Origin of the sequence: Pseudofrankia asymbiotica (assembly GCF_001983105.1) — a bacterium.
Classification (GTDB): domain Bacteria; phylum Actinomycetota; class Actinomycetes; order Frankiales; family Frankiaceae; genus Pseudofrankia; species Pseudofrankia asymbiotica.
This window is the reverse complement of record NZ_MOMC01000037.1, coordinates 57672-140118: the sequence shown is the minus strand read 5'-3', so window position 1 is coordinate 140118 and position 82447 is coordinate 57672. Positions and strand designations below refer to the sequence as shown.

Annotated in this window: 79 protein-coding genes and 4 pseudogenes (1 of these 83 running past the window's edge); 50 read left to right on the top strand and 33 right to left on the bottom strand. The window is 70.7% G+C overall.

Annotation, left to right across the window (positions count from 1 at the left end; genetic code table 11):
* Positions 1–324, bottom strand: a pseudogene (locus tag BL253_RS45420) (hypothetical protein); the annotation flags it as partial.
* A gap of 227 nt (positions 325–551) precedes the next feature.
* Here BL253_RS45420 and BL253_RS19010 point away from each other — a divergent pair.
* On the top strand, positions 552–1205 hold the full coding sequence (locus BL253_RS19010; protein ID WP_198946315.1) for a response regulator: 654 nt from the start codon (positions 552–554) through the stop codon (positions 1203–1205).
* 50 nt (positions 1206–1255) lie between these two features.
* On the opposite strand, the gene BL253_RS19005 is transcribed toward BL253_RS19010, so the two are convergent.
* Both BL253_RS19005 and BL253_RS19000 read right to left on the bottom strand, forming a co-directional pair.
* Positions 1256–1660, bottom strand: a complete 405-nt coding sequence (locus BL253_RS19005) for an HPF/RaiA family ribosome-associated protein (RefSeq protein ID WP_131831524.1) — start codon at positions 1658–1660, stop codon at positions 1256–1258.
* A 51-nt stretch (positions 1661–1711) separates the two neighbouring features.
* Positions 1712–2173, bottom strand: a complete 462-nt coding sequence (locus tag BL253_RS19000; RefSeq protein ID WP_081438452.1) for an SsgA family sporulation/cell division regulator — start codon at positions 2171–2173, stop codon at positions 1712–1714.
* Between the two features lie 137 nt (positions 2174–2310).
* Here BL253_RS19000 and BL253_RS18995 point away from each other — a divergent pair, with 137 nt between their 5' ends.
* The 6 genes from BL253_RS18995 (at position 2311) to BL253_RS18970 (ending at position 8156) form a co-directional block, all read left to right on the top strand.
* Positions 2311–2688, top strand: a complete 378-nt coding sequence (locus BL253_RS18995) for a pyruvate kinase (RefSeq protein ID WP_076818450.1) — start codon at positions 2311–2313, stop codon at positions 2686–2688.
* 96 nt (positions 2689–2784) lie between these two features.
* Positions 2785–4302 (top strand): ferredoxin reductase family protein, encoded by a 1518-nt coding sequence (locus BL253_RS18990; RefSeq protein ID WP_420801686.1) that lies wholly within the window; start codon positions 2785–2787, stop codon positions 4300–4302.
* 494 nt (positions 4303–4796) lie between these two features.
* Positions 4797–5063 carry an FMN-binding protein gene (locus BL253_RS43850; RefSeq protein WP_241834930.1) on the top strand — a complete coding sequence of 89 codons (267 nt, stop codon included), beginning with the start codon at positions 4797–4799 and terminating at the stop codon, positions 5061–5063.
* A gap of 77 nt (positions 5064–5140) precedes the next feature.
* The gene (locus BL253_RS18980; protein ID WP_076818448.1) at positions 5141–5479 is read left to right on the top strand and encodes a hypothetical protein; all 339 of its coding nucleotides are present in this window, start codon (positions 5141–5143) and stop codon (positions 5477–5479) included.
* 269 nt (positions 5480–5748) lie between these two features.
* Positions 5749–6501 carry a response regulator transcription factor gene (locus BL253_RS18975; protein ID WP_081438461.1) on the top strand — a complete coding sequence of 251 codons (753 nt, stop codon included), beginning with the start codon at positions 5749–5751 and terminating at the stop codon, positions 6499–6501.
* A 14-nt stretch (positions 6502–6515) separates the two neighbouring features.
* Positions 6516–8156: a sensor histidine kinase gene (locus BL253_RS18970; protein ID WP_076818447.1), complete on the top strand. Its 1641-nt coding sequence runs from the start codon at positions 6516–6518 to the stop codon at positions 8154–8156.
* 121 nt (positions 8157–8277) lie between these two features.
* Here BL253_RS18970 and BL253_RS18965 read toward each other — a convergent pair whose 3' ends face one another.
* Positions 8278–8811 carry a DUF2231 domain-containing protein gene (locus BL253_RS18965; protein WP_076818446.1) on the bottom strand — a complete coding sequence of 178 codons (534 nt, stop codon included), beginning with the start codon at positions 8809–8811 and terminating at the stop codon, positions 8278–8280.
* Between the two features lie 919 nt (positions 8812–9730).
* Between BL253_RS18965 and BL253_RS18960 the strand changes: the two genes are divergently transcribed.
* Complete coding sequence (locus tag BL253_RS18960) at positions 9731–10312, top strand: flavodoxin family protein (protein ID WP_076818445.1); 582 nt, start codon at positions 9731–9733, stop codon at positions 10310–10312.
* Positions 10313–10555: 243 nt separating this feature from the next.
* Complete coding sequence (locus BL253_RS18955) at positions 10556–11515, top strand: universal stress protein (RefSeq protein ID WP_076818444.1); 960 nt, start codon at positions 10556–10558, stop codon at positions 11513–11515.
* A 117-nt stretch (positions 11516–11632) separates the two neighbouring features.
* Here BL253_RS18955 and BL253_RS18950 read toward each other — a convergent pair whose 3' ends face one another.
* Positions 11633–12931, bottom strand: a complete 1299-nt coding sequence (locus BL253_RS18950) for a sensor domain-containing phosphodiesterase (protein ID WP_081438451.1) — start codon at positions 12929–12931, stop codon at positions 11633–11635.
* Positions 12932–13232: 301 nt separating this feature from the next.
* Between BL253_RS18950 and BL253_RS18945 the strand changes: the two genes are divergently transcribed.
* From BL253_RS18945 to BL253_RS18935, 3 genes are all read left to right on the top strand, one after another.
* Positions 13233–15914 (top strand): bifunctional acetate--CoA ligase family protein/GNAT family N-acetyltransferase, encoded by a 2682-nt coding sequence (locus tag BL253_RS18945; protein ID WP_076818443.1) that lies wholly within the window; start codon positions 13233–13235, stop codon positions 15912–15914.
* 162 nt (positions 15915–16076) lie between these two features.
* Entirely contained in the window at positions 16077–18512 is a 2436-nt protein-coding gene (locus BL253_RS18940) for a phosphoketolase family protein (protein ID WP_241834929.1), read from the top strand.
* A 66-nt stretch (positions 18513–18578) separates the two neighbouring features.
* The gene (locus BL253_RS18935; RefSeq protein WP_076818442.1) at positions 18579–19043 is read left to right on the top strand and encodes an SsgA family sporulation/cell division regulator; all 465 of its coding nucleotides are present in this window, start codon (positions 18579–18581) and stop codon (positions 19041–19043) included.
* Positions 19044–19411: 368 nt separating this feature from the next.
* On the opposite strand, the gene BL253_RS43845 is transcribed toward BL253_RS18935, so the two are convergent.
* Complete coding sequence (locus tag BL253_RS43845) at positions 19412–19792, bottom strand: CBS domain-containing protein (RefSeq protein WP_076818441.1); 381 nt, start codon at positions 19790–19792, stop codon at positions 19412–19414.
* A 199-nt stretch (positions 19793–19991) separates the two neighbouring features.
* Here BL253_RS43845 and BL253_RS18925 point away from each other — a divergent pair, with 199 nt between their 5' ends.
* The 4 genes from BL253_RS18925 (at position 19992) to BL253_RS18915 (ending at position 23533) form a co-directional block, all read left to right on the top strand.
* Positions 19992–20768 (top strand): DUF308 domain-containing protein, encoded by a 777-nt coding sequence (locus tag BL253_RS18925; protein WP_076818440.1) that lies wholly within the window; start codon positions 19992–19994, stop codon positions 20766–20768.
* A 254-nt stretch (positions 20769–21022) separates the two neighbouring features.
* Positions 21023–21391, top strand: coding sequence for a hypothetical protein (locus BL253_RS45850; protein WP_241834927.1), 369 nt, complete (start codon positions 21023–21025; stop codon positions 21389–21391).
* On the top strand, positions 21361–22575 hold the full coding sequence (locus BL253_RS18920; RefSeq protein ID WP_241834926.1) for an ATP-binding protein: 1215 nt from the start codon (positions 21361–21363) through the stop codon (positions 22573–22575). Before BL253_RS45850 ends, BL253_RS18920 begins: the two co-directional genes overlap by 31 nt.
* A 55-nt stretch (positions 22576–22630) precedes the next feature.
* Positions 22631–23533 (top strand): phosphotransferase, encoded by a 903-nt coding sequence (locus tag BL253_RS18915; RefSeq protein ID WP_076818439.1) that lies wholly within the window; start codon positions 22631–22633, stop codon positions 23531–23533.
* 151 nt (positions 23534–23684) lie between these two features.
* Here BL253_RS18915 and BL253_RS18910 read toward each other — a convergent pair whose 3' ends face one another.
* From BL253_RS18910 to BL253_RS42345, 5 genes and pseudogenes are all read right to left on the bottom strand, one after another.
* Complete coding sequence (locus BL253_RS18910; protein ID WP_076818438.1) at positions 23685–24317, bottom strand: carbonic anhydrase; 633 nt, start codon at positions 24315–24317, stop codon at positions 23685–23687.
* A gap of 165 nt (positions 24318–24482) precedes the next feature.
* Positions 24483–24584 (bottom strand): annotated as a pseudogene (locus tag BL253_RS41180) (IS6 family transposase); the annotation flags it as partial.
* A 44-nt stretch (positions 24585–24628) separates the two neighbouring features.
* On the bottom strand, positions 24629–25654 hold the full coding sequence (locus BL253_RS18905; protein WP_076818437.1) for a terpene synthase family protein: 1026 nt from the start codon (positions 25652–25654) through the stop codon (positions 24629–24631).
* Positions 25655–26118: 464 nt separating this feature from the next.
* The gene (locus BL253_RS18900) at positions 26119–26772 is read right to left on the bottom strand and encodes a hypothetical protein (protein ID WP_076818436.1); all 654 of its coding nucleotides are present in this window, start codon (positions 26770–26772) and stop codon (positions 26119–26121) included.
* Complete coding sequence (locus tag BL253_RS42345) at positions 26769–27092, bottom strand: hypothetical protein (protein ID WP_076818435.1); 324 nt, start codon at positions 27090–27092, stop codon at positions 26769–26771. Before BL253_RS42345 ends, BL253_RS18900 begins: the two co-directional genes overlap by 4 nt.
* A 131-nt stretch (positions 27093–27223) precedes the next feature.
* Here BL253_RS42345 and BL253_RS18890 point away from each other — a divergent pair, with 131 nt between their 5' ends.
* The 5 genes from BL253_RS18890 to BL253_RS18870 all read left to right on the top strand — a co-directional run bounded on the left by BL253_RS18890 (position 27224) and on the right by BL253_RS18870 (position 31408).
* Complete coding sequence (locus BL253_RS18890) at positions 27224–28360, top strand: sensor histidine kinase (RefSeq protein ID WP_076818434.1); 1137 nt, start codon at positions 27224–27226, stop codon at positions 28358–28360.
* Entirely contained in the window at positions 28351–28998 is a 648-nt protein-coding gene (locus tag BL253_RS18885; RefSeq protein WP_198946312.1) for a response regulator, read from the top strand. The genes BL253_RS18890 and BL253_RS18885 overlap by 10 nt, the downstream gene beginning before the upstream one ends.
* Positions 28999–29174: 176 nt before the next feature.
* Complete coding sequence (locus tag BL253_RS18880; RefSeq protein WP_076818433.1) at positions 29175–29786, top strand: dihydrofolate reductase family protein; 612 nt, start codon at positions 29175–29177, stop codon at positions 29784–29786.
* 66 nt (positions 29787–29852) lie between these two features.
* On the top strand, positions 29853–30176 hold the full coding sequence (locus BL253_RS18875) for a YciI family protein (RefSeq protein ID WP_076818432.1): 324 nt from the start codon (positions 29853–29855) through the stop codon (positions 30174–30176).
* Entirely contained in the window at positions 30173–31408 is a 1236-nt protein-coding gene (locus tag BL253_RS18870; protein WP_076818431.1) for an RNA polymerase sigma factor, read from the top strand. The genes BL253_RS18875 and BL253_RS18870 overlap by 4 nt, the downstream gene beginning before the upstream one ends.
* Positions 31409–31630: 222 nt before the next feature.
* On the opposite strand, the gene BL253_RS18865 is transcribed toward BL253_RS18870, so the two are convergent.
* Entirely contained in the window at positions 31631–33001 is a 1371-nt protein-coding gene (locus BL253_RS18865) for a permease prefix domain 1-containing protein (protein ID WP_076818430.1), read from the bottom strand.
* Complete coding sequence (locus BL253_RS18860) at positions 32998–33372, bottom strand: PadR family transcriptional regulator (protein WP_076818429.1); 375 nt, start codon at positions 33370–33372, stop codon at positions 32998–33000. Before BL253_RS18860 ends, BL253_RS18865 begins: the two co-directional genes overlap by 4 nt.
* Positions 33373–33701: 329 nt before the next feature.
* Here BL253_RS18860 and BL253_RS18855 point away from each other — a divergent pair, with 329 nt between their 5' ends.
* The 4 genes and pseudogenes from BL253_RS18855 to BL253_RS18840 all read left to right on the top strand — a co-directional run.
* On the top strand, positions 33702–33833 hold the full coding sequence (locus BL253_RS18855; RefSeq protein ID WP_241834925.1) for a toll/interleukin-1 receptor domain-containing protein: 132 nt from the start codon (positions 33702–33704) through the stop codon (positions 33831–33833).
* Positions 33834–33846: 13 nt separating this feature from the next.
* Complete coding sequence (locus BL253_RS18850; protein ID WP_076818428.1) at positions 33847–34152, top strand: hypothetical protein; 306 nt, start codon at positions 33847–33849, stop codon at positions 34150–34152.
* A 300-nt stretch (positions 34153–34452) separates the two neighbouring features.
* Positions 34453–35247, top strand: a complete 795-nt coding sequence (locus tag BL253_RS18845) for an ABC transporter permease (protein WP_076818427.1) — start codon at positions 34453–34455, stop codon at positions 35245–35247.
* A gap of 80 nt (positions 35248–35327) precedes the next feature.
* A pseudogene (locus tag BL253_RS18840) lies at positions 35328–35516 on the top strand (MerR family transcriptional regulator); the annotation flags it as partial.
* A 226-nt stretch (positions 35517–35742) separates the two neighbouring features.
* Here BL253_RS18840 and BL253_RS18835 read toward each other — a convergent pair.
* Entirely contained in the window at positions 35743–36453 is a 711-nt protein-coding gene (locus BL253_RS18835; RefSeq protein ID WP_241834924.1) for a lyase family protein, read from the bottom strand.
* Between the two features lie 557 nt (positions 36454–37010).
* On the opposite strand from BL253_RS18835, the gene BL253_RS18830 reads away from it, so the two are divergent.
* Positions 37011–37919, top strand: coding sequence for a class I SAM-dependent methyltransferase (locus tag BL253_RS18830; protein ID WP_241834923.1), 909 nt, complete (start codon positions 37011–37013; stop codon positions 37917–37919).
* Between the two features lie 178 nt (positions 37920–38097).
* Positions 38098–38487 carry a 2Fe-2S iron-sulfur cluster-binding protein gene (locus tag BL253_RS18825; RefSeq protein WP_241834922.1) on the top strand — a complete coding sequence of 130 codons (390 nt, stop codon included), beginning with the start codon at positions 38098–38100 and terminating at the stop codon, positions 38485–38487.
* A 283-nt stretch (positions 38488–38770) separates the two neighbouring features.
* Here the strand turns inward: BL253_RS18825 and BL253_RS18820 are convergent.
* A pseudogene (locus tag BL253_RS18820) lies at positions 38771–39080 on the bottom strand (helix-turn-helix domain-containing protein); the annotation flags it as partial.
* 184 nt (positions 39081–39264) lie between these two features.
* Here BL253_RS18820 and BL253_RS18815 point away from each other — a divergent pair.
* On the top strand, positions 39265–40392 hold the full coding sequence (locus tag BL253_RS18815) for a hypothetical protein (protein ID WP_241834920.1): 1128 nt from the start codon (positions 39265–39267) through the stop codon (positions 40390–40392).
* 201 nt (positions 40393–40593) lie between these two features.
* Here BL253_RS18815 and BL253_RS18810 read toward each other — a convergent pair whose 3' ends face one another.
* The 7 genes from BL253_RS18810 to BL253_RS18785 all read right to left on the bottom strand — a co-directional run bounded on the left by BL253_RS18810 (position 40594) and on the right by BL253_RS18785 (position 46781).
* Positions 40594–41235 (bottom strand): VC0807 family protein, encoded by a 642-nt coding sequence (locus tag BL253_RS18810; RefSeq protein ID WP_076818424.1) that lies wholly within the window; start codon positions 41233–41235, stop codon positions 40594–40596.
* 163 nt (positions 41236–41398) lie between these two features.
* Positions 41399–41623, bottom strand: a complete 225-nt coding sequence (locus tag BL253_RS18805; RefSeq protein ID WP_241834919.1) for an FAD-linked oxidase C-terminal domain-containing protein — start codon at positions 41621–41623, stop codon at positions 41399–41401.
* Between the two features lie 121 nt (positions 41624–41744).
* Positions 41745–42941 carry a phosphoglycerate dehydrogenase gene (serA, locus tag BL253_RS18800; protein ID WP_076818423.1) on the bottom strand — a complete coding sequence of 399 codons (1197 nt, stop codon included), beginning with the start codon at positions 42939–42941 and terminating at the stop codon, positions 41745–41747.
* 120 nt (positions 42942–43061) lie between these two features.
* On the bottom strand, positions 43062–43229 hold the full coding sequence (locus BL253_RS42340) for a hypothetical protein (protein WP_158230378.1): 168 nt from the start codon (positions 43227–43229) through the stop codon (positions 43062–43064).
* A gap of 120 nt (positions 43230–43349) precedes the next feature.
* Entirely contained in the window at positions 43350–44642 is a 1293-nt protein-coding gene (locus BL253_RS18795) for a cytochrome P450 (protein WP_076818422.1), read from the bottom strand.
* Positions 44643–44646: 4 nt separating this feature from the next.
* Positions 44647–45096, bottom strand: coding sequence for a nuclear transport factor 2 family protein (locus BL253_RS18790; RefSeq protein WP_076818421.1), 450 nt, complete (start codon positions 45094–45096; stop codon positions 44647–44649).
* Positions 45093–46781: a long-chain-fatty-acid--CoA ligase gene (locus BL253_RS18785; protein WP_076818420.1), complete on the bottom strand. Its 1689-nt coding sequence runs from the start codon at positions 46779–46781 to the stop codon at positions 45093–45095. The genes BL253_RS18790 and BL253_RS18785 overlap by 4 nt, the downstream gene beginning before the upstream one ends.
* A 596-nt stretch (positions 46782–47377) precedes the next feature.
* Here BL253_RS18785 and BL253_RS18780 point away from each other — a divergent pair.
* The 4 genes from BL253_RS18780 (at position 47378) to BL253_RS18765 (ending at position 49517) form a co-directional block, all read left to right on the top strand.
* The gene (locus BL253_RS18780; protein WP_076818419.1) at positions 47378–47740 is read left to right on the top strand and encodes a DUF2089 domain-containing protein; all 363 of its coding nucleotides are present in this window, start codon (positions 47378–47380) and stop codon (positions 47738–47740) included.
* A 65-nt stretch (positions 47741–47805) separates the two neighbouring features.
* Positions 47806–47997, top strand: coding sequence for a hypothetical protein (locus tag BL253_RS18775; protein ID WP_241834918.1), 192 nt, complete (start codon positions 47806–47808; stop codon positions 47995–47997).
* Positions 47998–48008: 11 nt separating this feature from the next.
* On the top strand, positions 48009–48431 hold the full coding sequence (locus BL253_RS18770; protein ID WP_076818417.1) for an SHOCT-like domain-containing protein: 423 nt from the start codon (positions 48009–48011) through the stop codon (positions 48429–48431).
* A 225-nt stretch (positions 48432–48656) separates the two neighbouring features.
* Entirely contained in the window at positions 48657–49517 is an 861-nt protein-coding gene (locus tag BL253_RS18765; protein ID WP_076818416.1) for a nucleotidyl transferase AbiEii/AbiGii toxin family protein, read from the top strand.
* 40 nt (positions 49518–49557) lie between these two features.
* On the opposite strand, the gene BL253_RS18760 is transcribed toward BL253_RS18765, so the two are convergent.
* Positions 49558–50193 (bottom strand): hypothetical protein, encoded by a 636-nt coding sequence (locus BL253_RS18760; protein WP_198946311.1) that lies wholly within the window; start codon positions 50191–50193, stop codon positions 49558–49560.
* 653 nt (positions 50194–50846) lie between these two features.
* Between BL253_RS18760 and BL253_RS18755 the strand changes: the two genes are divergently transcribed.
* On the top strand, positions 50847–51122 hold the full coding sequence (locus BL253_RS18755; protein ID WP_076818414.1) for a GlsB/YeaQ/YmgE family stress response membrane protein: 276 nt from the start codon (positions 50847–50849) through the stop codon (positions 51120–51122).
* A gap of 183 nt (positions 51123–51305) precedes the next feature.
* The gene (locus tag BL253_RS18750) at positions 51306–51974 is read left to right on the top strand and encodes a GOLPH3/VPS74 family protein (protein WP_076818413.1); all 669 of its coding nucleotides are present in this window, start codon (positions 51306–51308) and stop codon (positions 51972–51974) included.
* Positions 51975–52101: 127 nt separating this feature from the next.
* Here the strand turns inward: BL253_RS18750 and BL253_RS18745 are convergent, their stop codons facing one another.
* Entirely contained in the window at positions 52102–53388 is a 1287-nt protein-coding gene (locus BL253_RS18745) for a cytochrome P450 (protein ID WP_241834917.1), read from the bottom strand.
* Between the two features lie 110 nt (positions 53389–53498).
* Here BL253_RS18745 and BL253_RS18740 point away from each other — a divergent pair, with 110 nt between their 5' ends.
* The 6 genes from BL253_RS18740 to BL253_RS18720 all read left to right on the top strand — a co-directional run bounded on the left by BL253_RS18740 (position 53499) and on the right by BL253_RS18720 (position 58020).
* A complete protein-coding gene (locus tag BL253_RS18740; protein ID WP_076818462.1) occupies positions 53499–54116 on the top strand; it encodes a TetR/AcrR family transcriptional regulator in 618 nt (205 codons plus the stop codon).
* Positions 54117–54412: 296 nt separating this feature from the next.
* Positions 54413–55102, top strand: a complete 690-nt coding sequence (locus tag BL253_RS18735) for an amidohydrolase family protein (protein ID WP_241834916.1) — start codon at positions 54413–54415, stop codon at positions 55100–55102.
* On the top strand, positions 55024–55395 hold the full coding sequence (locus BL253_RS43830) for an amidohydrolase family protein (protein WP_241834915.1): 372 nt from the start codon (positions 55024–55026) through the stop codon (positions 55393–55395). The genes BL253_RS18735 and BL253_RS43830 overlap by 79 nt, the downstream gene beginning before the upstream one ends.
* Before the next feature lie 120 nt (positions 55396–55515).
* The gene (locus BL253_RS18730; protein WP_076818412.1) at positions 55516–56007 is read left to right on the top strand and encodes a Zn-ribbon domain-containing OB-fold protein; all 492 of its coding nucleotides are present in this window, start codon (positions 55516–55518) and stop codon (positions 56005–56007) included.
* Positions 56004–57182 (top strand): thiolase C-terminal domain-containing protein, encoded by a 1179-nt coding sequence (locus BL253_RS18725; protein ID WP_076818411.1) that lies wholly within the window; start codon positions 56004–56006, stop codon positions 57180–57182. Before BL253_RS18730 ends, BL253_RS18725 begins: the two co-directional genes overlap by 4 nt.
* Before the next feature lie 82 nt (positions 57183–57264).
* Positions 57265–58020: a DUF4184 family protein gene (locus BL253_RS18720; protein WP_076818410.1), complete on the top strand. Its 756-nt coding sequence runs from the start codon at positions 57265–57267 to the stop codon at positions 58018–58020.
* A 43-nt stretch (positions 58021–58063) separates the two neighbouring features.
* Here the strand turns inward: BL253_RS18720 and BL253_RS18715 are convergent, their stop codons facing one another.
* Positions 58064–58756: a type 1 glutamine amidotransferase domain-containing protein gene (locus BL253_RS18715; protein ID WP_076818409.1), complete on the bottom strand. Its 693-nt coding sequence runs from the start codon at positions 58754–58756 to the stop codon at positions 58064–58066.
* 205 nt (positions 58757–58961) lie between these two features.
* Here BL253_RS18715 and BL253_RS18710 point away from each other — a divergent pair, with 205 nt between their 5' ends.
* The 3 genes from BL253_RS18710 to BL253_RS18700 are packed head-to-tail and all read left to right on the top strand — an operon-like array spanning position 58962 to position 60852.
* Positions 58962–59261: a hypothetical protein gene (locus BL253_RS18710; protein ID WP_076818408.1), complete on the top strand. Its 300-nt coding sequence runs from the start codon at positions 58962–58964 to the stop codon at positions 59259–59261.
* Between the two features lie 52 nt (positions 59262–59313).
* On the top strand, positions 59314–59745 hold the full coding sequence (locus tag BL253_RS18705) for a response regulator (protein ID WP_076818461.1): 432 nt from the start codon (positions 59314–59316) through the stop codon (positions 59743–59745).
* A gap of 60 nt (positions 59746–59805) precedes the next feature.
* Positions 59806–60852, top strand: coding sequence for an MBL fold metallo-hydrolase (locus BL253_RS18700; protein ID WP_076818407.1), 1047 nt, complete (start codon positions 59806–59808; stop codon positions 60850–60852).
* Between the two features lie 92 nt (positions 60853–60944).
* Here the strand turns inward: BL253_RS18700 and BL253_RS18695 are convergent, their stop codons facing one another.
* The 6 genes from BL253_RS18695 to BL253_RS18670 form a co-directional block, all read right to left on the bottom strand.
* The gene (locus BL253_RS18695) at positions 60945–65255 is read right to left on the bottom strand and encodes a bifunctional nitrate reductase/sulfite reductase flavoprotein subunit alpha (protein ID WP_076818406.1); all 4311 of its coding nucleotides are present in this window, start codon (positions 65253–65255) and stop codon (positions 60945–60947) included.
* Between the two features lie 34 nt (positions 65256–65289).
* Positions 65290–66696 carry a M20/M25/M40 family metallo-hydrolase gene (locus BL253_RS18690; RefSeq protein ID WP_076818405.1) on the bottom strand — a complete coding sequence of 469 codons (1407 nt, stop codon included), beginning with the start codon at positions 66694–66696 and terminating at the stop codon, positions 65290–65292.
* The gene (locus BL253_RS40360; RefSeq protein ID WP_241834914.1) at positions 66693–67997 is read right to left on the bottom strand and encodes an aminotransferase class I/II-fold pyridoxal phosphate-dependent enzyme; all 1305 of its coding nucleotides are present in this window, start codon (positions 67995–67997) and stop codon (positions 66693–66695) included. Before BL253_RS40360 ends, BL253_RS18690 begins: the two co-directional genes overlap by 4 nt.
* 35 nt (positions 67998–68032) lie before the next feature.
* Entirely contained in the window at positions 68033–68908 is an 876-nt protein-coding gene (locus tag BL253_RS18680) for a ThiF family adenylyltransferase (protein WP_076818404.1), read from the bottom strand.
* 231 nt (positions 68909–69139) lie between these two features.
* Complete coding sequence (locus tag BL253_RS18675; protein ID WP_076818403.1) at positions 69140–69802, bottom strand: GNAT family N-acetyltransferase; 663 nt, start codon at positions 69800–69802, stop codon at positions 69140–69142.
* Between the two features lie 405 nt (positions 69803–70207).
* Complete coding sequence (locus BL253_RS18670) at positions 70208–71023, bottom strand: ArsR/SmtB family transcription factor (RefSeq protein ID WP_131831523.1); 816 nt, start codon at positions 71021–71023, stop codon at positions 70208–70210.
* 283 nt (positions 71024–71306) lie between these two features.
* Here BL253_RS18670 and BL253_RS18665 point away from each other — a divergent pair, with 283 nt between their 5' ends.
* The 7 genes from BL253_RS18665 (at position 71307) to BL253_RS18630 (ending at position 78132) form a co-directional block, all read left to right on the top strand.
* Positions 71307–72524, top strand: coding sequence for an MFS transporter (locus BL253_RS18665; protein WP_076818401.1), 1218 nt, complete (start codon positions 71307–71309; stop codon positions 72522–72524).
* Between the two features lie 140 nt (positions 72525–72664).
* Positions 72665–73891, top strand: coding sequence for a CapA family protein (locus BL253_RS18660; protein WP_076818400.1), 1227 nt, complete (start codon positions 72665–72667; stop codon positions 73889–73891).
* Between the two features lie 52 nt (positions 73892–73943).
* Positions 73944–74543 (top strand): hypothetical protein, encoded by a 600-nt coding sequence (locus BL253_RS18655; RefSeq protein ID WP_076818459.1) that lies wholly within the window; start codon positions 73944–73946, stop codon positions 74541–74543.
* The gene (locus tag BL253_RS18650) at positions 74540–75505 is read left to right on the top strand and encodes a DNA-3-methyladenine glycosylase family protein (RefSeq protein WP_076818399.1); all 966 of its coding nucleotides are present in this window, start codon (positions 74540–74542) and stop codon (positions 75503–75505) included. The genes BL253_RS18655 and BL253_RS18650 overlap by 4 nt, the downstream gene beginning before the upstream one ends.
* Positions 75506–76063: 558 nt before the next feature.
* Positions 76064–76873, top strand: a complete 810-nt coding sequence (locus BL253_RS18640; RefSeq protein ID WP_131831522.1) for an FG-GAP repeat domain-containing protein — start codon at positions 76064–76066, stop codon at positions 76871–76873.
* Between the two features lie 157 nt (positions 76874–77030).
* A complete protein-coding gene (locus BL253_RS18635; RefSeq protein WP_076818396.1) occupies positions 77031–77333 on the top strand; it encodes a putative quinol monooxygenase in 303 nt (100 codons plus the stop codon).
* A gap of 46 nt (positions 77334–77379) precedes the next feature.
* Entirely contained in the window at positions 77380–78132 is a 753-nt protein-coding gene (locus tag BL253_RS18630) for an AraC family transcriptional regulator (protein ID WP_076818395.1), read from the top strand.
* Positions 78133–78370: 238 nt separating this feature from the next.
* On the opposite strand, the gene BL253_RS42335 is transcribed toward BL253_RS18630, so the two are convergent.
* Entirely contained in the window at positions 78371–80722 is a 2352-nt protein-coding gene (locus tag BL253_RS42335; RefSeq protein WP_076818394.1) for a PKD domain-containing protein, read from the bottom strand.
* Positions 80719–82447, bottom strand: partial view of a transglutaminase-like domain-containing protein gene (locus BL253_RS18620; RefSeq protein ID WP_076818393.1) — the 3' portion only. Its footprint extends 956 nt past the window's final position; only the last 1729 of its 2685 coding nucleotides appear in the window; its start codon lies off the right edge, out of view; it ends in the stop codon at positions 80719–80721. Before BL253_RS18620 ends, BL253_RS42335 begins: the two co-directional genes overlap by 4 nt.

Below are 82447 nucleotides of genomic sequence, written 5' to 3'. Positions count from 1 at the left end.
GATCACGTCCCTAACCCCGTTCTCATTCCACGAGTACTCGTTGAGAAGACGCTGCGTCTTCTGTGGACCGGCGTCGTGGATGTACTCGGCGAGCGTCCACCCGTTCTTCCGTTCCTTCGACGACAGAAGACCACGCGCGTACGCCTCGGCCTGCCTGCGCGGTTGTTCGCCACCAAGGCTGGCAGCGACACGGGCCAGCAACTCGTCCAACGCGACCTCCCACACCCCGACGTCCACCGTCGCTATGCTCACGGAAGCGGTCGCTGCGAATTCTTCGATTCTCTTCACAAAGTACGGAGAACACGCAGCGGCCGCGTCGCGCATCGCACCACGCCGACCGATTGGGTAGAGACCACAGAGCGATCACTGTTGCTGCCGTACTAGGCACGTGGACAGGCATGACGCCCGTGGCGGGCCCCCGCGGAGGCCCGAGACGTTGTCTCGCCCGCCCACAACTGTCTTTGGACGTATACGTCGGATGACGAAGGTCCCGAGGCGGCCATTCCAACCGACGGATTTCCGCTCCCGTTGTGCCGCGTATCGTCGCCGGTGTGKAGAAGATTACGGTGTTCATCCTCGATGATCACGAGATCGTGCGGGATGGTCTGCGGCGGACGTTGGAACGTCATGACGACATCGAGGTGGTGGGGGAGGCCGGGCTCGTGGCGGAGGCGCTGCGGCGTATACCTGCCCTGACACCGACTGTGGCGATCCTCGACGGGCGGCTGCCCGATGGCAGTGGGATCGATGTCTGCCGTGAGATCCGGTCGCAGTACCCAGGTATCGCCTGTCTGATCCTGACGTCGTTCGATGACGACGACGCTCTCTTCTCCGCGATCATGGCCGGGGCTGCGGGTTACGTGCTCAAGGAGATCCGCGGTACCGATCTGGTGGGAGCGATCCGGACGGTGGCATCCGGGCAGTMGTTGCTGTCGCCGTCGGTGACGCAGCGGGTGCTCGCCCGGCTGCGCGAGGGGCCGAAGCAGGACCCGGTCCTGGCGGAGCTGAGCTCTCGGGAACGCGAGATCCTGGCGCTCGTTGCCGAGGGCCTGACCAACCGTCAGATCGGAACCCGTATCCACCTGTCCGAGAAGACCGTGAAGAACTACGTGTCGAGCATCCTGGACAAGCTCGGGCTGACCAGCCGCACCCAGGCAGCTGTCCTGGCTTCCAAACACCTTGGACAGGAACATCCCGCTCCCTGAGCCGCGCCGTACCGACCTATGGGTGGCCGACCACGCCGGTCGGTCGCCCACTACTCGGTGGCCAGATCGGCGGCGGGGTCCCGATCGCCGCGCTCGCGGGCAGGTTGGCAGGACGGATCCGTCCGGTCCGACGCGCCGCGATGAGGACGATGCTCTTGCCGGACGAGTCTCGTCCTGAGCCGTGCCTGCAGGAGATCGGTCGCCTCGCGCAGCGTCGTCCCCTCCGCTCGTGCCCGTACCGCGCCGCCGTTGACGTCCAGGCTCGCGGTGACCGACGCTGGGACGGCGCCAGCCCCTCCGCCCGCGTCCAGACTGACGCGAATGCGCAGGATCGGCTCGCGGCACAGACGAGTCAGCGCGCTCACCTCCTCCACGGCGTAGTCACGCTCTGGCTGAGACACCGGCCCGGCGACCAGGACCGCGACGCTTTCCCGGTCGACCCTTGACATACTCATCAAGACTTCCTCCCGAGTTTTCACAGCCGCGTCTCCCACGCTGCGCCGAGCTCACACGTCGTCGACTCCGCGCTTGGGAACTCCAAAACCCAGAAGGGCTCCGAACTCCGCGTCCCAGTTGATCAGCCCAGCCTCGACGTAGGCCGGCACGGCTCGGTAGGTACGGTGCAGGAAAGCCGCGACCCGCTGCGCCGGCAGTTCGAGCTCCGCCCGGCCCTCCGGACACGTCAACGTCAACGTCATGACGCGCCCTTTGCGGCCGTCGGTTGGCTGGACACGTACGTCACCGATGTTCGTCGAACGCGAACCGTTGGCGGCGAKCAGGGCCCGCGCGAACGTCCATCTGACGAACTCGCCTGACTCCGCCCGGATGACCAGTGTCACCGCGATGGGGTCGGCCGGGTCGTAGTTCAGGTGGGCTTTCAGGGGCAGCCGTTCCCCGTTGCTCGTGACGAGGAGGACGGGCAGATCGCAGCTCATTTCCTTCATTTCGGCCGACCGATGGTGCAGCATCCGGACCCTCCTCTTCCTAGCCACGAGCCGTGTCGTGCTTGCCCCATCAATATGCTCGCCTGACCCGGGGGCGAGCCGGGACGAACGGTCAGGCTTTGTGGGCTGGATGGACCCCCCGTAGCTACCTGGACGGTTAGGTGGCCGCGGCCTGCTCGCGACCAACGCCGAGGCTCGACGACGGGAAGATCGGCGCCGTCGTCTCCGCGGCCTGTCCCGACGAGCTGGACCTTCACGTCACCGACACCCCACCGGCCGGTGCGCGGCTGCGCGGCGGTAGGGGCATCAACCTGCCGGACACCGACCAGCCGGTCTCTGCACTCACCGCCAAGGACAGGGCCGACCTGACATTCGTCGCCGCGCACGCCGACATCGTGTCGCTGTCCTTCGTCCAGTACCCGGACGACATCGATGCCCTGCACGCCGTGCGGGGGGGTAAGGCCGAGGATGTCGCATACGGCGGCGACCGCCGGTGGGACTGGCAAAGCCGCCTCGCCGATCTCGATGCGGCGCGGTGATTCCCGGGGTGTACCTAGGGTTTTCCCAGCCAACTCCCAGCTTCGATTGCCATCGTCGATGGCATGAGCGCCAGAGGGGTCCCGCCGGACGGGACGATGACGTCCCCAGCCCACGCGAGACTGCCTGGGTCCGTGCGCGTTTCGTCGGCCGGCGGCCCGCCGACCCTGCCCGGCCAGGGAACAAGCGTTCCGCCGGTGGGCACCTTGGCTCGGCGGTCGCGCGTCCTGGGCTCCGCCAGGGGAGGCTGGATCGGCGGACCGCCGGCGGAGTGGGTGCCTCGACGGTCAGCGGGCTGGCGTGAGCGGCTCGCGGTGCGGGTTGGACTCGTGGCCTGGGGACTCCTGGTCGTCGCGTTGTGGTGGACGGACACATCGGCGGGCAGCGTGCACGGCGCCGCCGCCGTGATGACCGACCTAGGCCGGGTCGGTGGGCTGCTCGCGGCCTATCTGATGCTCATCGAACTGTTGCTCATGGCCCGCGTCCCGGTCCTGGAACGTGCTGTCGGGCTGGATCGACTGGCTGCCTGGCACCGCGGTCTGGGGACCAACATCGTGGTGTTGATGGTCGTTCACGTGTTGCTGATCGTCTGGGGTTACGGGCTAAGTGACCATCATCAGCCGGTCTCCGAGCTGTTCACGGTTGTCACCACCTACCCGGAGATGTGGAAGGCGACGATAGGCACCCTGATTTTTGTCGCCGTCGGACTGGTCAGCGCCCGCCGCCTCCGCCCGCGGATCTCATACGAGATCTGGTATCTATTGCACCTGACCGTGTACGTTTCGGTTCTCTTGGTCTATGGGCACCAGACGGCGAATGGTGCGGAGTTCGTTGGCCACCCGGCGAACCGTGTGGTGTGGCAGTTCATGTACCTGGCTGTCGCGACCTGCCTTGTGGTCTGGCGGMTCGTTCTGCCGCTGGCCAAGATTGCCCGATCTGGGATGCGGGTGGAGCGAGTGGTCCAGGAAGCGCCGGGCGTCGTGTCGGTCTGGATCAGCGGCCGGCATCTGGACCGCCTGGGCGTCCGGTCGGGTCAGTTCCTGCTCTGGCGGTTCCTCGCGCCCGGGCACTGGCTCACCGCCCATCCGTACTCGTTGTCCGCGCCGCCGCGACCAGGTCAGCTGCGCATCACCGTCAAGGCTGCCGGCGACCACTCGGGCGCGATCGCTCGCCTTCGCCCGGGTACCTTCGTCGTCGCCGAAGGCCCGTTCGGACGCTTCACCGCCGAGCGGGCGACCCGTGGCAAGGCGCTTCTCATCGCCGGAGGCAGCGGCATCGGGCCGGTGCGGGCGCTCGCCGACGACCTGGTCGCCCGAGGCGACGACGTCATCGTCGTCCATCGGGTGCGTACCTCCCGGGATCTCGCGCTGCGGCAGGAGCTCGAGCGGATGGGCCAGGAGCAGCGCCTGCTGATGCACGGCGTCGTCGGCTCCAGGAAGGAACTTGGCTACGACCCACTGGCCGCCGACCTGATCGAGGCGTCGGTGCCCGATGTCATCGAACGGGATGTCTTCATCTGTGGACCGACTGGCTTGACCCATGGGCTGGTCCGTTCGCTACGGACGCTGGGTCTGCCGGACGAACAGATCCACACCGAGGATTTTTCGTTCCAGTGATCCTCCTCCCGTGCGGTCCGGCGACCGTGCCCGTTCCGGGGTGTGCCCTCCGCGCCGCGTCTCGGTGGAGTTCCTTTCACCCCGGACCGCCACCTGCGCGATGGCGATTCCACTTCTCTGCTGGAAGGAGGTGAGCGGCGCCGTGCGCCGGCTTCGGCTGGCCGGGACGCGGGCCGTGACCTCAGATGAATCTCAACGCGGGAAAGGCCTATCGGGCTCGGCTTGGGCTTGCCGGTCTGCTCGGCACCGTCGTCGTGGTGGTCGCGGGCAAAGCTACGGCAGGACCCGATGGGCAGGCGGTCGCCGCGGTCTCCATGCCTGGCGCGACGGCGGGAGCGGACCAGCCGACCGCGAGCGAAGGTCCCAGCACCACCGCGGCAGCGACCACCCCTGCGCCTACGTCCTCCGCCTCTCCCACGCCCGTAGCCGGCTCCGGTGCCTCGAGCGGTTCGTCGGGCTCCGCCTCGCCGCCACTGTCGACCGGCACGAGGACGGTGATCGGCGACGTGGAGGACGCCCGCTACGGACCGGTGCAGGTCAAACTTGTCATCACCGGTACCACGATCACCGACGTCATCGCCCTGCAGTTGCCGAACCAGGAACGGCGCGACGTCGAGATCAATGACCAGGCGGTGCCCATCCTGCGCCAAGAGGTCCTCACCGCGCAGAGCGCCCAGATCGACACCGTGTCCGGTGCCTCATTCACCAGCAGTGGCTACGCGTGGTCAGTGCAGTCAGCGATCGACAAGGCCGGACTCTAACCATGGGCAACGGCACAACAGGCCCGCGGCGCGCTGCCTGCGAGGGCAAACGACGCCGGGTGCACCCGGAGCCAGTGATGGGGACCGTCGTCTGCATCGACGTGCGCCTTCAGACCGAACTGATGATCACGTCCGGGCTCGCCGGACCGGCGGGCCGCGGCCAGGACACCGTCGGGTCGGCCGTTGACGTGGCGATTGCGTCCGTGGTCCGCGCGCTGCACCAGCCGGACGACGACTTCAGCACATTCAAGCCCGCATCGTGGGTGTCCCGCCTTGGCCGTAACGAGATCAGTCTCGGCGACTGCCGGACCGTCGCCGGCCCGGCCGCCTCGCGTCCGGCTCCGTTCCTGGTTCCGAACAGCCTGCCCGTCGCCACAGCCCTGCCCRCTGCCTCGTTCGCCCCTCGCGGCGCATGACATGGCTCTGGCGTGGCCCCAGGCGTAACTCGCTGACACGCGAGAAGCTGGACGCACGCTCTCCAACGCCTGAACGCGCGGCGTCCGGGACCGAACGGACGACTGCCTCCGGCGGTGGCCTGCCAGAACCGACCACCGACGCAGCGGACGTGCACGGCGTCGGCGAGGGCCGGTTACCGGGACCGCCGAGCCGAGCGCCGGACGGCACGTCTGGCCAGGTAAGCGAATCTCTCGCGGGCGCACGCGACACTGGATGGGTGATGGCACGGATGTACCCCTTGACGGGCGATCAACCAGCGCCCCCGGCCTCGACCGGGGGCACGGCGAACCAGCGAGCGCGGATCCTGGTGGTCGACGACGAGGAAGCGATCACCGACCTCGTCGCGATGGCGCTGCGGTACGAGGGATTCGACGTCGACACGGTTCAGTCGGGCCAAGCCGCGTTGACCAAGGTCGCGCTCGACCCGCCGAGTCTCCTGGTCCTGGACGTGATGCTCGCCGACATCGACGGGTTCGCCGTCTGCGAGCGGTTGCGCGACGCCGGTCACGGCGTCCCAACACTGTTCCTGACGGCACGGGACACGACCCAGGACAAGGTTCGCGGCCTGACGCTTGGCGGCGATGACTACGTGACCAAGCCGTTTGCCGTGTCCGAGCTGGTCGCGCGGGTCCGAGCCATCCTGCGACGCACCGGTTTCGCGGTGCCGGGCGACGGCCACCCGGCCCCGCTGCGCTTCGCCGACCTGGAGCTCGACACCCGGACGCGCGAGGTCCGCCGCGGGGGCCGGCTCGTCGAGCTCACGGCCACCGAATACCGCCTGTTGCTGTTCCTGCTGAGTAACGCCCGCACCGTGCTCACACGTGCCCAGCTTCTCGACCACGTCTGGGGACATGACTTCAGCGGGGACGGTGGCGTTCTGGAGACCTACATCAGCTATCTGCGCCGCAAGGTCGACAACGCCGAACCGGCATTGATCCACACTGTGCGTGGAGTCGGCTACGTGCTACGCCTGCCCCGCTGAGCCGGAACAGCCCCATGTCGTTGCGTGCCCGGTTGCTGCTAGCCGTGGTGGGGCTCCTCGCGGTCGGCCTGTGYCTGGGGGCTGTCGGCACCCACGTCGCGTTGCGGTCCTACCTGATGGGCCGCCTCGACCAGCAGGTACGCGACGCGCATCCGGTCATGGAGCAGACGCTGTTGCGCGGCACGCCCTACGGGGACAACGACTCCCACGGCCCCGGCGCGGGATCCAAGGATCACGTCGACGCCGACGACCGGAATCCCCGGTTCGGCAGTTCCTACCTCGTGGGTACCTACGGCGCGCTGTACGACAGCGCCGGACATCTGCTGCTGGAGTCCAGCCCTGGCCCCGGCGGCCAGCAGACACCGACCGAGCGGCCGACCGTCACGGTCCGGCAGCTCGCGACCGCTGAGGAACGTCCCAACCTGGCCACGGTTCCGCTGTGGACCGTTCCGGCAACGGACGGCCATGACGACCGCTTCCGGGTCCTGGCCGAACGCTACGACAGCGGAGACGTCCTCATCGTCGCCGTTCCCTTCACCGACATGGACGCCACGCTCGATCGCGTCGTCAGAATCGAGATCGTCGCGAGCTCCGTCGTGATGGCCACGCTGGCCATGCTGGCTTTGCTCATCATCAGGGTCGGACTGCGCCCGCTCACTCGGATCGAGCACACGGCGGACGAGATCGCCTGGGGGGACCTGACGAAGCGGGTCCCCGACACGAACCGCCGCACCGAGGTCGGACGACTGGGCCAGGCTTTCAACGCGATGCTCACCCAGATCGAGGCGAGTTTCCAAGCGCGAGCGGCGTCCGAACAACGGCTGCGTCGTTTCGTGGCGGACGCCAGCCACGAGCTGCGCACCCCGCTGACCTCGATCCGCGGCTACGCCGAGATGTTTCACCGTGGCGCCGCGAGCCGGCCGGAGGATCTGGCAATGGCGATGCGGCGTATCGAGGAAGAGTCCGCACGCATGTCCGGGCTGGTGGACGACCTGTTGCTGCTGGCGCGGCTAGATCAAGGGCCGTCCACCGAACGTGAGCCGGTCGACGTCGCGGCGATGGTCCGTGACATCGGCACGGACGCCCGGGCCGTCGCGCCCAACCGTCAGATCGAGGTCGACACGCCCCCGTTCCTCGAGATCATCGGCGATCCGAGCCGACTACGCCAAGCAATCGGCAACCTTGTCCGCAATGCGCTCGTGCACACCCCCGAGGATACCCCGCTGTCCATCACCATCTCCACCGTCGAGCCCAGCTCGCCGTCGAGGAAAGCCAACCCGAAGGACCACGCCGCTAGCCCTACAAGAAACGCCTCGAAATCCACCTACGCCTCCAACCAAAACGGCGGCGCGCGCACTGAATCGTTCACCCGGGCAACAAAAGGCACGGCACCCGGAGTTGTCACACCGACGCCCGGCATGTCCGAAGTCGTGATCTCGGTGATCGACCACGGCCCCGGCATCCCCGCGAACGCCGCGGACCACGTATTCGAACGCTTCTACCGCGCGGACCAAGGCCGGTCCCGCGACGCGGGCGGTACCGGCCTGGGCCTGTCCATCGTCGCGGCCGTCGCCGCCGCCCACGGCGGCCACATCGCCCATGAGCCAACGCCGGGCGGCGGCGCCACCTTCCGCCTCACCATCCCTCGCGGCTGAACGTTCGCCGCTCCCACGGCCACGGCCACGGCGTGGGCGTGGCCGTGGGAGCGCGCGTCGTTGGCGGTGCAGCCTTCATGGACGGGGTACCCGGCCCCGACCCGCGAGACGAGGCACGGAGCTACCCGGCGGAGGGCGTTGCGACCCCTGACCAGGCAGCCTTGGCTCCGCTGTGCCCGATCCGGACGACCTGGACGACACTGCCGACCGCGGTCGCAAGGACCAACGCCAACGCGAGAGCTGTCACCCAGGTCGTGCCTCGCGCCACCGGGCGGGCGGGGGTGGTCCTTGCGGCCGCGATCGCCCGGCCCGGTGATGCCCATGCGGTCGGCCGCCAGCCGTCATTCCACAGCAGGAGGAGCGCTGCCACGAACAGTCCGGCGACCCAGGGCAGCAGCGTGTCGCCGAGCTCCGCGTGCCGGGCGATCAGCGGGTTGTCCGGGAGCCGGGCTCGCAGCTGCTCGCCACTGTGGGAGGTGATGGGCACGAGGACCAACGCGCCCAAGGCGGCGAGTGCCGGCAGGGGGCCCAGGGCCCGGCGCAGCCGGGGCCAGAACGCCGCCACGAGAAGTGCCAGCGCCGCCAGTGGCACCAGCACCACCGTGGCATGAATGATCAGAATATGGACAGGTAGGCCGAACACGGTCGAGGGCACGTGGTCTCCAGGCTGTGGCCGCGACCGGCCAACCAGTGCTACTGGTGGCCTAAGTCCGCGGGCGGTCAGACAGATCGGGGTCATGCACGAGATCGAGGGACGGCGCGCCATGGCACCGGACGCGCTCCCATGTGTCAAGCCGCAGGCTCCGTCCCTAGCTGAGGGTCTTCTCAGGGYCGGCGTCCGCGTCCGCGGGCCGTTTCCTCGACGGGGCCGGTGACAGCCCGCGCGGCCCCATGGAACCGATCCTCGCGTGACGGTCCACAACCGGATCGCTGTCCGTCCTCGCCGCGGGATCGGCGCAGATGCCTCGTGCCATGACGCACACCGTGCGGGCCAAATCTGGGAGAAGGCTGGGAAATCCCTGTGCATAAGTCGGGAATCGGCCTCAGCGCTGCACAGCAGCGGTCCGTCACCGACGCCGCGTACGAACAGCACATACAGACAGCTCGACAGCACTGCGAAGGCGCCTGACGGTGTGTGTTGCAATGGCCCATGACGGGAAAGATCATCACCATCTTCGTTGGTCGGGTCTTCGATGGCAGGTCACCGGCCCGGCCCGCCGGGCGGCCGCGATCCGACCTACTGTCGCCGTCCGCGTCGCCGGCTGAACCGGCTCGGTCCTGACAGCYAGCGGAACGACGGACGCCGTGGCCTGGTGGACGGGCCGCCGCCGCGTGGCCGCTACGAATGCGGGCGTCGTCAGAACCGTGCGCGGCCGGACCACCGTGGGGCCGGTTCGTCCCGGCGTGGGGAGCCGAACGGCGGGTGTGGGAAGGGCGGGCGAGACCTGTCCAGCCCTGTTCCGTCGGAGAAGCATGAAAGACGCGCCATGTGGACCGGCCCCTGACCGGCACCGATTGGACGTACAGGCACTGGGCGCGCCGCGGTAGGACGCGGCGAGGACGGAGCGGGCACGATGCGCGCGATGGTTGTCTTCGAATCGATGTTCGGCAACACCAAGGAGATCGCCGAGGCGGTCGCCGCCGGCCTCACGGAGCGGATGGACACCGAGCTGGTGGAGGTCGGCGCCGCGCCCACCACCCTGGCCTCTGATGTCGACCTCGTGGTCGTCGGTGGCCCGACCCACGTCCTGGGCATGAGCCGCCCGAGTACCCGCCGGGACGCGGCTCACCAGGCGGCGGTCAGCGCCGGAGCCGGCGCCGCCGAGAAGGGCGTGATCTCGAAGGGCGTCGGGATCCGGGAATGGCTGGCCACCGTGGACCTCGGCCAGCCATCGCCGGCCATGGCGGTTTTCGACACGAGAATGCGCTCGCCACTGTCCGGCTCCGCCGCGGCGAAGGCGGCGCGGCTGCTGCGTCGGCGCGGTGCGCGCATCGTTGGCCGCCGCGACTTCTACGTCACCGGCACCCAGGGGCCGCTGCGCGATGGCGAGCGTGACGAGGCTCGCCAGTGGGCGGCCGACCTTGCCACGCGTCAGGCGGCGAGTGGCGCGGTGTCGGGAGAGACCGTCGCCGCGCCCGATGGCGCGGGAGGGTGAGGCCGCGTCCGTCGACTCGTCGGCCGCCGGGTGCCGCGCCGAATCTCTCCTCCACTGTCACGGCGCTGTACAGCGCGGTGCCGGAGGGATTCCTGCGGACGCCGGYGAAATCAATGCCGTCGGAAATCCGGAGCTGGCTGGCGGTTCGCGGGCCGCTGTATTCGCCACGTTTGTCGGGACTTCCATCGACTATCCACCCGTGATGACGAGGATTGGCATCGGAACCGGTCAGGGGAGTTGATCATGGACGACAGGGTAAGGATTCTCGTCGGGGTCGACGGCTCCTCCAGCTCGGAGACGGCGCTGCGCTGGGCGTTGCGCGAGGCGGCGCTGTGGGCAGCCACCGCAAGTCCAAGCGGCACCGACCACCGTGAGAAGTCGATCGTCACGGTGCTGCTGGCGTGGACYGCGGACCATATGCCCAGCGGCGGGCCGCACACGGCGAGGGTTTTTGATCATGACGGGCTCGTCCGCATGGGCACACAGACATTGGAGCGCTCGGTCAGGCGGGTGGGCGCGTCCGTGCCAGGGGTCGAACTGCGCCAGTTGATCGTCCACGACGAGCCGGTCGCGGCGCTCGTCAGGGCGGCCCGCGACGCCGACGTGATCGTCGTGGGGGAGCGTGGCCTTGGGCCGCTGCGCCGCGACACCGCTGGATCCATTAGCCAAGGCCTAGCGGACCACGCGCCGGTCCCGGTCGTCATCACCCGCCCCCCGGCCATGGAAGGCACAGGTGGGAACATGAACGCCGGGTGTCTGACTTGTGATCGGCGGCCTGTCGTCGTCGGGGTCGACAGCTCGGACTCGTCGCTCTGCGCGCTGCGTTGGGCGGCGCGGGCCGCCGCCGTTCGGCGGGTACCGCTCAGGGTCGTGCACGCGTGGGGTTGTGACGAGCCGGTGGGCGGGGACGCACACGCCACCTCGGGGGGCGCACGGACCCGGCGCGCGCGTGAGATCATCGACTACGCCGTGACATTCGGCCTCGACGACGACATTGACGTCACCCTCGAGCCGATCGTCTCGTCCGAGCCGGCGATCCGCGCCCTGCTGCGCGCGTCAAGGGACGCGCAGTTGCTCGTCCTCGGTAGCCGCGGCCTCAGCGGTATGGCCCGCCTGACATACGGCTCCGTCAGCCATCAGTGCCTTCTTTTCGGTACAAGCGACCTCGCCGTAGTCCGTACCCTCCATCGGCTGCCCTCGTAAAAGTCCTGACCGACAGCTGGCGCTGGTCGACCGTCCGCGATCACAGTGGGCGACGCATCGACGGGCGGGCTCCGGTCCGCCGATTCCAGCACCTGGCAGCGCCAACCACTGGCGGCGTCAGAGCGGTGCGGAACCTCGCACCGCGGCGTCGTGAACCCGCGCACCAGCCTCCGTGCCGATGGGGAACCGATGGCCGAGACAGGCCTCGCCGATGTCGATGGTGGGGGGTCCGAGTGCCCTGCCCTGGCCGTGGGAGATGGCGGCCGCGACGACGGCCTTGTACTCGGCGGYCGACTCGATGCCCTCGGCCACGACCCGTCCGCCGATCTCGGCCGCGACCTTGGTGAGCCCGGCGGCTACCGCGCGGCGGGCCGGGTCGAGATCGATGCCATGAGTGATGAAGTAGTCCATTTTGATTACTTCTGGTCGCAGATAGAGGAGCTGCTCCAGTCCCGAATAGCAGCTTCCGACGTCGTCTACCGCGATGTGCGTTCCATGGCCGCGGAGTACCTCGGTGGCCACTAGAAGATCATGATCGTCGCCGATGTAGTCGTGTTCGGTGATCTCGACGGCCACGCGTTGTGGCATCCCGGTCTCGACCACTATGTCGATCAGTCCCCCGGTGACCGTCGTCGGTGACGCGTTCACGGCCAGAACCACGTCGGACGGCATGCTCGGCAGCGCTCGTAGGGCGTTGCGGATGGCCGACATCTCCAGTTCGACGCCCAGACCTACCCGGGCCGCGGCGGCGAACAGGTCGTGCGGTCCCTGGGTGGCGTCCGGAAACCGTGCCAGCGCCTCGACCGCCACGGTCCGCCCGGTGGCCAGGTCGACTACCGGCTGGTACACCATCCGTGGCCCGCCCCGGTCGAGCAGTTCACGAATCTGCTGCCAGATAGTGGTGCGGTCATCCCACATCCGCCGAAGGTCGATCACGAACTCGGTGAGGAACGACGCGAGCAACTGCAGGAATCCGCCGTCACTCTGGTGCAGGGACGGGCATGGCTGCTTGCCCAGACAGCCGAGCACGCCGTACACCCRCCCCTCGACATCGATGACAGGTGTCGCCGCGTACGAGCCGATGCCGAGTTCGTCCACCGTCGGTACATGGGAGGTACGCGGATCCGCCGGGAGGTCGGGGAGCAGCGACGGGAGGTCCCCGGACAGGACCTTCGCGTAGAGCGAACCGGCGCGCCGCACGCTGGTACCCGGGCCCATCCCGAAGGYGGAGGCGTCGCCGCTGACCATCTGGAGGACGAGTAGATCTCCTTCGAGCCGCCCGAGCCAGGCGAGATCCATGTGTAGCCGGCGTCGCAGTATCTCGAGTAGTTCGCCCAGGACGGCCCAGGGCTCGGCCGCCTCGGTCCTGGGCCCTAGACACGACGTGCGGCGCCGTGACACCACGTCCACGTTCATCGGCTACCCGTCGTCCGCGAGGTAACACACCACGTGCTTGGGGCCATTTTCGGGGTCGACGTGACGAGCACTCCAGCCTTGGAAGAGTCGCCACAGGCCGGACGTCCGGGCAGAGACCTGTCGGAGGTCCCCCCTTGGCTGGGCTGCCGGCATCCTGCCCGCCGCATGGTCATGAAGGACGCTCGAGATGACCGGATCGGCCAATCACAGCGCCATGTGGTGCGCCGCGAGGTCATGTCGATGGCCGGCCTGAGTCCGTTCGCCCGTCGGTAGCGCGGGAACCGATGAGAGGAGACCGAGAATGTGGTCCGAATGCGACGTGGTCCTGCGTGACGGCGCGATCGCGCATCTGCGTCCAGTCTTGGCCGGCGACGGCCTGGAGCTGCGGGCGCTGCACGCCCGGCTGTCGGACCGCAGCAACTACTTCCGGTTTTTCACCTCCGGCCGGTCGGCCGCCGGCCGGTACGTCGACCATCTGATCGACACCACCGACGTGACACACGGCGCACTGGTCGCCGAAATCGGTGGCCGACTCGTCGGCGTCGCCGGCTACGAGCGCCTGGCCGACCCGACGCGGGCCGAGGTCGCCTTCGCCGTGGAGGAAGCCCAACACGGACGGGGAGTCGGCACCCTCCTGCTGGAGCACCTCGCCGCCTTCGCCCGTGACCACAAGGTGACGACCTTCGTCGCGCAGATCCACGCGGAGAACCTGGCGATGCTGCGGGTCTTCACGGACGCCGGGTTCCCGGTGCGCCGGCACCGCGACGCCGAGACCGTCGACGTCTCGTTCCCGGTGGCCCCGACCGAGAGCCTGCTGGCAGCCCAGGACAGCCGGGAGAGCGAGGCCGACGTGCGTAGCCTGCGGGCGCTGCTGCGGCCCCGTTCGGTGGCGGTGGTCGGAGCGTCGCAGCGGCCTCGCACCGTCGGTCACGAGGTCGTGCGCAACATCGTCGCCGGCGGTTTCCCCGGCCCCGTGTACGTGGTGAACCCGCACGCGGCCGAGGTGGCCGGCGTCGCGGCTGTGCCGTCCGTCCGCGACCTGCCGGGTCCGGTCGATCTCGCCGTGGTGGCGGTCCCCGCGGCCGCGGCCGGCGACGTCGTCGCCGACTGCGCGAATGTCGGCGTACGCGCCGTCGTCATGCTGACGGCGGGGTTCGCCGAGGCCGGCACCGAGGGGCGCGTCCGTGAGGCGGAGCTGGTGGCGAGGGCCCGGTCGTCCGGGATGCGGATCGTCGGACCCAACTGCATGGGCATCGTCAGCACAGCGGCTGGGGTGCGGCTGAACGCGACGTTCGCGGTCGCGCCGCCACGGCCGGGCCGGGTCGGTGTGGTCTCCCAGTCGGGTGGCCTGGGAATCGCTCTGCTGGAGCAGGCCAGCGCGTTGGGGCTGGGTCTGTCGACGTTCGTGTCGACCGGCAACAAGGCGGATGTCTCCGGTAATGACCTGCTGCTGTGGGCAGAGCAGGACCCGGAAACCGATGTCATCGCCCTCTACCTGGAGTCCTTCGGGAATCCCCGCAAGTTCTCCCGGATCGCCCGGCGGGTGTCCCGTGGCAAACCAGTCGTGGCGGTCAAGGGCGGCGGCTCGGGAGCCGGCTCACGGGCGGCCCAGTCGCACACCGCCGCCGCGGTGACGTCACGGACGCACGCCGACGCGCTGTTCCGGCAGGCCGGCGTGATCGCGGTCGACGGGCTTGGCGAGCTCCTGGACACGGTGACCCTGCTTGCGCACCAGCCGCTGCCCGCTGGTGGCCGGCTCGCGATCGTCGGCAACGCCGGCGGCCCGTGCGTGCTCGCCGCGGACTCCGCGGAAGCGGCCGGGCTCACGGTCGCGGAGCTCACGCCCGCCACCCAGGCCGAGCTTCGCGCGATCCTCCCGTCCGGAGCCGCTGTCGCCGGGCCGGTGGACACCATCGCCTCGGTGTCCGGGCCGGCGTTCGAGAAGGCCCTACGTACCGTCCTCGCCGACCCGGGCGTCGACGGCCTGCTCGCCGTCGTCGCGCCGACGCCGCTCACAGAGCCGGAGGATCTACCCGCCGCCGTGCGCGCGGCTGCCACGCACACCGGCAAATCCGTGCTGGCCGTGCTGCTGGGCCAGGTCGCCCGGGTGACGACACTCGAGCCGGCCGACCGGACGATCTGCGCGTACAGCGTGCCGGAGGACGCCGTCCGCGCCTTCGCCCGGGCCGCCGGTCACGCCAGCTGGCTGGCGCGGCCGGTCGGGACCGTCCCCGAGCTGACCGGGATAGACCGTGACCGCGCGCGGACCATTGTCGACGACACCCTCACGAACGCCCCAGATGGCAGCTGGCTCTCGGTGGAGCGTGCCGTCGACCTCGTTGCCTCCTATGGCATCCCGGTCGCGCCGGTGACCCGGGTGGACTCGGCCGCCGCCGCCGCGTTCGCCGCCGATCAGATCGGCGGGACGGTGGTCCTCAAGGCCGGCAACCCGGATCTGGTGCACAAGAGCGACCGGGGCGGAGTCGCCCTCGGGCTCACCACCCCGGCCGCCGCCGCGGCGGCGTACACCAGGATGGCCGGGCTGCTCGGCGCCGAGATGGGCGGCGCGCTCCTCTCGCCGACCGCCGAGACAGGGACGGAGACGCTGGTCGGCGTCGTGCAGGACCCGGCCTTCGGGCCGCTCGTCGCGTTCGGTCTCGGCGGCGTGTTCACCGACCTGCTCGCCGACCGGGCCTACCGGCTCCTCCCGCTGACCGACGTCGACGCCGCGGAGCTGGTCCGGGAACCCCGCGGGGCCAGCCGGGTCCTCGGCGGCTTCCGCGGCGCTCCGGCCGGCGACCAGGCGGCCGTCGAGGATGTGCTGCTACGCGTCGCCCGCCTCGCCGACGACATCCCCCAGATCCGCGAGATGGACATCAACCCGCTCATCGTCACCGCCCACGGAGCGGTCGCCGTCGACGTCAAGATCCGCGTCGCGCCCGCACCCGACGCGACCGACCCCACCCTGCGGCGACTTCGCTAACCCAACACCCGCCGCACTCGGCCGGCAAAACCCCGCACACGGCCAGCCGCCGCGCACAATGTCGCGGTTCTCGGCGGCGTTGGCCGCGCGCACGGCAGGCAAAGAGCGTGTCGCGGGGTGTGAATCCCGATGCCCGAGACATCCTTTCTGACTGGAGTGTCTGTGGAGTTTCTGACGTCCGATCCCTCACCCACGGCCGCGGGTGATGTCACCAGCGGCCTCGGCGTGAAGATCGACGACACGGCCCTGGACCGATTGATCGCCTACTGGGACGCGGCGAACTACCTGACCGCCGCACAGATCTACCTGCGAGACAACCCGCTACTGCGCCGCGACCTGCGGGTCGAGGACATCAAGCCGCGGCTGCTGGGGCACTGGGGCACGTCGCCKGCGTTGAACCTGGTCTATGCGCACCTGAACCGGCTTGTGGTCGAGACCGGCCAGGACGTGCTCTACGTCGCGGGCCCCGGGCACGGCGGCCCGGCCCTGGTGGCGAACACCTACCTGGAAGGGACCTATTCGGAGGTCTATCCGACGGTGTCCCGTGACGTCGCGGGGCTCACCCGGCTGGTGCGGCAGTTCTCCACGCCGGGCGGCATTCCCAGTCACGTCAGTGTCCCGACGCCCGGTTCCATTCACGAGGGTGGAGAGCTRGGCTACGCCCTCGTCCACGCTTTCGGCGCCGCGTTCGATCACCCGGATCTGCTGGTCGCCGCGGTCGTCGGCGACGGTGAGGCCGAGACCGGGCCGTTGGAGGGCAGCTGGAAGGGCATCAGCTTCCTGCACCCGGGCCGGGACGGCGCGGTCCTGCCGATCCTGAACCTCAACCAATACAAGATCGCGAATCCGACGGTGCTCGGGCGGCGCAGCCGCGAGCAGGTCACGGCGCTGTTCGACGGGCACGGCTATGAGGTGCTGTGGGTCGAAGGGAGTGACGTCCGGCAGGTGCACCGGGACTTCGCGGCCGCGCTCGCCCAGGCCCACCAGAGCATCCGCGACATCCAGCGCGCGGCCCGGCAGGAGGGCGCCGTGGTGACCGACCCGCCGCGCTGGCCGATGATCGTGCTCCGGACGCCGAAGGGATGGACCGGCCCGCGGGAGGTCGACGGAGTACGGGTCGAGGGCACATTCCGGGCACATCAGGTACCGCTCGCGGGCGTGCGGGACAACCTGGCGCATCTGACCCAGCTCGAGGCGTGGCTGCGGTCGTACCAGCCGGAGCGGCTGTTCGACGCCGAGGGCAGGTTCGCGGCGGACCTCGCCGCACTCGCACCGACCGGCGACAAGCGCCTCGGCGCGACGAGCTACGCCAACGGCGGCCGGCGCACGACCGACCTGGAACTTCCCGACTGGCGCGACCACGCGCTCGACGTCGGCCCGGAGCGCCGCGGTGTCACGTTCCACGAGACGACCCGGCCACTCGGGGAGCTGCTCGCGGAGGTCTACCGGGACAACCCGACGACGTTTCGGGTGTTCAGTCCCGACGAACTGTCCAGCAACCGCCTGGGGGCGATCCTGGATGTCAGCGACCGCTGCCTGGTGGCTCCGGCGGACCCGCTCGATGACCGGGTCTCCCCGGAGGGCCGGGTGATGGAGGTCCTCTCGGAGCACCTGTGCGAGGGCTGGCTGGAGGGTTACACCCTCACCGGCCGCCACGGCCTGTTCGCCACCTACGAGGCGTTCGCCATGGTGTCCGCGTCGATGCTGGTCCAGCACACGAAGTGGCTGCAGGAAGCATCGAAACTAGCCTRGCGGGCGTCGGTGCCGAGCCTGAACGTCCTGCTCACCAGCACCTGCTGGCGCAACGATCACAACGGCTTCTCCCACCAGGGCCCGGGGTTGATCGACACGGTCGTGCCGCTGTCCCCGGGCGTGGCGCGGATCTGGCTGCCGCCGGACGCGAACTGCCTGCTGTCGGTCTCCGACCACTGCCTGCGCAGCCGCGACCACGTCAACCTGATCGTGGCGGACAAGCAGCCTCATCTGCAGTACCTGTCGGCCGATGAGGCCGAAGAGCACTGCGCACGGGGCGGGTCGGTCTGGGACTGGGCCGGGACCGAGGCACGGGCTGGCCGCGACCCGGACGTGGTGATCGTGGGGATCGGGGATGTCCCTACGATGGAGGCTCTGGCGGCGGCAGATCTGCTGCGCCGGTTCGTGCCGAGCCTCGCGGTCCGGTTCGTCAACGTCGTCGACCTGATGGCGCTGCCGCGGCCCGACCTGCATCCACACGGGTTCTCCACGCCGATGTTCCGCGCCCTGTTCACCGACGAGACCGACGTCGTGGTCGCGTTCCACGGCTACAGCCGGGCCGTTCATCAGCTTCTCCACGGCCGCAAGAACCCGCAGCGGTTCCACGTCCGCGGCTTCATGGAGCAAGGCACCACGACCACGCCATTCGACATGGTCRTCCGCAACGGGGTCAGCCGCTACCACCTGGCCCGCCTCGCCGTGGAGTTCGCCCGCACCACCCACCCCGGCGCCGACCGGCTGGTGAGCCACTGCGAAACCCAGCTCACCCGCCACGAGGCCTACGTCGCCGAACACTTCGAGGACCTTCCCGAGGTCCAGAACTGGACGTGGCCGGACGGAGGGTGACGGCCCGCACCACGGGTCACCGCCGTCACCACGTCGGACGCCCGGACCGAGGAGAAGGGGGSCGAGATGTCAGACCGCTGGTCGTCTGAAAAAAACAGCATTGTCGGTAACATGCCCATCGGCCAAGTCATGGGCAACGGGGAGCGAGTGCCGCTGACCGGCCTCCTGCGCTTTGATCCCACTGACCCGATCGCGATAACGCTTGTCGTTCGCATGGTAGGTGACCAGATGGTCGAGTGGACGTTCGCGCGCGATCTGCTCGCGGCGGGTGGCCATCAACCGGCTGGTGTCGGCGACGTGCGGATCGGACCCTCCCAAGGCGATAGAAAGTGGGCCTTGACGATATCGCTGACGGGTCCAGAAGGTCAGGCGGAGTTGGAACTCCCGTCGCGCAGGGTCGGGACGTTCTTACGCCAGACGTACGCCGCGGTCCCGGCCGAGATGGAGGCCAGTCTGATCGACTGGGGGTCCGAGTTCGAATCACTGCTGGGGCCGCAGAAGCCTACACGGGATGGTTCGCCGGACAGATAACGCCGCGCCCTCAACATGGAGGAGAACATCGAGGTCGACATCACTGGCCTGGACGTCTTGGAGAATCTGCGCTAAGAACTCGCCGGCCGAGGCGTCGTCGTCGCGCTTGCCCGGGTCAAACGGGAGTTGCTCGACGAGCTTGTCGCACATGGTGTGGCTGGCCGGATCGGCGCGGACCGTATCTTCCCGACCTTGCCCGTGGCAGTCACCGCCTATGYGCAGGCTATGACCCGGCCGGAGTGGCCATAGGCGGCCGACCTTGACCGGGCCAATGGATCACATTCAACAAGCACGACCTACCGAATGCCCTTTCACCTCCCAAGCGCATAGCGAAGAGCCCAACCCGTAGTTGATGAACCGAGCGGAGTTCAGTCCGCGGTCGGAAGGACCGGGGTGAGCCGGAAGAGCAGGGGAGTCACCGGCGCGTCGTTGGCGTCCCCGTGTGCAAGCGGCCTACCGGCGAGGGCGTGGACCAGATCGCTGGTCGTCGCGATGCCGATCAAGTCGTCGGTCGGAGTCGTCACGCAGACGGCGTCGGCCCGATCGGCCGCCATCCGTGCCGCGGCGTCGCGCAGGGAGGTGTCTCTGCGCGCGCGGAGGGGTGGATGCTCGACGAGATCGCGGACGGTCCGGGGCTTGGCGGTGAGCGGTCCGGCCACATACTCGCCGGCCAGCCGACGATCGTCGATCATTCCGACGAGCCGAGTGCCGTCTACGACTGGCAGGTGGCGAATGCCTGCCTGGATCATCAGCTCCGGGCCAGCAGGACGTCGTCGTCCGGCCAGCGGCGATAGCCCCGAGTATGCCCGCGGCAGACCGGGCAGACCGACAGCGTGCAATCAGCCGCCGGCGTCCCGTTATAAGGCGGTCCGTCCGGATGCGAGACGGCCCGGGCGTGACCGTGACCCGGCGTCCGCTGCGCCCTTCCCTTCGAAGGGAGATCATGTGATGACCACCTCAACCGTCGGGTCTCGCGAGCACGGCGGTGGTCTGCTCGCGAAAGCGGGCCCCGCGCTGCTCGCGCTGGGCATCGGCTGGATGATTTTCGCTCTCGCGATCCCCCAGCTCGACCTGCGTGCGCCCACGTCGATCGCCGTGCTGCTCGGCCTGCTCCTGCTGGCGAGCGCCGGCAGTGAACTGGCCACAGCGACAACCGCGGGCCGCGAATGGCGCCCCGTGCGCGCCATGCTGGCCGTCGTGTTCATCGCGGCCGGCATCGTCGCCCTGGCCTGGCCGAGCCCGACCTTCCGAGTCATCGCCCGCATCCTCGCCTGGTACCTGTTGGCCAAGGGCATAGCCGACCTGGCGACCGCCCTGGTGCGCCGCCGTGGTGGCCGCACCAGCCCCGGCTTCGCGACCGAGTCCGGTGGACTGCCTGGCCGTGCGCCGTGGTGGGCACCGCTCGTCATCGGGGCCTTCTCGATCGGTGTCGCCTTCTGGGCGGTCGGCTACTCGAGCCAGTCCCGCAACCTGCTGGTGTTGTGGCTCGCGCTCGCCGCCCTCGCCACCGGCCTCTCCCGCTTCATGGACGCGTTCCACACCGTCGGCGAGGCCCGTCCAGAGCTGCGCGGTGACGACAGCCGCGCCCGGCCGCGACACGAGACGGGCGACGCCGACGCCATGCCCGCCAGCGGGTTCGGCACCCGGGYCGCCACCGAGGCCAAGCGGCCCGACATCGATGCCAAGGCCGACACGCGCCTGGGCAATCGACGACCCAACCCATGATCTGGTGGCCAGCCGCCAGACATGACGCCACTGACGCCACTGACGCCACTGACGCCACTGTGACGCTGCGCGCCTGACCGTCCCGCGACCCGACGTCCCGGCCAGAGAGATCACGAGCGGTGCATGGCGGATGCGTAGGGTTGTGCGTGCAGCGTGATCTATGCCGCCTGGCGTGTGGAGCGTGACGATCGATGGCTCGCCGGTTCCAGACCGCTGGTCCCTGCCGGGCCGGGGCCGACTACATGATTCCGGCGGTGTCTCGGCTGCCGGAGGTCCCCGAGCTGGTGGAGCAGGAAGGCTACTTCGTCGTCCACGCGCCGCGGCAGACCGGCAAGACAACGACGCTGACCGCGCTGGCCGAGGAACTGACCGCCAAGGGCCGCCACGCGGCGTTGCTGTTCTCCTGCGAGGCGGGGCGGGCCGCCCGCGACGACTACGGCGCGGCGACCCGCGACATCCTGTCCCGGATCCGTGCGGCCGCGGACACGGCTCTGCCGCGGGACCTACGCCCACCGCCATGGCCAGAGGCCTCCGAGGGCACCCTGCTCGCCGCGGGCCTGTCGGCCTGGGCACGGGCCTGCCCCGGCCTCTGGTGCTGTTCTTCGACGAGATCGACGCGCTGAGCGGGCAGAGCCTGATCAGTGTCCTCAGCCAGCTCCGGGACGGCTACCGCGACCGCCCCACCAGCTTTCCCGCCTCCATCGCCCTCTGCGGCCTCCGCGACGTCCGCGACTGCCACTCCCACGAGATCGCTTCGCGATCCCGCGGGTCCCCGGAAGCGGCTTCCGGCGGCGACCCGTCGCGGTTGGGAACGTCCAGCCCGTTCAACATCAAGCTGGAGTCGCTGCGGCTGGGAGACTTCACCGCCAACGAGGTCGCCGACCTGTACGGACAGCACACCGCCGACACCGGCCAGGAGTTCACCCCGACCGCCGTGGCCCGGGCGTTCGAGCTGACCGCGGGTCAGCCCTGGCTGGTCAACGCCCTGGCCCGCGAGATCGTGGTGAAACTGGCAGTGCCCGCCACGGTGCCGATCACGGTCGACGACGTCGAACAGGCGAAGGAGCGCCTGGTCCTCGCCCGGGCGACACACCTGGACTCACTGGCGGCACGGCTGGCCGAACCACGGGTCCGCCGGATCGTGCAGCCCCTGCTCGCCGGCGACCTCGTCGCGCTCGACCCCTACGACGACGACCTCGCCTACACCCGAGACCTCGGCCTGATCGCCACAGACAACCCGGTCCGGATCGCCAACCCCATCTACCGCGAAGTCATCGTCCGTGTTCTGACCACACAGGTCGAAGCCAACGTCGTCGCCGACCCCCGCAGCTTCATCCTGCCGGACGGCCGTCTCGACGTCGCACTGCTCCTACGCGAGTTCGCCGAGTTCTGGATCGAGCACGGCGACGTACTCACCACAACCGAGCACTACCACGAGGTCGCCCCACAGCTCGTCCTCATGGGATTCCTCCAGCGCGTCGTGAACGGCGGCGGCTACGTGGACCGAGAATACGGCGTCGGCCGCGGAAGGATCGACCTGCTCATCCGCCGGCCCTACACCGACCAACACGGCAAACGCCACTGGCAGCGCGAAGCCCTCGAACTCAAGGTTTGGCACCCCTACAAGGCCGACCCGCTACGCCAGGGCCTGACCCAGCTCGACGGCTACCTCGACCGCCTCGGCCTCGACACCGGCACCCTCATCATCTTCGACCGCCGCCCGGGCGCCCCCGACCTCAGCGATCGCACCCAGTTCGACACCGCCACCACCCCAACCGGCCGTACGGTCACCGTCCTGCGGGCCTGAACGCGGTCGCCGACACGTCGTCGCCGTTCCGGGACCGGCGAAGGTGGGCAGACCGGTGACCGTGACCCRCAGCCCCGACCGCCCCGACTGGCTGCCGTCGGCCGTCTCCGACGAGGCGCTGGGCCGCGCCCGCGCCCACTATCCCGCGCTGGTCCTACGCGGGTTGCTGCACGCCACCTGCAAGGCCGTGCTGGTGGCCGGCGACTACCAGGGCACCGAAGCCGTGTTGAAGGTTCTCACCGCCGCCGAGCCGGTGTGGCGGCGTCACCATGACATCGAGGCGCGTACCTACCAGCGGTTCGCCGCCGACCCGCCGCCGGTGCGCGTGCCCCGGTTGCTGGCCCCGCCCGTGCCCGGTCTGCTGCTGGTGCAACGCCTTCCCGGCCGCCCGGTCGCCGCCGCCCGCTACCCTTGCGCGGTCGCGTTGCCGACCCTTGACGCGGTGCTCGCCGCCGCCGACGCGCTGGCGACCTGGCCCGGTCGGACCCGCTTCGCCGGCGATCCCCGCCGGTCTGTGCTGGCGGCCAGCGATCTGGCCGTCGCCGCCGACCTCGGCGCCTTGGCCGCCATGCGGGCGTGGGCGGGTACCTTCGCCGCGACCCCGGCTGTCTTCTGCCACGGTGACCTGCTGTTGACCAACGTGCTGGTCACCGGCACCGAGGTCGCGCTGGTGGACTGGGAGTACGCCGGGATGCGCCTGCCCGGCTACGACCATGCCCTGCTCTGGCTCACGCTCATGGACCAGCCGGCCGCCCAGGCCCGCGTCGTCGCCCACGTCGCCCACGCCGCCGGCCAGGCGGCCTTCCGGTTCAACATCGCCTCGCTGCTGCTGCGGGAACTGCGCAACCACCGCGAGGCCGCGGCGACCTTCCCGCAGCTGGCCGACCGCTACCAGGCGTTGCGGCGGCTGGCCGACGACGTCGTCCTCCGCGGCCTTCCGACCTCCCAGGGCCTGTGAGGCGGGACTGGGCGGTCAGAGAGCCTGGCTGGTCAGGCCCTGTTCACAGCGTCCAAGGCTGTCTGGTCTGCCCCGGGCGCGGCCAGCGGACACCGCTCCCGTCGGCCCAGCGCTCGATCGTCGGCGCGAAGCGGGGCGCTCGTGTGGATCGCTAGACCCCCTCGGGGAGAGACCCTTTGCTGGACACGACGCTGACGGTGCCGTCTGCCAGGCGATAGGACAGCCCGACGATCGCGCACCGGCCCGCCGCGACCTCGGTCGCCAGCAGGGCCGACCGTCCCACCAGCCCGTCGACCGTCCGGCGAATGTGGGCCTGGACGAACTGGTCGATGTCAGTRCATCCTGCCGCGCGTGCCCACAGGATGCTGGGCATGACCCGCTCCACCACGTCTCCGATATAGCCAGCCGGCGCCACCCCGTCGCGGTCAGCCTCGGATGCGGCGGTCACGGCGCCACACAGGTCATGACCAAGGACGACGACCAGTGGCGCCTCCAGCACGTGGACGCCGTACTCGATGCTGCCCAGCACCTCGGGTCCCGCGACATGGCCAGCGGTACGGACCACGAACAGGTCGCCCAGCCCCCGGTCAAAGATGATCTCGGCGGCGAGCCTGGAGTCGGAACACCCGAACAGCACCGCGAACGGACGCTGCCGCGGCACCACCGCTGATCGACGGTCCGCGTCCTGATTGGGATGAAGCCGCTCTCCATGTACAAACCGCGCATTGCCCTCCAGCAGGGCCGCATACGCGTCGGCGGGCGAGGCCGGTGCGAGGTCGGGCATGCGCAGCAACCTACCTGACCTGCGACGAGTCGTTTTCCAGTTTGGAGTGAGGACGCAAAGGTCACAGCGACTGAGCCGGGCGGACGACCGCCGCACGCGGATCGGCTGCTGGAGGCGCTGCCGTCGGCGGAGTCGGGGCGTGCGGAGCCGCCGCCGGCCTGGTGATCAGACGGCGTGGGCGAGCTCGGTGAAGGCGACCGACAGCCGCGGCGGTAAACCAGCGTCGCTGGCGAGTTCGAAATGACCGCGGCGGATGTTCTGGACCAGCGTCGCGACGAGGTCGCACAGAGTGAGTGAGGCTTTCGCGGCCTTCACGAATCAGTAGCGCCCGGCTCTTCCAGGACGTTCTCGAAGTAGCCGGGGCCGGACCGGGGGAGGACCTCCAGCGCGGTGGTGTAGCGCAGGGTCTCGGTTTCCCACGCGTGATAGCCGCGGATCCAGGCGGTCAGGACGTCGAGATAGGTGGTGACGGTGGCGCGCTGCGTGGCGGGGAGCGCGAGATGGGTGCACATGGCTGGGACGTCGCGGGCCAGCTCCTGGAAGCGGGTGCAGCGTCGGTGGACTTCCCCTTGCGCCGCGGCGACGGCCTCCTCGCGCGTGCGGTGCTGGGTGTGTTCGAGAACCAGGACGAGGTTGTCCATGTCCCCGCGCGCTTCCTCCTTCTCCAGGGAGTACACGTCGTTGCACATCAGCGTGATGTCGATGGCGATCTCCCGCATGATTCTCAGCTGCGGGCTGTGGAACACGGCCGGAGGCAGAGTAAGAGCCGCCGCGTGTTCCCCCAGCGACAGCGGCAGTGCTGTCCCGGCGACGCCCCGGCGGACCTGGAGGTACTGCTCCAGGTCGGCCGGCACCCCACGGCGCCGGTTGAGCGCCTCGTGGGCGTGGGCGGCGAAGTAGTACTCCCACTCGCCGGAGACTCGGGCTGTCCAGCCGGGAGAGGCACCCTCGATGCTGCGCCGCCACAGGTCAGCGAACGCGGCCGAGCACGGGTCGCCGCCGGGGCGAGGCCCGGTGCCGTGAACGATGTCGATCAGGCCCTGGCACACCCGGGCGACGCGGCCCGRCGCCCAACCCAGGGGGCCGTCGAGCTGGTCGTCGAAGACGAAGAAGAACGCCATGGTGTCGGTGCACAGATCCAGCCCCGGGCCGGTGGCGTCGGGGAAGCCGTAGGCGGCGAGCCGGGGCATGTCCCATGAGGTGTACCAGTCCACCGACCGTTCGCCGCCCACCAGCCCGTGGCGGCGGACCCAGTCGAGGTTGCGGGTGCGGGTGCCTTCCATGTCCTGGTGGACGCGGAGCGGAAAGGGCAGATCGAAGGCGACGTCCTGAGGCATGGAACCTCCACATGCCGGCCCGCCCTCTGGCTCACCGGCCCCACACCAGATGTAACCCAGAGCGGCCCACCGCGGCTGGTCCATGTGAGATTTCCGCGAGAAGGAGCGTTCCTCCATCGGCGGCACGTAAAACCGTCCTGATTGAACGGTTACCTCCCGCGACGACGGCCCGGATAGCAATCCGCGTCGCCTCGCCGGACATGAGCGGCGCCCCGTAAGCGGTCGCCACCCCGTCAGTGAGATCTCACGAGTGTGAGGATGCGGTCCCAGAATTCCGCTGGCACCTCGCGCGCCTTTCCCCGGGAATTCCCCCGGAGCGCCGACCAGTCACCCGGTACCGGGTCTCCGCTTCGAGGTCGGAGTAGCTCGGCGCCTCTGACTGCCCAGTCGCGCCCCACATGCGGGACGCCACCTGGGCCGCTGACCCCCGGTCACGTGACCGGGGGTCAGCGGTCCAGGGTTGGTCAGACGAGCGCCGGAGCGCGCCGCGGTGTGCGGAGGATGGAGCGGCCGAGCGCGGCGAACCAGATCACGTTGACCGCGCCGATGGAGGCGACCGCGCCCCAGCCGTTGGCGGCGTAGAAGTCCGCCGCGTCCATGCCGAAGAACAGCGACGGGACCAGGGCCAGGTTCACCAGCGCGAGGGCGACGCCGCCACGGAGCATCCGGCGGGAGAAGTACCGCCGGGCGGCCGGGGCCGCGGCCAGGGCGAGCAGGAACACCGCGACCAGTACCCGGGCGATGGGGCCGTGCAGCAGCACCATGCCGGCGGCGAGCGGTCCGTCGACGGTCGGGTCGAGGTGGCCGTCGGGGTCCTGCAACGACGCGCCGACCTCCAGGGAGGCGGCCACCAGGGTGACGGTGACGTACATGCGCAGCGCGGTGACCGCGAGGTCACCGCCCAGGCCCGCGTCGCCGTCGGGGCCGCGCAGGAGCCGGCCGAGCCCGACGGCGAACACCAGGAACACGGTGAAGGTGGCGATCGTGATCAGGTTGCGGCTGAGCACGTTCGCGGATGGCGGCGGGCCGGAGTAGACGAAGTACAGGCCGACCATGACCAGGGAGAGCAGGCCGCCGAGCAGGGCGGCCCAGCCGGTGACGCGACGCTCGGAGCTCATCGGCCCTCCTCCCGCGCCGCCTCGGCGAGCCCCCACCAGCGCCGCCAGCGCCGCGCGAGGGTGAGCAGGCCGACGGCGGCGGCGGCCGGGACGGCGGTCCACAGCCACCACGGCGCGTCGAGGTGGGCGGTGATCACGCCGATCATCAGCCAGACGACGACCTGGACGAGGGTGGCGATGAGGCCGCCGTACGCGAAGGCCGAGCGGACCAGCAGAAGCTTGCGCTCGAACGTGCCGCGAGGAGCGCGGACGGGACCGAAGACCTCGTCGGCGAGCTCGTGGAGGCGGGAACCAGGGGAGTGTTCGGTGGCTGCGTTCATGGCTCCAGCGAACCGGCGCGGGCACCCCCGCCGCGTCGCCCGAACCGCGGAGGGCCGTCGACCTTCGGCGGACCGGGGGTCCCCCGAAAGGCGGACTCGGCACGGCCGGACAGGCTCGTAGAGTCGCGGCTGTGGACGAGGAGACGAACGGCTGGCGACGGCGGGCACGGTCGGCGGCCGTCGTCCTGGCCGCGTTCGCCGGTGGCCTCGTGCTCCTGTACGACGTGCTGCAACAGGGACCCGCGGGCGGTTGGCGCGCCGTCGACGTGTGCGCCGGGGCGCTGGCGTGCCTGCTACTGCTCGGCCGGCACCGGTACCCGCTCGTGGTCGGGCTCGTGCTCGCCGTCGTCGCCGGGGTCGTCGCCGCCGCGGGCGTGGCCAACATGGTCGCGCTGTACTTCGTCGCCCGCTACCGGTCGCTGCGGGTCGCGATCGGTGTCGCGGTCGCGGACGTGGCCGCCGGCTGGGTGTTCTGGCTGGTGTACCCAGGCAACCAGGGTGTCTCGCTGACCCTGACCGTGAACATCGCCATCGCTGCCGCGGTGACCGCCTGGGGTGCGCTGATCCAGTCGCAGCACGCGCTGCTGGACGCCTACCGCGAGCGCGCCGAGCGCGCCGAGGAGGAGCGGAACCTGCGTGAGGAGCACATCCGTGCCACCGAGCGCACCAGGATCGCCCGGGAGATGCACGACGTGGTGGCGCACCGGATCTCGCTGGTGGCGCTGCACGCCGGTGGCCTCGAGGTCGCGCCGCGGCACGGCGAGGACGACGTCCGGGACGCGGCCGCGCTGATCCGTACCTCGGCCGTGCAGGCGCTCGACGAGCTGCGGTCGGCGATCGGCGTCCTTCGTGAGGATGAGCCGCGCTCGCTGGACCAGCCGGGCCTGGACCGGCTCGGCGACCTGGTCGAGGAGGCGCGTGCCGCCGGCCAGGAGGTCGCGTTGTCCATGGACCCGGCGCTGGCGTCGACCGGGCCCGCGTCGACGGTGGCCGCCGGCCGGGACGTGTACCGGATCGTGCAGGAGGGGCTGACCAACGCCCGCAAGCACGCGCCCGGGGTGCCGGTGCGTGTCAGCCTGGCCCGGTCGGGAGCGGACGTCGAGGTCGACGTGGTGAACGCGCGTACCACGGGCTCGCTCGGCGTACCGGGCACGAGCAGCGGGCTGATCGGGCTCGTCGAGCGGGCCGCACTGGCGGGCGGGACGCTGAGCCACGGGTTCAGCGCCCGCGGCGAGTTCGAGCTGAGGGCGCGGTTGCCGTGGCGCTGAAGGTGCTCGTGGTCGACGACGACGCGCTGGTCCGGACGGGTCTGCGCATGGTGCTGGCCAGCGACCCGGAGCTGGCGGTCGTCGGGGAGGCGGCGGACGGCGCCGCGGCGGTGTCCGCGTGCCGGGAGACCCGGCCGGACGTCGTGCTGATGGACCTGCAGATGCCGGTGCTGGACGGTGTCCAGGCGACCCGGCGGATCGGCCGGCTGGACGAGCCGCCGGCCGTGCTGATCCTGACCACGTTCCACCTGGACTCGTACGTGATCGACGCGCTCGAGGCGGGCGCGCGCGGCTACCTGCTCAAGGACACCGCCCCGCGGGAGCTGACCCGGGCGATCCACGTCGTGGCCGGCGGCGAGTCGGTGTTCTCGGGACCGGTGACCGAGCGGCTGGTGCACCAGCTCGGCAAGGGCGACGACCGGCGTGCGGCCGGCGCCCGGGACCGGTTGGCGACGCTCACCGAGCGGGAGCGCGCGGTGGCCGAGGCGGTCGCGGACGGCCTCTCGAACGCGGCCATCGCCCAGGCCCTGTTCCTGGGCGAGGCGACCGTGAAGACGCACGTCTCGCGGATCCTGACCAAGACCGGCTCGGAGAACCGGGTGCAGATCGCGCTCCTGGTCTACGAAGCGCGAATCTGAACGCGAATCTGAGGCAGAGCACGAGGTCGCCTCGGCGACCGCTCAGGTGCTGATGACCGGCGTCCCGGAAAAATCTTCAAAGAAGTCCGGGGGATCTGTCGGATCGGGGCGGTGGTGTTCGTAGCAGGGGTGAGGCCGTCCACAAGGGGCCAGGCCAAGGCGAAGGAGCCGCGATCATGAAGCTGACGACCATGACCCAGGTCACCATCGATGGAGTGACGCAGGGGAACGGCGGTGCGTCGGATGAGGACCGCAGGAACGGATTCGAGCGCGGCGGATGGGCTCTGGGGGCGGGGGACGACGAGACCAGGGCGTTCATCACGCGGACCTACCAGCGCGCCGACGCGTTCCTGTTCGGCCGGCGCACCTACGAGTTGTTCGCCGGCTCCTGGGGATCAATCGACCAGATGCACGCACATCCCATCGGCGTGGCCCTGAACGAGGCCCCCAAGTACGTCGCCTCGACCACGCTCACCGCGCCGCGTTGGGAGAACACGACCGTTCTCCGTGGCGACCTCGCGGCGGCCATCAGTGAGCTGAAGGCCAAGCCCGGAGGTGAGCTGCAGGTACATGGCAGTAGCGCCCTGACCCGATGGCTGCTGGCGAACGATCTGGTCGACGAGATGACTCTGATCGTGGTCCCGGTGATCCTCGGCCAGGGCGCGAGACTTTTCCCGGAGACCGGTCCGGATCTCGCGCTCGACCTGGTCGAATCGCGGGTCGACGCGAAGGGCGTGACGATCCAGGCCTACCGGCCGGCCGGGCGCCCGCGGTATGCGACGGCCTGAAGTTCCTGACCACCGAACCACGCCATCCTGACGCCACGGCCTGACGCCACGGGAGATGATCTTCAGATGAGGTACCTGGTTTCCGTGATCGATGACAAGAGTGATCCCGGCAGCACGGACAGGCAGCCTGCCATCAGCGCGTTCAACGAACGACTGATCGCCGAGGGCTACTGGGTTTTCGCGGGCGGACTCGCGGACACCGACGCGGCGACGGTCATCGACAACCGGGGCGAGCAGGCGGTGTTCAGCGACGGGCCTTTCGTGGAGTCGAAGGAGTACCTCGCCGGCGTCTGGGTGTGGGAGGTCCCCGATCTGGATGTGGCGCTCAGGCTCGCCACCGAGGCGTCGAAGGTCTGCGATCGGAAGATCGAGCTGCGGCCGTTCCAGTGATCGACGCCCGGGAGGCGGTCACCCGGGCCCATCACGAGGAGTGGGCGCGGGTGGTGGCCGCCCTGACCAGGCGTTTCGGTGACCTTGACATCGCGGAGGAGGCGGCGGCCGAGGCGTTCGCGACCGCCGTCGAGCGGTGGCGGGCCGACGGCGTACCTCCCAACCCCGGCGCGTGGCTGACCACCACCGCCAACCGCAGGGCCATCGACCGGATCCGGCGCGAGAACAAGCGCGACGACAGGCAGAAGGAGGCTCAGATGGCGTACGACGACGACCCGCCCGAGCCTCTCGGCGCCATCGACGACGACCGGCTCCGGCTGATCTTCATCTGCTGTCACCCGGCGCTGGCGGTGGAAGCCCGCCTGGCGTTGACGCTGCGCATGGTCGGCGGTCTGACCGTGCCCGAGATCGCCCGCGCCTTCCTGGTGGCCGAGAGTGCCATAGGGCAGCGGATCACCCGCGCGAAAGCCAAGATCAAGGCGGCTCGCATCCCCTATCGGATGCCGTCCGTCGACGATCTGCCGGCTCGTGTCTCCGGCGTGCTCGCCGTCCTGTTCCTCGTCTTCAACGAGGGCTATCTGGCCAGCGGCCCCGACACGGACCCCGTACGACACGACCTGACCGCCGAGGCGATCCGGCTCACCCGCCTGATCCGCGCGCTCCTGCCGCGGGACGGAGAGGTGGCCGGGCTGCTGGCGCTGATGCTGCTCACCGAGGCGCGCCGCACCGCCCGGACCTCGGCCAGCGGCGAACTGGTCGCCCTCGACGAGCAGGACCGTGGGGCCTGGGACGCGGAACTGATCGCCGAAGGTCACCGGCTGGTGCGCGAGCGCCTCGCCGCTGCCGCCGCCGGGGTGGCTCCGGGGCGCTACCAGATCCTCGCCGCGATCAACGCCGTGCACACTTCCGCCCGCGACATCCGCGACACCGACTGGTCGCAGGTCCTCGCCCTCTACGACCAGCTCGTCCGCCTCGACCCCTCGCCGATCATCGCCCTCAACCGGGCCATCGCGGTCGCCGAACTCGACGGCCCGGAGGTGGCCCTGGCGGCCATCGACCGTCTTGAGCCGAGGTTGGCCGGCTATCACCCCTACCACGCCACCCGCGCCGACCTGTTGCGCCGGCTCGGCCAAAGTCAGCAGTCACGCGCGGCCTACGACCGGGCCGTAGAGCTGGCCGGCAACACCGGCGAGACCGCCTACCTCACTCGCCGCCGCGACCAGCTGCGGTAGCGCCCGATTCACAGTGGCGATGGCCGCGCCGGCGTCACACCGGCTTCCCGAGCACCATGGCGCGCCGGGCGTGGAGTCCGCCACCGAAAGCCGCAAGACTCAGCAACTGAGCAGGTGCCGCACCTCACGCGAAGGATTCCGTTGCGCGACTCCAGGCTGCGGGCCCTGGCTTGTCTCCCGTCCGCGGCCACACCGACCTCGGCGTCGTCACGTACTCGGCCGTCAGGCGTAGTTGAACAGTGGGGGGAAGACGAGGGCCACGATCCAGGCCCAGGCGGCGTAGACGGGCAGGTAGCTGGTCTGCCACCGTTCGAGCGTCGCGAACGGGGTGCGCCGACGGATGAGCCCCAGCAGTAGCCACGCCGACCAGGTGAGGTTGGCGAGCAGGAGGACGTTCTCACCGAGGGCCGCGGCCTTGTTGGGCGTGGTGCCGTATTCGGTGATGCGCCCGGTGATGGCCAGGAGTACCAGCACGTCGATGGCCAACGCGCTCACGACAAGGGCGAGCTGCAGTTTGTCGAACAGGTCGGGTGGGGCCAGCGGGTCGCGGGCTGAGATCGAGTAGAGCAGCAGCCCCAGCACGATGACCAGGAGCAGGTCGAACAGGATCAGTGCCTGGCGCTCGACGTCGATGCCGTTGCTGGTCCAGCCGATGGCGACGAGGAAGGCGAGCAGGACCGCTGTGAACAGTGGTGTGAACAGCCGTGTGAGCACCGGGGCGATGTTCTCGACGACGCTTTGCTTGGCCTCGACGAGCCATCCGGCCACGACGACCCCGGCCGCCGCGCCGCAGGGAAGGAGCCACCCCGCGACGAACTCCTCCGGGACGATCCCGATGGCCTTGAAGGCGCCGGTCGTGAATGCGGTGAGGRCACCGCCGCCGAGGGCCATGAGGACGAAGTAGATGAACCATTCGCCGGTGAAGCGGATGAAGTCCATGCGTCGGCGGGACGAGCGCCAGTCGTCGGCCAGGTAGGCCAGGCCGACCACGAGCCACAGGGCGATGGGCAGGTGGATGCTGGTGATGACCAGCGACTGCGAGCTGTCCGCCAGGGAATAGGCGTTGGCCGCGACGGCGCCGAGCGCGAACAGCGCTACCAGTATCCCGATCAGCGGGCGTCGGGCCTGCCGGCGCCAGGCGAGGAAACCCGCGAGCCAGGGCAGCACGAGCAGGCTGACGTTCGGCCCGTAGAACGAGGCCGACGCGTCGTCGGACAGCCTCATCCCGAACAGCTCCGGCGCTTTGATGGACAGCGCGGCACCTGCCGCGCAGAGGGCCATCACCCGCAGGTCCCGCCGCGACCGGGCGTCCGCGGCCGGGTTCGCGGTCAGGACCAGCTGCTTCCACAGCCGTTCGGAATGCTCCCGGGCGAACTCGCGGGACAGGTCGTCGAGGCTGCCCATCCGTTTGACCGCGACCAGGAACGCCTCATCCGGGTTCAGGCCGGCCTCGACGAGTTCGTCCACGGAACCGCGGAGATGGTCTTCGAGCTCGTCGGCGTCGGGTGACCGCAGCTCCCGGCGGCGCCCCACGTACTGGCGCCACTGCGCGAGCTGCGCCTCCAGCTCCTCCTGCCCCTCCCGCGCCGTCATGCCCAGCCCTCAAGCGGAGTCGCCGTCAGCGTCCCGCGGTCCTCAGTACCCAGCCAGATCCCCTTGAGCGCCTCCATGACCGTGGCCCACTGAAGGCGCTGCTCGGCGAGCTCGGCCAGGCCCGCCTCGGTGATGCGGTAGTACTTGCGCCGCCGCCCGCCCGTCACCGACTGCCAGCTGGACTCCACCCAACCGAGGCGCTCCAGCCGATGCAGCAACGGGTAGAGCAGGCCCTCCGTCCAGTCCAGCTCCCCACCCGACAGCTCGTTGATCCGCTTGAGGACCGCGTAGCCATAGCTCTGCTCCTCGGCCAGGATGCCGAGCACCATCGGTGTCGCCGAGGCAGCCACCAGATCCTTGCCGACCTTCACCAGGCCTCACTCCGTTCCCTACCCTAGAAGTGCAATGCATAGTACTGCTAGGTAAAGGAGGTGTCACGGCTGGTGCGGCGCCTGTGCCTGATCGCCGGCCGAGCCGCTGGCTCGCTCTGGTACCGAGTCGAAAATGACTTGGGGTGAGGCTGCCAGGGTGACCTGGTGGGCGAAGCCATCTTCCCGACAGTCCCCCGTCGACGCACACGCCTCGTTGGTGGTCGGCGCAGCTGGGCCAGGCATACTTGCACTCGTGGAGACCAACGGGGTCACCGTGGGGGAGACCGCCGGCGGTCCCCCTGTAGCCCGGCGCCGTCGCGGCTGACGCCGTGAGCACCACGACGGGGGAACGCCCAGGGGAAGAACGCTGGGACTTCTTCATCTCGTACACCAGCGCCGACCGTGACTGGGCGGAGTGGATTGCCTGGGAGCTGGAGGCGGCGGGCTACCAGGTCCTATGACAGTCAGCATCCGGTGCTCGCGCTCGGCCACGCTTTCTTCGCCGCCGGAGGTGTCACCCTCGCGTGGGCAGGTATCGTCGCCGGCCTGGTCGGTGGCCTCACGGAAGGGCTCACGGCGCATCTTGGAGCCGTGCAGGACGTGATCGTGGGCCTCGGCTGGGCGGCCGGCGCGGTTCCCGGCGCGGGGGTGGGCGCGGCTTTCGGCGCGCTCCTCGGCGTCGGYGTYCAGTACGCGCTCGACGCCCGGCTCCGCCGGCCCGAGGATCGCCCACCAGCGTCGGCGTTGGCCGACGAGCTCTCCCGGCTGGCGCAGGGCTAGGAGCCGCGTCCGGCCGGGCAGGTGATCGCTGCTTGTGCCCTGTGGTGGTCGTGGAACGGCGGGCGGATTCCAGGGGCGCGGTGGACCCGAAGTCGTGGGGGAGGTGTGGGTCTGGCGGTATGGTCCGCGACCCGCCGCACCGGATCTCGGCGAGGTGCGGGACATGCTGCGTGCTGAGACGGTGCCTGGCTGGGACGCCGACGTCGAATTGATGCGGGTGGGCTGCGTGGCACCCGCATCCGACGCACCCGCATCCGAGACGCCCGCATCCGCGGCACCGGCAGCCAAGGAGGTCTCCGCATGAGCACCACCTACACCGTCCGCGACTCGGCGACGATGCTGCGGCGCAACCTGCTGCACATCCGCCGCTACCCCTCTTTGTCGATCATGCTGATCGCGCAGCCGATCCTGTTCCTGCTGCTGTTCGTGTACGTGTTCGGCGGGACTCTGGGCGCCGGCCTGCCGGGCCAGGAGGGCGGCGGAGACCGCGGGGACTACCTCGTCTTCATCACGCCGGGCATCCTGTTCATGACCGTCGCCAGCGTCGCGCTCGGCACCGCGATCTCGACCGCGACCGACATGAACACCGGGATCATCGCCCGGTTCCGCACGATGAACATCGCCCGGGTGTCGGTGCTCACCGGCCACGTGCTGGGCGCCGTCATCAGGACCGGATTCGCCGTGGTGATCGTGGCGGCGTTCGCGTTCCTTCTCGGGTTCCGCTCCGACGCCGGTCCGCTCGACTGGCTCGGCGCGGTCGGGCTGCTGATCCTCGTCGCGTTCTCGCTCACCTGGCTGACCGTCGGCATGGGGCTGGCGGCGGACAGCGTCGAGACGGCCAGCAACACCCCGCTGTTCCTGATGATCCTGCCGTTCGTCAGCAGCAGTTTCGTGCCGACCGACGCGATGCCGACCGGGCTGCGTCAGTTCGCGGAGCACCAGCCGTTCACCCCGATGATCGACACGTTGCGCGCACTCGTCACGGGTACTTCGACGGGCTCCGACCCGTGGTTCGCGATCGGCTGGTGCGTCCTGATCGCGCTGCTCGGCTATCTCTGGTCGCGCCGGCTGTTCCTGCGCGTGCCCGCGAAATAATGATCCCGGGGACGGCGGTCAGAGGGCATGCGAAAGAAGATCATTCTCGCGTGCCCTCTGGCTTCTGGGAGACTGGCGCGGTGCTCACGATCAGCCAGCTGGCGTCGTATGCCGGCGTCACCGTGCGCGCGGTGCGGCACTACCACGCCAAGGGCCTCCTGCCGGAGCCCAAACGCGACCGCTCGGGTTATCGGCGTTATGGCGCCCAGGCCGTCGCCGAGCTGATCAAGATCCGTACGCTCGCCGACGCCGGCGTGCCGCTCGCGCGCAGCTCCTCGACGCCGTCTTCCTCGACTCGATGCGGATCGCTCCTCGGCTCCTGGAACTACTGGAGGAACGCGGCTGGCGCGGCTGGACCAAACTCGAGCGCATCCCCACGCCCGAAGCGACGGCCACCGTCGACGGCGCCGGTTGACGTCGGCGGCGCCGGTTGGCGTCGGCGGCGCCGGTTGGGGAGGCCACCCGGCGATCACCGCACCGGTGATCACGGCGCGGTCATCGCGTGGTCTCCAGGTAGGCGTGCGCGCGCGCGAGGACGGCGGTGATGACGGCGTCCGCGACGCCCAGGTAGTCGTCCTCGGCGGGTTCGCCACCGGCGAAGGCGGCGATGGCGCGGCGCTCGGCCGTCAGGTCCCGCCAGGCGGCGTCGGCGGTGGCGCGCATGCGGGCGGTGTCGACGCGCAGCCCGCGCAGCAGCTCGCTGGTGTGACTGGCCGCGACGACCGTGCGGCGGGCCAGGTCGCGTACCGTCGGCCACTCGGCGTGCCAGGCGCCGTCGGGTCGCTCGTCACCGGCCAGCGCGGCCGTCAGGTGCAGTGTCGACGCCAGGGCCGGCGCCGTGAGGGCGGTGCGGCGGATGAGCACCGAGAGAACCGGGTTGCGCTTCTGCGGCATGGTCGACGAGCCGCCACGCCCGGCCGCGGCCGGCTCCGCGAGCTCGCCGATCTCCGGGCGGGACAGCGCGGCGACGTCCGTGGCGATGCGGCCCCAGGCGTCGGTGCCGGCGACCAGCGCGTCGCCGATCGCGGTGAAGGTCGTGCGGGTCGTGTGCCAGGGCGGCGCCGGTCGCAGGGCGAGCGTGGCCGCGGCGTCGGCGGCGGCTCTGGACACGGCCGAGACGGGGTCCGCGACGCGGCGCAGCGTGGCCAGCTCGACGGCGGCCGAGAGCGTCCCGGCCGCGCCCCCGAACTGCGCGGGCAGCGCCACCCGGTGGCGAAGGAAGACGGTCTCGTCGGCGCCCCGCAGATGGATGTCGAACGCGAAGCGGCTCGGGCGCCGGGCCGGCGGCGCTGTTCATGGTCCGCAGCGTAGGAGCGCCAGGGGCGACCGCGCCACCGGCGGCGCCCGCGACCGGCGGCGCCCGCGACCAGGCACCGCGCGATGGGTCGAATCGCGACGGGTCGAACCGGAGCGGGGGCGAATTCTACGCCAAAGCCGGTCCCGCGATTACACCCGACCTAGGGTAAAATGTCCGGGTTGACTGTGCTAGACAAAGTACATGCGACGAACAGGCCGCTCTCCATCGTCAGCGGCGACGATCCCCGTGTCATCTCCGTGTTGTCTCTGTGGAGAAAGCGGCGGCGCGGTGCTTCCACGGTGTGATCATCTGGCTTGCGAAAAGGCCTGACCCAGATCGGCCGCCGGTACTGGYGACTTCAGGTCAGACGCTCCGCGGCCAATTAATCCAGTAGACAATCGCGGCGTTGGGTAGATATTTTGCCGAGCCTGTTCGCGGCATTTTGCTCGACGCCTACCTTCGGCCTATGAGCGTGGATGTGGAACTTCCCTATATAGACGTACTGCTCGAGAAACGTAGCCAGGGTGACCGGAAGGCGGATGCCTTCTCTCGACATATACACTGGGGGCTGTGGACGCGGCTGCGCGGTACGGGAATCCGAGGGCGCGGCGTCGTCGCCGCGCAGGAGCGTCTCGATGACACGGTCGCCGGCGGGGCGCTGATCTCCGACGGCATGGCCGTTCTGGATGTCGGCTGCGGTTTCGGGGGAACGCTCGGGCGACTGTCCGAACGGCTGCCGGCGACGCGGCTGGTCGGTGTGAACATCGACCATCGGCAGCTTACCCGGGCCCTGCCCACCCGGGCCCACCTCATCTGCGCGGACGGCTGCGCGCTCCCGCTGCCCTCCGCCGCGTTCGACGCGGTTCTCGCGGTCGAGTGCATCTTCCATTTCCCGTCCCGGCTCGCCTTCCTCGAGGAGGCGCAGCGGGTCCTGAAACCCGGCGGACGGCTGTCCCTGTCGGACTTCGTGCCCGCGGACCAGACGGACCCGGACAATGCCGCCAGCCGCTGGTTCGAGGACCAGGTCGCCAAGGGATACGGCCGGCAGTCGAAGTGGTCGGACGGCGACTACCAGGCAATGGCCGACAAGGCCGGGCTCGTGGTCGAACAGGACACGGACGTCACCAGGCTCACCCTGCCGACCTACCTCTACCTGCTCTCATCCGGTATCGCCCGCGCCGTCACCGGCCGCGGGCATGTCTCGGTCCGCTCCACGTTCCTTCTCTTCCTGCTCTCGGCCCTCGGCGCGGTCCGGTACCGCCTGGTGGTCCTGCGCAAGCCGAGTGATCTGCCCCGAGGCGAGGACCCTGGTCAGGCGGCGTCACTGTTCGAAGAGCCGAACGACCACGTGAACGTGGCGTCGTCGGTAGGGTGACGCCCCSGGGGCACGAGGCTGACCAGGGCGCACCTCAGTGGTCGTCCGCCGGTCTCTCCCTCGTTGATTCAGCTCCGGCCAGGTCGCGAGCGTCAGCGCCAGCTTCGTGTTCTCATACATCGGGATGAAGCACGCCGCCCGCCTCGCCGCCGAGCAGCCGGTGACCATGTGAGGCCTCGTGGCTGAGCCGCGGCCCCGTGGGCCGGTGGTACGCGTCGATCCTCTCGGTGCCGAGCTTGAGCTCGGGCCCGGAGAGACGATCATCGAGGCGGCGTGGCGGCTCGGATACCACTGGCCCACGACGTGTCACGGCCAGGCGACCTGCCTGGTGTGCCAGGTGGAGGTGCTCGGCGGCGCCGAGCACCTCGTCCCGCCCGATGACGAGGAGACCGACGCCCTCGCGGCGCGCCTCCCCGGCGACCCGCGCCGCGACGCGACCGACCCGCGTCGCGACCCCACCGACTCGCGGCTCGCCTGCCGTACCCGGGTGACCGGTGATGTCGTCGTCCGCAAGAAGGGCGTCCGACGCGTCCAGACCGTGCCGATCCAGGATGACGGCCCGCTCTGACGCGAGCCTTCCGCCGCGAACCTGTCGCCGACTCCGCTGACCGACTCTCAGCTCGGCTCCGGGACATACATGCCGACGAGTACGTCAGCCTCAGGCGCCGACCACATCGGCCCTCGTCCGCCCACGGGGTGTGGCGGTCATGACGACGGTCTTCGCCCCCACGGGCCATGGCCGGATCCCCTGGGGCGCGACGGGCTAGGCCGGCCGGTGCCCACGAAGGTCCGTCGGCTCATCAAGGTCCGTCCGCTCATCGAGTCGGTCAACGACACCCTCAAGGACAGCCCGTCTTGAGGCCGTCGTCGCCGTCACGCAGACGCCGGGCCGCGAGGTCGAGCCGCCACCGGGTCAGGTAGGCCCCTGGCGTGTCGACCCGTCACCGCCCGGAAGCGCCGGGTGAGGGTCGCGCGTGACACCGCCACCTCGCGGGCGAGCGCCTCGGTCGTCCAGGCGCGGGCCGGGTCGCGGTGCAGGGCGGTGACCGCGGCGCCGACGAGCGGGTCGCGCAACGCGCCCAGCGCTGAGGACCGCGTGCCTTCGGGATCGCCGGCGAGCCATGCGCGCAGCAGCTGGACGAGCAGGATGTCGAAGACCCGAAGTCGACGTCCGCTGTCCGAGGTCATCCGAGATCGTCCGACCTCCTTGTCGAGGCGGCGGCTGATCGACTTCGATGATCCGCGCAGGGCGGTAGGCCCGCTCTCGCGTCGCGATCGACCGTCGAGGAGAGGCACCATGCGTGCAGCGCGCCCGCGCCGAAGATTTCTCGGACTCACCGCAACCATGGTCAGTGCGGCCTTATCGGCCATTCTGGCGTTCACCGTCGGCACCGCCGCGCCGGCGGCGGCGGCGACCCGCACCGTCAACGACATCGGCCCGGTCGTGTCCTCGCTCGAGTTGAACAAGGGCTATGAGATCTCCCGGGACTGCGGGTTCACCGGCGTCCCGCAGGCGAACGTGATCGGCGTGCTGTGGCTGTTCTGCGACACCGCGGTAAGCCCGACAGGCCAGCGGGTCTGGGGGACGACCGCGGGCACCGCGCAGGCGTTCACCGCGCCGAGCCAGTCGCTGTTCGGCGATTTCACCGACGCCTCGGGCAACAACGTGGTCCAGTTCATCCCGAACCCGTCGGGCTTCTCCTGCGGCGGTACCCTCGCCGCATGGGCCAGCGGAATCGCGTCGATCCCGACGTCCTCTCCGAATCCGCTCCTCATCATTCCGTACGTGGTGATGTGCCTGAACGGAACCAATACGAGGCCGCTTGCGTTGCGGATCGTGGACTACGACTACACGACGAACACCTTCAGCAACGACAGCCCGGTCGGCGGCACCGGGATCTTCACCGGCAACCCGCTGGCGGACAACCGAATCCTGGGCTCGCCGGTGGTCTACAACGGCTCGCTCTACTTCTACACCGGTCTCTGCACCAGCTCCGCCTTCGGCGACTGCTCCGCCGGGACCGCCCAGGTCGCGAAGGTCACCCTGGGTAGTACTCCGTTCGCCGCGTACAACGCGAGCAACCAGAGCGGTGGCCATCGCTGGCTGGACCCCCGTAACTACACCTTCAGCACACTGGCCGCCACCTCCGGCGGTTTCACTCCGATCACCCCGGCGAGCTTCGACGTCCACCGGTATCCGGCGTTCTCCGGATCACCGTTTGTCGCGATCGAGCAGGACGACATCGGCGGGAACATCACCGTGTTCTCGTCGAGCAGCCCAACCGGGCCGTTCACGCCGAGATTCACCGCGGCCGTCCCGTGCAACAGCACCACCGGTGACGGAGGCTTGTGCCGGGCCTACATCGGCCATCCGGAGTCGAGTACGTCCAGCAAGCTGATGCTGTCCTACTTCCAGCCAAGCGACAGCCATGGCAACGGCCACGTGCGGACCGCCTGGATTCCCTGGAGCTGACCGGATCTCATCGCCATCGGGTCGGCCCGGTCGCCGCTGTGCGACCGCGGCCGGCCCGACGCGCGTCGCCCGCGGCCCGACGCGCGTCGCCCGTCGCCCTGGCGCGCGTCGCCCGTCGCCCGGCGCGGCTTCACCCGCCTGGCAGCGCTCGCGCCGGCGCTCGCGTGGGCGCTGGCGTGGGCCGAAGGAAGCCGTTAGACGTCAGACGGCGCGGGCCGCGCGGAGGCCTTCCCGACCGGCGACCCGCCACGACCAGGCGATGGTGACCAACGTGGCCGCGACAGGCAGGGCGGTGCCGGTGATCCCGCGGACCGCGACGAAGACCTCTGTCGTCTGGGATGTCAACAGCCAGTACGTGAAGKCGGAATTCCCGAGGTTCACCGCCGCCCACAGGAGGGTGAGCCCGAGGAACAGTCTGCGCACGCCGGGCCGGGCCGTCACACCGGGAGGCAGCGGGCAGAAGTCGCGAGCCAGCCGATGCACGAGGGGCCGCGGCGAAAGAGCCGACAGCAGGAACATCATCCCGACGATGCCGGCGACGATGACGGGTTGAAGAAAATAGACAAAGGCGCTGCCGCTTATGATCGCCACCACGGTGCGCACGGTCAGCCCGACCGAGGACAGCACCAGCAGCGCCGGGATGCGCCGCTTCGCGGCCAGGCGCCGGCTCACCGCGGCGTATTCCCACACCAGCGCGGCCAAGGCCGCCAACGTGAAGCTGGAGAAGTGCAGGACAACAAGGAAAAGAACCGCGGGTACGACCGTCGCCTCGATGAGATGAGGCAGCCCGTGCCTGGCTATCATCGTCGGCTTGGGAAGCCGGGCGTCCGCCGGCGGGACCATGTGGCCGGGTCCCGTCTCAGCGGCGGCCGGGCGGTGAAACCGTGACCTCGCTCCCGTCAGAAAAATCATGTCTCCAACGGGTCGACGCTGCGCCGGCTGTTCGTTACCGCGTCACGATACGCCCGCCCGTCGCGGGCAGTGGGACCGGCCCGTCCCGACCGTGTCAGGCCGGATCGAGCGGGACGCCCGGGTTGAGCAGCCCGTCAAGGTCGAGGCCGCGTTTGACCGCGCGCATCATCGYGATCTCCTGAGACGGCCGGGACAGCCCCAGCCACGCGTGCCTGGCCCGGCCGACGCCGTGCTCGGCGCTGATGCTCCCGCTGTGCGCCGCGATGAGCCGCGGCACGGCGTCCGTCACGGCCTCGGCCGCGCTGGTCGCATCGAGCACGTTGACGTGCGGTATCCCTCGTTCTGGTTCCCGTCCGGGGTTGCGGCCGCGCCGGGGGTTGCCGCCGCGCCGGAGGTCGCCGCCGCGCCGCCGGCTGGCGTAAGCCCGGCGCTGGGCGAGCTCATCCCAGCAGCCGGACCCGGACGGTCTCCGGCATCGCGGCCAGCGAGCCGAGGACGGCTGCCGGGTAGTCGACAGCTATGTCGGTCAGGACGTACCCGTACTCGCCGCGGGTGTCGAGGAGCTGGCCGTCGATGTTGACCTTGTGCTCGGCCAGCAAGCTGTTGATCTTCGCGAGCACGCCCGGCACGTTGCGGTGCAGGTGGGCGATCCGACGTCCGCCCGGCCGCGGCGGCAGCGCGAGGTGCGGCAGGTTGACGCTCATGGAGGTGCCGCCCTCGAACTGGTAGTCCCGCAGCTTGCCCGCGACGTAGCGGCCGATGTCCTGCTGGGCCTCCTCGGTCGAGCCCGCGATGTGCGGCGTGAGGATCACGTTCGGCAGGTCTCGCAGCTCGGAGCGGAACTCGTCGCCGCGCCCGGCCGGCTCCTGCGGGAAGACGTCGATCGCCGCGCCGGCGAGATGCCCGCTCTCCACCCGCGCGCGCAGCGCGCCATGGTCCACGACGAAGCCGCGCGAGAGGTTGAGGAAAAGGCTGCCGGGCCGCATGCGGGCGAACTGCTCGGCGCCGAACATCCCGCTGTTGCCGGCGCGCCCGTCCACATGAAGGGTCACGACGTCCGCGACCGCCAGCAGCTCGTCGAGGCTGTCACAGCGGCGGGCATTGCCGAGCGCCAGCTTGTCGGCGGTGTCGTAGAAGTACACGCTCATGCCGAGCGCCTCGGCCAGCACCGACAGCTGCGCGCCGATGTTGCCGTAGCCGACGATGCCGAGGCGGCGGCCGCGGACCTCGTGGGCCGCCTCGGCCGACTTGTCCCACACGCCCGCGTGCATGGCGGTGTTCTTGAGGGTCAACCGCCGCGTCAACGCGATGATCTCCGCGAGCGCGAGCTCGACCACGCTGCGGGTGTTGGAGAAAGGCGCGTTGAACACGGCGACGCCTCGCTCGCGCGCGGCGCCGAGATCTATCTGGTTGGTACCGATGCAGAACGCGCCGACGGCGAGCAGGTCCGGCGCCTCGTCGAACACCGCCTCGGTGACCTCGGTCTTCGACCTGATCCCCAGCAGCTGGACGCCCGCCAGGGCCGAGGCCAGCGCCCGAGGGTCGAGCGCGCGGTCGATCGTCTCGACCTCCGCGCCGGCGGTCTCGAGAATCCTCGCGGCGTCCGGGTGGACGTTCTCTAGCAACAGCGCGCGCACGGCAGAGGCCCTCATCGGCAGGTGACAGGTCTCTCGCAGTCTACGAAGCCGGCGGCCGGTCCTCGGCGCAGCACGCGGGCCGATCATCACCGGCCGTCGGCGACACCGTTCGTGGCTGGTTCAGGCGGAGCTGGTCGCGTCGGTGACGACGGTGGACAGGCCGCTGCCGAGCGCGCCGAGCCAGCCGACCGCCGTGTGCACGAGAGCCGCGGCGTCGCTGGGCGCGGTCATGACGTAGAAGGCCGCGAAGATCCAGAATGCCCATGGCAGTACAGCCTTCATCGTCACGCCAACCCCTTCACGGACAGTCTGTGGTCGGACTGTAACTGTCCGTAGCCAACGCTGCTGGCTTCGCGACCTGGGCGGGATCAGACCTCGGGCCCTGGACTCGGCGGTGGGGCGGTGGGATCAGCTCGGATTCGGCGTGGTTGTGGCGGGGAGGTGCTTGAGGCCATTGACGGAGGTGGAGCGGAGGTGTTCGGGCGGGCCGGTGATCGTCAGACCCGGGAGCTGGCGGAAGATCTCGCGGAAGATGACGGTGAGTTCCGTGCGGGCGAGGTGAGCGCCGAGGCAGTAATGCGGTCCCGGGCCGCCGAAGCCGAGGTGGGGGTTGGGGTCGCGGGTGAGGTCGAGCTGGTCGGGGTCGGGGAAGACGGCGGGGTCGCGGTTGGCGGCGGCGTAGTACAGCACGATCTTGTCGCCGGCGTCGAGGTGGTGGCCGCCGAGGGTGGTCTCGCGGGTCGCGGTGCGGCGCATGAGGGCGACGGGGCTTGTGTAGCGGACGATCTCGTTGACGGCGGTGGGGGCGAGACGGTCGTAGTCGGCGGCCCAGGCGGCGCGGGCGTCCGGGTGGGTGTGCAGGGCCCAGAGGCCGAGGGCGATGGCGTTGCGGGTCGTCTCCTGGCCGGCGAAGGCGAGGAGGGTGAAGAACGAGGCGATCTCGCGGGTGGTCAGGCGGTTGCCGTCGACCTCGGCCTGGACGAGGGTGGTGAGCAGGTCGTCAGTGGGGTGGTGACGGCGGTGCTCGGCGAGGTCGGTGGCCAGGCCGGCGAGAAACGTGCCAGCGTCGAGGTAGGCGCGGATCGGGTCCTGCTGGTCGGGGACCAGCTCGGGATCCCCGCCGGAGACGATCACGTTGGAGGCGGCCAGGAGGCCAGCGCGGTCGTTGTCCGGGACGCCCAGCAGGTCGCAGATGACGGCGAGGGGAAACGGCGTCGCGAGGTCGCTGACGATGTCGATCCGCCGGCCCGCGGCGGCGCGGACCGTGTCGGTGGCGGCCTGTTCGATGTGGCCGCGCAGGGTGCGCAGGGTCCGGGGAGTGAACGCGGCCGCGACGAGGCCGCGTAGCCGGCCGTGGCGGGGGTTGTCCATGTTGATGATCGACCCGAAGAACTCGTTGAAGTCAGCGGGAAGATCGTTGATCCACAGGGCGCCGAGGCCGGAGCGGAAGTCGGCGGGGCGGCGGGAGGCCTCGGCGACGTCGGCGTAGCGGGTGAGTGCCTGGTAGCCACCGCCGCGAGGCAGGCCGGGGATCGCCGGCTCGTCGAAGACGGGGAGGCCGGGGTCCTCGCGCAGCCGGGCCAGGTAGGCGAGCTTCTGATCAGGCGAGGCGTCGCGGAACCGGCGGCTCGAAGGCCAGACCGGCCCCGGCGACGCCGCGGCGGCGTCGCCGGCCGCGTCGGCGCTCGCGGCGAGGGTCACGGCCTCAGGCCTGGTAGGTGTAGCGGATCTGTGGGGGCTCACCGAAGAAGGACACGATCGAGGTCAGCCGGCCCTCCGGGGTGAAACGAACGATCTCGACGCCGGTGAGGACGGACTGGCCGGCGCGGTCGCGCAGCGCCCAGGCGTAGCGGACGGCGTCGTGGTGCGCGTCCACGCCGGAGGTGCGGACGGGTAGGTAACCGGGGTAGGCCGCGGTCAGCTCACCGATCAGCTCGGCGAGGGCCCGCGGGCCGACGCAGCTCTTGAGTGGATTGGCATAGGCGACGTCATCGGCGCACACCTCGGCGAGCAGCGCGGCCCGCTTGCCGGTGTCCGGGGCGGTCCAGGCCTCATGGACGCGGCTGGCGGCGGCCGTGGCGGTCTGGGCGAGGTCCTGCGTGACGCCGTCGCCGAGGACGACGGGTTCCTGCCGGCTGACGGACTCGCGGCTCACTGCTCTCCTCCCCACAGCCGCGCCGCCTCGGCACGCTGTAGCTTCCCGGACGGGGTCTTCGGGATCGACCCAGGTGGTAGCGCGTGGACGGCGGCTGGGCGGACCCCGACGGCGGCGAGGACGGCGGCGGTGACCCGCCCCCGGACGTCCGTCTCGTCGTGGCCAGGCCGCAGCTCGAAGGCGACGGTGACGCTGTCGGTCGCGGCACCACCCCGCCGGGTGGCGAACGCGACCGCGTTGCCCGGGCGCACCCCGGGCACGGTGGCGGCGGCCTGCTCGGCCTCTTCGGGGTGGATGTTCCGCCCCCCGATGATGATCAGATCCTTGGCGCGGCCGCAGACGACCAGCTCGCCGTCGACCAGGTAGCCCACATCGCCTGTCGCGAGCCAGCGGTCTCGGGAATGGGTGTGACCGCCATCCCCAGCGTCGCCGCCAGCGACGTCGGGGGTGTCGGGGGTCTCGGTGAGGTACCCGGCGATCGACGGGCCGGCGACCTGGATCTCACCGACCGATCGCTGCGGGCGGTCCGCGTCGGTGACGGGGTCCACGATCCGGACCCGGGTGCCCGGTACCGGCTCGCCGAGCCGGGCGAACCGCCGCGTCCGGCGGCCGCCGAGCGCCGGCTCGGCGCGCCGCTGGTCGGCGAGGATGTCCGCGTCGACCTCGTCGACCCGCAGCCCCCGATACGGGTCGGGCATCGTCACCGCGAGGGTGGCCTCGGCCAGGCCATACGCGGGCAGGAAGGCCTCGCGCCGGAACCCGTGCCGCGCCGCCGCGTCGAGGAATGCCTCGATCGCCTCCGGGTCGATCGGTTCGCCGCCGGACAACGCGACCTTCACGCATGACAGGTCGAGTGCCGGGCCGGTCTTCAACAGCCTTCCGGCCATCGCGTAGGCCGAGGCGGGCCCCATCAGCACCGTCGCCCGATAGCGGGCCGCATTACGCATCCACGACGATGGCGAAGCCAGATAGTCGTTCGGCGAGGAGATGAGCACGTCACAGTGCCCACAGGTCAGCTGGACCGCCAGCGCGCCGATCAGCCCCATGTCATGCGACAGCGGCAGCCAGGTCAGCAACCGGTCATGGACCTCGTCGTGACGGATCCGCTCCCGGATCGCCGCGATGTTCGCCGCGAGATTCCCGTGACTCACCCGGACGATCTTGGGGGTGGACGTCGTTCCGCTGGTGAACTGCAGAATCGCCGGGTCATCAGCGGTCAGGTCCGGCGCCTTCCACACCCCGACGGGCTCGGCGGCCAGCGCGTCGGCCAGCAGCTCGACGTGGGCACCCCCCGCCACCAGCGCGTCGGCCAGCGCGTCGTACGGCGCTCCCAGCAGCACCAGCGGCTCACCGAGCGCCGCCAGCCGGGCCAGGGTCTGCCCGACGTAGGTCTGAAGATCCGTGGTCCTGGCCGGCGTCGGCGCGACAGTCACACTCGCGCCCGCCAGCCACGCCCCTACGAGCGCGGTCACGACCGGCCGCGAGGGCAGCCCCAGAATGACTACCCGTCCACCCCGCCCCAGACCTCGGACGTTCTGCAGCCAGGCCGCCACATCCTCCGCCTGCGCGAAGAACTCCGGCCACGGTAGCTCGTCATCATCCTCCTGGCCGAGGAAGACGATCCGACCACCCTGCAGCCTCGCCCGACGGCCAGCCTCGCGTACTCGGTTAAAAGCCGAGTTCARCCAATGGGGCCGGCGGTCCCGGTGGGCGGAATGAGCTCACCCAAAGTTACGATCAACCGGGAGCCGCTGCCTGCGCGGGAGTGTCGGCCCCGGCATGTCGGCGAGCTCGCCGCCCTCGTCATCGCTGGCCATCGCGCGCTTAATCCGCCGATTCTGGGCTGAGGGCCCAGTTGGCGCATCCGTTTGGGGCCCGCGACCTGTGCGGACTGGTCGACCAAGTCGATCTCTTGGTTGATGATCTTTCGCGCCGCTTGCTGGCGATGACGACGGCCGGTGCGGTCTGTATGGGCACCCGTCCAACGCCACCCCACCTCACCTCACCTCGCCCCGCCCCGCCCCGCCCCGCCTCACTCCGCCCCGCCCCGCGCCGCTGCCTCGGCTGAAGCCACTCCACCTGGGGCGGGTGGCGTCGAACCACCTGGGCCGCCGTGCCCGTGCCCCTCCGGGTGCGGGCGCGGCGGCCTCCTGGCTGGCGGTGAGGGGGGTTGGCGGCCCCGCGAGGAGCCCGGCCGAAGCGTGGATCTAAGAAAATCAAGATCAATATCTTGAAAGTTGAAATTTCTTCAGGTACAACTTGAAATATGACAGAACGGGCGATGGATTGGCAGGAGCTCACGAACCTGACCCGAGGCCAGCCGTTCGTCGTCGAGCGGGTGCGCCTGGCGGGTAGCGGCGTCGCGATCGAGGGCGAGTTCGAGCTGCCGCAGCTGGCTCAGCTGGGAGTCGAGGATCAGGTCTTCGTCACGGCGTTCGTGCGGTGCCACGGGTCCATCAAGGAGATGGAACGGATCTTCGGGGTGAGCTACCCGACGATCAAGTCGCGGCTGAACCGGATCATGCAGATGCTCGACTTCGTCGAGACCGATCCGGCGCCGTCGCGGGCCGACGTCATCGATCGGCTGCGCCGCGGCGAGATCACCGCACAGCAGGCGCTGTCCGAACTGGAGCCTGGCACGTGATGCCGCAGCTGGTGACGGCACACGTCAGACGCCCGGACGGTCGTCCGATCCGGATCTGGGTTCCGGTGCTGCCTGTGGTGCTCGTGCTCTCGCCGTTCGTGGTCCTGGCCGTACTGGCGGCGGCCGTGGCCTGCCGCGTCTACGGCGTCAGTGTGGTGCGGGCACTCGGCACCGGTTGGYGTGTCATCTCCGCGTTGCCCGGCACCCGGGTCGACGTCGAGCAGGGCCGCATGGCTGTGCTCGTAACCATCCGATAGGAGAGGTCTCGATGAACGAACAGCGCAAGGACATCCTCGACATGCTGGCCGAGGGTAAGATCACCGCGGCGGAGGCGGAGCAGCTCATCGCCGCGCTCGAGCGGGACCAGCCGCCGGCGGCGGCGAGTCTCGACGCCCGGCCCAAGGGCAGGGCGAAGTACCTGCGGGTGGTGGTGGACACCGTTGAGAACGGCGAGCCGGGGCGGGTCAACGTGCGCGTGCCGCTGCAGCTGCTGCGGGCCGGCGTGCGGCTGACCGCGCTGATCCCGCCGCAGGCGCTGGGCCGGGCCAACACCGAACTGAACAAGTCGGGTGTGCCGTTCGACCTGACGCAGCTCAAGCCCGAACAGCTCGAGGCGCTCGTGGACCAGCTCGACGAGATGACCGTGGAGGTCGACCAGCCCGACGCCAAAGTGCGGGTCTTCTGCGAGTAGGCGCCGTCCGGTTGGACGGACCCCCGAGAGGGTGCTCGAACACCCTCCCGGGGCCGCGCCCGCGACAGCGGAACACGGTTGAACCGCCAATCCGAAGCCTAGCCACTCATCGGCGCGTAGCGGAGGGGCCACTCGTCCGAGTGGCCCCTCCTTCCATAGAGCCGGAGAGCCGGAGTGGGCCGCCGAAGCGCATGTCCGAACATATGGTCTAATCGCGGCGTGGTTGTGACCGACAGGTCGGCCGCGCGCCGCGCGGCGATGGCGCACGTGCTGCGGGTTCTCGCCGCGTCCCCCTGTGCCGAGCACTTGGTGCTGCGGGGGAGCGTGACGCTGAGGGCCTGGCTGGGCGAGGTCGCGCGCGAGCCCGCGGACATCGATTTCGTCGTGACACGCATGGGCGTGGGCGCGGACGGATCCCCGACCGCGGACATCGGCGAGCAGGCCCTGGTGGCCGGCATCCTGGCGGCACTCGCCGAGGACCCGGTGCCGGGTCTGCGCGCGGACCAGATCGAGGTCGATGACATCGACGGCTACTACGGCTACCTCGACCAGTACCCGCTCGACATCCTGCCGCGGCGGTCGGGCTCGCGGTTGCCGGCGCGACTGCCCCACGGCTTCCAGGAGGAACGTCCGGACGAGCCGCCGGGAACGAGTCGCCAGCCACCGATGACCCGCCTGCGGCTTCGGTACGGCATTGGCGACGAGCGGGACGTGCTGCAGGTTGACCTGGCGTTCGGGGAGCGGCTGGTGGAGGAGCCGGTCATCGTGGAGATCCCGCCGCTGGGTACGCGGATGATGGCCGCGACCCCCGCGCTCTCGCTGGCCTGGAAGGCGTACTGGCTGCTCAACGACGTCCCTGCCCGGGGCAAGGACCTGTACGACGCGGTCCTGCTCSCCGAGCGCACCCAGGTGTCCCTCGGTCACCTCTGCGCCCTGCTCATGGAGCTCCTGGACCAGCTCGACGTGATCAGGCCGCTCGCACCCGGCCAGGTGAACTGGGACCGTTTCCGCGCGGAGCATCCCCACATCGACGGCGACGCCCGATCCTGGCTCAACCGMTTGGGCACAGCGCTCGCCGCCAGCTGATCTCCCCGCAACCGCGAAGGGGACGGCCGCTACACCGCCGCTACGAGGCCGAGCCGATGGCCAGCCCACGGTCAAGCCAGCCGGCATCGAGGTGCGTCGCGTCGTCATACACGACGTATTCCGCAGAGACGTCCCGCACCTCGAATCCACTAGCCCGGACCGCCGCCAGAAGGGCGTCGAGCCGGCCGGTCGCGGTCCGCCGACCGGCATCGTGGCAGCGCTGGGTGACGAACCTGTCCTCCCATCCATCGGCAAGGACCCGGCGGGCGTTCCGTGACGGCCGGGCACCGTGGCCGCGCACCGTCGAGGCCAATGCGTCCGCCATCCGCTGGTCACCGGACGGCAACCGGACCTTGATGTGGTGCTCGAAGTACAGGTCGGCGGGCGCCTGGTCGTCGAACTCGGGGACGCCCTCATTCCAGGGCGCGGCCTCGATTTTCATGCGAAGCACCCGCAGTCCCGCGGCCTCGAGTCGAGTCCTCCAACGGGCAGCCAGCCCTCGGACCTCGGTCGACGTCCCGTTGCCGGGCACCGTCAGCATCGGCTGCGAAGGGGTCACCCCCTGATCGAGCTCGATGTGGCTGAACTTGGCACCATGCCGGTCGGMGAATGCCGCGAGTGCGTCCACCTCCATGGCCGAGCAGGTCAGATGTACCTCGAAGTCACCAGACCACACGCACGCATCATGCCGCGACCCGCGGTCCGGACGGAATGTGTCGAACATTCTCCGGGCCCTCAGCGTGTGGCCAGACCCGGCAGCAGTGCGGGAGGTTCCAGACGTCGGTGACGACCCGGGGAATGTCGAGTCGGCAGAGCTGCCCGCCCGTGTCGCCGACCATCATCCACTCGCCCCCTCCTCGCGGAGATCCCGTTCGCCGACGGCTCGATCCCGGTGACCGCCAGGCGGCTCACCCTGGCGTCGCCCAGCGGCGGCGCCACTCCGCCGGGTGGTCTCGACATGGCCGGGGACGTCGGCGAGTCGTACATCAACGACGCTGGGCAGGCCGCCGGGCCGCTGACGGCACCTGGCAGGGCGACGGCTCCGAGTTCGGAGTCGTCTGGGACGTGACCCCACCCGCGTAGCAGGGCAACGCTCCGGATCGTCGTTCAGCCAACAGGGTCCGCGTCGACCAATTCTGGACACGTAAAGTTACGAGGCGACTTCTCTTTGTGTCTGCGTTAGCCGTTGGGCGCCCCCCGTCAGGGCCTTTGTCGGCCCTGACGGCTGCGTCGGTGAACTTCTGTGTTTGGGTGGCGCGACGGGTGGGATAAAGCTTCCGAAATCACGACGGGTGATCGTCGAAACGCTTCACCTACCTGGAGGCTCCCGTGGTCTGGACCATCATCTTCTGGCTTCTGCTCGGCCTGGTGGCCGGAGCTCTTGCGCGTTTCCTCGTGCCCGGCCGTGACCCGATGGGCATCGGCGCGACCATCGTCCTTGGTGTCGTTGGCTCGTTCCTCGGCGGATTTCTCGGTTACCTCATCTTCGGTAAGGACCTGAACGAGGGCGCGCTGCAGCCGTCCGGGGTTGTCGGGTCCATCATCGGTGCGATCATCGTTCTGCTGGTTTACCGGGCCGTGACCCACCGCCGCGTCCTGCGCTGACGCCGCGGTCATAAGGACCGATCCCGTCAATCCACAAGAGAGATGGATCGGCCGGCGGGCAGGTCACGCTAGACATTCGCTCCCACGTGAACGGGCGGTTGGGGTGCCACCACGGCACCCCAACCGCCCGTCGCGGTTAAACCCATCAGCGCGTCGAATCACCGATCAGCCTGGAGGCGAATCGTGCTCATCGCCGAGGAACTGCTCCTGCTCGCTCTTGACCCGGCCAAAGGCTCGCCGGTGAATTCGTCACGGCAGCCGTTGACCACGACGCTGAGCGGCGCGCTCGTCGCCGAGCTCGGTCTCTCCCACGGCATGATCGTGGACGGCAGGCGATTCCACCCGGTGGGGCCTCCACCGTCCGACCCGCTGCTGGCGGCGGCGCACCGAGCGGTCGGCGAGGTGAAGGGCCGCCGCGCCGCCGACCAGGTGCGCCGGCTCGACAAGGCGCTGGGAGGAGTCTGGAACATGGTGCTCGACCGTCTCCTCGAGGAGAAGATCGTCGGGCGGGAACGGCGACGGATGCTGCTTTTTCCGGTAGTCCGGCACCCGGTACTGCGAGCCGACCTGCGCGACGACATCGTGCGCCGTGCCCGGGAGGCGGCCCGCGGCGACGGCCCGCTTGACGCGCGTACGGCCGCGCTGCTCGCGCTCACCGGCCCCTCGCGGCTCCTCGAGGTCGTGGCACCGGACCGCGCCGACCGCGAGCACGCCAAGGAGCGGATAGCCACCGCCACGTCCGCGACGCCGGTCGCCCCGATCGTGGTGCGGGTCCTGCGGGAGGCGCAGGCGGCGACCAACGCGGCGATCGGCGCCAGCGTCGCCGCGGCCGCGGGGAGCAGCTCGTCCTGACAGGCACCGACCGCGCGAATCGGCGCGGGACGTCGAGCGGGACGTCGGGCGTGACGTCCACATTCGAGATCGGGCCCACCGAGGACGGCTCTGGGGCAGGCCCGGGTCCCGGTACCGCACTTCCGCGTCACGCGGTGACGGTCACCGGGAGAGTCTCGTAGCCGCGCAGGACGAGGCGATCCCGGCGGGTAGGCGCCCCGGCGGGAGCCAGGTCGGGAAAGCGGTCGAGCAGCCGGGGGAACGCCGTTCCCGCCTCGAGCCGCGCCAGGCTGTTGCCAAGGCAGACGTGCGCGCCGGCGCCGAAGGCGAGCGGCGCGCCGCCGACGCGGGTGGGGTCGAAGCCGCCGGGGTCGGGGTAGCGGTCGGGATCCCGGTTGGCCGATCCGATCAGCAGGACAAGCTGGCCGCCCTTGGGGATCGGCCTCCCGTCCACGGCCAGGCCATCCGCGCGCGCCACCCGCAGGGTCGCCTGGACCGGTGAGTCGTAGCGCAGAACCTCCTCGACGAATCCCGCGATCGGGACGTCCCCGGAACGCAGCCGCGCCGTCAGCCGGGGCCGTTCGAAGAGGATCGCGAGGCCGTTGCCGAGGAGGTTCGTGGTCGTCTCGAATCCCGCGACCAGGAGGACGACCAGGTTGGCGACCAGTTCGACGTCGGACAGCCGGCCGTCATCGGTGTCGCGGGCGGCGATCAGGGCACTGATGAGGTCGCCGCCCGGGTCGCCGCGCCTCTCGGTGATCAGTTCTCGGAAGTAGCGGGACAACTCCCGCGCCGCCGCGCCCGCCGGCTCCAGGTCGGCGGGGTCGGCCGTGAGTTCCAGGGCGACGGTCAGGTCCGCCGCGGGCGCCCGGAACCGGTGGCGGTCGGCGACCGGTACGCCGAGCAGCTCGCAGATCACCGAGACCGGGAGCTGGAACGCGAACTCCTCCATGAAGTCGAACGGCGCGCCGTCGGCGCCCGCGTCCGACAGCCCGTCCAGCAGCAGGTCGACCGCCTTCTCGACCGCCGGCCGCAGGGCCGCGACCCGGCGCGGGGTGAACACCGAGGAGATCAGGGATCGCATCCGGCCGTGCCCGGGCGGGTTCGCTCGCAGGATCGACCGGTTCAAAGCCGCCAGCGCGTCGTGCTCGGTCGACCCGTCGGCGGGCTCGGCGATTCCGAAACGCGGATCGCGCAGCACGCGGTTGACCGCGGCATGGCTGGAAACGAGGTACCAGCCGTCGGCGATGACCGCGACCGGGCCGAGCTCGAGTGCTCGCGTGTAGAGCGGGAACGGGTTGGTCCGCCCCTGCTGGGTCGTCAGGGCCTCGATGATCGCCGCCGCGTCCATCGGTCCGGGGGCGGGTCGCACGGTCGCGGCGCTGGCGTGCGTATCGAGGTGGGCCCCGGCCGTGGCACGCTCGACGGTGGTCACGGAGACCTCCATTAACTTGAACATGAATGTACGAGTTAGCTGGCACGTTACCATCAACTCGAATCAACGGGTACGGGTTACTGGTGATCGTCTGGGAGGGTCGGGCGGCGGTGGGCGCAAGCACCTCGACCGGGCAGCGGACCCAGCGGGCCCAGCGGGCCGACGCGCGCCGCAACGTGGAGGCGATCCTGGACGCGGCCACGCGCGGCCTGCGGCGCGACCCGAACGTGAGCATCGCGGACATCGCGGCCGAGGCCGGCGTCGGTCGCATCACGCTCTACGGCCACTTCAAGACCCGGGCCGACCTGGTCGAAGCCGTCCTCGCCCGCACGATCGGCCACGCGCACGCCGTGTTCGACGGCCTCGATCTCTCCGGTGACCCGGTCGAGGCGCTGGCGACGCTCGTGACCTCCTCGTGGCGGGTCATCGAGCAGCACCGTGGCGTGCTGGGCGCCGCGGCGCGCGAGCTGGGGCACGAGCGCATCCGCGACGTGCACGACGACATCCTCACGCGCGTCGGCCACCTGGTGGAACGCGGCCAGGCGGAGGGCGTCTTCCGCGACGACCTGCCCGGCTCATGGCTCGTCACCGTGATCCTCACGCTCATGCACACCGCCGCCCAGGACGTGGACGCCGGCCGGCTGGCCGCTGCCGACGCCGGCCTCTACCTGGTTCGCACGCTCGTCGCCGCCCTCACGCCCCCCGGCTCGATCGTCCCGGTCCGATAGCCGCCCGGGGCCCGGGCACGTCCGGGCGGAACGGCCTCGAGGGGAAAGTCGTGCTGGAGGTCGAGGGTCCGCCGCCGGGAAAACCCAGGTCAACGAGCCGAAACCGAGATCCCGCGTCTTGTGGGGCCGGATCGGCCTAGCCTGGCCTCGGAGGTGAGATGAGTGCATGCTTACTCTCCTGGACGGGGTATGGCGTCCCGTGGCCGCGGACCGGGGGGCGACCGTTCACTACCAACATCGCGCTGTTTGGCCGCTGTGAGCCCGGCTCCTCGGCCCACGGAGTCGGGAGAATCCTTGTGAGCACCGAGACCGTCGTCGCCCGTCCGGACCTCGGCTACGAGCTGATCGACGCCGATCATCACTACTACGAGCCCTACGACTGCTTCAGCCGCTTCATCGAGCCGGCGTTCGCCGACCGGGTGATCAACGTGCGCGTCGACCAGAAGGGCCGCGGCAAGCTCTACTTCGGTGACCGGCAGTTCCGCTACATGCGGGTGATCCAGACGGACTACATCGGTGCGCCCGGCTCCCTGCGCACGATGCTCGACAACCCGGACAGCACCGACGGGTTCGTCCACCGCGAGCTCATCCGGGGCTGGGACTACCCGGACATGATGCGGCGCGCCCCCCGGCTGGCGAAGATGGACGCCGAGCGGGTGCAGGCCGGGCTGATGCTCGGCACCGCGATGCTGCAGGCCGAGAACGAGCTGCACGACGACATCCCCGCCCTGTACGCGAACATCCGCTCCTACAACCGGTGGCTTGACGAGGAGTGGGGCTTCAACCGGGACAACCGGATCATCACCGCGCCGATGATCTCGTTGACGGACGCCGAGCTGGCCATCGCCGAGATCGACCGGGTCGTCGCCGCGGGCGCGCGCGCCGTCGTCATGAAGCCCGGCCCGCTGTGGGGGCGTTCCCCGGTCGACCCGTCGTCGCGCTCGAGTGCGGCATCAACTGGGTCGTCCCGCTGCTGCACGACGTAGACCACGCCGCGCACATGGGCCGCAAGGGCTACTGGCCCGGCGGCGAGGTGATCGGGCGGCCGAGCGAGGTTCTCATGGAGCACCTCTACGTCTCGCCGTTCTACGAGGAGGACGTCGTCGGGCTGGTGCGGGCGATCGGTCCGGAGCGGGTGCTGTTCGGCTCGGACTACCCGCACCCGGAGGGCGTCGCGCACGCGATYGAATGGGTGAACAAGCTCGACGGTCTCGACGACCGCGAGATACGCATGATCATGCGTGGCAACGCGGCGCGTCTGCTCGGTATCGAGGACTGACGCTGGCGGCCCGACGCCGTCGGCCGGATACCTCCGGGTCCGACGCCGCCACCGGGTCCCAGCGAGGCCAGCGCCTTCAGGCCACAGGCGTCGGAACATCAGAAGGGAGCGGACGCAGAGGTGAGCGATGCCGTCAACCGCCCAGCCGGCATGCCCGATCCCGTCGTGGCACCGATCAACGAGGGGATGTGGCGCGCGGCCGCGGCCGGACGCCTCGACGTGCAGCGGTGCGCGTCCTGTGGTGCGCACCGCTACCCGCCCATCGACGGCTGCTACCGCTGCGGCTCGGTGGAGTGGGACTGGTCGACATTGCCCGGCACCGGCACCGTCTACTCCTACATCTGGGTGCCCGACCGGACCCGGCCGGGCACGCCGGAGGCACCGGCGCTCTACAACGTCGCCGTCGTCACGCTCGAAGGCGCCGAGGGAGATCCCGTGCGCATCCTCAGCAACGTGATCGACGCCTGGAGCCTGGAAGATCTCCACGTCGGCGACCGGGTCGCGTTCGCGCCGGTCGGCTTCGGCGGCGCGGACGGCGCCGGTGACGGCGCCGGGGTCGGGGTCGGGGATAAGGACGACCTGGCCCTGCCCTGCTTCCGGATGTTGCCATGAGTGAGTTCCGCCGGGACGCGGCCTGCGTCGTGGGGATCGGGCACTCGGCCTACGGCACCCGGGGCTCGCTGGCGCCGCTGGGCCTGGGCCGCATCGCGCTCGACGCCGTCCTCGGCGCCTGCGCCGACGCCGGGCTCGACGCGCGCGACATCGACGGGTTCGCCGGCTACTGCGACGACCCGACCTGGCCGGCCGATCTCGCCGTCGCGCTCGGCACGAAGGAGTTCCGGTATTCAGGCCTGGTCTGGGGCGGGCGCGGGTCGGGCGTGCCGGGCGCGGTGGCCAACGCCTACGCCGCCCTCGCGACCGGCCTCGCCGACTACGTCGTGGTGGTGCGCTCGCTCATCCAGCAGGCGCGTCTCGGCCAGTCGGTGGCCGCCGGGGTGCAGCCGGGGCAGGCGATCCCGCTCGCGGCGTCGTACACCGCACCGTTCGGGATGGCGCTTCCGGCGGCGATCTACGCGATGAAGGCGCGCCGGCACATGGCGCTGTACGGCACCACGACCGACCAGTTCGCCGAGGTCACGATCAACGCGCGCCGCAACGCCGTGCACAACCCCGACGCGCGGTTCCGAGCAGAGATCACCGTCGAGGAGCATCACGCCTCCCGGTTGGTCTGCGACCCGCTGCGGCTGCTGGACTGCTGCATGGAGTCCGACGGGGCGGCCGCGCTCCTGGTCACCACTCCCGACCGCGCCCGGGACCTGTGCCACCCGCCGGTGAGCATTCGCGCCGTCGCGACGACCGGCGAGTACAAATGGGCCACCGCGTCGTTCAACACCATCGACGAGGACTACGTCAGCACCGGCCACCGCCGCGCCGCCCGCGACCTCTACGACCGCGCCGGCCTGGGGCCCGAGGACGTCGACGTCGCGCTGTTCTACGACGGGTTCACCCCGTCGGTCATCATGAGCCTCGAGGACTGGGGCTTCTGCGGCATCGGCGAGGGCGGCCCGTTCGTCGCCGACGGCGGCATCCGGCGCGAGGGCCGCCTCCCGGTCAACACCCACGGGGGAAACCTCGCCGAGGTCTACCTGCAGGGCATCACGCATCTGCTCGAGGGCGTCCGGCAGCTGCGCGGCACGGCCATCAACCAGATCACCGACGCCTCCGTCGCGCTCTACGCGTCGGGCGTGGGCGCCTCCCCGGGCGGGGGAGTGCTGCTGTCCCGGTAACCGCTGCCCGGCGGCCGTCCGCGAGGGCGCGGCGATCCGTCGTAGGCATAATCGGTGGCACCACAGCGATGCCGGGGGGCACATGCCTTTCACGTTGAGCCATCCCGCGGCTGTGCTTCCGCTGCGGCGCTGCGGCCTGCCGATGAGCGCGCTCGTGGCCGGGACGATGGCGCCTGACATGCCGTTGTTTGTCGGGTGGCCTGACTACCAGCTCACTCACAGCCTGCTCGGCGTCGTGGTCGTCGTTCCGGCGCTCGCCTTGGCCGGGTTGGGGATGTGGTTCTACCTGGCTCGTGACGCCCTGGTGGATCTGGCCCCGGATCCTGTCCGGCGGCGACTGGCCTCCCGAGCGCGGCTCACCGCCCGCCAGTGGCTGCTGGCACCGGCGGCGGCGGGTGTCGGGGCTGTGACGCACGTTGGCTGGGACGCGTTCACGCATGGAGGACGGTGGGGTGTCCGTCAGGTGTCCTGGTTGAGCGCCGAGCATGGCGCTCTGCCTGGCTATGGTGCGCTGCCCGGCTACGTGTGGGCTCAGTACGCCTCGAGCGTCGTCGGGCTGGCCGTCATCGTGGCGGCGATCGTCGCCCACCTGCGAGCTCTGCCCCAGGGGCCGCGTCGGCCGCGTCGACACCGCCTGGAGCAGGCGGTCCTTCCGGCGGCGGTGGCCTTCGCCACGGCGGTCGGCGTGGCCGCCGGCCTGGCGAACACAGGACACGGACCGCTCTACGTCGCCTTCTGCGGCGTGATCGCCGGCGGAGAGGTGCTGACGGTCGCCCTGCTGCTGGTCGTCGCGGGTTGGTGGGTGGCGCCGCGGCGGCCGATAGCCGAGTCACCATAGAACGATCGCTCGTCCGCCTAGCCGGCTGTCTGACCGCGCGCGCCTAGCCCAGTGCCTTCACCAGCCGCTCCGCCAGGACCTCGGCCGAGACGGGGTTCTGCCCGGTGTACAGGTTGTGGTCCACCACCGTGTACGGCTTCCAGGCCTCGCCGCGGGTGAAGTCGACGCCCATGTCCCTCAGTGCGTCCTCCAGCAGCCACCGTGCCCTCGCGGCCAGTCCGACGGCCTCCTCCTCGTCGTTGGTGAACGCCGTGACCCGGCGGCCCGCGAAGGGCGAGACGCCGTGCACTCTGGTCGCCAGCATCGCGGCCGGGGCGTGGCAGACGACAGCCAGCGGCTTGCCCGAGGCGAGCGCCGTGGTCAGCAGGCGGCCCGCGTCGGGGTCGGCCCACAGGTCCTCCATCGGCCCGTGGCCACCGGGGAAGTAGACGGCGTCGTAGTCCTCGAGACGGGCGGTCGCCAGCTGGATCGGCCGTCGCATCTCCTCCGCGGAGCGGATGACCTGTTCCAGGTCGAGGGCGATCTGGGCGCCGCCCGCCAGCTCGGGGCGCAGGCTCATCATGTCCACGGTCGGGACCACGCCGCCGGGAGTGGCCACCACGACCTGATGGCCGGCCTCCGTCAGCGTCCTGTACGGCGCCGCGAACTCCTCGGCCCAGTAGCCGGTGGCGTGTCTGGTGCCGTCCTTGAGCGTCCAGTACGCAGCTCCGGTCATCACGAACAGTAGCTTCGCCATCGGGATGCTCCCCCTCGTCCGGACCTGCTGCGCGTGATAGACCTTCTACTCGGTGTAATCGTATGAAGACGCACCGTTAGGTGCAAGTGAGCCCCCGCTCTGCCGCGGCGAGGTGTGCCACGGCTCGGTCGCCCCCGGACTCAACTCTGGACAAAACGGGACGGCACGCCTGGTCTGACCATACGATTCGAGGATGCGGCGAGACATGCCGACGCTCGACGGGCGACCCGTCGAGCCGGGCTCGATGATCGAGTTTGTGACGGCATACGTGTTCGGGTCGGGGACGGCGGCCGGGAAGATCATGCCCGGCTCCCGGTTCACGATCGAGGGCGTCGACGACACCGACTACTCCGATCCGATGTGGGGCGACGCCCGCGACGAGGACGAGGGCCCGGCGAGGCTGCTTATCCGAGTAGTGGCCGACGGCGTCTCTAGAATGATCGGTGTCCCGTGTGACCCGGCGATCATCCGTGCGGTGACGGTCCGTTCAAGAGCTCAGGCCTAGCCGGTGGCGGGCAGCGGCTGGCCGTCCAGACGACCTGTGGAGATATCTCGTGATGCTCGCCGCGCCCAGCCGTCCCTATACCGTCCTGCTCGCCGAGGACGACCCGGGCGATGCCCTGCTCATCGAGGAAGCCTTCCTGGTCCGTGGTTTCGGGCAGGACGTGCACATCGTGGGCGACGGTGTCGAGGCGATGGCCTACCTGCGTGACCCCGCTCGCCGCAAGCCGGATCTGATCATCCTCGACCTGAACATGCCCCGGATGGACGGTCGGGAGACGCTCTCCGCGATCAAGGGCGATCCGGAGCTGCGGTCGATCCCGGCTGTCGTGCTGACGACCTCCGACGCGCCCGACGACGTGGCGGCGATCTACGAACTGCACGCGAACGCGTATGTCTGCAAGCCCAGGGAGCTGGACGACTTCCTGGGCGCGGTGCACGCGATCGACGACTTCTTCCTGGACCTCATCCGACGCGCCCGTCGCTGACCGCGAGGATCCGGCGGCGGACGGCGGACGGCTAAGGGCCGGGCGGCCTAGGGTCCGGGTATGTGCGATGACGACGCGTCGGGTGTGCTCGCCGCCGCTCCGCGGCCCGTGACCGGTACGGCTGTCGACCCGGTGTCGCTGGCGCCGGTGGACGAGGTCGTCATCACCACGCTGATGGACAACACCTTCGACGGGCTGTTGGCGGGGGACGACCGGGTGCGGCGGTCCCGGCTCGGTGTGGGCCTGGTCGGGGCTCCCCAGTTCGAGGACGGGCTGACGACGGCGGGCCTGCGGGCCGAGCACGGCTTCTCGGCACTGGTCCGGGTCCGTCGTGGCGAGACGGTCACCACTCTGCTGTTCGACACCGGTGTGTCGCCCGACGGGATGGTGAGCAACGCCGAGCGGCTCGGCATCGATCTCGGCGAGGTTCAGGGTGTCGTGCTCAGCCACGGCCACTTCGACCACGCGGGCGGGCTCGCCGGCCTGGCCGGCCGCCGTGGGGTCCGCGGCCTGCCGATGACGGTGCACCCGCTGGTCTGGACGCGCCGTCGGCTGGCGCCCCCCGGGCTCGACCCGTCCGCGCTGCCGACGCTGAGCAGGCACGCGTGCGAGTCGGAGGGGTTCGAGGTGATCGAGCGGCGGTCTCCGTCGCTGCTGGTCGACGGCAGCGTCCTGATCACCGGCGAGGTCGACCGTACGACGGACTTCGAGCGCGGGATGCCGCCCGCGCACCAGGCCTGGGACGGCGCCGGCTGGCGCCATGATCCCCTCGTGCTCGACGATCAGGCGCTCGTCGTGCACGTCCGGGACAAGGGCTTGGTGGTGCTGACCGGGTGCGGGCACGCGGGCGTGGTCAACATCGCGCGGCACGCGCTGCGGCTGACCGGCGTCGAACGGCTGCACGCGCTGATCGGCGGCCTGCACCTGAGCGGCCCCGCCTTCGAGCCGATCATCGCGCCGACGGTCAGCGCCCTGACCGAGATGACGCCCGACCTCGTCGTCAGCGCGCACTGCAGCGGCTGGCGCGCCCAGCAGGCACTGGCCACGGCGCTCCCGGAGGCCTGGGTACCCAGCAGCTCGGGCACGTCGTTCCACCTCGCGGCCTGACCACCCGTCGAGACCACCCGTCGAGCTTGCCCGGCGCGGCCCGGCCACGGCGGGATCGATCTGTCAGGCCGTGGTCACCCAGCCCGAGGTGGTCAGTAGACGTCGCGCAGGTATCGCCGCTCGGTTGTCAGCCCACGGACGTAAGCGGCGGCCGCGTCGTCGCCCAGACCGCCGTGGCCCGCGACGATGTCCCGGAGAGCACGATCGACGTCGTTGGACATCCGGTTTGCGTCGCCGCAGACGTAGACGTGGGCCCCGCTCCGCAGCCACGACCACAGTTCGGCGCCGTGTTCGCGTAGGCGGTCCTGGACATAGATCTTGGCCGGCTGGTCCCGGGAGAAGGCGAGATCGAGACGGGTCAGCGTCCCGTCGGCGCGCAGGGCGGCGAGTTCGTCGGCGTAGTAGAAGTCCGTGCCGCGATGCCGCGCCCCGAAGAACAGCCAGGTTCGCCCGCGCCGGCGGAGGCCACGGGCCCGCCGGTCGGTCAGGAAGGCCAGGAAGGGAGCGATACCAGTGCCCGGCCCGATCATCACGATCGGGATGTCCGGGTCGGCTGGTGGGCGGAAGTGGGTGGCGGGTCGTACGGCGGCGAGCACGGTGCTGGTCGGCTCCGCACCGATGAGATAGGACGAGCAGACACCTTCGCGCCGCTGGCCGTACCGGTTGTGGAATCGGACCGCCGCGACGGTCAGGTGTATCCGCCCGGGGTGGCCAAGAGGGCTGGAGGAGATGGAGTAGGAGCGCGGCCGCGGGCGAGGCAAGGCGTCGGCCCATTCCTGCGCCGTGGCCTCGACCGGGAACTCCTCGAGAACGTCCAGGGTCTGCCGGTGCCGGATCCAGCGCGCCCATTCGTGTCGGGCATCCGCGTGCAGGAGGCCCTCCAGATGGCGGGCATCGCCGCGACGGGCGACGAACCGGACAAGGTCGGGGGTGATGGTGGTGATGTCAAGGTGACCACGGATCGCGTCGACGAGGCGGATCCCGGCCGGTGCGTCGGCGAGCGTCACGGGGGTCTCGGGGGAGAGTCCGGTGCGGTCCAGCCATTCGGTGACGGTGTGGGAGCTGTTGACCGGCCACACCCGCAGGCTGTCTCCGACCTCGTAGGGCAGGGCGCCGGCATCGTCCAGGATGATCTCCCGGACCTCTCGCGATGATCCGGGCTGGCTGAGCAGCCGGYTGCCGATGACCGTGATCTCGGTGGGTGGAGCGCTCGCCGACGCTGGTGGGCGGGGATTGGCCGTGCCCTCGGGGTGCCCGGCCCCCGACTGCGAGAGGACCACGGTCAGAACAGTGTCGAGCCAGCGTGCGGCATCCGCCTCGTAATCGGGTTCGCAGTCCATCCGCGGGGACAGCCGGGTGGCCCCAAGCTCGGCCAGGCGCTCGTCGAGCCGGCGGCCGTGGCCGCAGAAGTCGTGGTAGCTGGAGTCGCCAAGGGCCAGGACCGCGTACCGGAGCCCACGCAGGTCCGGTGCCCGCGGCCCGCGCAGCGCCTCCCAGAACTCCGCTCCGTTGTCGGGCGGGCCACCGTCACCGAAGGTGCTCGTGACGGCGAGCACGTCTCCGTCCCGCGGCAGTAGGTGGTCGAGGTCCCGCTCGGCCATGGAGCGTACCGTCGCCGTCCGACCGGCGTCAGCCAGCCGGCGGGCGGCACCGGCCGCGACCGCTTCGGCGTTGCCGGTCTGCGACGCCCACAGGATCGTGACGTGCCGTTCCCTCGGGACGGCACGCGCCGCGGGCGGCCCGCTCGACGGGCCCGGCCCGGGGAGGCCCGGCTCGCCCGCGGCCGCCGGGATCGTGGGCATGACGGTCGAGGAACCGCCCTGGCCGGACCGGGAGAAGACTCCCGCGAGCAGCCCGTTGAGCCAGGTCGCCCGGTCGGGGGCGATGGGGGCCGGCGGTGGCAGCACCGGTGCCTCGGCCGCGCCCGTGGGCGGCACCGTGCGCAGACCCGTCAGGAATCCGGCCAGGTAGCGGCGTTCGTGCTCGTCGAAGTCCGGGGGTTTCTCCGGCCCGACCGACAGCAGGTTCTCCAGCGTCGCCACGGCCCGTGACACGCGGTGCCGGTCGGCGGGGCGGGCATCGCCCTCATCCGGATCGATCGAGGTGTCAGAGCGAAGGGAGGCCGCGGCGTGGCGCGGCTGGGCGGCCCTGTGCTGCGCGCCGATCTCGCTCGGCTTTTCGGCCGGTGACGCGGGAGCCGTATCCGACTCGCGGGGTCTCGCCGCCGCCCGCCGCGCGGCGGTTCTGGTGAGGGAGACGGCGCAGTACTTGAACTCGGGCTGGAACGAGATGGGATCGACCGCGTCGTTGGTGACGGCGTTGACGCTCAGGTACTCGCCGAACAGGTCGTTCCAGTGGAACGGCGCGAAGCAGGCGCCGGGTTGGACGCGGTCCGTGACGACCGCGGGGAGGATTGCGCGGCCCCGGCGGGAGGCCACCTCGACGAGGTCGTCGTCGGCGATGCTCAGCCGCTCGGCGTCCTGGACATGAATCTCGACGAAGGGCCGCGGGTTCAGCTTCGCCAGCCGCCCGACCTTGCCGGTTTTCGTCATGGTGTGCCACTGGTGGGGCAGCCGGCCCGTGTTCAGCAGGAAGGGGAAGTCGTCGTCGGGGTGTTCAGCGGCGGGGAGATGAGGGCGGGGATGGAAGACCGCCCGGCCGTCAGGGGTGGGAAACGACGGCCGCGTGCCCCGCCCGTCCGTCGCTGGGCGAAGATAGCGGATCGGGTTTCGGGCCGGACCGTCGGCCGAGGCAGCGGGCCACTGCACCGGGCCGGAACGCAGCCGCTCATGGGTGATTCCGCGCAGGTCGTAGCCGGTCATCGGATTTTGGAATTCCTTGATTTCCTCGAAGATCTCCTCGGCGTTGGCGTAGTTGAACGCTTCGGCGTATCCCATCTCGCGGGCCACGTCCGCGATGATTCGCCAGTCGGCGCGGGCCTGGCCGGGCGGATCGAGGGCCGGCTGGGCCAGCGTCAGATTCCGTTCCGAGTTGACCATCACGCCGGTGGTCTCCGCCCACATCGCGGCGGGGAGGACCACGTCGGCATAGGCGGTCGTCTCAGTCTCGGCGAACACGTCCTGGACCACGACGAACTCGGCGGCTTCCAGACCCCTGATGGCGGTTCGCCGGTTGGCCAGCGAGGCGACCGGGTTGGTACAGATGATCCAGCATGCCTTGATGTCGCCGGCGGCCATGCGGGCGAACAGGTCGACGGTGCCCCCGCCTGCCGTGGGCCGCAGGCTACCGGGCGGTAGGCCCCAGCGGTCCTCGGCGAAGCGCCGGTCGGCCTCGACCAGCACGGACCGCTGTCCGGGCAGGCCCGCACCGAGGTAGCCGATCTCCCGGCCGCCCATCGCGTTGGGCTGGCCGGTGAGCGAGAACGGTCCGGCGCCCGGCCGGCAGATCGCCCCCGTGGCCAGGTGCAGGTTGCACAGCGCGTTGGTGTTCCAGACGCCGTGGGTGGACTGGTTCAATCCCATCGTCCACGCGCTGACCCACGCCGCGGCCTGTCCGATCCACTCGGCGGCCCCGCGGATGTCTGGCTCGGGGATTCCCGTGATCTCCGAGACCCGGGGCGGGGAATATTCGGCCAGGAATGCGGGCATCCCCTCCCAGCCGTTGGTGTGTTCGGCGATGAACGTCTCGTCGACGGCTCCGTTCTCGACCAGCAGGTGCAGGAGCCCGTTGAGCAGGGCCAGATCCGTGCCGGGGCGGATCCGCAGGAACAGGTCAGCCTTCTCGGCCGTGTTCGTCCGCCGGGGATCGACCACGATCAGCTTCGCGCCGCTGTCGCGTACCCGGTCCATCAGCCGGAGGAACAGGACCGGGTGGCAGTCGGCCATGTTGGACCCGATGACCAGGAAGAGATCGGAGCGGTCGAAGTCCGCGTAGGACCCTGGCGGTCCGTCCGCCCCGAGCGACAGCTGGTATCCGCTGGCCGCGCTGGACATGYACAGCCGCGAGTTCGACTCGATCTGGTTCGTCCCGACGAAACCCTTCGCGAGTTTGTTCGCCAGGTACTGGGCTTCCAAGGTCATCTGCCCCGACACGTAGAAGGCGACCGCGTCCGGACCGTGCTCGTCCACGATCTCGCGCAGCCTGCGCGCGGTGTGGGAGATCGCAGCGGTCACGTCGCGACCCGCGGGCGCGCCACCGCGCTCGTCACGTACGAGCGCGGTGGTCAGGCGCCCGCCGGCGGAGAGCAGGTCCGCACTCGTGGCGCCCTTCGTGCACAGTCGCCCCGCGTTCGCCGGGTGGGACCGGTCGCCGGAGGCCCTGACCACGCGGCGCCGGCCGGGCCCGTCCCGCGTGACATCGAGAACGAGCCCGCAACCGACGCCACAGTAGGAACAGACCGTCTTCACCGACGTCGTCGCGGACCGCTCGGCCTGAACCGTCATGCCGTAAGCCTTCCGTGATGAGGGCGGGCGAGCGTCACCTACAGCCCAGTGCCCACGCGTCGGGGATGAAGATGGAGGCGTCGACCGGAACATGACTGGTGGTGGCATTCGCGCGGGGCCGGGCGACCGAGCCTAGGAGACGGTCGAGGACCTCGACGCCGAACGCGAGCGCCGCGACCGGCACCCGTTCGTCCACGCCGTGGAACATGGCCGCGAAGTCGAAGCCGGGCGGCAGCGCCAGCGGCGAGAAACCGTAGCAACGGATTCCGGCCTGGGTGAACCACTTCGCGTCGGTGCCCGCCGACTGCAGGTATGGCACCACGACTCCGCCCGGGTCGACCGCGTGCAGACTCGCGCGCAGCGCCTCGTAGAAGGCGCCTGCTGGCTCGGCCTCCACCGCCGGGCCGTGCCGCAGGACCTCGACGGCCACCCGCGGCCCAGCGAGATCCCGCAGCGCCGCGGCGAACTCGTCAGCGCGACCGGGAAGGAAGCGCCCGTCGATCGTCGCGGTCGCGCGTTCGGCGGCGGCTCCGGCGGGGCCGTCGCGAACGTCACTGGTGAGCATGGTCGGAGCGGCCGTGTCGCGAAGCTGAACCGCCATGGGCGCGAAGGTCGGCAACAGGTCGCTCAGCTCGCGAAGGTCCGCCTCCACGTTCGCGTCGAAGCGCCGCCCGGCCGCCGCTCCCACGGCCCCCAGGAACGCTTCGGCGCTCGCCGGCAGTCCACCGGGGAAGCGATGGGTGGCGATGCGCGCGACGGCTTCGCACAGGGTCACGGCCGGATTCGGCCCGCCGCTGCCGCGTTCGGCCGTGAGCCGGACCCAGTGCACCCCCTTCTCGCCGACCTGGATCGGATACAGCCGCCGCCCATCGGGAAGGACGCAGCTGAACCCGCCGATCTCCCCGATGGCGTCGGAGCAGTCGGCGAACAGGTCGCGATGGTTCTCCACCAGGTGCCGCGCGCCGTGGACACCGCCGGCCTCCTCGTCGGCCACGAACGCGAGGACGACGTCGCGGGCCGGTCGACGTCCCGACCGCGCGTAGGAGCGGACCACGGCGAGGGTCATCGCCACCATGTCCTTCATGTCCACTGCGCCACGACCCCAGAGGCATCCCTCGCGCAGTTCGCCGCTGTAGGGGTCGAGGATCCAGTCGGCGCCATCGGCCGGCACGGTGTCCAGGTGCGCGTGCACGAGTAGGGCGGCCTCGTCCCGGTCGACTCCGGGGAGCCGGGCGACGACGCTGGTCCGCCCGGGCGCCGCCTCGGTCACGAACGGTTCGAGACCCACCTCGGCCAGCAGCTCGGCGACGTATTCCGCCGCGGGCCGTTCCGGGTGCTCGCCGTCGTTGGACGTGTTGATGCGCAGGAGGCGGTGACAGATCTCGACGGCCTCCTGGGCGGCCGTCGGAGTGCCCGGTTCCGGCGCCGGGATGCCGTTCACACGCGGCCTCCGAGCCGTTCCGCGGCCGCCGCCACGTCCGCCGGGGCGCGCAGCGCCTCGCCGATGCGCCCCGCGGCCTCCCGCTGCCGGTCGCCGACCAGGGCGAACCGGACGTGCCCGGCTCCCTCGGCGCCGAAGCCGGTGCCTGGGGACACCGCCACATCGCAGGAGCGCAGGAGGCCGCGGACAAAGGTCGAGTCGTCGAGGCTCGCCCAGGGGCGGGGGATCCTTGCCCAGACGAACATCGTCGCGTCGGGACGGTCGACCTCCCAGCCCCGGGCCGCCAGCTCCGCGCACAGCTGGTCCCGGCGGGCGGCGTAGCGGGCGGACACCTCGCGGGGATAGGACGACGCCTCGGTCAACGCGGCGGCGGCGGCGTGCTGGACCGGGCCGAGGCCGCCGTAGTTCTGATAGGTGCGCAGCCGGGCGAGGGCGGCCAGCACCCGCGCGTTCCCGACGGCGAACGCGACGCGCCAGCCCGCCATCGAGAACGACTTGGTCATCGTGTACAGCTCGATCGCGATGTCCTCGGCGCCAYGGGTCTCCAGCACGGACGGCGGGCGGTGGCCCTCGAAGGCGGTGTCCGCGTAGGCGAAGTCGTGGACCAGAAAAAGGCCGTGGTCGCGGGCGAACCGCACCGTCTCGCGCCACCATTCCGCGTCCACCGTGGCGGTCGTGGGATTGTGCGGGAACGAGAGCAGCAGCACCCGAGGGCGGATGACGGTGTTCTCCCACGCCCGCAGCAGCCGCTCGTGGAAGCCATGCACGTCGACGGAGCCGTCGGGACCGATCAGGGACACCTTGATGACCGAGGCGCCCGCCAGCTGCGGCGCGTAGTGGTGGGCCGGATAAGACGGTGTCGGGACGATCGCGATGTCGCCTGGCTCGAGCAGGATCTGCATCAGCTGGGTCAGGCCGTCCTTGGCTCCCAGCGTGACGACGACCTGCTGGTCGGAGTGGAGCGTGACGCCGAACCGGCGCCGGTAGAACCCGGCCGCGGCGTCACGCAGCTCCCGGGTGCCCGTGGGCGAGGTGTACCGATGGGCGTCGGGGTGGTGCAGAGCCGTGACCAGCCGTGACACCGCCAGGGGAGGGGCGGGTATGTCCGGATTGCCGAAGCCGAGGTCGATGACGTCGTGTCCTGCCGCGCGGGCCCGGTCCACCGCGCCCTGCAGCTCGGTGAGCGGGTACGGAGGAAGCTGGGGAACACGGCGGAGGGCCGGCAGCTGGACCGCCCGGCGGGCGGCGGTGGCCATGGTGGGCTCCGCCGCCGCGCGGGGGGTGTCTGGGGACAGGACCATGGTTGACTCGTCTCCGGGTGTCGTCGCCGTCCGGCTCACCACCAGGTTCCGGAAAACGTCCGGGTGGTCCAGGTCCTGGCGTCGAATATCGCGTAGCCGGGCTGGACGGGCAGTGGGACGACACCGGGAATGTCCATGATCTCCAGGGCGGTGCGTTCGACCAGAACGCCTTCGCACAGCGGTGGCGTGCCGCCGTAGATCGGGATGGTGCGGTTCTCGATCCACCATTCGTCGAACGCCTCGTCCGAGACCAGGTCGGGCCGGACCGGCATGAAGCGCTGAATCAGCTGACGCAGGTTCTTCTCATCCAGCTCGGCGCCCGGAGGAAGGCCGTAGACCTCCTCCACTGGCATGGAGTCGCGCGTGTACTTGAACACGTATGCCGCGTGGCCGATGGTCAGGACGGTCAGGATGAAGCGGGCTCTCGTCGACCGGCGAAATGCCTCGTGCAGCGCGTAGTGCGCGTCGACCGTGTAGACGTCGATCTGGTCGAGGATTACGTCGCAGCCTTGGACGAACTCGTCGGCGTTTTCGGCGGTTATCCCGTCCGGGAACACGTCGATGTTGACGTCTCTCGTCAGCTCGAACGCCATCTCGCCGACCACCTCGGCCTTGTTGCGGCCAAGGTGGTCGAGGTCGGCCCCGACCTGCCGCTGGATGTTGCTGACGTCGAACGAGTCGGAGTCCGCCAGCTTCAGGTTGCGGACGCCCATGCGCACGAACCGCAGCGTCGAGGAACCTCCGATGCCACCGGTCCCCGCAATTCCGATCACGCTTTCCCGGAGCTTCTCCTGCCGGGCACGCTGTTCGTCCCGGCTGTCGCCCAGCCAGCCCAGGTTACGGTCGACCCGCTCCCAGTAGAAGCCGTCGTCGTAGCGGCCGCGGTGCTTGATCACCTTGTTTTCGGGCATGGTTCTACCTTTCGCTGGGCATTGGTTCCTGGCGGATCGGCGAGGTCGCCCGCGTCGTTCCGGGCGGGCTGGCTCACCAGCCGTCGGACTGGCGCGGGCCCTCCGGCGGCCTGGCGGCGGGCCATCGGAGGCGGCCCGCCGCCCTGGACGGGATCGGTGTGTACGGATGGATGCGGGAGATCGGGAGGGCGTGGGTCCGACCGTCAGGGCCGGTGTCGCCGGCCGGCCGGATCAGACCGCGCGGGCGACGTCAGGCGTGGCGCCGGCGATGGCCAGGACCGCCGGGAACGGCTTGCTCATCGCGATTCCGGGGTACCGCAGCATCGCCGGCACGCCGGGTAGCGCGGGGGTGGGCACCACCTGGTAGCCAAGCCGCGCGTACAGCCGGCGGGCCGGGTTCCCCTCGAGCACATAGAGGAGGGCGTTCTCGTGGCCGGCCTCTCGGGCCTCGTCTTCCAGGCTGAGGAAGAGGCGTTCTCCGCGCCCGTTCCCGCGGGCTCTGGGATGAACGACGAGGCTGTGGATCTGAGCCGTTGTGGGCGGCAGCGGGGCACACACMAGGTTCTGGAGGCGAACATAGCCCCAGCAAAACTCGGTAGCAGCCCGGAGGCCGAGGATTGAAATGGYCTGTGAAGCGACCGCGTTTATGCCGGTCCGGCGACGCGGAAGCTTTGAGGAGGAGAYGGTGCCGTAGGCGAGAATACCAGTTGGCGAGTCGAGGACGCGACCGTCTCGGAGCACCGATTCGTTTCTTCTGATCAGACTCTCAAAGAGCTTGAGACTTGCTTCTCTCGAGCCCGAGAGCATGCCCGGGCATTCATCTTCATACAGTTGTACCAGAAGGTCGGCCACGTGGGTAAGATCGCCGTCGTTGGTGGGGCGTATGAACTCCATGAGTCTCCTCGCAGTGAAGATTCACGACTCACTGAACCATGTAACGTCCAAGTTGTGCCAACGTCAAGTGGCCGTTTCTGAATGCGAGGTTAACGCGGGATAGCGGCCAGAGATCTTCGTCGTCGGGGCCGGCCCGTGACCTGTGTGATTATCCAGATGATCTTGCTGGAAGCGCGGCTTCCGCCTCGGTGGTGATCGATTAATTGCTGGCGTGACATACTTCACGTTTGATTCGTTCAATAGCTCGCTTCGCCATTGACCCAGGTCGGGGCGGTTGGCGTCGATGATGATCAGGCAAGTGGCGCCGCGATATCTTCCGCAACGCTGTAGAAGAACGGCTCGCTGATCGTCCGTACGGACGGAGAAACGCCCCGTCCGCTCACCGRCAATCCGCGTTGTCGCCCGTCAGGACGAGGAGTTGTCCCGCCGGCCCTCGGTGCCAGAGATGTCGGCGTCGGCGTCGGCGCCGATGCTGGTCTGGCCGGCGAGGAGGCCCTCGGTGCGTACCGGCCGGCCGAGGAAGGCCGACAGCTCGCGCTGGCCGCGGGAGGTGATCCGCAGCGCCCTGGTGCCGGACTCGTGACTGACCAGGCCGTGGCCAAGCAGCGATTCCAGCACGGCGCCGCCAAGCGCACCGCCGAGGTGTGGGCGCCGCTCGGTCCAGTCGAGGCAGGCGAAGGCGAAGCGGCGACGGCCGGGATGGAGCTGTTCGAGGTCGACGTCGAGCCGCGCGAACACGGTCTGGGCGGCGGGGCCCAAGGTGACGTCCTCGCGGATTCCCGCCGGCGGATGCACCGCGTCGGCGGAGACAAGGGCGTCCATCAGCGCCACGCCCAGATGCCCGGCCAGGTGCCCGTAGCAGGAGCGGGCCCGGGCGAGGGGGGACAACGCCTGCGGAACGTGCCGCCGCCGGCCGCCTCCGGACGGCGCGGCCAGGGCACGCAGGCTGGCGAGCGCCTCCCCGACGTGCGGCCCGGACACCTGGTAGATCGCGTGGCGACCCTGCTTGCGCACCGTCACGAGCTCGGCGGAGCGCAGCCGCGCGAGGTGGTTCGCCACCCGGGGCGCCGGCATGCCCATCACGTCGGCGATCTCCGACATCGTCTGGGGTCCTTCGCCCACGAGGAGATCGAGGATCGCGCAGCGAGTGGGATCGGAGATCTCGCGGGCGAAGGYGACGACGGTCTCGAGTGGGTCCTGGTCAAGCGAGGACCCGGCCATGGCGTCCTCCTTCCTGTTCGACACGGCCAGTGTAGCCACGTTTCATGGTTGCCTGATGTGTGGTAGACATCTGGTGTCGTCCGAAGCCTGGCGATCAGCGCCGGTCTGCCGCTCGGCGTGGACCGGTGCGGGCCGAATCAAACTCCGGTGCCTACCGACAGACCCCACTCTGCCCGGCCTTCTCCGTGCCATRCCGCCGTCAGAGGTCGCCCCGGGCGGGTCACGGGCGCGGACGTCGCGCGGTGCTCCCTGAACTCGACGAGCTCGACGAGGAGGAAAAATCATGACGGTGGCGATGGCTGTCGACGGCCGCGCGGCGCGACGACCACCTCTGGTCTTCCTGACCGTGGCCTACGTGCTCGCTGTCCTGCTGATCGGGCCGAACATCCCCACCCCGCTGTACCCCACCTACCGTCGCGAGTTTCATTTCAGCGCGCTGACCATCACGCTGATCTACGCCACGTACGCGGGTTCGCTCATCCCCTCCCTGCTGGTGTTCGGCCCGCTGTCGGACGCGGTGGGCAGGCGGCGGGTCCTGCTCATCAGCTCGGCGTTCGCGGTCGCTGGAGCGGTGCTGCTGGCCTCGGCCCAGGCAACCGGCTGGCTCTTCGCGGGCCGTGTCCTGCAGGGCATCGGCATCGGCGCCGGTTCGGGTGCCGCGACCGCCGCCCTGCGCGAGTCCGAGCCACACGACGACCACACTCGCGCCGCGACGACCTCCACCGCCGCGATGGTCGGCGGAAGCGCCGTCGGCCCGCTGCTCGCGGGCATCCTGGTCCAGTACGCGCCCGATCCCCGCGTGTTGAGTTATGTGGTCTACCTGGTCCTTCTCGCCGTCGGCGGGGTGGCCATGTGGCGGTGGAACGAGCCGATTCCCCAGGGCTCGTGGACGCCACGGCGGCCGCGGATCCCGGCGGAGATGCGGGGCCTGTTCGCCACGGCCGGCGCGACCGCGTTTCTGGTCTGGGCGGTGACCGCGCTGTTCCTGGCGCTCATCCCCTCGTTCATGGCGAGCGAGGTCCACACCTCGAACGCCGCCGTCGCCGGCATGGTGGTCACCCTCATGCTGGGCGCCTCCGCCGTCGTCCAGCTGCGTGGGCGCGGCCTCTCGACGCTGCGTGCCCAGATCAGCGGCCTGCTCATCATGGTCGTGGGCCTCATCGCCCTCAACGTGGCGGGTTCCGTGGGGTCGATCGTTCCCCTGCTGGTCGCCGCGCTCGCCGCTGGCACGGGCCAGGGCCTGGCCTTCCTCGGCGCGGCGAAGGACGTCAACCTCAATGCTCCCCCCACGCGGCTGGGGGAGGTGATGTCCAGCTTCTACGTCGTCGTCTACGCCGGCGTCGGTGTCCCGATCATCGCGGTGGGCCTTCTGGCGACGTCCGTCGATCTCTTCACCGCCGTCCGTTACTTCTCGGTCGTCGTCGGCCTCGGCTGCCTGCTGGTCGCCCTGGCCCTGCGGGCGCGCGCCCGCGGTCAGGCCCGCGGCCCGGCGGTCTCCTGACCAGGCGCCACCAGCCGCGTTGGTCCAGTCCCGGCGCGTCCGCCATCGCCCGCGGGCACGTCCCCGGCTGCGACGACCTGTACCCGTCCCGATCCGTCTCTGCGCTCACGTCCCGACCGCTCATCCCCGGAAGGTGTGCTGTGGACCAGACCGCTCCCGCCCTCGCCACTACCGACCTGCCGCCACCCGATGTCGTCCTCGCCGCCGTCGGGGACGTCTTCCTGGACCGCCCCGACCCCGGCCGCGCGTTCACCGCGGTCGACCACTTCCTACGTGACGCGGACATCGCCTTCGGAAACTCGGAGGGTGTGTACGCGCGCGAACCGGACCGGGCTCCCAGCGCCGGGGTGGCCATCGTGGGGCCACCGGAAAGCGCCGCCCCCCTCGGGCCCGCCGGATTCACCGTGATGTCGCTGGCCAACAACCACATCGGCGACGGAGGGCCCCGCGCCCTGCTGGAGAACATCGATCTCCTCGCCCAGCAGGGGATCGCCGTCGCCGGGGCCGGACGCGACCAGGCCCGGGCACACGCCCCCGCCGTCCTCGAGCGGAGCGGCGTGAGCGTCGCCGTCCTGGCCTACTCGTCGACCTTCCCGTCCGGCTATGAGGCGCGGGCCGAGGTACCCGGACTCGCGCCGTTACGGTCACACAACCTCTACCGGCCCTACGAGCACGGCGAGTGGAGCCCGGGCCTGCTGCCCCAGGTCGTCACCGTCCCGCACGAGCAGGACCACGCGCGGCTGCTGTCCGACATCGACAAGGCCCGCACGGCGGCGGACGTCGTCGTCGTCAGCGTCCACGCCGGCGACTTCACCCGCCCGTTCGTCCTGACCGATCATGAGCGCCGCACGGCCCGCCTCGCCATCGACGCCGGCGCCGACGTGGTCCTCGGACATCATCACCATCTGCTGCGCGGCATCGAGTTCTACCGGGGCAAGCCGATCCTGTACGGGCTCGGGCACTTCGCCTTCGACCTCCCCGATCTTGACCGGAGGCTGCGGGCCGAAGGCTACCTGGGTGAGTCGAGCCCGGAGGACTCGCTGGCCGCGCGCCGCCGCGCCGGCGACTACCGGCTGTGGCCACAGCCGGGATACCCGCTTCTGCCGTTCCATCCTGACGCCCGGATGACGATGATCGCGGTCCTGCGCCTGAGCCCGGGGCGCCCGACGGCCGTCGGTATGATCCCCTGCACGATCGCGCCCGACGGAAGGCCCGAGCCGCACCTGCCGTCGGACGCCGACGGTGCCCGCGTCCTCGGCTACCTGGCTCGCTGCTGCGAGGAGGAGGACCTGGCCGTTCGCATCCGGCCGGATGGCTGGGGGCAGCTCGCCGGCCATCCTGTGGCCCTGGTCGAAGCGACGGCGTGACCGTGACCGGCCCGGCCACCAGCGCGCGCCCGGAACGGGGGGGCGCACGGCGATGCCCCTGCGCAACCGTGTGACGCCCCAGGGCGACCTGGTCGCCGTGTCCGCGCGGGGCACGATGCTCGGTAACCGCGGGGTGCTGCACGACGAGGACCGCCAGATCGTGCGGACCTTCCAGCACCGTCGATGGCTGCTGTGCGAGCTCGCGTTCCAGGGGCGCTGCCGAGAGATCATGAAGCCGCGTCGCTACACCGAGCTGTTCTTCCTGGACGAGGCGGTGGGGCTGGCGGCGGGGCATCGCCCGTGCGCCAGATGCCGTCCGGAGGCGTACGAGGCCTTCCGCCGGTGCTTCGCCACCGGCGGGCGCCGAAATCCCAGCGCCGAGGACCTGGACCGCGTGCTGCATGCCGAGCGTCTCCGACCGGCCCCGCCGGCCGGTCCCGTCGCCGGTCTGCCCGACGGGGGCTACGTCCTTCTCGACGACGCCTGCTGGCTGGTCCTCGGTGACCGCCTGCTGCGATGGGACGCCGGTGGTTATCGGGAACGGCGGCCACGGCCGGGTGGGCAGGCAGCGGTGCTCACGCCGGCCTCGACCCTGGCGGCCCTGCGCGCTGGCTACCGTCCCCGCCTTCATCCCAGCGCGGCGGCGTCATGACGGCGCGGGCGCCGGAGCCGTCACCGGCTGCCGATGGTTGCGCCGTCGCCACCGTCGAGTTCACCGAACCGGTGGACCTCGCCGGCAGCCTGGAGGCCTACCGGCGGCACGGGGATGACCTGATCGACCGGTGGGACGGGCGCGTCCTGATCCGGACGGTACCGCACGGCGCGGGACGCGTGGCGCTCGCCACGCGTCCCGCGGGCCCGGTCAAACGCCCGCGCCTGCACCTGATGGGGCCGCCCGATCTCGACGCCGCCGCCCTCGGCGGCCTGGCCCGCGCCCAGTTCCTCCGCGACCGGTCCGCGCTCGAGGACCTCGTCGCCCGGGACCCGGTCTTCGCGGCCATCCCCGCGCGCCACCACCGCCTCGCCGTCCTGACCCAGACCGACGTCCTGCACACGCTCGCCCGATGCGTCACCGCCCAACAGGTCACCGGCGGCTTCGCCGTGACGCTCCGGGCCCGCCTCGTCCGGCTGGTCGGGCGCCCGATGAGCGTCGGGCCGCACACCGCCCACGCGCTCGACGCCGACCTGCTCGCCGCCACCAGCCCGGAGCGGCTCAGGGACGTCGGGCTGTCCGGCCGGAAGGCCAGCGCCCTCGTCGGCATCGCCCGCGCCGTGGCCGGCCCCCTGCGGCTGGACGCGCTGCGGGATCTCGACGACGAGGAGGTCATCGCCAATCTCACCGCGCTTCCCGGCATCGGCCGGTGGAGCGCCGAATGGTTTCTCATCCGGGCGCTGGGGCGGCCGCTGGTCGCGGCGGGGGACCTGGCGGTCCGGAAGGCGGTCGGTCATCTCTACCGCCCGGGCCTGCCACCGCCCGCCGAGGACGAGGTCCGCCGCCTCACCGCCCACTGGGGACGGGCGGCCGCACTCGCGCAGACGATCGCGCTCGACCATCACCTCGAGGTGACGCGCCGGTCGCGGCCAGGCCCGGCTCGGGCCACGACCTCCCGCTGACTTCTTGGGCGCTCGCACGGTTACCTGGATCGGGGTGCTCTGCGTCGAGCTGCCGGCCGCGTCGGTGACGCGGACCGTGACGAGCCAGGTGCCTGGCGTGTCGAACGTCAGGTCCACCACCGCGGAGGCCTGGTTGCCGGTCGTCGCGCTGGTCGGCGTCGGGATGGGTGGCGGCGCGACGACCGGCGCGCTGGGCGACGGCGTCGTGGTGGGCGCATGGACAACACCGTCGACACCTTCTCGTCTGGCGCACCGCCGATCCTCGTTGACTGAATCGGGATTCGAGGCGTCGAAGGTGTCCGCTTGGCGTCGAGTCGCGTTTACGACTCCGTAGCCGGTGCCGAGGTGACACTCTTTCGGCAGCGCGAGGGAAGGCGCGCGGAAGGGCGTCGCCCTATTGTCATGTCGTCCCGGTCGGTCCGCCCCGAATGCCCCGTTCCATCAGCGCCATGCACCAGGTGACTCGTGGCGCGCGACGTGCCATCGCGGACGACCTCCCAGCGGCCTTCGGGAACCCGGGAATCTCGATGACCCACCTCGCGGAAAAGAAGAATACGAATGTCAAGAAATCGACACCGGTGCGCCGCGTCGGCTTCCGTGTTGCTGGTCGGGGCCACGCTTCTCCTCACCGGCTGCGGGTCAGCCGGAGATCCGGGGCCGACTACCGGACCGGACGCGGGGACGACGGTCTCGTCGTCTCCCGCCACCGCGGTCGACGGCGGCCGGCCGCCGTCCACCGCCTCACCCGCCACCGGTGCCTCCCACGCCACGACAACGCCGCCCGTTTCCGGCACGTCGAACGACCCGGCGTCGGGCGGGAGCAGCCGGGCCAAGGACGACGTCGACGGGGACGGACGGCCGGACCAGCTGAGCCTGTCCGGCGGTGGRGTGCTGACCGCGCGCTATGCCGCCGGCGGCCGCGACCAGGTGTCGCTTGGCCAGGGGGTTCCGGGAGACCAGGAACTGCTGGGAACGGCCGATGCCAACGGTGACGGCCGCGCCGAGGTCTTCGTACGGGTCGTCATGGGGGCCAACGCTCAGATCGTCACCATGCTGCGGCAGGTGAACGGCCACCTGGTGCGGATGTCGCTGGACGAGCAGCCGTCATCGCTCAGCTCTGGCGGTGGCGGACGCAACCTGTTCAACTGGGCYTGCGAACCGGATCTCGGGAACCCCGGGGCCGGCCAGATCGTCACCTGGTTCGCCGGCTCAGAAGACGACGGCCAGACCCTCCAGGGCGAGGTGCGGCGCTATGACTTCGTCGGTGACGCGCTGGTCGTGACGTACCAGGAGCCGTTCTCGATCAGGGCCGACGACCCGATTCCAGGCATTCCGGTCCGGCCCGGTTGTGACTCGATCCCTCGATAGCCCGACGGCTGGCCGGAAGGGGCGTGTCGCCGGCGTGGAGCGGTCTGTCCGATAGGAGCGTGAACGTGTCCGACTGAACGTGGTTGTCGGGTCGGGACCGGCTGAAGATTGGCGCATCAAGCCCGAGGCGGTTACCGCCCGATTCAGGAGGTCTCTGGTGCTCATCGCCATCCTCRATTTCAGTACCGCTGCCGTTGATCGGCCGGCTGCCCTCGCCCAGCTCGACGGTGAGCGCGACGAGATCCGCGCCATGTCAGGCAACGTCGCCTTCCGGGTCTACGCCTCGCGCGAGGACGACACGCGGATCACTGTCGTGCACGAATGGGACGGTCCGGCGTCGTTCGGTGGCTACCTGGGTTCGGAGGCATTCGCCCGCTCTGGCGAGGTGCTTCGGCCGATGATGACCGGCGTTCCGATCAGCCGGAGGTTCCAGGCCGAGTTGTTGGAGACGGTCGCCTGACCGGCGTCGCGGCGGGTTCCTACGATCGGTCCGTGCGAGGCCGTCGATGACTCGGAAGGCGTACAGCTTTGTCCGGACGTTCGCGCCGGAGCCCGATCGCGACCTCCGCGTCGACCGCCATTACCTGCTCTGTGCCTCCGCTGGCGTCCTGCGGCTGGAGGCGCAGGGGCAGGCGTGGTTGCTGCCGCCGGCCAGGGCCGCGCTGATCGAGGCGGGACGGCCGGTCCGCGTGAGCATCCCGCGGCAGGTGACGACGGCGTCGGTGCTGTTCGACCCCGACTTCGCCCCGGTTCCGCCAGCGCCGTTGACGGTGTTCGACCTCAGCCCGCTGGCACGGGCGCTGGTCAGCGAGTGCGGTGCCTGGGGCGAGAGCGACGAGCCCCTGACGGCGTACGGCGAGACGCTGTTCGCCGCGCTCGCCGCGGTGACCTGGCGGCTCGCTGATCAGCCGAGTCCGGTGGTCGTGCCGGCGGGGCGATCACCGGAGCTGCGCCGAGCTCTGCGGCTCACCCAGGAGCGGCTCGGAGAGGAGGTCCGCTTCGAGGACTTGGCGGCCGAGGTGGGCGTCGTGCCGCGGACGTTGGCCCGGCGGTTCGAGGCGGAGACCGGTATGACCTGGCGGGCGGTGCTGCGTCGCATGCGGGTTTTGCGCGCGATCGAGGAACTCGCCGCCGGGGACACCGCGGTAACCACGATAGCGTTCACGATCGGCTACACATCGCTGTCGGCATTCAACGCCGCGTTCCGGGAACTGACTGGCCGAACRCCCACGGAATACCGGGCCAGCTTCCGGCCCTGAAGCGGCGAGGCAGGTGAGGTGAGGTGCGGACCGCCCAATCACGGCCACCGGAGGGCCAGATCGGCGATCAGGGTAATGCTGGAACGGGGCGAACCCTGGAAGGGGGCGGCGCTGGGTGGGCCACCTCCGTCGGTACAAGGAAAGACAGCCAATACACCGCGGGCTGGTCCGCGGGAACGCGGACCAGCCCGCGGCTTTCTGGGCGGGCCGGGAGCCCGGGCGCGACCGGGCCCCGGGTTCAGCAGAGGGGGACCTTCGTGTCGACGAAGACGTTGTTGTGCCCGCCGGACGTCGAACCGTCGTTGTAGAAGTTGTCGGCCGGCGCGTACCGGCCGGCCGCCACCCCGGTCGTGACCAGGTAGAACCAGGTGTTCCCGTCCTCCACCGCGTCGCCGGTCGTCCGGCAGCGGACCTGCACGGCCACGTTCACCCCGATCCTCGGCGTGTTCGGGCCGACGAAATGCACGGTGGCGAAGGTGGGCGAGCCGGTGTTGCCGGTGACCTCGGTGAAGGTCGACGGCGGCTTGGCCGTCGTCGGAGGTGGTGGCGCCGGGGTCGTCGTCCGGGGCGGCGGCGGTGAGGTCGTCGTCGGGGGTGGCGGGCTCGTCGTCCGGGGCGGCGCCGGCGGGGATGTCGTCGTGGGTGGTGGCGGAGGCGGAGGAGAGGTTGTCGTCGGAGGCGGTGGCGGCGGCGTGGTCGAGGGGACCGGAGGTGGCTGCGTCGTCTGGGGCGCTCGCACGGTCACCTGGATCGGGGTGCTCTGGGCTGAGTTGCCGGCCGCGTCGGTGACGCGGACCGTGACGAGCCAGGTGCCCGGCGTGTCGAACGTCAGGTCCACCACCGCGGAGGCCTGGTTGCCGGTCGTCTGGGTGACCGAGCCGCCTGGGCCCGCCATGAAGTTGTAGCTGACGATCGGCACCGCCGGACCGGCCGCGGACGAGCCGCTGGCGTCGAGGCGCACGGGAAGCGGCGCGATCCCGCTGGCCTGTGACACGTTCAGCCGGGCCGTTGGCCCGTTCGCCGGCGGCGGGACTGTCGCCGCCGGCGACGGCACGGCGACCGGCGGCGCGCTGGTCGGGGGCGCGCCGGTCGGCGTCGGGATGGGTGGCGGCGCGACGACCGGCGCGCTGGGCGACGGCGTCGCGGTGGGCGCGGCGGAGGTCGTCCGCGGCGGACGCGGCGCCTCGGGCGAGGTCTGCCGCGGGGCCGGCGCGGCCGGCGGGGGCACCGGGGGGACGACCGGCGGCGGGCTCGGCGTGGCCGCGGGCGGCGAGGCCGGGGGAACCTTCGGGGGCGTGGGCCGGGCCGTGGCGGGCGGGGTCGTCGCCGGCTCGGTCGGGGACGGCGGCGGTGTCGACGACGTGGGTGTGGGCGGTGGCGGTGGGGCGTCGGCGGGCTCGTCGTCGGCGCCGGTCGACTCCGGGCCGTACTTCTCGACGGTCGTGACCGTGCCGCTGGGCTGGATGACCCCGGCGGTGCTGCCCGCGGGGTCGTTGAAGAACACCACCGATCCGGCGCGTTGCAGCTCGAACGGCTTGTCGGGCGCGACCGGCACGTTGGCGGTGGCCTTCACCTTCCGTCCGGCCAGGTCGACGACGATCACCCGGCTGGTCGTGAGGTCCGGGACGAACACCAGGCCCGCGGCCTCCACGGGCTGTCCCAGCCGGTGCCCGGCGACGTCGAGGTCGATCACGTCGTCGCAGGTCCCGGTCGCGAGATCGCTGAGGAACAGCAGTCCGCTGCGCTGGCTGGCGACGAAGATCCAGCGGGCCGCCTCCGCGCGCAGCTGCCCGGGCGGCGGGGCCGGGCCCGCGCCGGCCACCACGACCGAGCCGTCCTTGGCGGCGTCGACGCACACCCCTGGCCCGGTGACGCCGTCCGCCTCGATCGGGCGGGCCTGCCCGGCCGCCAGGTCCACGGCCACCGGCCGCCCGGACACGGAGATCAGCCTGGTCCACGCCGGGTCGACGGTACCGGCCCGGCTCTGCCGCCCGTCGCCGTCCACCCGCAGGAGGTCGCCCGTCGCCGCGTCGACGATCCACAGCCGGTTGGAACCGTCGGCGAGAACCGCGCCGTCGCGGATCGTGGCATGGACGGCGACGGTCGCGCGGACCCGCAACGTCCGCGGGTCGACGACGAAGACGACCCCCCGCGCCTGGCTGACGGCGAACAGCGCGGCCGGCGCGGGAAACAGCGTCAACGGCTCACCGCGGCCCGAGAACGGGCTCGTCGGCAGGTTCACCCGGTAGGTCGTGCCGTCGATCCGCAGCACCGTCCCGTCCGTTGACGAGACGAACGCGTCCGTGCCCTCCTGGGTGCCCACCGACCCGTGCCCGCCGATGTCGACCCGGGTGACGATCTGCCCGGACGTCCCGTCGACCARCACCGCCTGCCCGACGGTCGACGACACGAGCCACGCCGACGCGTCGTCGAGGTCGACCGCCCGCCGTGGGACCTCCTCCGGCCGCGCGAGGGCGACCGCGAGCCCGGCGACCGCACCGACTAGCACCAGTGCCAGGAGGAGCCGTGGCAGCCAGACAAGCCACGGCGAGGGAATCGCCCGCCGGCGTGCGAGGACGTGATCGTTCACAGTGCACCACCGTCGTCGTATCGGCGTGTGTCGTCGTCGTCATGCCGGCCCGCGTGGACCATCGCGCGCCGCTGCTGGCCTTGTACCTGAACCCAGTGCTGAAGGAAGTCCGACGGGCTCGCGGGGACCGGCGGGACGGCCGCGGGCGTCACCGCCGGCCCGGTCGGCGGCGCCGGGGCCGCCCGCGCGCCGGCGCCCGTCGCCGGGGCGGCGAACAGCGGACGCGCGTCGAGGAGCGCCCGCAGCCGGCCGGCGCGGCCGGCGGCGTGCCCCAGCTCCCGGCGAACGTCCCCGACCAGCGCCCAGGCCCGGTCCGGATCGTCGGACCCGGTGCCGCCGAAGGCGAACGTCGCCTCGTCGACCAGCGCCGCGAGGAGCCGCAACGGCGCGACCGCCGGTGCCGTCGCCGGGTTCCTGGCGACGGCGGCCACCAGTTCGCGCCTGGTCAGCGAGGGCGACCGGGAGGCGCCGAACTCGCCGAGCCGGTCCCTCGCCTCCCACCAGGCACCGCGCACCTGGTCGGCAGGGCCGCCGCGGCGCCGCCGCGCCAGCCGGCGCCGGGCCTTCTCGCCGATCACCAGCAGGGGCAGGGCCAGGGCGAGAGCGCCCAGCACGATGAGCAGGACGAACGGCCAGGCGAGACCCCCACCATGCCCGCCGCCCCCGTCGACGATGAGGTCGCGTTGCGCCGGCGTGATGACCGCCGGGTTCTCCTCGTCCTGGCTCGGCGGTGGGGAGGTTCCCGACAGCGGCGCGGTCTGGGAGCCCGCCCTCGACAGGTCGCTCGTGTCGGTCGGCTCGAACGCGACCCAGCCGATCCCGGCGAACAGCACCTCCGGCCAGGCGTGTGCCTGGTGGTCGGTGACCGTGAACGCGCCGTCGTCGGCCGCGCTGTCCGCGTTGTTCGGGCCGTCCTTGTCGAGCAGGTAGCCGACGCTGATCCGGGTCGGGAACCCGAGCGAGCGGGCCAGCACGGCGAACGCGGCGGCGCGCTGCTCCGCGTAGCCGCGGTGCTCCGCCGGCTCGGCGGAGTCCAGCAGCCCGGTGAGCCGGCCGTAGGAGTGGCCGGGCGTCGCGTGCAGGTCGTAGGGGAAGGCGGTGTCGTCGCGCAGGAAGTCGGCGAGCGCGACCAGCTTGCCGTATGTCGTCGCGGCCCCTGCCGTCGTCTGCCTGGCGTTGGCCAGCAGCTCGGCCCGCAGGTCGTCCGGCAGGTTCGGCAGCACCCGGTAGCGGTCCGCGCCCGGCCCGGTCGCGACGACGGCCGTGGCCAGCTGCGCGTCCGTCGGCCGCGCCACCTGGGCCGTCAGGTCGAAGCGGTCGCCGGCCCGCGGTGGTGACAGCAGGGCGAGCGTTCCCGACGCCGGTTCGAAGGCCGGTCCTCTTCCCGCGCGCGGGTCGGAACCGCTGGCGGTGGCGTAGTCGATGGCGGTCGGCTGGCCGAGGGCGGGCAGCAGCGCGTCATCGAACTCGTCGAACGTCACGTCGGCGCGCACCTTCGCGCGCGCGACCGTCGTCGAGACCGGCTCGTCCGGGCCCGGCAGCACCTTGTCGACCGCGATGAAGTTCCCGTCGACGCTCCAGGTGGCGCCGTCGAACGTGCCGAGGGCGGCCGTCCGCACCCGGGGCGACGTGGCCGGCACGCCGGGCGGCCAGGCGGCGGCCGGGGGCGTCAGCCTGATGGTGAACAGCGTCGTCGGCCTGGGGGTGTCCAGCTGCGCGCGCACC

Bases quoted from the DNA above. Each gene is read 5' to 3' on its own strand.
- BL253_RS19005 (WP_131831524.1), bottom strand. From the start codon at position 1,660: ATGAGTATGTCAAGGGTCGACCGGGAAAGCGTCGCGGTCCTGGTCGCC.
- BL253_RS18975 (WP_081438461.1), top strand. From the start codon at position 5,749: ATGTACCCCTTGACGGGCGATCAACCAGCGCCCCCGGCCTCGACCGGG.
- BL253_RS18960 (WP_076818445.1), top strand. From the start codon at position 9,731: ATGCGCGCGATGGTTGTCTTCGAATCGATGTTCGGCAACACCAAGGAG.
- BL253_RS18945 (WP_076818443.1), top strand. From the start codon at position 13,233: ATGTGGTCCGAATGCGACGTGGTCCTGCGTGACGGCGCGATCGCGCAT.
- BL253_RS18935 (WP_076818442.1), top strand. From the start codon at position 18,579: ATGTCAGACCGCTGGTCGTCTGAAAAAAACAGCATTGTCGGTAACATG.
- BL253_RS43845 (WP_076818441.1), bottom strand. From the start codon at position 19,792: ATGATCCAGGCAGGCATTCGCCACCTGCCAGTCGTAGACGGCACTCGG.
- BL253_RS18900 (WP_076818436.1), bottom strand. From the start codon at position 26,772: ATGAGCTCCGAGCGTCGCGTCACCGGCTGGGCCGCCCTGCTCGGCGGC.
- BL253_RS42345 (WP_076818435.1), bottom strand. From the start codon at position 27,092: ATGAACGCAGCCACCGAACACTCCCCTGGTTCCCGCCTCCACGAGCTC.
- BL253_RS18880 (WP_076818433.1), top strand. From the start codon at position 29,175: ATGAAGCTGACGACCATGACCCAGGTCACCATCGATGGAGTGACGCAG.
- BL253_RS18875 (WP_076818432.1), top strand. From the start codon at position 29,853: ATGAGGTACCTGGTTTCCGTGATCGATGACAAGAGTGATCCCGGCAGC.
- BL253_RS18845 (WP_076818427.1), top strand. From the start codon at position 34,453: ATGAGCACCACCTACACCGTCCGCGACTCGGCGACGATGCTGCGGCGC.
- BL253_RS18830 (WP_241834923.1), top strand. From the start codon at position 37,011: ATGAGCGTGGATGTGGAACTTCCCTATATAGACGTACTGCTCGAGAAA.
- BL253_RS18815 (WP_241834920.1), top strand. From the start codon at position 39,265: ATGGTCAGTGCGGCCTTATCGGCCATTCTGGCGTTCACCGTCGGCACC.
- BL253_RS18780 (WP_076818419.1), top strand. From the start codon at position 47,378: ATGGATTGGCAGGAGCTCACGAACCTGACCCGAGGCCAGCCGTTCGTC.
- BL253_RS18770 (WP_076818417.1), top strand. From the start codon at position 48,009: ATGAACGAACAGCGCAAGGACATCCTCGACATGCTGGCCGAGGGTAAG.
- BL253_RS18725 (WP_076818411.1), top strand. From the start codon at position 56,004: ATGAGTGAGTTCCGCCGGGACGCGGCCTGCGTCGTGGGGATCGGGCAC.
- BL253_RS18720 (WP_076818410.1), top strand. From the start codon at position 57,265: ATGCCTTTCACGTTGAGCCATCCCGCGGCTGTGCTTCCGCTGCGGCGC.
- BL253_RS18715 (WP_076818409.1), bottom strand. From the start codon at position 58,756: ATGGCGAAGCTACTGTTCGTGATGACCGGAGCTGCGTACTGGACGCTC.
- BL253_RS18710 (WP_076818408.1), top strand. From the start codon at position 58,962: ATGCCGACGCTCGACGGGCGACCCGTCGAGCCGGGCTCGATGATCGAG.
- BL253_RS18705 (WP_076818461.1), top strand. From the start codon at position 59,314: ATGCTCGCCGCGCCCAGCCGTCCCTATACCGTCCTGCTCGCCGAGGAC.
- BL253_RS18700 (WP_076818407.1), top strand. From the start codon at position 59,806: ATGTGCGATGACGACGCGTCGGGTGTGCTCGCCGCCGCTCCGCGGCCC.
- BL253_RS18680 (WP_076818404.1), bottom strand. From the start codon at position 68,908: ATGCCCGAAAACAAGGTGATCAAGCACCGCGGCCGCTACGACGACGGC.
- BL253_RS18665 (WP_076818401.1), top strand. From the start codon at position 71,307: ATGACGGTGGCGATGGCTGTCGACGGCCGCGCGGCGCGACGACCACCT.
- BL253_RS18655 (WP_076818459.1), top strand. From the start codon at position 73,944: ATGCCCCTGCGCAACCGTGTGACGCCCCAGGGCGACCTGGTCGCCGTG.
- BL253_RS18650 (WP_076818399.1), top strand. From the start codon at position 74,540: ATGACGGCGCGGGCGCCGGAGCCGTCACCGGCTGCCGATGGTTGCGCC.